This window comes from Pseudomonas oryzihabitans, assembly GCF_001518815.1.
Classification (GTDB): Bacteria; Pseudomonadota; Gammaproteobacteria; order Pseudomonadales; family Pseudomonadaceae; genus Chryseomonas; species Chryseomonas oryzihabitans_E.
Map to the genome: position 1 here is coordinate 2,192,501 of NZ_CP013987.1, position 113,574 is coordinate 2,306,074.

A 113,574-nucleotide genomic window follows, 5' to 3' on the forward strand; every position below is an offset into this window, starting at 1 on the left:
ATCCTCCAAGGCTAAATACTCCTGACTGACCGATAGTGAACCAGTACCGTGAGGGAAAGGCGAAAAGAACCCCGGAGAGGGGAGTGAAATAGAACCTGAAACCGTATGCGTACAAGCAGTGGGAGCCCACTTTGTTGGGTGACTGCGTACCTTTTGTATAATGGGTCAGCGACTTATTTTCAGTGGCGAGCTTAACCGAATAGGGGAGGCGTAGCGAAAGCGAGTCTTAATAGGGCGTCTAGTCGCTGGGAATAGACCCGAAACCGGGCGATCTATCCATGAGCAGGTTGAAGGTTAGGTAACACTGACTGGAGGACCGAACCCACTTCCGTTGAAAAGGCAGGGGATGACTTGTGGATCGGAGTGAAAGGCTAATCAAGCTCGGAGATAGCTGGTTCTCCTCGAAAGCTATTTAGGTAGCGCCTCATGTATCACTCTGGGGGGTAGAGCACTGTTTCGGCTAGGGGGTCATCCCGACTTACCAAACCGATGCAAACTCCGAATACCCAGAAGTGCCGAGCATGGGAGACACACGGCGGGTGCTAACGTCCGTCGTGAAAAGGGAAACAACCCAGACCGTCAGCTAAGGTCCCAAAGTCCTGGTTAAGTGGTAAACGATGTGGGAAGGCTTAGACAGCTAGGAGGTTGGCTTAGAAGCAGCCACCCTTTAAAGAAAGCGTAATAGCTCACTAGTCGAGTCGGCCTGCGCGGAAGATGTAACGGGGCTCAAACCAGGCACCGAAGCTACGGGTATCACCTTTGGTGATGCGGTAGAGGAGCGTTCTGTAAGCCTGTGAAGGTGAGTTGAGAAGCTTGCTGGAGGTATCAGAAGTGCGAATGCTGACATGAGTAACGACAATGCGAGTGAAAAACTCGCACGCCGAAAGACCAAGGGTTCCTGCGCAACGTTAATCGACGCAGGGTGAGTCGGTCCCTAAGGCGAGGCTGAAAGGCGTAGTCGATGGGAAACGGGTTAATATTCCCGTACTTCTAGTTACTGCGATGGGGGGACGGAGAAGGCTAGGCCAGCTTGGCGATGGTTGTCCAAGTTTAAGGTGGTAGGCTGACTGTTTAGGTAAATCCGGACAGTTAAGGCCGAGAACTGATGACGATCCTTCTTTTAGAAGGAGAAGTGGTTGATGCCATGCTTCCAGGAAAAGCCTCTAAGCTTCAGGTAACTAGGAACCGTACCCCAAACCGACACAGGTGGTCGGGTAGAGAATACCAAGGCGCTTGAGAGAACTCGGGTGAAGGAACTAGGCAAAATGGCACCGTAACTTCGGGAGAAGGTGCGCCGGTGAGGGTGAAGGGTTTACCCCGTAAGCTCATGCCGGTCGAAGATACCAGGCCGCTGCGACTGTTTATTAAAAACACAGCACTCTGCAAACACGAAAGTGGACGTATAGGGTGTGACGCCTGCCCGGTGCCGGAAGGTTAATTGATGGGGTTAGCGCAAGCGAAGCTCTTGATCGAAGCCCCGGTAAACGGCGGCCGTAACTATAACGGTCCTAAGGTAGCGAAATTCCTTGTCGGGTAAGTTCCGACCTGCACGAATGGCGTAACGATGGCGGCGCTGTCTCCACCCGAGACTCAGTGAAATTGAAATCGCTGTGAAGATGCAGTGTATCCGCGGCTAGACGGAAAGACCCCGTGAACCTTTACTGTAGCTTTGCACTGGACTTTGAGCTTGCTTGTGTAGGATAGGTGGGAGGCTTTGAAGCGTGGACGCCAGTCTGCGTGGAGCCATCCTTGAAATACCACCCTGGCAACCTTGAGGTTCTAACTCTGGTCCGTTATCCGGATCGAGGACAGTGTATGGTGGGCAGTTTGACTGGGGCGGTCTCCTCCTAAAGAGTAACGGAGGAGTACGAAGGTGCGCTCAGACCGGTCGGAAATCGGTCGTAGAGTATAAAGGCAAAAGCGCGCTTGACTGCGAGACAGACACGTCGAGCAGGTACGAAAGTAGGTCTTAGTGATCCGGTGGTTCTGTATGGAAGGGCCATCGCTCAACGGATAAAAGGTACTCCGGGGATAACAGGCTGATACCGCCCAAGAGTTCATATCGACGGCGGTGTTTGGCACCTCGATGTCGGCTCATCACATCCTGGGGCTGAAGCCGGTCCCAAGGGTATGGCTGTTCGCCATTTAAAGTGGTACGCGAGCTGGGTTTAGAACGTCGTGAGACAGTTCGGTCCCTATCTGCCGTGGACGTTTGAGATTTGAGAGGGGCTGCTCCTAGTACGAGAGGACCGGAGTGGACGAACCTCTGGTGTTCCGGTTGTCACGCCAGTGGCATCGCCGGGTAGCTATGTTCGGAAGAGATAACCGCTGAAAGCATCTAAGCGGGAAACTTGCCTCAAGATGAGATCTCACTGGAGCCTTGAGCTTCCTAAAGGGCCGTCGAAGACTACGACGTTGATAGGTCGGGTGTGTAAGCGCTGTGAGGCGTTGAGCTAACCGATACTAATTGCCCGTGAGGCTTGACCATATAACACCCAAACAATCTGACCGCAGGTCAGAGCGTGAGGAAGACGACGCCGAAAACAGGCGCGTGGGTTCGCAAGACCCAAGACGAATTGTCTACTTCAATCACAGACCCAATTGGGCCAGCCAGGCAGTCTTATCGCCTGGCCAGCCAACCGAATTGCTTGACGAACATAGAGCATTGGAACCACCTGATCCCTTCCCGAACTCAGAAGTGAAACGATGCATCGCCGATGGTAGTGTGGGGTTTCCCCATGTGAGAGTAGGTCATCGTCAAGCGCCTAACACCCAGCACCCCCGCTCAGTTCATTCTGGCGGGGGTGTTGTCTTTGGGGCGGGAAAAGTTTTGGCGGGAGTGCCAAGGGGCATGAGCGGAGGGGCCTGCAGGCGGAAGCTGGAAGGCCGGTAAGCCATGCGGTTGAGGCTGCCCTCACCCTAACCCTCTCCCAGGGGGAGAGGGGGCTAGAGCGGTGTTGCGGAGGACTGGAAGTATGGCTTGCCACAAGGATGCTGCTGGAAGCCAAAAGCGCATAAGCCCCAGACGACAGCCCGGCTGCGCCGGACTATCGCGGCCATGGGCCGCTCCTACACCAGCTTCAGTGCAGGAGCGGCCCATGGCCGCTATTAGGCAATCATTGCGATGGATAACCATGGAGTTGTGAATCGTAGGGCAGCCACGGAGGGCAGGAACCAGGCACTATGCATCGGCGTGGAACGGTTCTCGGGCATCAGGACGGTAGTGGCCTCGCCTTCGATGACCAGAATTTCCAAGACCAGTTAGCCGATGCTGTCTCCTGACGTGGATCCCATGTTGGGCTTCGCAGTGCTCAGCCCAACCTGCGATGACTTCCAGATGGACCTGAAGTGGTACGGCAGGGCTCGGGGTACCGTTGGTAAGAGCATTGGTATTCGGGCCGGAATGAGCCGAGATCCGCTTCATTTCACTGGGCTTTTTCGGTATACAATGCCCAGTGGCCTAAGGCCGGTAGGCAAGGGGTGCGCAGCGTCGTACCCCTTTTTCTTTGCATGACCAATCAAATTTATAGCGTAGCCTAGGATCTTATCCCTTGAACGTTAGGGTCCGCGGACAGTTGTTAGGTGACGCAAGCGATGAAAGCGCAAGCGAAGGGGAGTCGATTTTGATCAAGGTGCTGGTTGTCGACGATCATGATCTTGTTCGGACTGGCATCGTGAGGATGTTGGCGGATGTGGCAGGAATCCAGGTCGTTGGCCAGGCAGACAGTGGTGAAAATGCACTGAAGCTGGCTCGTGAGCTTGAGCCGGATGTCGTTCTGATGGATGTCCGAATGCCTGGCATCGGTGGACTTGAGGCCACGCGCAAGCTCTTGCGCACTCGATCCGACCTGAAGGTGGTTGTCGTGACCGCTTGTGAGGAAGATCCCTTTCCGACCCGCCTCCTGCAGGCAGGAGCGGCCGGGTATCTGACCAAGGGGGCCGACATCGAAGAGATGATCACTGCCATCAAGCAGGCCTTCGCGGGTCGCCGTTACATCAGTGCGCAGATTGCTCAGCAGCTGGCTTTGAAGCCCTTCCAGTCGAAGGCTGAAGCCTCTCCTTTCGATCAACTGTCCGAGCGTGAGATCCAGATTGCGCTGATGATCGCTGGCTGTCAGAAGGTCCAGGTGATATCCGACAAGCTTTGTCTGTCGCCCAAGACAGTTAACACCTATCGCTATCGAATCTTCGAGAAATTATCGATTACCAGCGATGTCGAACTGGCCATGTTGGCTGTTCGCCACGGCATGGTAGATGCAACGAGTTGATATGAGCCAATCTTTCGATGCTGCAGCTTTTTTATCCGGCTGCAGTGGACGTCCGGGTGTTTATCGGATGTTCGATGAGGGCGGTAAGCTCTTATATGTAGGCAAGGCCAAGAATCTCAAAAACCGTCTTTCCAGCTATTTTAGAAAGACTGGTTTGGCGCCGAAAACGGCGTCCATGGTGTCCAAGATCGCCCAGGTCGAAACCACCATCACCGGCAACGAGACCGAAGCGCTCTTGCTGGAACAGAACCTCATCAAGCAATGGCGTCCGCCTTACAACATCCTGCTAAGGGATGATAAATCCTACCCCTACGTTTATCTCTCTACCGAGGATCAGTATCCTCGGCTGACCATTCATCGTGGAGAGAAGAGAGGGAAGGGGCGCTATTTCGGGCCGTATCCCAGTGCTGGAGCTATTCGCGAAAGTCTCAATCTGCTGCAGAAAGCCTTTCAGGTGCGGCAGTGCGATGACAACTATTTCCGTAATCGCACGCGGCCGTGCCTGCAGTACCAGATCAAGAGGTGCAAGGGCCCCTGTGTCGCCCTGGTAAGCGAGCAGGAGTACGCCGAGGATGTGCGTCACTCGGCGATGTTTCTCGAGGGGCGTAGCAACGCTCTGGCGGAAGAACTGCAAGTCAAGATGGAAAGCGCCTCGGTCAATCTGCAGTTCGAGCGAGCGGCAGAGCTGCGTGACCAGGTAGCGCTCGTCCGTCGTGTGCAGGACCAACAGAGCATCGAGGGTGGTACTGGCGATGTCGATGTCATAGCCGCCCTGGTCAATCCTGGCGGAGCCTGTGTGCATCTGGTCACCGTCCGAGGTGGGCGCGTACTTGGCAGCAAGAATTTCTTTCCGGAGGTGGGTATCGAGGAAGACTCCAGCGAAGTCCTGGCTGCCTTCCTGGAACAGTATTACCTCGCCTATCTGGAGCGCGATCTGCCTGAAGAGATCATCGTGAATTCCGTACATGAGGATTTCGCCACGCTGATCGATGCCTTCGCCGAGGTACACAAGCGCCAACTGGTCATCACGCATCGAGTGCGTGGTACCCGGGCGCGCTGGCAGCAGTTGGCGGTGACCAATGCGGAGCAGGCGCTGAACACGCGCTTGGCCAACCGCCAGCACATGGGGGTTCGCTTCGATGCCCTGGTGCAAGCGCTGGATCTACCCGAGCCGCCGCAGCGGCTGGAATGTTTCGATATCAGTCATTCCAGCGGCGAAGCGACGGTGGCGTCTTGCGTCGTATTTGGGCCCGAGGGTCCGCTGAAATCGGACTATCGCCGCTACAACATCGAAGGCGTCACCGCAGGTGATGACTATGCCGCCATGCATCAGGCGCTCACCCGACGCTTCAGTCGGCTGAAGGCGGGAGAGGGCAAGCTGCCGGATATTCTGTTGGTGGACGGTGGCAAGGGCCAGTTGGCCATGGCGCGGGAAGTGCTCAGGGAGCTGGCGGTACCGGACCTGGTCCTGCTCGGCGTCGCCAAAGGTGTCACCCGTAAACCTGGGCTCGAGGTGCTTTATCTGGACGATCCTTCGAACGAATTTACCCTGCCAGCTCATTCGCCAGCACTGCATCTCATTCAGCAGATCCGCGATGAGGCGCACCGCTTCGCCATCACCGGGCATCGCGCACGTCGTGGCAAGGCGCGGCGGACGTCATCGTTGGAAGAGGTCGCGGGTATAGGTCCGAAGCGCAGGCAGGAGCTCCTGAAGCACTTTGGTGGCCTACGCGAGTTGCAGCGTGCCAGTATCGAGGAAATCGCCAAAGCGCCAAGCATTAGCAAAAAGCTGGCCGAGCAGATTTATGCGGCCTTGCACAGCGAGTAGAATCGCCTCACGTTCATCAATAGCCGCGCCAATGAATATTCCAAATCTGCTTACCGTACTGCGCGTCTTTCTCATTCCGCTCTTCGTCATCCTGTTCTATCTGCCGGTCCACTGGAGCTACTGGACGGCCAGCACCGTCTTTGCGATTGCCTGTGCGACGGACTGGCTGGATGGGTATCTGGCTCGTCGACTGGGGCAGAGCACACCCTTTGGTGCCTTTCTGGACCCGGTAGCGGACAAGCTCATCGTCGCCGTGGCCCTGGTGCTGCTCGTTCAGGAGCACGCCAATGCCTGGCTGACGCTGCCTGCCGTTATCATCGTCGGGCGAGAGATAGTGGTCTCGGCGTTGCGCGAGTGGATGGCGGAGCTGGGTGCTCGGGCACAGGTCGCGGTATCGAATCTGGGTAAGTGGAAGACGGCGGCGCAGATGCTCGCGCTGGTCATCCTGCTGGCCAACCCGCCGCAATTGACCTTCTGGGTGATCAGCGGTTACACCTTGCTCATCGTCGCCGCGGCGCTGACGCTGTGGTCCATGTACACCTATCTAATGGCGGCCTGGCCCCATTTGATGAGTGCTGAGAAAAAGAAATAAGTTTTTTGAATCAATGGCTTGACATGGTGGGTGGCTCATATAGAATGGCGCCCGTCACCAAGCGGGAATAGCTCAGTTGGTAGAGCACGACCTTGCCAAGGTCGGGGTCGCGAGTTCGAGTCTCGTTTCCCGCTCCATGTTTTACATGAGTGTCGCAAGACATTCAGGTTTGAGGCCGGGTGGCAGAGTGGTCATGCAGCGGATTGCAAATCCGTGTACGCCGGTTCGATTCCGACCTCGGCCTCCACTATTGAGAGCCCCGTAGATTCAGGTCTACGGGGCTTTTCATTATCCAGGGATGTATAAATACTGGATCACGTTTTACAAGCCTGCTTTACGTGGGTTTGGTTTTGCCCGAGTGGTGAAACTGGTAGACACAAGGGACTTAAAATCCCTCGACTTAACGGTCGTGCCGGTTCGATTCCGGCCTCGGGCACCATCCAATTGAAAAAGGCCACTCCTGTATGAGTGGCCTTTTTCGTTTAGGAGGGAATCGTCCAGTAGGGCGTTTCGTCCGCGTCGCGTTCGATGCGCGAGCGGCTGTCGAAGATGAAGGCCTCGAGCATGGCGGCATCGAGTAGCTCGGTACGGGCGATGGGGCGTTTGAGTACCGACTGGCCGCTGCGGGAAAAGACCTCGACGTCGTAAGCTCGCTGATCTCTTGTTGAAATCACACAGCGCAACGGCTCGAAGCCGCCTTTCAGGGTGTTGAAGGCGCTGGCGAGTTCGACATAAAGGGTCATCCGGAAGAGCTTCCTGTTCAAAGGTGGCACTGTGACAGCATCGACTGCTACAGGGTTTCACCTTTGCAGAACAGTGCCGTCATATCGCGATGCTAGTCGCAAAATCCCGGCCCTGCGTTCGGAGTTTCATTGCCAGCCTTGCAGCCAGCATTCTGCATCCTGCAACTCGTGCCAGTCCAGCGTCCAGGTGCGACGAGTGAGAACGGCTTGTAGATCTATTTGCGAGATGGGGTCGGTCTCGACTTCAGGGGTGTGGACGTGGGTGACGATAAAGTGCTTTTGCCGTTCGCGTGGCTGGACAGCTGTCCACTTGCTCAGCAACAGCTTCTTGGGGTTGATCTGTCGCGATTTCATCCCTGCATCGCCTCCAGCAGCGGTGCTCCGCGATAACGCTGCAGCAGGGCTTCCAGGTTGCGATCGGGCATGGCATGGGCCCTGAGCGCCGAAATGGTGCGTTCGACGTACTCCAGGGTGGTGCCGAAATGGCCGGAGGCTTCGGTCAGCACCCGATTGAGGATGTCGTCCGGCAGATTGCCCGCGTAGCAGGGGAGGTTGCGTTTCAACACGAAACCGAGCGCCTGCACCTTGCTGCCATCTTCCAGGTGGCATTGCAGCCAGCGGGGGCGGTAGGAGCCATCCGGCATCTCGCGCTTCCATAGGGCCAGCAGATGGTCATCCAGCTGTTCATCGGGCAATTGGTAGGCGAAGCCCGAGCAGGAGCCGCCACGATCCAGGCCCAGTACCAGGCCAGGCTGCTCCGGTGTACCGCGATGCAGCTGCGACCAGAGATAGAGGCCGCGGTGATAGCCATGCACCCGCGCGCGGCGTACGGCGACGGCCGGGCACTCGGGGCGCCAGATCAGCGAGCCGTAGGCGAACAGCCAGACGGGGCCAGGCTGGCGTTGGGCCAGGGTGGCTTCCAGAGAGGCGACGAGCTGCGGATGGGTGAGCGGCGTGGCAGGCGCGAGTTTGGGTGGATAGGAGTCGTGGATGCTGGAAGAAATCTGTCTGTGCATGAATGGCCTGTTCCTCAACCGCTGGAGCTGCCAGGTCTGCAGGACCCGGCCATAAGATCCTAACGAAAGTCCGAGGAGAACTCCTAGACCGTTCGTGCCCATCTTTATGACGCTTGGTTAGGTTGCAGCGAGAAACATGCCAAGGCGCTTGGGAAACACGCAGATGAAAAAAAGCCCGGCAGATGCCGGGCTGGAAAAGCAGAGCGGATCGATTAGGCGCTGGTACGAATCATGTGATCGAAGGCAGCCAGGGACGCCTTGGCGCCTTCGCCCAGGGCGATGACAATCTGCTTGTAAGGTACGGTGGTGACGTCGCCTGCGGCGAAGACGCCAGGCAGGGAGGTCTGGCAGCGGGCGTCCACTTCGATCTCGCCACGCGGCGACAACTCTACGGTGCCCTTGAGCCAATCGGTGTTGGGGACCAGACCGATCTGCACAAAGACGCCTTCGAGCTCGATGTGATGGAACTCGCTGGAATTGCGATCCTTGTAGACCAAACCGTCGACTTTTTGACCATCACCTTTCACTTCGCTAGTGAGGGCGCTGGTGATGACGGTCACGTTGGGCAGGCTGAACAACTTGCGCTGCAGTACGGCGTCGGCACGCAGCTGGCCGTCGTATTCGATCAGGGTCACCTGGGCGACGATGCCGGCGAGGTCGATGGCGGCCTCGACACCCGAGTTACCACCGCCGATCACGGCAACGCGCTTGCCCTTGAACAGGGGGCCATCACAGTGGGGGCAGTAGGCCACGCCGCGGTTGCGGTATTCCCGTTCGCCTGGGACGTTCATTTCACGCCAGCGGGCACCGGTGGCAAGGATCAGCGTCTTGGCCTTGAGCGAGCCGCCATCGGCGAAGCGGACTTCGTGCAGGCCGCCGACTTCATGAGCCGGAATCAGCTGCTCGGCGCGCTGCAGATTCATGATGTCGACTTCGTACTGCTTGACGTGTTCTTCCAGCGCCATGGCGAGCTTGGGACCTTCGGTCTCCTTGATGGAGATGAAGTTCTCAATGGCCAGGGTATCCAGCACCTGACCGCCGAAGCGCTCGGCGGCGACGCCGGTACGGATGCCCTTGCGTGCAGCGTAGACGGCTGCTGCGGCACCGGCAGGGCCACCGCCGATGACCAGGACGTCGAAGGCGTCCTTGGCGTTGAGCTTGTCGGCGGAGCGGGCAGCGGCGCCGGTGTCGAGCTTGGCGACGATTTCTTCCAGGCCCATGCGGCCTTGGCCGAAGGGTTCGCCGTTGAGGTAGACGCTAGGCACGGCCATGATCTGGCGGCGCTCGACTTCTTCCTGGAACAGGGCGCCGTCCACGGCGACGTGCTTGACCCGGGGATTGAGCACGGCCATCAGGTTCAGCGCCTGGACCACGTCCGGACAGTTCTGGCAGGACAGGGAGAAATAGGTTTCGAACTGGTAGTCGCCGTCGAGGGCCTTGACCTGCTCGATGACGTCCTGGCTGGCCTTGGATGGATGGCCGCCGACCTGCAGCAGTGCCAGTACCAGGGACGTGAATTCATGGCCCATGGGCAGACCGGCGAAGCGCAGGTTGATGTTCTGGCCGGGGGTCAGCAGGGCGAAGGAGGGACGACGCTCATCGCTGCCGTCGGTGCTGAGGCTCACCTGATCGGACAGGCTGGCGATGTCCTGCAGCAAGCTGTGCATTTCACGGGACTTCGCGCCATCGTCGAGGGACGCGACGATCTCGATGGGGCGCGTGACGCGTTCGAGGTAGGTCTTGAGCTGGGCTTTCAGATTTGCGTCCAACATGGCGACGTGGCTTCCGTAAAAAATGGGCAAAAAAAGAGCGCGCGGGCAAGGCGCCCGGGCGCTCGGGCTAGATCAGGCGGCCGTTAGATCTTGCCGACCAGGTCCAGCGAGGGGGTCAGGGTCGCTTCGCCTTCTTTCCACTTGGCGGGGCAGACTTCGCCCGGGTGGTTGGCGACGTACTGGGCAGCGCGGACCTTGCGCAGCAGCTCGCTGGCGTCACGGCCGATACCGTTGTCGTGGATTTCGCACAGCTTGATCTGGCCTTCCGGGTTGATCAGGAAGGTGCCACGCAGGGCCAGGCCTTCTTCTTCGATCAGAACTTCGAAGTTGCGTGCCAGGCGCGCGGTGGGGTCGCCAACCAGCGGGTAGTTGACCTTCTTGATGGCGTCCGAGGTGTCGTGCCAGGCCTTGTGGGCGAAATGGGTGTCGCAGGACACGCCGTAGATCTCGACGCCCAGCTTCTGGAACTCGGGGTACAGGTCAGCAAGGTCTTCCAGTTCGGTGGGGCACACGAAGGTGAAGTCAGCCGGGTAGAAGACGATGGCGGACCACTTGCCCTTCAGATCGGCCTCGGTCACCTGGACGAATTTGCCGTTGTGGTAGGCGGTCGCGGTGAAAGGCTTCACTTCGGTGTTGATCAGGGACATTGATGACTCCTTGATGGGTTTAAGTCAGGGTTGAAATCGATAGGACGCATACTAATCGCATTTCGACGATTCACCTCATTGTTAAAGGCGATGTCGGCGATTGGGCGTCTCTATCGAATACTACAGGTTTTGTGTGAAATCAGAGTCTTAGCGCTGGCAAGCCCGGCGCTAGGCGGAGCCTAGGACCTTGATGGTGGCCGGGTGCTGTCCCCATTCGCTCCAGGAGCCGTCGTAGAGTCGCCCATCCGGCAGCCCTGCGACATTGAGCGCGAGCAGCAGGACCGCCGCAGTAACGCCGCTGCCGCAACTGGTGATCACCGGATGCAGGCCATCGACGCCCAGTGCATGGAAGCGCTGGCGCAATTCCTGGGGTGGCAACAGGGTGCCGTCTTCGGCGAGCAGGCTGTCATAGGGGAGGCTTTGGCTACCAGGCATATGGCCGGACGCCACGCCTGGGCGTGGCTCGGGGATCTCGCCAGTGAAGCGCTTGGCGCCACGCGCATCCAGCACCTGGGTCTGGCCTACGCTAAGTGCGGTCTGGACGTCGCCCAGGCCGCAGAGCAGGCGATTGTTGAGGATGGTGGGATAGGGCGGCTGGGGCACGGGCTGGTTAACGCCAGCTTCCAGTGGCAGCCCCTGGTCACGCCAGAGCGGCAGGCCGCCATCCAGGACCGCGACCTGATCGTGACCGAACAGGCGGAATAGCCACCAGGCGCGGGCGGCGGAAAAGAGGCCCTTCTGGTCGTAGATCACCACGGAGGTCGTGGGTGTGACACCCAACTCGCCGGCGAGTCTGGCGAAGCGCCCGGCGCTGGGTACCATGTGCGGCAGCGGCGTATCCGGATCGGAAAAGTGTTCGATGTCGAAACGCAGGGCACCGGGAATGTGCTGCTGCCGATAGGTTTCGTCGGCGACCTGAGGCTCGTTCGGTAGATAGAGACTGGCATCGAGGATCATGAGATCCGTGCGGCCGAGTTGATCTTGCAGCCAGGCGGCGGTGACCAGCGGGGAGGCGATCATGGAGCACTCCTTGATGGGCGAAGGGCGACAGCTTACCGCGCCTGGTGCGACGCAGGCTGTCAGGGATGATCGGATACTTTATCCTCGTCAGCCTGGCAACTGGGTAGATAACTTATGAGCGAATTTAATGGGCAACCCACGGGTGGCAATGACTGGCAGCTGAGTCGCATCGTTGGCGAACTGCATGCCGCACGCAGCCAATGGCGCGAAACGCACGGGCGCTTCCGTGAATTCAGCGGCCGCGAACTGCCGTCACGCAGTGTCATGGCCAGCGTGATCGAATCCCTGAGCGGCGCGCTCTTTCCGCTGCGGCTCGGACCGGATCAGCTGCGCCAGGAAAGCGAGGACTTCTATGTCGGCTTCGAACTGGAACGCGCGCTCAATGCCCTGATGATCCAGGCGAAGCTGGAGCTCGACTATTTCGGCAAACAGCGTGGTGAGAACGGTGTCGATCGCGCCGACGAGGCCCGGCGGCTGGTACAGGCCTTCGCCCTGGCCCTGCCGGATCTGCGCCGTCTGCTGGACACCGACGTCATCGCCGCCTACCAGGGCGACCCGGCCGCGCGCAGCGTGGACGAGGTGCTGCTCTGCTATCCGGGCATCCACGCCATGATCCACCATCGCATCGCCCATCATTTCTATCGCAGCGGGCTGCCGCTGCTGGCGCGCATGGTGAGTGAGCGGGCACATTCGGCCACTGGCATCGACATCCACCCGGGCGCCCAGATCGGCGAAGGCTTCTTCATCGATCATGGTACCGGCGTGGTGATTGGCGAGACTTGCATCATCGGTGACCGGGTACGCATCTATCAGGCGGTGACCCTGGGCGCCAAGCGCTTCCCGGCCGATGCCGAGGGCAACCTCAAGAAGGGGCACCCGCGCCATCCCATCGTCGAGGACGACGTGGTGATCTATGCCGGGGCCACCATCCTCGGGCGCATCACCATCGGCCAGGGCTCGACCATTGGCGGCAACGTCTGGCTGACCCATGGCGTGCCAGCCAACAGCAACGTCAGCCAGGCCAGCCTGCAGGGCTGCGCTGGTCTGGCTCAGGAGTAGTCGGCAGCGCTATCGCGAACGAACTTGGCGAGAAAACGCCGGGTTCGTTCCTCCCGCGGTCGATTGAACAGCTCGGCCGCCGGGCCCTGTTCGACGATGTGGCCACCGTCCATGAACAGCACGCGGTGGGCGACGTCACGGGCGAACGCCATCTCGTGGGTCACGATGAGCAGGGTACGGCCTTCCTGGGCCAGCCCACGAATCGTCTCCAGCACCTCGCCGACCCGCTCGGGATCGAGCGCCGAAGTCGGTTCGTCGAAAAGAATGGCCTGGGGCCGCATGGCCAGCGCGCGAGCGATGGCGACCCGTTGCTGCTGCCCACCGGACAACTGCCCCGGATAGCTGTCGGCCTTGTCGGCCAGGCCGACCTTGGACAAGAGTTCGCGGCCGTGGGCGAGGGCGCTGGTGCGGTCCTCGCCCTGGACGATGAGCGGGCCCTCGATCACGTTCTCCAGCGCGGTGCGATGGGGGAACAGATTGAAGTTCTGGAAAACGAAACCCATGCGCTGGCGCACCTGGCGGATGGTCGCCTGCTGGGATTTCAGCGGCCGGCTCGCGTCGATGGTCAACTCGCCCAGGCGGATGCTGCCGGCATCCGGCGTTTCCAGCAGGTTCAGGCAGCGCAACAGGGTGGTCTTGCCCGAACCGCTGGGGCCGATGATGGCCACCACCTCGCCCTGGGCTACCTCCAGATCGATGGCCTGGAGCACGGTCTGCTGCCGGAAGGACTTGGACAGCCCCTTCACCTGGATCATGACTGGCCTCGTTCGTTGATGTGACGCCCGTAGTGCCGTTCCAGCCGGTTCTGCAAGGTGGACAGCAAGCTGGCCAGGATCCAGTAGAGCAACGCTGCCGCCAGATAGAGACTGAAGATCTCGAAGGTGCGGGCGGTGATCAGTTGGGCCTGGCGGAAGAGTTCGGGCACCTGGATGGTGGCGGCCAGCGAGGTGTCCTTCACCAGCGAAATGAAGCTGTTGCCCAGCGGCGGCAGGGCGATGCGCAGGGCCTGGGGCAGGATGGCGCGTCTCAAGGTCTGCAGGGGCGTCATGCCGATGCTGGCGGCGGCTTCCCATTGGCCGCGGTCGATGGCACCGATGGCCGAGCGAATGATCTCCGCCGTATAGGCCGCCATGTTCAGCGAGAAGCCGATCAGCGCCGCCGGGAGCGGATCGAGTTGCAGGCCCAGCTCGGGCAGGCCGTAGTAGATGACGAACAACTGCACCAGCAGCGGCGTACCTCGGAAAAAGGAGATGTACAGCCGCGCGAGGCTACGTAGCAGCAGATTGGATGAACGCCGCAACAGGGCCAGGCCGAAGCCCAGCAGCAGTCCGAAGAACATGCCGCCAAGGCTCAGGACCACGGTCCAGATCGCGCCCTTCAGCAGGAAGGGCAGCGAATCGAGCAGGAGCTGAAGGGTGCCACTCATTGGGTGACGTCGGCCTTGAACCACTTCTCGGAGATCTTCGCCAGCGTGCCGTCAGCGCGCAGCTTGGCGATGGCCTGGTCGACCGCGGCGTGGAATTCCGGATCGCCCTTGCGCTCGGCGACGCCCGATTCCTGACGGCTGAAGGGTTCGCCGGCCAGTGCCAGGCGGTCCTTGGTCTTGGACAGCAGCTCCAGGGCGGCCAGGCGGTCGACGAGGATGGCGTCGATGCGGCCTACGCGCAGGTCCTGGTATTTGGTCGGGTCGTCTTCGTAGGTGCGGACATCCGCCTTGGGTACGTTCTGGCGCAGCCACTGCTCATAGTTGGTGCCCAGACCGACGCCGACCTTCTTGCCGGCGAGATCGGCGGCGGTCTTGATGCTGTCGACGTCGTCCTTGCGTACCAGGGCCTGGATGCCGGAGACGGTGTAGGGGGTGGAGAAGTCGTATTTCTTCTTGCGCTCCTCACTGATGGTCACCTGATTGATCACCACATCCAGGCGACGCGACTCAAGGGCGGCCAACAGGCCGTCCCACTTGCCGGGCTGGATCTTGGCATCGACGCCCAGTTCCTTGGCCAGGGCCTTGGCGAAGTCCACTTCGAAACCGGTCAGCTGGCCCTGCTCGTTCTGGAAGCTGAAGGGTGGGTAGGTGCCTTCCAGGCCAACGACCAGTTCGCCGCGCTGCTTGACGGTCTGCAGCAGGTCTTCGGCCTGAGCGGTGGCCTGGTGCGCCAGGCCTAGGGCCAGCAACAGGGCGGCACTACGGAACAGACGCTGGGAGAGAGGTTTGCGCATGAGGTGATCCTTGAGTGTATGAGGGTGCGCCACTATGGGGGTGTCTGATCTGACATCCCAAGTCCGAAAACTGCTGACGTTATGCCATCGCCCAGTCAGTTGGCTAGCCGATCAAGCCAACCAATCGCCGTAGGCAAAGGTGCCCGGCGCCCCGCCGGTGTGCAGGAACACTACTGGCCCGGGTGGCAAGGCATCGGTAGTCACCAGGTCCAGCAGGCCGGCCATGGCCTTGCCGGTATAGACCGGATCCAGCACCAGGCCTTCCAGGCGGCCTAGGCAGCGGATGGCGGCCAGGGTGCCGGGATTGGGTTCGCCATAGCGTGGGCCGAAGTAGCCGTCGCGCAACACAGGTGGATCTTCAGGCGCGGTGACCCCCAGCAGCTCGGCAAGTTGTTGGCGCAACAGGGCTACCTTGGGCAACTGTTCGGCCTGAGTGCGTGAGACGGTGATGCCGATCACCGGCATGCCCGGTCGCAGATGATGGAAGGCAAGGTCCAGCCCGGCCTGGGTGCCGGCGCTGCCGGAGGCGAGAATGACGGCGGCCGGTTGCAGGTCCAGGGCATCCAGTTGCCCGGCCAGCTCCAGACCGGCGCGGACGTAGCCGAGGGCGCCCAGGGCACTTGAACCGCCGATGGGGATCACACGTGGCGTGCGCCCCTGCTGGCGCAGGCGCTCGGCCTCGGCTTCCAGCTGATTGAGCGGATCATCGAGGACCGCGACCGAACGGATCTGGGCGCCAAACAGCTCCAGTAGAAGGCGATTGCCGCCGTGCAGATAACCGGGATCTGTTGTGCCGAGGGGATTTTCCAACAGGGCCACGCACTCCAGCCCCTGCTGGGCCGCGACGGCCGCGGTCTGGCGAACGTGGTTGGACTGGATGGCGCCCGCGGTCACCAGGGTGTCGGCACCTGCAGCCAGGGCCTCGGCGACGAGGTACTCCAGCTTGCGCACCTTGTTGCCGCCCAGGGCCAGGCTGGTGGTGTCGTCGCGCTTGCAATAGATCGGTCGGCCAAGTTCCGCCGACAGCCGTGGCAGGACATCCAGCGGGGTTGCCGAGGGTTGTAGCGTCAGGCGCGGGAAGCGGGCGAGGGCGGTGGCGAGCATGGCGAGGCCTGATGCGGGGAGCGGGTCGTCACTCTAGGCCGAAGCCGCGCTCGCCAGCAATCCTGGCTTCAGGCCAGATCAGGGCGGCGCGCCAGGGCCTGGGGCACCAGGGAGCGCAACAGCACCCCGTAGAGCGGCACGAAGAGCAGCAGGCTGACCGTCAGCTTGACGCCATAGTCGACCAGGGCGATCTCCGGCCAGTGACTGGCCATGAAGGGGTTGTCGCTGCGCCAGAAGGCCACGAAGAAGAAGGCGAGGGTATCGAGCCCATTGCCGAACAGGGTCGAGGCGGTTGGCGCCAGCCACCAGTGGGGTGAGCGCCGCAGCCGGTCGAACACCTGAATGTCGAGCAGTTGGCCGAGCACGTAGGCGCAAAAGCTGGCCAGCGAAATGCGCAGGACAAAGACGTTGACCACGGCCAGCGCCGTCCAGCCCTGGAAGCCGCCGTCCTGGAACAGCACGGAAACCAGGTAGGAGACCACCAGCGCCGGGACCATTACCCGCGCGATGACCTGGCGCGCAGGAGCCTTGCCCATTACCCGGACGGTAAGGTCGGTGGCCAGGAAGATGAAGGGGAAGCTGAAGGCGCCCCAGGTGGTATGCCAGCCGAAGAGCTGCAGCGGGAGCTGCACCAGGTAATTGCTGGCGATGATGATGAGGATGTGGAAACCGACGAGGGCGGCCACCAGGGCACGCCGCGGGGTAGCAGGCAAGGCAGACATGGGCAGTCCTTTTTTGATTACCTGGGGTGAGGGAACCCAGGGCGCTGAGGCGGGGCGGCATTCTACGGATTCACAATGCCCCTGGCGAGTGCGGCCCGGCGGGGGATGACCAAAAGACCCGGTTGAGCGATGGGCAGACCCCTCGGGCTCCTGATAACTTGTACGACTTCCGCACGAACAGAGAGCTTCCAGATGCACTTTCGATCGCTGGGTCGTACCGATCTCAAGGTTAGCGCCATCGCGCTGGGCACCATGACCTGGGGTGAGCAGAACACCGAAGCCGAGGCCTTCGAGCAGCTGCGCGCTGCCAAGGCTGCCGGGGTCAACTTCATCGACACGGCGGAGATGTATCCGGTACCGCCGCGCGCCGAAACCTATACCCGTACCGAAACCATCATCGGCAACTATTTTCGCCAGCAGGGTGACCGCGCCGACTGGATACTGGCCAGCAAGGCGGCCGGTCCCGGGCGCGACATGGACTATATCCGCGAGGGCGGGCTGGCGTTCACAAAGGCCAATCTCACCGCGGCGCTGGACGCCAGTCTCAAGCGCCTCAACACCGACTACCTGGATCTCTACCAGCTGCACTGGCCGGATCGCCGGACGAACTACTTCGGTCAGCTGGGTTATGAGCACAGCGAGGCGGCCTTCACGCCCCTGGAAGAGACTCTCGAAGCCCTCGACGGCCTGGTGCGCGCGGGCAAGGTCCGCCATGTGGGCCTGTCCAACGAAACGCCATGGGGCGTGCAGCAGTTTCTGCACCTGAGCGAGACCCGGGGCTGGCCGCGGGTGGTCTCCATCCAGAATCCCTACAACCTGCTCAATCGCAGCTTCGAAGTCGGTCTGGCCGAGCAGGCCATCCGTGAGCAGGTGGGCTTGCTGGCCTATTCGCCGCTCGCCTTTGGCGTGCTGGCTGGCAAATACCTGCAGGGCGCCCGTCCGGACGGTGCCCGGCTGACCCTGTTCGAGCGCTTCCAGCGCTACAGCAATCCCCAGGCGCAGCGTGCCGCCCAGGCCTATGTCGAGTTGGCGCGGGACCGTGGTCTGGATCCGGCGCAGATGGCTCTGGCTTTCGTCACCAGCCGCCCCTTCGTGACCAGCAACATCATCGGCGCCACCTCGCTCGCCCAGCTGGAAAGCAATCTGGCGAGCAGCGAACTGGTACTGGACAGCGAAACGCTGGCCGCCATCGAAGCCATCCACGTCGCCCAGCCCAATCCGGCGCCTTGATCCACGCGGCACGCCAACGCCCGGTACAGCACTGTACCGGGCGTGTTTTTTGGGGAGATCCAGTGGCTAACAGGGGCAGTCGGTACGGCTGCGCTCGACAGGGCAGCGGCGCAAGGCCTGCTGACCCTGACGCCTATTAAAACCTTGGCCTTGACGCCCTAGAGTCGGACCTTTCCTCACGCGTGCAGGTGTCCGCCATGGCGTCATACGAGATCGTGCTCCTGGGTGATCAAGATGCTTCCATCCTCGCTCATCAGGCCATTCCACAGGCCCTGGCGCTGGCTGCCACGGAGCTCGGCGTCGTACTGCGGCCGCGCTGGCTGCCGAGCGTGGAAGCGGATGGCGCGCTGCGCGCCTGTGACGGTCTCTGGTGCGTCCCGGGCAGCCCCTATCGTAATCGTGAAGGTGTCCTGGCGACGATCCGCACGGTCCGGGAGCAGCGGATTCCTTTTCTCGGTACCTGCGGCGGTCTGCAGTATGCGTTGCTGGAATACGCCCACTCGGTGCTGGGCTGGGCCGATGCCGCCCACGCCGAGGAAAATCCATTGACGACACGGGCATTGCTGGCGCCGCTGAGCTGTGCCCGCGTTGAATTTCACAATGAACTCCGTCTGCTACCGGATTCGCGGCTGATAGGGCTGGACGGAAGCGAGCGGGCCCGGGCTGCCTATCATTGTCGCTTCGGCGTGAATGCCGAGTACCTGCCGGCGCTGCTCGCCGCGGGCTGGCGCGTGCTGGCCTGGGATGACGAAGAGCTGCCGGTCGCCTTCGAACTCCAGACCCATCCCTGTCATTTCGGCACCCTCTACCAGCCGGAACGCGAAGCGCTGGCCGGGCAGGTGCCGGTGGCGGTGCGGTCCTGGCTGAAGGCGGTTATCGCCGCCCGGGCAGAGCAGCCATGAGCCGGGTGGCCGTGCCTGAGGACTGCGTAGTCGTCGCCTTCGTCTCACAGCGCGCGGACGAGGATCCCGCCTATGAGCGGATGGCCAGGCGCATGCTGGAGCTGGCGCAGGAGCAGCCGGGCTTTCTGGCGGTGGAGTCGGTGCGTGGCGCCGATGGCCTGGGCATCACGCTGTCCTACTGGGTCGACCAGGCCTCCGCGGCGGCCTGGGGCACCCATCCGGAGCATCGCGAGGCGCAACGGCTGGGCCATGAACGCTGGTATCGCTGGCATGACATCCGGGTCATGCGGCTGCTGTCGTCGCGTTCCGGGGCCGGCGTCACTCCACCCGAACCGCCCCCAGGGCCGGCGTGACGCGAATCCAGCCGACGCGGCTGTCTTCACCGATCAGCATGACCTTCTTCCAGGGGCGGAAGGGCGCGCTGTCCAGGACCAGGATGCGATCATCGGGGTTGAGCAGGGTGATCAGCTGGCGGTTGGCGACCACGCTACGTTCCGGCATGGAGGGATACTGCATCAACGGAATCTGTCCGCCGCGAATCTGCCAGGTCTCGCCGCTGGAGGCGTTGATGAAGGTGGGCAGGCGCGTCAGCACGATGGCCAGCGCGAAGAACCCCAGCAACAACAGGACGAGGCGATGCGTCACCGTGCGGGCGGCGGCGATATCGGGTGAAAGCTTTCCAAGCGAGGACATGGAAAAGGCTCTGGGCGGCAGGACGGTGGAGCTTGAATGCTACCGTCAGGCGGCCAATTGACATCATTCGAATGAACGAAAGGTCAACGGCTACTCATTCGCCAGTGCCAGAGTGTGACCGGCCGCAAAGCAGCCGGCTAGAGAGGCCGCCTCAGGGGGCCAGTTGGCGAGTGACTTCCACGGCCTTGTCGAAGGACGGATAGCCGCTCTTGGCCACCGCGAGCTCCGCATAGGCGCTCTTGTAGGTCTGCGCCTGGATGGGATCCGCCTCGGGCACCAGGAAGGGATCGGTGTACATGCGATAGAGCAGGGCGTACGCCAGGGGATAGTGGTGGCTGGCCGACGTGTTCAGCAGTTCCAGTACATCGTCGGTCTGCGGCCCCTGCTTGATGGCCACCACCGCCCGGTAGAATTCCACCTCCCCATCGGCACTGCTGCCACCGTTGCGCAACAGCAGGGCATCCGCGAGCTTGAGCTGTTCTTCACTGCCGCCCAGCACCAGCAGCTTGGCCTGCAAGAGGTCGTTCTGGCGCAGCAGGGTGGTCTGTTCCGCGGTCAGCGGGCGCATCTCCTCGGCCTCGTGGTGACCGCCCAGGGAGCAGCCGGCGAGTGAAACACACAGCAACGGGAGCATCCATTTCTTCATATCGAGATCTATCCGCGGAGTCGTGACGCTGGTTCCAAACTTTGGACGATAGCAGTTCTTTGGCGCTTTGCGCAGAACCGGAAGCCAATCCTGGAGTCGTATCCGCACGTCCACTGAGCGCCCATGCCTGGCTATTTCCAGCGTCGCGCGCTTCGGGCATTGTATGCGACAAGCGGCTGGATAGACCGCCGTTCGTTTCGCCTTCACGTACAGATCAAAGGACTCCCATGATCACCAAATGTCTGTTTCCGGCAGCCGGCTATGGCACTCGTTTTCTCCCCGCGACCAAGGCCATGCCCAAGGAAATGCTGCCCATCGTGAACAAGCCTCTGGTGCAGTACGCCGTGGAGGAAGCTCTGGAGGCGGGCCTGCATCAAATCGGAATCGTCACCGGCCGTGGCAAGCGTTCGCTGGAAGACCATTTCGACATCAGCTACGAGCTGGAAAGCCAGATCAAGAACACCGACAAGGAAAAGTACCTGGTCGGCATTCGTAAACTGATCGACAACTGCACCTTCTCCTACACCCGTCAGGTGGAGATGAAGGGCCTGGGCCACGCCATCCTGACCGGCCGTCCGCTGATCGGTGACGAGCCCTTTGCCGTGGTGCTGGCGGACGACCTTTGCCTGAACCTCGACGGCGACAGCGTCCTCAAGCAGATGGTGAAGCTCTACAACCAGTTCCGCTGCTCCATCGTGGCCATCCAGGAAGTCCCGGCCAACGAGACCAACAAGTACGGTGTGATCGCCGGCGAGATGATCCGTGACGACATCTACCGCGTGAACAACATGGTCGAGAAGCCCAAGCCGGAAGATGCTCCTTCCAACCTGGCGATCATCGGTCGCTACATCCTGACGCCGGACATCTTCGACCTGATCGAGCAGACCGAGCCGGGCAAGGGTGGCGAGATCCAGATCACCGACGCCCTGATGAAGCAGGCTCAGGACGGTTGCGTGCTGGCCTACAAATTCAAGGGTCAGCGGTTCGATTGCGGTAGCGCGGAAGGCTTCGTCGAAGCCACCAACTTCTGCTTCGAGAATCTGTACAAGGCGCTGTAAGCCGCTGCGTGCAGTCGAGGAGGCCACCTACGGGTGGCCTTGTCGTTTCTGGCGGCTGGCCACTGGCACCGCGCCATAGGGTAGCTTGCGTTATGCTGACGCCAGCAGCAGCAGAGAGAAAGCTTCATGACGACCTATGATTTCGACCTCTTCGTGATAGGCGCCGGTTCGGGCGGGGTGCGTGCCGCGCGCTTCGCCGCCGACCTCGGTGCCCGGGTGGCGGTAGCGGAAAGCCGCTACCTGGGTGGCACCTGCGTCAACGTGGGCTGCATGCCCAAGAAGTACTTCATCTACGGCGCCTCCTTTCGCGATGAATTCCGCCAGGCGCGTGGCTATGGCTGGGATGCCGAGGTGCCGGCCTTCGACTGGAATACCCTGGTCGCCAGCAAGGACCACGAGATCCGCCGGCTGAATGGCATCTACCGGGCGCTGCTAGTCAACAGTGGGGTGACCCTGCTGGAAGCCCACGCGCGCATCCTCGACCCCCATACCGTCGAGGTGGAAGGCCAGCGCTACCGGTGCGAGCGCATCCTCATCGCCACCGGTGGCTGGCCGGACGTACCCGACTTCCCGGGGCGCGAGCACGCCATCACCTCGAACGAGGCCTTCTACCTGCCTGAGCTGCCCAAGCGGGTCGTGGTGGTGGGCGGTGGCTACATCGCCGTGGAATTCGCGTCGATCTTCCAGGGGCTCGGTGCCAAGACCACCCTGTTGTATCGCCGGGAGCTGTTCCTGCGTGGCTTCGACCGCGGGGTGCGCGAACATCTGCGCGACGAGATGCTCAAGCGTGGCCACGACCTGCAATTCAACGCCGACGTGGCGCGGATCGACAAGGCCGCTGATGGCAGCCTGCAGGTGACGCTCAAGGACGGTAGCGTCCTGGAAGCCGATTGCGTCTTCTACGCCACCGGCCGCCGGCCGATGCTGGATGACCTGGGCCTGGAAAACACGGGCGTCGCCCTGGACGAGCGCGGCTTCATCGAGGTGGGCGAGACCTTCCAGACCTCGGAGCCCTCGATCTATGCCATCGGCGACGTCATTGGCCGGGTGCAGCTGACTCCCGTTGCCCTGGCCGAAGGCATGACCCTGGCGCGCCACCTGTTCAGTCCGGACAGCTATCGTCCGCTGAACTACGATCTGATCGCCAGCGCGGTCTTCAGCCTGCCCAACCTGGCCAGCATCGGCCTGAGCGAGGAGGAGGCCCGCGAACGGGGCCATCGCCTGAAGATCTTCCAGAGCAGCTTCCGGCCGACCAAGCTCAGCCTGACCGAGGTGCAGGAGCGCACCCTGATGAAGCTGGTAGTGGATGCCGACAGCGATCAGGTACTGGGCTGCCACATGGTCGGACCGGATGCCGGCGAGCAGATCCAGTGCCTGGCCATCGCCCTCAAGGCAGGGGCGACCAAGGCGTGCTTCGACGATACCCTGGGCATCCATCCCACGGCAGCGGAGGAGTGGGTGACGATGCGCAAGCCGGTCCGCGAGGACGAGGCGCGCTAGGCAGGCGCCTCACCTTCAGTAGATCACTTGGGAAGCGGCGCCGCGACGGGCGCGGCTTCCACCGCCTCACGCCGGGCATAGCGCTGCGCCAGCACCGCGCAGACCATCAGCTGGATCTGGTGGAACAGCATGATCGGCAGCAGCACCGGACCCATGGTGCTGCCGGCGAACAGTACCTTGGCCATGGGTACGCCCGTGGCCAGGCTCTTCTTGGAGCCGCAGAAGACCACGGTGATCTCGTCTTCCTTGCTCATGCCCAGCAGCCGTGCGCTGTAACAGGTGGCGAGCAGCACCAAGGTCAGCAGGGTCGCGCAGATGAACACCAGGCCCACCAGCGACAGCATCGGCGTTTCTCGCCACAGGCCTTCGATCACCGCGGCACTGAAGGCGGTATAGACCACCAGCAGGATGGAACCCTGGTCGACGAACTTGAGCTTGCCCTTGTGGCGGTCCACCCAGTGGCCGATGACCGGGCGCAGCAGCTGGCCGGCGACGAAGGGCAGCAGCAACTGGACGCAGATCTTGACGATGGCGTCCAGGGTGCTCTGGCCGTCAGAGCCGCCATGGGCGTCGAGCAGCAGCCGTACCAGCAGCGGCGTGAGGAAGATACCTAGCAGGCTGGACAGGGAGGCACTGCAGACCGCCGCCGACACATTGCCGCGGGCCATGGAAACGAAGGCAATGGAAGACTGCACCGTGGCCGGCAGGGCGCACATGAACAGCACACCAAGGTAGAGCTCCGGCGTCACCAGGGGCGCCAGCAGCGGCTGCAACGCCCACCCGAGCAGTGGAAAGGTGACGAAGGTGAAGGCAAACACCAGCAGGTGCAGCCGCCAGTGGGTGATGCCCGCCACCAGTGCCTGGCGGGACAGCTTGGCGCCGTGCAGGAAGAACAGCAGGCCGATGGCGATGTTGGTCACCACGTTGGCGATCTGGGCCGCGAGGCCGCGGCAGGGCAGCACGCTGGCGAGGATCACCGTGGCGACCAACAGCAGGGTAAAGTTATCGGGCATCAGGCGGGGACGAGCCATGGTCTCTCTCGGGTTGTCTGCGAATAGCCTCAAGGCTATCGTCTCCTGATTGAGCCGACTAACGCGAAAAGCCCCAATGATGTCGTCAAACGGACAGTCTGCGGTCGAACGTCCCGTTCCCGAACTCACCAACCTGCCGCGGCGCCTCTATGCCCGGGTCGAATCCCTGGCGCAACCCGCCTGGACGCCCTGGCACCGGCACCCCTGGGGGCAGCTGTCCTATGCCATCAAGGGTGTGCTGACGGTGACCACGGCCGAAGGCAGCTACGTGGCACCGCCACAGCGGGCGGTGTGGATCGCCGCCGATGTCGAGCACCAGGTGCGCTCTTCGCCCAAGGCCGAGATGCGCAGTCTCTATGTGGGCGCCGAGGCAGCGCCCTACGTAGGCGAGCGCTGTCGGGTGGTGGCGGTGAGTCCGTTGATTCGCGAGCTGATCAAGACCTTCAGTGGCTTCGCGCGGGAGTATGACGAGGCAGGGCCCGAGGGTAGGCTGGTGTCGGTGATGCTGGACCAGTTGCAGGCGGCGCCGGAAGTGGGGCTGTCCCTGCCGGCGCCGCAGGACGGTCGGTTGCGTCTGCTGTGCGAGGCGCTGGCGGCCAATCCGTCGGACGAACGCACCCTGGCGCAGTGGTCAGGGGTGCTGGGGGCTTCGGAAAAGACCCTGAGTCGGGCCTTCCTGCGTGATACCGAGTTGACCTTCCGAACCTGGCGGCAGCGGTTGCGGCTGATCAGTGCGCTGGAGCGCCTGGAGCAGGGCGTTGCGGTCACGGAAGTCGCCCTGGACTGCGGCTACAACTCACCGTCGGCCTTTATCGCCGCCTTTCGCCGGCAGTTCGGCGCGACACCCGGGGCCTTCGCCCTGGGCGTCTAGGGATCAGGCGGTGGCGCCGAGCAGGCTCAGGTAATCACCAAAGCCACCCCGGGCGCGGCAGTCCAGCCGCGAGCTGGTACGGACGCGTACGCTGTTGCTCCAGGCGATCCGCGCGCCCTGGGTCTTGAGCGCCGTGACCAGGCTGACGTCCTCGTCCACGGTAATTGACGGGAAGCCCCCAGCCTGCAGATAGGCCGTCGCCGAGATGCCGAAGTTGGCGCCATGGATGTGCTGATGGCCTTCACGGTCATGATAGGCCGCCTCGTAGCGGGCTCTCAGGCTGGGCGAGTGGGGAGCCCAGTCGTCCACCTCGACTACGCCACAGACCGCGTCGGCACCATAGGCGAGCTGGGCGGCGAACCAGTCCGGCGCCACCTCGGAGTCCGCATCGGTGCAGGCCAGCCAGCGGGCGCCGCGTTGGATCAGGTGCGCGGCGCCCGTCGCCCGGGTCAGGCCTACGTTGCACGCCCAGACCTCCAGAGCGGTCACCGGCAGACGCCGGACGATGTCGGCGGTGCCATCGGTGCAGCTGTCCAGAACGATGACGATCTGGACCTCTTCACCCAGCAGGGCCGGATGCCGTGCTGCGCGTAGAACGGATTGCAGACAGCGTTCGACGTGTTGCTCTTCGTTATGGGCAGGTATCACGGCACCTATCATAGAAGCTGCTCCCGGCGGGCGACGGAGGTGGGGTCGGAGGACCAGAGGGTAAGGACGAAATCGGCTTCTTCGAGCTGGCTCAGGCGGTGCAGGCCGGGCAGGGCGGCCATTCGCGCATGGACCTGGTCGCCGGTCAGGGCGCACCCCTCGATGGGATGGCGCCAGTGGCAGCCGAGCAGCACGCCACCAGGGAGCAGGGCACGTTGCGCCTGCGACAGCAGCGTGTCGAGACCGTCAGTGCCGAGGTAATAGCCGATCTCGCTGATGACGATGAGGTCGAAGGTGCCTTGCGGCCATGCGCCGGGCAGCAGTAGATGACGCACCTCGACATGGCCCTGGTCGGCCAGGCGTTCGCTGGCGGTGGCCACCGCCGAGGCGTTGCCGTCGCTCACCAGCAGCCGGTCGCAGCGATCGGCCAGGCGGCGTGACAATTCGCCGGTAGAGCAACCCGGTTCATAGCCCTGGGCATAGCGTTGGTGAGGCAGCATGGCCAGAGTCAGGTCGCGCTTGCGCGCTTCGTACCAGCGGTGGCGATAGTCCCAGGGGTCTTCACTGTCGGCGTAGAGCGAGTCGAAATAGCTCATGGAGACGGTCATGTGAGGTAGACCTCCCAGGCACGCGTCAGGCGGGTGACGACGGTGTCCGGCAGAATCGGCCCCTGGCCCGTGCTGCTGTCCTCGGTCAACTGACTGCCGAAGGCATTCACCGCCTGCCTCTTGAGCGCCACGACGTCGTCTTCAAGATCGAGGCGCTGGGCGCGGGCCCAGGGTACCCGGGCATCGCCGGGCGCCGCCCAGTGCCAGGTCCAGATCGGCACCTCGATGCAGCGGGCTCCCCGCACCCGGCAGGCTTCCACTGCGGCGCGGCCGGTGGCCTCGTGATCGGGGTGGCCATCCAGGCGCCAGGTGGCGAAGACCACGTCCTCGGGCGTGAGGAAATCCAGCAGGCGTTGGCACAGGAGGTCTTCCTGCTCGCTCACCTGGCCATCGGGGATCGCCAGCCGGGTCACGGTGGTACGCTCCAGCTGCAGACGGCGCAGGGCCTCGCGGGTTTCCAGCGGTCGGGTGTTGCGTAGTCGGCTGGCTGGCCACAGCGTCGATTGCGGATGGCTGCCGTCGCCGTCGGTGACCGCTACCAGCGCCAGGCGCCGACCCAGTTCGCCCAGCAGGCAGAGCAGCCCGCCGCAACCGAGAATCTCATCATCCGGGTGAGGGGCGACGACCACCGCCCGGTGCCCCGGTGGTACCAGCTGGGAAGCTTCCACGGCCGGCATGTCGGCAAAGCCGCTCCACTGCAGCCAGGCTTCGGGTGTGGTGCCTGTTCCTTGAATCTGACGATCACCTACAGTTGCCAAGGAGCACCCTCCAGCAGATTGAGATCACCCAGCACGGCCAGGTCGCGTTCGGCGTGGCTCTGGCGCAGATAGACGGGCAGGTCCGCCATATGGCGCGCGCAATAGGCGTCACGACACAGCGGAGCGGCGCCAAAGGCGCGACCGGCATGGCGAATAACGATCTCCGAGCACTGTTCCACCACGGCACGTAACTGGCAGATGGGATAGCGGGCGTCTGCGGTGGGTTCGCGATCTATCCAGGCGGCCGCCTGGCGAAGCGCGGTCGCCGCGCCAAGCAGGGCGGCGTCCACATGCCCCAGGTGGGCCAGGGCGTGAGGTTCGCGATGGCGCTTGCAATGGGCCCGCAAGGTATCGGCCAAGGCGGTAGCCGACCCATACCAGCAGGCCGCGATGCCGCCACCGCCATGCCAGAAGCCGGGACGATGCAGATAGCGACCCGGCGCGCCAACGAGAACGCCCGCGGCGCCGTCGAACAGGACGTCGACGCTACCAGTGGCCTGCATGCCCACGGCGCGCCAGCCGTCCTGCGTCACCTCGACGCCGGGTTGATTCATTTCCACGGCGACCAGCATCGGATGATCGTCCATCCAGGCGGTCACCAGCGCGTGGCTGACCAGCGAAGCGCCCGAGCACCAGGACTTGCGGCCATGCAGGGTGACCATGCTGTCGGCGCCATAGCGGACCAGCAGGCGCGCATCCGGCGGTTCGGCCGCCCAGACACCCCAAAGGCTGTCGGGCAATGGTACGAAACCATCCAGTTCGCTCAGGATGGCGAGGGCATCGGTGTGGCCTTCGTACAGCTTGACCAGACCCAGGTCGTGATTGGCCACCTTGGCCAGGGCGCGCCAGCGATCCAGAGTCTGCCCCTGGCCTGGCAGCGGCAGGCGGTCGAGACCACGCTGATTGAGAATCTGGAGGCGGTGTTGCAGCAGTACAGGAGTGACCTCTTCATAGGCCCACTCGTCCAGGGTGTCCTGAAGGCTATCCAGATCGATCGACATCGGCTCCATCCCGTGGCTGGCGACGGCGCTGTCCACGACAACGCTCGTTAGTGCAGACCACGGGTAGCGATAAGGGGTTTCGCTTAGGCGGTACGTTGGCCGACGATAGGCGCGTCGCTAATCTGCGCCCAAACGTTCGCGCCGCGCCCGGGTCAGCCCCTGGCGCACCTTCGCATATCCTGCCCAAGGGTCGTCCTTGAGCCCTTCGAGGCGCTGCATCAGGGTATCGAGGCGCCATTGGTCGCTGGCCTGGAGGGTCGACAGCTCGTCGCGGGCAATGGGTACCGAAACGCCGAGGTGCGGCCGGGCGCGCAGGGAAAAGGCGCTGACCGTGGTGGCGCCATGGCGGTTGCGCAGGTAGTCGACGAAGATCCGGCCCTGCCGATTCTGCGCTCCCATCTTGGCGGCAAAGAGCTTGGGCAGGGTAGTGGCCAGGTGCTGCGCCGCGGCCTGGGCGAAGCCCTTGACCGTTTCCCAGTCCTGCCGGCGATCCAGGGGGACCACCAGGTGCAGGCCGCGACCGCCGCTGGTCTTGACGAAGGCCTGCAGCCCCAGCTCGTCGAGGAGGGTGAGCACCAACTCCGTCGCCTCCACCATGCGTGACCAGGGCAGGGCGGGATCAGGGTCGAGATCGAGGATGAAGCGGTCGGGTCGGTCGATGCGGTCGGCGGTGGCGTTCCAGGTGTGGAATTCCACGCTACCCATCTGGGCGGCACCGATGAGGGCATCGCGGCTGTCGATGACCATCAACGGCGCATGACCGGGATCGAGCGCCGTATCCAGTTCGCGGATGTGGGGAATGGCCAGGGTCTGCTTGTGCTTCTGGAAGATCTGCTCGCCGGCGATGCCTTCGGGGGTACGCACCAGCGCTACGGGGCGATCGGCCAGATGGGGCAGCATCCAGTCCGCCACGGCTTCGTAGTAACGGGCGACGTCTAGCTTCGTCGCGCCGCTGGCCTCGTCGATCACTCGCTCCGGATGGCTGATACGCACGCCAGCTACGGTGGCATCCTTGGACGTGCGCGAGGATTTTCGGCTAGAGGAGGATGAAGGGCCGGATCGTTCAGCTTCGCGCGCTGGTGCCGCTTCTTCCAGGCCGATCTCCTGGGCTGGCTTGTCCTCGCGCAAACCGTGGAAGACGCCCTGACGGACGATGCGATCCTGGGTCATCTCGGCATAGGCGATCTCGCACAGCTGTTCCGGCTTCAGCCAGGTCACCTCGCGATAGGCGGCGCCCTTGGGCGGATCCACCACCGGTGGCCGTTCTACCATCAGCGGCTGGAATCTGGCGTGCAGCTGCTTGAGCATCGCCGCGGTGAATCCGGTGCCGACCTTGCCGGCATAGTGCAGCGCTCCCTGCTCATCATGCAGCGCTACCAGGAGGGCGCCCAGGTGCTGGCGACCCCCTTTGGGTGGGGTATAGCCGACGATGATGAATTCCTGGCGATGGGCACACTTGAGCTTGATCCAGTCCTTGTTGCGGCGGGAGCGATAGGGGCTGCCGAGGCGCTTGCCGATCACGCCCTCCAGACCGAGTTCGCAGGCGCTGGCCAGGATGCGATCGGCCGGTACCTCGAAGGCGGCGGAAAAGCGCAGCAGGTCGCTCTCGTTGCTGTTCTCTAGCAGTTTGCCCAGCAGCTCACGGCGTTGCTCGACCGGGACCTCGCGCAAATCCGCGCCGTTGAGATAGGGCAGGTCGAAGAGGTAATAGGCGATACGGCTGTCCTTGCCGGTCTCGAAGGCATTCTGCAGCGCCTGGAAGCTGGAGACCCCATGGGCGTCGTTGACCACGATCTCGCCGTCCAGCCAGGCATTGTCGAGGCCAAGGGCGGCGAGGGCCTTGGCCTGGTCCGGTAGGCGCTCGGTCCAGTCGTTACCGCTGCGGGTGAACAGACTGACCGCGCTGCCCTCGATATGGGCGAGCAGACGATAGCCGTCGTATTTCACCTCGTACAGCCAGTCTCCCGCCGGTGGGCTGTCGACCAGAGTCGCCAGCTGGGCCTCCAGCGTCGCCGGCAGGTCGGCCTTCCGAGCCTTGGCGGTGGTCTTGCGCGCTGGCGCCTTGGGACTTGCCGCTTGGGTGGAAGCCTTGGCTTCCTTGGCCTTGGTACCCTTGGCCAGGCGCGGCAGAGTCTTGTCGCTCAGTACGCTGTCAGGCGCCTCCACCGTGATGTCGTACTCGGCGGTTTCCCGTGCCTGATCGTCACGCTCCTTGATCAGCAGCCACTGGGGCTTGTCGCTATGGCCCCGCAAGCGGGTGCGTACCAGGGTCCAGTGGCCACGGAGCTTTTCGCCCCTGAGCTCGAACTTGAGCTTGCCAGCGGCATAGGCTTGCGCCGGGTCGCCGTCGGCCTGCCATTCGCCGCGATCCCAGACGATGACGTCGCCCGCGCCGTACTGGCCTTCGGGAATGCTGCCCTCGAAGCCACCGTAGGCGATCGGATGGTCCTCCACCTGGACCGCCAAGCGCTTTTCACCCGGGTCCAGACTGGGGCCCTTGGGCACCGCCCAACTCTTGAGCGTACCGTCCAGTTCCAGGCGGAAGTCATAGTGCAGGCGGCGCGCATCGTGCTTCTGGATAACGAAGCTCAGGGCACCCTTGGCCTTGCGCCGACGCGGGCTGTCCTCGTCACGCGGCTCGGCGGTGATATCGAAGTTGCGCTTGCGGTTGTATTCGCTAGACGAACTGGCCATGGCGGCGTTCCTCACTTGGCCTTGCGCGTACGGCTGGCAGCCGGGCTACGTCGGCTAGTCGAGCGACCCGCGCTCTTGGGCTTGGGCGCATCCTTGGTCTTGTCCTTCTTGCCACCCAGGCTGCGGCGCAGCAGTTCGGTCAGATCGATGACATCGGCGCCGCTGTCATCGGCCTCGGGTTCCGCAGCGACGGCTTCGAGCTTACCGTCCTTGAGCTTACGCTCGACCAGGGCCATGACGTTGTCCTTGAAGGTGTCAAGGTACTGGTCCGGGTCCCATTGCTCGGTCATGTCGGCCACCAGGCGCTGGGCCATGTCCACCTCCTTCTTGGTGACCTTGGCGTCCAGGCCTTCGAGCCCCACGTCTTCGGCGGATCGAACCTCGTCGGCCCAGCGCAGGGTGTTGAGCACCAGAGCGTTGCCCAGGGGCATGATCACCGCCAGGTGCTGCTTGGAGTGCATCACCAGGTTGGCCACCCCGACCTTGCCAGCGGCGCTCAGGGTATCCCTGAGCAAGGCATAGACCTTCTCGCCATCCTTGTCCGGCGCCAGGTAGTAGGGCTTCTCAAAGTGCAGGATGGAGATCTCCCGGGCTTCGACGAAGGTGAGGATGTCGATGGTGCGCGTGGCCTCGGGGAGGGCATTGTGGATTTCGTCCTCGCTGAGCACCACGTACTTGCCCTTGCCATGTTCGACCCCCTTGACGATGTGCTCGCTGGGCACCTCCTTGCCGGTGGTCTTGTTGATGCGCTTGTAGCCCACCGGGTCGAGACTGCGCTCGTCCAGCCAATCGAAATCGATGCCCGACTGCCGGGTCGCCGAAACGACCGATACGGGGATGTGCACCAGGCCGAAGCTGACGGCGCCTTTCCAGATCGAGCGTGGCATGAGCATTCTCCATAAGGGGGTATCCCTTATGGATAGGCCGGTGATCCCGGGGGTTCCGCTGCTGGGGAACCCCGCTCCGTCGTTGGGTTCTACCCCCGGAACGACGATTTCGCCGTCACAGGCGCAGGGTAGAGAGGAGCAGGGCGTGGACAGTGTCGATCAAGAGGTTTTGCGCAAGACCCTGGCCTGGCGACGGGAGAGTCATGGCGTGAGCCTGTTCACCGTGGTCCAGACCTGGGGCAGCTCGCCACGCCCCCCGGGTGCCATGCTGGCGCTGCGTGACGATGGTCAGGTCTGCGGCTCGGTCTCCGGCGGTTGCATCGAAGACGATCTTATTGCCCGGCTACATGCGGGCCAGTTTGCTGGCGACCGACCCGAAGTGATCACCTATGGTGTTTCGGGCGACGAAGCCGCGCGTTTTGGATTGCCCTGTGGCGGCACCCTGCGCCTGGTGCAGGAGCGAGTCGCGGATGCCGATTGGGTGGCGCAGCTGCTGGAGCGGTGCGAGCATCACCAGCTGGCGTTGCGCGAACTTGACCTGGCGACTGGCGAAGTGCGTATTTCCAGCGCCGAGCTCGATGAGCCGGTTTCCCTGGACGAGCAGCTGCTGCGCCTGGTGCACGGACCGCGCTGGCGGCTGTTGCTCATCGGGGCCGGTCAGCTGTCGCTCTACGTCGCCGACATGGCCGCCATGCTCGATTTCGAGGTGCTAGTTTGCGATCCCCGCGAGGAGTTCCGCCAGGGTTGGGAGACGCGCCAGGCGCGCTTCATCTCCGGCATGCCAGACGACGCCGTGCTGTCGATCCGGCCAGACGAGCGCACCGCGATAGTGGCCCTGACCCATGACCCTCGGCTGGATGACCTGGCACTGCTGACCGCGCTGCAATCCGATGCCTTCTACGTGGGGGCGCTGGGCTCGCTCCGCAACAACGACAAACGCCGCGATCGTCTGCTGCAACTGGACGTACCGGTGGCCGCCATCTATCGGCTGCATGGCCCCATCGGCCTGCACATCGGTAGCCATACACCGCCCGAAATCGCCCTGTCGCTGCTGGCGGAGATCGTGGCGGTCAAGAATGGCGTCGCCCTGACTCAGAAGAAACGCGCCCTGGTGGCGGTGGAGCAGGTCGCCTAGGGATGGCATCGGTACAGGTGCTGATCCTGGCGGCTGGTGTCGGCAGTCGTTTTCGCGCGGCAGGCGGCGGCGACAAGTTGCAGGCGATGCTGCCTGGCGCGTCTCAACTGAGCGTATTGCAGGCGACCTTTCGCCTCTGGAGGAGCCTGGGTCTGCCGTGCCTCGCCGTGGTCTCGGATAGCGCCCCCTGGCGCGCGGAGCTGGCGCTCCAGGAAGGACTGCAGGTCTTGAGCCTGCCCACCACCGGCATGGGCGACAGCCTGGCCGCCGCGGTACAGGCGACCCCAACGGCAACAGGCTGGTTGGTCGCACTCGGTGACATGCCCTTCGTCCAGCCATCGACGGCTCGCCAGCTGCTGGAACTGCACGAGCCCGGGCGTATCGTCGTGCCCCGGAATCAGGGGCGGCGCGGTCATCCGGTGCTCTTTGGTCGGAATTTTGCCGCTGGGCTAAGCGAGCTCCAGGGTGACGAAGGAGCGAAACGGCTCCTGCGCCAAGGCCAGGTGCTAGAGCGGGAGGTCATGGATCCCGGCATCCACTGCGACATCGACACCCCTGCCGATCTGGAAAAACTGGCCCCGGTCAGCTCCGAACTTCCCCGAATCGCTGTTCTTCCAACGCAGGAGAACGCTATTTGGAGCAAGACGATCATGAACACCATCGAGTCCATGCTGGACTATCTCAAGGATCACGAGCTGCAGCTCACCACGGCGGAATCCTGCACCGCCGGCAAGGTGGTCGGACTATTGTCGGAAATCCCAGGTAGTGGGAGCTGCATCGAGTCCGGCTACGTCGTCTACTCGCCCGAAGCCAAACAGCGGCTGTTGGGTGTCAAGCCCGAGACCATCGAACGCTACAACCTCACCAGTGAAGAGGTCGCGCGGGAGATGGCCGAGGGCGCGCTGCGCGACAGCCCAGCCCAGATAGCCATCGCCAATACCGGTCTGGCCGGCCCAGGGGGTGCCGACGGCATCGCCCAGGGAACCGTCTGTTTCGCCTGGGGTTACCGGGTGAACGAAGACATCGTGCTCTATTCCGAAACGCGGCTTTTCCCAGGCGATCGGGAGGCGGTACAGCTGGCCGCCGCCCGTCATAGTCTTGATGCCGTGGTGCCCTATCATCAACGTCTTGAACGCGAATCCAAGGAGAACGCCCGATGACCGAAGCCCTTCAGCGCGACATCATCCAAGCCTTGCAGGTCCCAGAGCATTTCGATCCGGCCGAGGAAGCGGAGCGTCGCATCCAGTTTCTCAAGGATTATCTGCTGAACAGCCAACAGGAAAGCTATGTACTGGGCATCAGCGGCGGCGTGGATTCCTCCACCGCTGGTCGTCTGGCCCAATTGGCCGTGGAGCGAGCGCGAGAAGAGAGCGGCAACGCTCGCCTGAGATTCATCGCCATGCGCCTGCCCTATGGAGTCCAGCGCGATGAGGAAGATGCCCAGCGCGCGCTTGCATTCATCCAGCCCGATGAGACCCATACGGTCAACATAAAGCCCGCCAGCGACGCCATGCTTGACTCGGTCCGAGAAGCCAAGGTGGCCTTCAATGACGAGCTCCATGAAGACTTCACCTTGGGAAACATCAAGGCGCGTCAGCGCATGATCGCCCAGTACGCCGTCGCCGGGGCGCGCCGGGGCCTGGTGATAGGGACCGACCATGCGGCTGAGGCCCTGATGGGCTTCTATACCAAGTTCGGTGATGGCGCCTGTGACCTCACCCCCTTGCACGGCCTCAACAAGCGGCGGGTACGGGCCGTGGCCGAGTGGCTCGGAGCGCCTGACGATCTAGTGCACAAGGTGCCCACCGCTGATCTGGAATCCCTGTCGCCAGGTAAGGCCGACGAAGATGCCTTTGGCATCACCTATGCGGAAATCGACGATTTCCTCGAAGGCAAGGCAGTGAGTCCGGGGACCCTGGAGATCATCCTCAACACCTACCGCCGTAGTGCACACAAGCGTGACTTGCCCTATACGCCTTTTCATTGATTTCAACGGCTTAGGCTATTTAGTTTAGGTGGATACTCATCTTTAGGGCCATTGCTCGGGTGTTCAGGCGCGACGCTTCGGTGCGCTGTGGTCGATACCGAAGCGTTCGCGCTACAGGCTATAAAAGACTTTATATTCCTTGTTCAACTTGTTGAATAAAAAGGTTTTATTAGTATTTTTCGAAAGTCTCAGTCATCGCTGTTCGGCTGAACTTTTGCGCGTCGCCGGCGCTCAGACTCTTTCAGACATACCCGCGTGAGCGATTCCGGTAGCAGTAGGGCCGCGGCTGTCAGGAGTGGTGCCTTTCAAGGCATCACTGTGGACTATCGCCCCCCTGTCCCAGGGGGGCGGCCAGCCGGGCCTCTTTGGCGGTAAGCCAAGCAGTAGCGGGTTCATGACCTAGGTCGCATCGCTTGGGCGTTGCGGCCTTTCACGCGTCTCTAGATGGAGTCAGGCTCGATGTCGAACACCGATCTCCCCGGTTCTTTTTCCACGCTTTCCCTCGATCCCGCCACGGCTGCCCAGACCCCACGCATTGCCATCGAGTCGGTAACGCCGACCGTCGACAATGGCCAGTTTCCCGCCAAGGGTATCGCCGGCCGGGTCATTGAGGTGACCGCCAAGATCTTCGCCGACGGCCACGACAAGCTGGCCGCCACTGTGCTCTGGCGGCAGGAGGGTGAGGAGAACTGGCAGCAGGCTCCGTTGACCCTGGAAACCAACGACCTGTGGCGGGGCCGCTTCACGCCGCCAGCGGTGGGTCGCTATGAATTTGTTGTCCAGGCCTGGTGGGACGTCTGGGGTACCTATCGCTACGAGATCGAAAAGAAGTACGCCGCGGGCGTCGGGCTTAACCTGGAGTTGCAGGAGGGCCGTATCCATGTGGAGCAGGCGCTGTCCCGCGCCGAAGGCGAGCAGCGTGGTCCCCTGGAGGCCCTGCTGCAGCGGCTAGATCAGGCCGGTAGCGAAGGTGACAAGGTCGCCGTGCTGCTGGCGGGCGAGGCGAGCCAGGCGATGACGCCGGTGGATGCCTATGTCCATCTGACCCACAGCATTGAATATCCGCTGGACATCGAGCGGGTTCGTGCCGAGTTCGCCAGCTGGTACGAACTCTTTCCGCGTTCCATCACCGACGATCCCCAGCGTCACGGCACCTTCCGCAACGTGATCGGCGAATTGCCGCGCGTGCGCGACATGGGTTTCGATGTGCTGTATTTCCCACCGATCCATCCGATCGGCCTGGCGCACCGCAAGGGTAAGAACAACACCCTGGGCGCCGGTGCCGATCAGCCGGGCAGTCCCTATGCCATCGGCAGCCCGGATGGCGGTCACGATGCCGTGCATCCGGAGTTGGGTAACCTGGAAGACTTCCGCGCCCTGGTGGCCGCGGCGGCCGACCATGGCCTGGAGATCGCACTGGACTTCGCCATCCAGTGTTCGCCCGATCACCCCTGGCTGCAGGAGCATCCGGGCTGGTTCTCCTGGCGTCCCGACGGGTCCATGCGCTATGCGGAAAACCCACCGAAGAAGTACCAGGACATCGTCAACGTCGACTTCTATGCCAAGGATGCCGTGCCTGATCTGTGGCTGGCGCTGCGCGATGTGGTCTGGCACTGGGTGGAGCAGGGCGTGAAGATCTTCCGCGTCGACAACCCCCATACCAAGCCGCTGCCGTTCTGGGAATGGCTGATCGCCGATATCCGCGGTCGCGACGCCGATGTGATGTTCCTCGCCGAGGCCTTCACCAAGCCGGCCATGATGGCGCGCCTGGGCAAGGTCGGGTACAGCCAGAGCTATACCTACTTCACCTGGCGCAACACCAAGGCCGAGCTGACCGAGTACCTGACCGAACTCAATGAAGCACCGCTGCGTGACTGCTATCGGCCGAATTTCTTCGTCAACACGCCGGACATCAATCCGGTATTCCTGCAGAACAGCGGCCGTCCCGGCTTCCTGATCCGCGCGGCCCTGGCCACCATGGGTTCCGGTCTGTGGGGGATGTATGCCGGCTTCGAACTCTGCGAGGGCGCGCCCCTAACCCCGGGCAAGGAGGAATACCTGGACTCGGAGAAATACGAGCTGCGCCCGCGCGACTTCTATGCGCCGGGCAACATCATGGGCGAGATCGCCCAGCTCAATCGTATTCGCCGGCAGAACCCCGCATTGCAAACCCATTTGGGGCTGAAGGTCTACACCTGCTGGAACGACCAGATCCTCTACTTCGGCAAGCGTACCGATGACCTGGGCAACTTCATCCTGGTGGCCATCAACCTGGATCCTGTCAACGCGCAGGAAGGTCACTTCGAATTGCCGTTGTGGGAACTCGGCCTGGACGATAACGCCACCACCTACGGCGAGGACCTGATGACCGGGCATCGCTGGGCCTGGCACGGCAAGACCCAATGGACGCGCCTGGAACCGTCGATGCCCTTCGGCATCTGGCGCATCCAGGCGGGCCACTAGCGACCTCTCAGGCGGGTCGGCCAGGCAGCCAGGGAATATCCCGGCTTGCCTGGTCCAGCCCGTCCCCATCGCCGGGCGGCATGGACGACCGGCGCACGCATCTGATTCAGACGCCCTGTTAAGGACCTGACGACATGGCAAAACCTAATAAAGCTCGTTCCCGCAAACCTGCCGCCTTCATCGATGATCCGCTGTGGTACAAGGACGCGATAATCTACCAGGTGCATGTGAAGTCGTTCTTCGACTCCAACAACGATGGCATTGGTGACTTCCCGGGCCTGATCGACAAGCTCGACTACATTGCCAGTCTGGGCGTCAACACCATCTGGCTGTTGCCGTTCTATCCGTCGCCACGTCGTGACGATGGCTACGATATCGCCGAATACCGCGGTATTCACCCCGACTACGGCACCATGGCCGATGCCAAGCGATTCATCGCCGAGGCGCATGCCCGTGGCCTGCGAGTGATCACCGAGCTGGTCATCAACCACACCTCCGACCAGCACCCCTGGTTCCAGCGGGCACGGCGTGCCAAGAAGGGTTCGGCGGCGCGCAACTTCTACGTCTGGTCCGATGACGACCAGAAGTACGACGGCACCCGCATCATCTTCCTCGACACCGAGAAGTCCAACTGGACCTGGGACCCCGTCGCTGGCCAGTACTTCTGGCACCGCTTCTATTCCCACCAGCCGGACCTGAACTTCGACAATCCCCAGGTCATGAAGGCGGTCATCTCGATCATGCGGTACTGGCTGGACCTGGGCGTCGACGGTCTGCGCCTGGACGCGATTCCCTATCTGGTGGAGCGCGACGGTACCAACAACGAGAACCTTCCCGAGACCCATGTGGTGCTCAAGGAGATTCGCGCCGAGATCGACGCCAACTATCCGGACCGCATGCTGCTGGCCGAGGCCAACCAGTGGCCGGAGGACACCCAGCTGTACTTCGGTGATGGCGACGAATGCCACATGGCCTTCCACTTCCCGCTGATGCCACGTATGTACATGGCCATCGCCCAGGAAGACCGCTTCCCCATCACCGACATTCTGCGCCAGACCCCGGAGATCCCGGCCAATTGCCAGTGGTCGATCTTCCTGCGCAACCACGATGAACTGACCCTGGAGATGGTGACCGATCGCGAGCGGGACTACCTCTGGAATTATTACGCCTCGGATCGCCGCGCGCGTATCAACCTCGGCATCCGTCGGCGTCTGGCACCGCTGCTGGAGCGCGACCGTCGCCGTATCGAGTTGCTCAACAGCCTGTTGCTGTCGATGCCCGGTACCCCGACGATGTACTACGGCGACGAAATCGGCATGGGTGACAACATCCACCTGGGCGATCGCGATGGCGTACGGACCCCGATGCAGTGGTCGGTCGACCGCAACGGCGGCTTCTCCCGCGCCGACCCAGCCAGCCTGGTGCTGCCGTCGATCATGGACCCGCTCTACGGCTACCAGGCGATCAACGTCGAGGCCCAGTCCCGCGATCCCCATTCGCTGCTCAACTGGACGCGGCGCATGCTGGCCGTGCGCAAACAGCAGAAGGCGTTCGGCCGCGGCACCCTGAAGATGCTGTCGCCCACCAACAGACGCATCCTGGCCTACCTGCGGGATTTCACCAACGCCCAGGGTGAGCACGAGACCATCCTCTGCGTGGCCAACGTCTCCCGCGCTGCCCAGGCGGTAGAGCTGGACCTGTCCAACTTCGCCGGTCAGGTACCAGTGGAGATGATCGGCGGCAGCGCCTTCCCGCCCATCGGCCAGCTGCCCTACATGCTGACCCTGCCGCCCTATGGCTTCTACTGGTTCTACCTGGCCGGCAACGAACAAATGCCCTCCTGGCACACCGAGCCCCCAGCGCCGATGCCCGACTACCAGACGGTAGTGATCAAGCGCAATCTGCAGGAACTGCTCGACGGCGAGCCGCGCCGCATCTTCGAAGAGGTGCTGCCGGTCTATCTGCCCAAGCGCCGCTGGTTCGGTTCCAAGGACGAGGCCATCACTGGCGTGCGTCTGGACTACGCCGCCCAGATCAATACCCCCAAGCTGCCGGTGATGTTCAGCGAAGTGGTGGTGACGAACGCCAAGGGCGAGGAGCGTTATGCGCTGCCGCTGGGCTTCCTCGCCGAAGAGGACCAGCACTGCAGCCCGCTGGCGACCCAGCTGGCCATCTCCCGCATCCGGCACGTGCGCCGCGTTGGCCTAGTGACCGATGCCTTTGCCTTGACTAGCTTCGTGCATGGCGTGTTCGACGCCTTCCACAAGGGGGCCAAGCTCGCCTTGCCCGCGGGTGAACTGAGCTTCGAGGTCTATGATCAGGCCGAGGACTTCGCGCTGGATCCGGACATCGAGATCAAGCACCTGGGTGTCGAACAGTCCAATAGCTCGCTGATCGTCGGCGACCACCTGATGCTCAAGCTGATCCGCAAGGTCGCGGCGGGTATCCATCCGGAAGTGGAAATGGGGCGCTATCTGGCCCAGGCTGGGTTCGCCAATATCGCCGCCACCCACGCCGTGGCCCAGCGCATCGCGGCCGATGGCACGCCGCATGTGCTGATGCTCGTGCAGCAACACATCCACAACCAGGGTGATGCTTGGACCTGGAGCCTCGACGGGCTGGATCGGGTCACGCGTGATCTGCTCAGTGGCGGCATCTCCGACGTGGAGAACGAGTTCACCGCCATGGGCGATCTGACCGCCTTTGCCGGCGTGCTCGGCAAGCGCCTAGGTGAAATGCACTTGGTGCTCGCTCAGCCCACTGACGATGCGGCCTTCGCCCCGGAAACCGTGGACGCCCAGGCGGCCAAGGAGCTGGCGCATCGCGTCCGCGTTCAGGTGGACGGCGCGCTGGATACCTTGCAAGGCATGGGCGATCAGCTCGATGCCACCGGCAAGCAATTGCTGCAAGGGCTGGTCGGCAAGCGCGAGGCGCTGGCCAAGCGCATCGAGGCGCTGGCGGCCGATGTGGAAGGGGGCCTGCGCATCCGCGTCCATGGCGACCTGCACCTCGGTCAGGTACTGGTGGCTCAGGACGATGCCATCCTCATCGACTTCGAAGGCGAACCGGCGCGTTCGCTGGAAGAGCGGCGTGGCAAGTACGGTCCGCACAAGGATGTCGCCGGGGTCCTGCGTTCGTTCGACTACGCCGCAGCCATGGTTACCCAGTCCAGCAATGCCGGTGCCGATACCTCGGACGAGAATCTGCGTCTGCGTGCCAAGGCTGCGGAAACCTACCGGAATTCGTCCTATGCAGCCTTCCTGGAAGCCTATCGCACCGCAGCGGCCGACATCGGCCACCAGTGGAGCGAGCGGGGCGAACAGGCGGCGCTGGATCTCTACAGCCTGGAGAAGGCCGTCTACGAGATAGGCTACGAGGCTGCCAACCGACCCACCTGGATCAACATCCCGCTACGTGGCGTCGTCGCCATTGTCGAGACCCTCTTGTCTGGAGCCCGCGCATGACCGATCACACCACCGCCTCCGTCGCTCCCCTGGACGACGCTCGGCTCTCGGCTGCCGAAGCCGAGTCGCTGGCCCGCGGCGAGCACGGCAATCCCTTCGCCGTGCTTGGTCCCCATCCCGATGGCGAGGGCGTGATCGTCCGCGCCTTCCTGCCCAACGCCCTGGGTGCTGAGCTGGTCGATCGCGTGAGCGGTCGGCCGCTGGCCCAGATGCAACCGGGACGGGTGCCCGGCTTGTTCGTCGCGCGGCTGGAATATGCCGCGCCCTACAAGATGGTGATCCGCTGGCCCAGCGGCGTACAGGAAACCGAGGATCCCTATTCCTTCGGGATGCTGTTGGGAGAAACCGACCTCTATCTGTTCAACGAGGGGCGACACCGCAACCTTGGCGAGACCTTTGGCGCCCAGCGCTGCCAGGTCGACGGCGTGGAGGGCGTACGCTTCGCGGTCTGGGCACCCAATGCCCGTCGGGTATCGGTCGTCGGGGACTTCAACAGCTGGGACGGGCGCCGGTTGCCCATGCGCCTACGCGCCAACAGCGGCGTCTGGGAACTGTTCGTGCCGCGCCTGCCGGTGGGAACGGCCTACAAGTACGAGATCCTCGGCCAGCACGGTGTGCTGCCGCTCAAGGCCGATCCCATCGCCCTGGCGGCGGAATTGCCCCCGCGTACGGCTTCAGTGGTCGCCGACAACAAGCCCTTCACCTGGCACGACCAGGACTGGATGGCGCGGCGCCGTGAACTCCAGGGCCTGGAGGCGCCGATATCGGTGTACGAATTGCACGCTGGGTCCTGGCGCCGGGATGGCGGTGACGAAGGTCGCCTGTACAACTGGCGGGAGCTGGCCGAGCGCCTGATTCCCTACGTTCGCGAAATGGGTTTCACCCATATCGAGCTGTTGCCGATCATGGAGCACCCCTTCAGCGGCTCCTGGGGTTACCAGCCACTGGGCCAGTTCGCGCCCACCTCGCGTTTCGGCTCGCCGGCTGATTTCGCCGCCTTCGTCGATGCCTGCCACCAGGCGGACATCGGCGTCATCCTCGACTGGGTACCGGCGCATTTCCCCACCGACGAACATGGCCTGGCCCGCTTCGACGGCACCGCGTTGTACGAGTACGAACATCCCTACGAGGGCTTCCACCAAGATTGGAACACCTACATCTACAACCTGGGGCGCCATGAGGTGCATGGCTTCATGCTGGCCTCGGCCATGCACTGGCTGAAGCATTTCCACATCGACGGCCTGCGGGTCGACGCCGTGGCCTCCATGCTCTACCGCGATTATTCGCGCAAGCAGGGCGAGTGGATCCCCAACATCCATGGCGGCCGCGAGAACCTGGAGACCATCGCCTTCCTACGTCATCTCAACGAGGTGGTCCATGAAGAAGCACCGGGTGCCCTGGTGATCGCCGAGGAGTCCACCTCCTGGCCAGGCGTCAGCGCGCCGGTGAGCGAAGGTGGCCTGGGGTTCGACTTCAAGTGGAACATGGGCTGGATGAACGACACCCTCCACTATGTGGAAGAGGACCCGGTCTATCGCCAGTACCACCATCACCAGATGACCTTCGGCCTGGTGTACGCCTGGTCGGAGCGTTTCGTGCTGCCCATCTCCCATGACGAGGTGGTACATGGCAAGGGCTCGATGATCGAGAAGATGCCGGGTGACGTCTGGCAGAAATTCGCCAATCTGCGCAATTACCTGAGCTTCATGTGGACCCATCCGGGCAAGAAGCTGCTGTTCATGGGCTGCGAGTTCGGTCAGTGGCGCGAATGGAGCCATGACCGCGAGCTGGACTGGTTCCTGCTGGAGCATGGCACCCATCGCGGTGTGCAGCAGTTGCTCGCCGATCTCAACCATCTCTATCGTCACGAGCCGGCGTTGCACGAGCGCGACCACCTGCCCGAGGGCTTCGACTGGGTGGTGGGCGATGATAACGGCAACAGCGTCTTCGCCTGGCTGCGGCGGGATGCCCAGCAGCGGCCCCTGCTGGTGATCGCCAATTTCACCCCGGTACCGCGTAACGACTATCGAGTGGGCGTGCCTGCGCTGGGTCACTGGCAGGAGATCTTCAACAGCGATGCCGAGCGCTATGGCGGCTCCAACCTGGGCAATGGTGGCGGCGTGACGGCGGAGGAGGTCGCGGCCCACGGCCAACCGGCGTCCCTCAACCTGAACCTGCCGCCCCTCGGCCTGCTGGTGTTCAAGCCGCAAGGCTGATCCGGAGCGCCTTCCGCGGGCGCTCTGGCTGACAAGCATCACCTGTCTGGGTGATGCTTGTCAGGCATCTGGCAACCGAGAAGCCCATGATCGATCTCGCCGAATGGAATCTGACGGTACCGGTACCCATGCCTGTGGCTCAGGTACAGACCGCCGAACTCAACAGCAGCGGTTTTCGTAGTCCCTATCTCATGCGGGGCCCAGGCGGCACCTTGTTGTTCTGGGTGCCGGTGACGGGCACCCCGCAACCCTTCGATGACTATCCCGCCACCGAATTGCGCGAGACGCGACCGGATGGCAGCACCTATGCGTGGAAGTACCGCGATGCAGATGCGCTGTTGCAGGCGGAAGTCGCCGTACAGCAGGTACCGTCGCGTCCAGAGGTAGTCATCAGCGAGATCGAGGACCAGGCCCGGGTACCCGCCGCACCCGAACCGCTGTTGCAACTGGTCTACCGGGTGGAGGGCTCGACCGAGGAGGATCGGGGTCAGACGACGCAAGGCCAGCTGATCGCCCGGCTAAGGGAGAGCCCCAGCGACAGTGCCAAGGAGGTCATTCTGCTGGAACGCCTGCCGCTCAACAGTCGCTTCAGCTACGACATCAAGCTGGCCCGCACCGGTGTACTCACCGTGCGCGCCCACGGCGCGGGTTCCCGCACGGGAGACCTGGGTCTGCAACTGGATGGCGCCTGGAGCGACCATCACCTGTATTTCAAGGCAGGCGCCCGCTTGCGCGATGGGGAGGGGCCCGCCAACGAAGGCGGGCGGGTGCTGTTCTACCGCCTGATTTCGATGCACCAGCCCAACAACCGTTGAGGCTGCTTCAGCGTGCACCCTGTTCATGCTGCTTGCGTTCTTCCCGGCGGTCGTTGCTGCGCTTGAGCTTCTTGGCGCGGCTTTCCAGGGCGAAGTACAGTACGGCAGCGATAAGCAGCGGGACGATGAAATACAGCGTCCGATAGCCAAGCAGGGCGGCGATGATCTTGCCCTGGGAGAGACCGTCATTGGCCAGCAGGGCGATGAATACCGTCTCCAGCACCCCTACACCGGCCGGGATGTGGACGATGACCATGGCGATGCTGGAGAGCAACAGCACCCCGAGCACATGCAGATAGTCCACCTGACGGCCGAGGAAGAGATAGACGATCGCCGCCATGGCCATCCAGTTGACTGACGACACCAGCAGCTGCAGGCAGGCCATGCGCAGCGAGGGCAGGGCGAGACGCTGCTTGCGGATCGTCCACTCTCGTTGCTTGGCGAAGGTACACACTCCCAGATAGAAGATGATGAAGGCGAGCAGGCCGAAGCCGATCAGGCGCAAGGTGGTATCGCCGACGAACCAGTTGGGCGGCATGTCCACCACACCGCTGACGAAGATACCGCCGGCCAACAGGACGTAGCCCAGCCAGTTGGTAGCGATGCTCAGCGAAAAGATGCGGGTGATGGTGCCGCTGGAAAGTCCTAATCGTGAGTAGAGGCGATACCTCATGCCAATGCCACCCACCCAGGTACTTAGGGTGAGGGTGAAGGCGTAGCAGATGAAGGACACCAGGAACACCTGGCGCTTGACCAGCTTGTGGCCGCAGTAGGCGCGGCCGATGAGGTCGTAGCAGCCGTACATGATGTACGACAGCACCACCAGGCCCCCGACCATGGCGAGGGTGGTGATCTTGTAGCCGGTGAATACTTTCCAGACTTCGCCCCAGTCGACCTTGCGGGCGTAGATCACCAGCAGGACGATGACCGCGATCAGGAAGACCCAGGCCAGGATGCGTTTGGCCAGGGCCCAGCGGCCGTTCTGCGGCTTGTCCGCGGTCTGCTGATGGTCCTCGTCGCCCCTGGTATGTTCGAGGGTGTCGCTGCGGCTGCTCATCGTTGGGGATACCTTGAAATCGTGGGGTCCACGCGGTCCTGGGTTTCGAGCTCGGGCTGAACCGGCGGGCTCACCAATTCGATCTTGGGCGTGTGACCGGGCAGCCAGCCGACCCAGGCAGGGAAATGGCGCAGGAAGTGGAAGACCAGCATCGTCTTGGCCAGGTGCCAGTAGGTGCGCTTGGGCACCTTGTTGCTGTCGACGTGCTCGCAGTGATTCTGGATCAGGGATTCCAGGCGCCCGCGCAGCTCACGGTTGAAGGCGTGGTCGTGAAAGATCAGGTTGCATTCCAGGTTGAGCGACAGGCTCAGGGGATCGAGATTGCTCGATCCTACCGTGGACCAATGCTCGTCCATGGTCGCCACCTTGCCATGCAGGGGTCTGAGGCAATACTCATAGATCTCCACCCCGGCCTTGACCAGGTAGTTGTAGAGCATCTGGGCACCCACCTTGACGATGGCCATGTCCGGCTCGCCCTGGACGATCAGGACGACCCGTACGCCACGTTGCGCTGCGTTGCGCATCTCTCGCAGCAGGCGATAGCCCGGGAAGAAATAGGCGTTGGCGATCACCACCTCGCGCTTGGCGTTGCGCAGCATCTCCAGGTAGTGCGTCTCGATGTCGGCACGGTGGTCGTCGTTGTCGCGAAATACCAGCAGCGCCTGGGCATTGCCCGGATTGCGGTTGTTGGCCGGCTTCTGCGAGCGCTTGCCCCACCAGCGGTGGGTTTCCTCGGGAGAGTTGATGGCATCGCGAGCGAAACGGTGGATGTCGTCGACGATGGGACCTTCCACCTCGACGGCATAATCCTGCTTGGCCTCCGGTCCGAAGTCGCCCAGATGCTCGGCGGAATAGTTGATGCCACCGATGAAACCCAACCGGGCATCTACGACCACGATCTTGCGATGCAGGCGGCGGAAGAGGTTGGTCCTCATTCCCATCACCAGCGGGCGCGGGTCGTAGTAGCGGAAACGGACCCCGGCATGGACCATCTCGTCGAGAAACTCCCGCGGCAGGTCGGGAGAGCCATAGGCGTCCACGGTGATGTCCACCTGGACGCCACGCTTGGCGGCGGTTACCAGCTCCTGCTGCAGGGCTTTGCCGACCTTGTCATAGAAGAGAATGAAGGTCTCGATGATGACTTCACGCTCGGCCTCGCGGATCGCTTCGAAGACCCGTGGAAAGAAGTCTTCGCCGTTTTCCAGCAGGGCGATGCGGTTTCCGTCCCGCCATTCGAAATTCATAGATGGAAGTCCGCAGCCAAGGGGGCATGGTCGGACAGGTGCGACCATGGCTGATTGCCCAGCACCTGTGGGCGACCGACACTGACGTTGCGGGTATAGATGCGGTCCAGGCAGAGCAGCGGACGCTTTGCCGGGAAGGTCTTGGGTAGCCGTCCCGCGGTCTTCATGAACACCTCTTCGAGGCCTGCGCCCTGGCCAAGGATGTCATTGGCCTTCTGCCGCCAGTCGTTGAAATCCCCGGCCACCACGACAGGCGCGTCGCTGGGCAGGGAATTGATGTGTTCGCAGATCAGCTTCATCTGCATCTGGCGATGCTTTTCGCGCAGACCCAGATGGACGCAGATGACATGCAGATCCAAGGCCTGATCGGGAATGCGCAGGACGCAGTGAAGCATCCCGCGTTTTTCCGGACCGGCGATGGAAATGTCGAAGTTGTCGTAACTGACGATGGGAAACTTCGACAGCACCGCATTACCGTGATGGCCGTCCGGGTAGACCGCATTTCGCCCGTAGGCGAAATCGGTCCACATCGAATCGGCCAGGAACTCGTACTGCGGCGCAGCCGGCCAGTTCTCGAAGCGCAACGGGTGTTTCTCGTGGGTGCCCAACACCTCCTGCAAGAAGACAATGTCCGCTGACACCGTCCGCACCGCTTCGCGCAACTCCGGCAAGATGAACTTGCGGTTGAAGGACGTGAAGCCCTTGTGCGTGTTGATGGTCAGGACCTTGAACGAAAAACCCTGTTGCGCATTCGTCATGCCTGGCGCTTCCTCCGCTTGGTCTGGGTCAGCTCGAACAGCAATACCGAGCGTCCGGTGACCTGATAGGTTTCTCCGAATTTGAAGACGTCGCCGGTATCCAGGTCAGGCTGATTGGTATCCAGCTGCAGGGACCAATGCTCGCCCATGGGGACTTCCGGCAGGGTGAAATCCACCACGTCATAGTGAGCATTGACCAGAATCAGCAGCGAGGTATCCGCGCCCTTGCGGCGAATGCCGGTCGGCTGGGCGCGGCCATCGAGCAGGATGCCCATGCACTTGTTGCTGCCGTCCTGCCACTGCTCGTCGCCCATCTCGGTACCACCGGGCTGCAGCCAGGTGACGTCCTTGACGCCCAGTTCCTCGTTGTAGGCACCGGTGAAGAAGCGGCTACGACGCAGCAGGGGATAGCGACGACGCAAGTCGATCAGATTGCGCACGTACTCTTGCAGCTCGGCACTCTTGTCGCTGATTTCCCAGTTCACCCAGCCGATTTCGCTGTCCTGGCAGTAACCGTTGTTGTTGCCGCCCTGGGTACGGGCGAACTCGTCACCCGCCAGCAGCATGGGCGTGCCCTGGGAAAGGAACAGCGTGGCCAGCAGATTGCGCATCTGCCGATAGCGCAGCTCGATGATTTCCGGATCGTCGGTCTCGCCTTCGACACCGCAGTTCCACGACAGGTTATGGGAATGACCGTCGTTGTTGCCTTCGCCATTGGCCTCGTTGTGCTTGTCGTTGTACGACACGGTATCGGCCAGGGTGAAGCCATCGTGGGCGGTCACGAAGTTCACGGAAGAATAGGGCTTGCGACCGCGACGGTTGAACTTGTCGCCGGAGCCCAGGAGGATCTTCGCGAAGTCGCCGATCTTGTCTTCGTCACCCTTCCAGAAGGCACGCGCGGTGTCGCGGAAGGTATCGTTCCACTCCATCCAGCCGGGCGGGAAGTTGCCGACCTGGTAGCCACCGGGGCCACAGTCCCAGGGCTCGGCGATGAGCTTGGTCTCGGCCAGGATCGGATCCTGACGGCAGGCATGCAGGAAACCGCCGCCTTCGTCGAAACCGTCCGGTTCGCGGCCCAGGATGGTCGCCAGGTCGAAGCGGAAGCCGTCCACACCCATCTCGGTCGCCCAGTAGCGCAGTGAGTCGGTCACCATCTGCAGGACGCAGGGGTGGCTCATGTTCAGGGTGTTACCGGTGCCGGTGTCGTTGATGTAGTAGCGCGCATCATCAGGCATCAGGCGGTAGTAGTTGGCGTTGTCGATGCCCTTGAGCGAGAGGGTCGGACCCATCTCGTTGCCTTCGGCGGTATGGTTGTAGACCACGTCGAGAATGACTTCGAGGCCGGCATTGTGCATGCGCGCGACCATCACCTTGAACTCACCGATGGACTGGCTGGCCATGTAGCGCGAATGCGGGGCGAAGAACGCCAGGGTGTTGTAGCCCCAGAAGTTTCTCAGGCCCTTTTCCAGCAGGTGGTTGTCGTCGAGGAAGTAGTGGATCGGCATCAGCTCGACGGAGGTCACGCCGAGGGACTTGATGTAGTCGATCACTTCGCTTTCCTGCAGACCGGAGAAGGTGCCTCGGGCATTCTCGGGCACTGCCGGGTGCAGCATGGTGTAGCCGCGGACGTGGGTCTCATAGAACACGGTGCGATCACGCGGGACACGCGGATGGGTGGTGTTACCCCAGGTGAAGGCAGGGTCGATCACCCGGCAGCGCGGCATGAAGGGGGCGCTGTCACGCTCGTCGAAGGACAGATCGCCATCGGCATGGCCGATGGTGTAGCCGAACAGGGCATCGTTCCACTCCAGCTCACCAACGATCTGCTTGGCGTAGGGATCGATCAGCAGCTTGTTGTGGTTGAAGCGATGGCCATTCTGCGGCTCGTAGGGGCCGTGTACACGGTAACCGTAGAGGGTGCCAGGACGGGCATCGGGCAGGTAGCCGTGCCAGATCTCGTTGGTGAATTCCGGCAGTTCGATGCGCTCGATTTCTTCCTTGCCTTCATCGTCGAAGAGGCAAAGTTCGACCTTGGTGGCGTTGGCGGAAAAGATGGCGAAGTTCACGCCGGAGCCGTCCCAGGTAGCGCCCAGGGGGTAGGGCAGGCCTTCACGAACACGAGACTTGGACTTACTGATGAAAGTGGTCGCTTCGGTTAAGGGCTTGTTGGAATCAGTTGAAGTCATTTCGACGCTCTCGGGATAGCTAGGAAGGAAGTAGCTCTGACTCGGCTCTCAATACCTGCCGGTGGCTGAATCGATACAGATCCGGCTACCTGTATATGAAAGGCCCGAGGCAGCGCAGTTCCAAGCCCTGATGGCTAACCGACAAAGCGTTGTTTTTTCAAGAAAAAATGAGGAAAAAGGCAGTTGCACGAAGGCCGCAGCGAGGCGGCAGGGGGAAGGCCTGGCCGATTGGCCAGGCCGGACATCACATCACTCGCTGGCGGGGGGCTTGGCCGTCGCCGACTTGGCGCGGGAAGCGCGGGGCTTCTTCGGCGTGGCAGGTGCCACACCTACGCCAGTCGCCTCGACGTTGGCATCGGCTTTAGCCTTGCTGGCGTTGGTCTTGCTTGCACTGGGCTTGACCGCCTGCTTCACCTTGGAGGCGACCTTCTTGGCGGCCGACTCGACCTTCTCGGTCACCGATTCACCAGCGGCTGCGGCCTCGGTGGCAGCCTTCTCGCTGCCACTCTTGGTCTTGCCAGTGGTGCGCGCCTTGCCTGCAACGGGCTTTTCCGCGCTCGCTGCAGCCGTGGCAGCGCGCGGTTTCTTGGCAGCGGTCTTCTTGGCGACGCCTTCCTGTTCGGCTTCGTACAAGCGGGTCGCCATCTCCCAGTGGCGATCATGTTCGTGGGCCGGCCGTCCTTCGGACTCCCAGATCTGATAGGCGAGCTGCTGAATGCGTTCGTCTTTTTGGGTCATTGCGGTGCGGCTCCTTGAGTGATGTCTTGTGTGCTGAGCAATCCAAGCGGAAAACGTGCCAGAACCTCGCCGACAGAAAGCTCTTTCTTCTGGTCATGGACAGACGAAGGGGCAAAAGTTTCCCCAAAACGGTACATGGACAAGGTTTCCGGGAGTTTTATCCGGGTGTCCTGCCACGTCTCTGCAGAAAAGGTGAGCTTCCCAGCGGTTTCCAGCAGGTCGGAGGCATGTACCGGCACGATGACGATCACCGCGTGCTGCTCCCAGGTACGGGCGAAGGCCAGTACCTGATCGGCATGGGCTCCCGCTACGGTCAGCGGCAGGTAGGTACCTTCGGTGAACAGCTGTGGTTGCTGCTTGCGCAGTTGCAGCACGGTGGCCAGCACCTGTTGCTTGACCGCGCCGTCCTGCCAGGCGTCCAGTGCCGCACTGGCAGAGGCGTGTTGCGCCAGGGCCTGCTGGCGCGGGGCATAGTCCACGGCGCGGCGGTTGTCGGGTTCCACCAGGCTGAAGTCCCAGAATTCACCGCCCTGGTAGAGGTCGGGAACGCCGGGCGCGGTGTTGCGCAGCAGCATCTGCACCAGGCCGTTCAGCGCGCCGGCAGGCGCCAGTTCGTGTACGGCGGTCACGATCTCGCCGCGCAGGGCGCGGTAGTCGTCGTTGGTCAGCAGGCCTTCCAGGAAGGCTTTGCAGGCTGCCTCGTAGTCGCCGTTCGGCGCCCACCAGTCGGACTCCAGCTTCTCTTCACGCAGAGCCTTTTCCTGCCACTGCAGCAGGCGTTCCAGATAGGCCTGCAGGCCGGCCTGATCGTCGGCTTCCAGGTGTAGCGGCCAGCTGGCGAGCAGGGTCTGGTAGAGCATCAGCTCATCGCCCGGCGTCGGCGCGGGAGCATCGTTCCACTGGCCACGCAGGGGAGCCGCCTGATTCATCCAGCCACTGACCTGGGCGATATAGGCATCCGGTCGTTCGGAGACCACCGCCAGACGCGCACGGGTGTCTTCGCCGCGCTTGTGGTCGTGGGTCGCAGTGGTCAGCATGTTGCGCGGGAAGTGCTCGGCACGCCAACCGCTGGCCTTGTGGAAGGCACTCACGGGTTGGGCGAAATGCTGGGGATCGAAACCCACATCGTTGCGCGAGAGCAGAGGGGCGGAACGATAGCAGGCGGTGTCTTCCACAGCCTTGGCGGCGATGGGCGAAGTGAGTTGCTGGAACTTGGTGATGGCGCGACGCTGTTCGCGACGGGCCACGCTGCCCACCGGCTTGTGCCGCGGTGCATCGCCACCCAGCCAGGCGCGCAATTGCTCCAGCAGCGGCTGTTCCGCTTCGCTGACGTGGGGGCGGGCCGCTTCCAGCGCGGTATCGAACCACTGGGCATCGGCGCCGACGAAACCGGCTGCGCCGGCATAGGTGCGATAGACCTTGAACTGCACGATCAGCTCCAGCAGCACCCGGCGGATGGCGCCTTGGCTGGTGTCACGGGTACGCCAGTCCTGTTGGGCCAAGAGGTGCAGCGTGTGCACGGCCGATTCGAATTCGCTGGAGAGGGCGCCGGTGAGCACCAGACGCCGTGCCTCCCGAACCTCTTCGAGGAAGTCCTCGGTACGACCGGTCTGCTCGGCCCAGAACTGACGAAGGGGCGCTTCACCGCTGGCGGCATGCTGCACCGCCGAGACCTCGTTCATGAACTCGTAGCCGGTGGTGCCATCGATGCCCCAGCCTTCGCGCAGCTGCTCGCCGTCGGCCAGGATCTTCTCGATATAGATGGGGAAGCCATCTTCCGGCGCACCACCGCTGCGGCTGGCGCAGAGGTCGTCCACGCGGCGACGTAGCTTGCGGCAATAGGCACGGGGATTGGCCAGGCCGTCGATGTGATCCAGGCGCAGGCCGTCGAGCAGGCCTTCGCTGATGAGGCGGAAGATCAGCGAATGGGTTTCCTCGAACACCTCGTGGCGTTCCATGCGCAGGCCGCCCAGTTCGGTGATGTCGAAGAAGCGTCGCCAGTTGATGTCGTCCGAGGCGGTACGCCAGCTGGCCAGGCGATAGTGCTGGCTCTCCAGCAGGGCGTGCAGGCGTTCCTGGTTGGATGGCTGGCTACCGTCGAAGGCGGCGACCGCCTTTTCGATGGCGGCTGCCACGGCCGGGTCCTTGGCGGCGTCCGCCAGCTGGCGCTGGGCGCCGCGGGCTTCTTCCAGGTCCTTGGCACGCGCCGAGAAGGCATCGGCGAAGAGGCTCAGTTGAGGCAGGTCGCTCTCGCGCAGGATCTGGCCATAGGTGCCCGGGTTGATGGGGAAGTGGTGGGCGTAGTACTCCACTCGGAAGGCGCCTTGCTCGGCGTCGAACACCAGCTTGAGGTCGCCGGCCTGCAGCACGTTGCCATAGGCATCTCCCAGGAAGGGCAGCAGCACTTGGCCCTGCAGATCCGGGTCCGGTCCGTACCAGTTGATGTCGTAGAAGCTGGCATAGCGGCTCTGGCGTCCCCATTCGAGGATGTCCAGCCACCAGGCGTTTTCCGAGCCACCCACATTGGTGTGGTTGGGCACGAAGTCGGCGATCAGGCCCATGCCATGCTCGCGCAGGCGGGCTACCAGGCGACGCAACGCCTCTTCACCACCCAGCTCCGGGTTGACCCGGGTGGGGTCGACCACGTCGTAGCCGTGCACGGATCCGGCGCGGGCCGTGGTGATGGGGGATGCATAGACATGGCTGATGCCCAGCTTGGCGTAATAATCGACCAGGGGCAGGGCATTATCGAAGGTGAAATCCTTGTGGAACTGCAGGCGTACGGTAGCGCGCAAGCGACTCATCGAGTGTTCTCCGGATTGTTACGGGCAGTGCTCAGCACGCTTAGGCGTCGTTCAGGGGTGGTTGCGTCCAGCAGGCGCTCCGCAGGAGCGTCCCAGCGGCGCAGCCAGTTGGGGTGTTCGTTGGTGGTGCCGGGCAGGTTGGCCTGTTCCAGCTGACCCAGGGCGTCTTCCACCGGCAGGATGATCAGTGGCGCAGGGGTGCGGCCGATGAACTCGATGGCGGCGTCGACGGCCTGTTCGACATTGCTTTCGCGGGTATCGTCCAGGTTCAGCACCTTGGCCAGGTATTGGCGATCCTCGGCGCGCTCGTAGAGCCGGTCCTGGCGCGTGGTGCCGTCGGGAAGCAGGCCGAGCTTTTCCTGCCAGTCGGCATCACGGCCCTGCCACCAGCCGGTGAGGGTTGGCAGATCGTGGGTAGTGGGCATCCCCATGGCGGTGTCCGACCAGCCCGCGGCGGGCTTGAAGGCTTTGTCGTCGCGTTCGAACAGCAGTATCTGCATACCCATGACGGCGCGCTCGGCCAGGCGTTCGCGGAACCCCTCGGGCACCGTGCCCAGGTCCTCGCCCATGACCACGCACCGATGGCGCCAGGACTCCAGGGCGACCAGCCGCAGCAGGTCGTCGATAGGGTAGGAAAGATAGGCACCGTCGGCCGGGGAAGCCCCCTCGGGCACCAGCCAGAGGCGCTGCAGACCCATTACGTGATCGATGCGCACACCGCCGGCGTGCGCGAAGTTGGCCTTGAGCATCTCGATGAAGGCGCGGAAGCCGTGCTTGACCATGCCGGAGGGCGAGAAGGCGGAAATGCCCCACCCCTGACCCTTCTGGTTGAGCAGGTCCGGCGGACAACCCACGGTGACCGAAGCCAACAGCTCTTCCTGGCGGCTCCAGGCCTGGCTGCCACCCCCATCCGCGCCCACGGCGATGTCGGCGATCAGACCAATCTTCATACCCGATTCGCGGCACTGCTTCTGGGCGGCGGACAGCCCTTCGCTGGCCAGCCACTGGGTGAAGGCATAGAACTCCACGTCCTGGGCATGGCGTTCGGCGAATTCAGCCACGGCAGGATTCTTGGGGTCGCGATACTGCTGCGGCCAATGCTGCCAGCTCGGCGAGGCATTACCCTGGGTGAAAGAGGCATGCAGGGCTTCGAAGCGGCAGTGATTCTCCAGGGCTTCACCACCGTCACGGCGGAAGGCCTCGAAGCGCTCGCGCAGTGTGCCGGCGGCGGTGCGAAACTCTAGGTGCAGGGTACGCAGCAGGCGCAGCCGCAGCTTGGCCAGGGCCGGCCAGTCAATCAGCTCTAGCTGTTCGAGGCGCTCGGCTTCCGCCTGCAGGCCGGCGCGCTGCATGGCCTGACGCACGGGCTCGGCGCCCAGCACCAGTTCTGGCGCGGCATAGAGCACATTGAAGAACACCCGACTCGACGGCGAATAGGGGCTGTAGCGACTGCCATCGGCGCTGAACATGGCGTGCAGCGGGCTGATGGCCAGGGCATCGGCGCCCTTGCCGGCAGCTGCCTTGGCGAGCTGCACCAGGCCCTGCAGATCGCCCGCACCGCTGCCACCGTCGCGTCTGAGGCTGTAGAGCTGCACGGCCAGGCCCCAGAGGCGGGCCTGCTCGTCGCCTGTGGCGTCGGCGATGGTAAAGCAGCGCTCCGGCGCAACGGCCAGGGTCAGGGCTTCACCACCGATTTCCGCCTGGTGATAACCGACGGCACTGATGGGCGCGAGCTGGCCCTGGTCATCTACCTGACCTTCCAGGCGCTCGCCGTCTTCCAACTGCACCTCATAGCGGACGCCACGCTTGAACTGGTCGGGTGTCCCGACGGGTTTACCGACCACGGCCGTGAGGAGGGGAGGCAGGTGATCCTTGTCGCCGACCTCGGCCAGCTTGCGCAGGCTGGCATCGATGTCCGCGTCACTGTCCGCGGGCAGCTCGATAGCCTTGAGCAGATTGCGTAGTGCCTCGGGGCTCACCCGTTGGTGCTGGCCATCGTAGGCGGTCCACTCGATGGCGATACCGGCGGCTTTGGCCAATTGTTCCAGACGATCGCCACTCATGCCTGTTTCTCCAGCCAGACCATTGCACAGTGGGCAGCCAGCTGACCGTCCTGCCGGGCTGGCGTCGCCGCCGCGTCGCTGCTGTGCAGCAATTCACCCTGGGGTGCGTCGTCGACCTGCACGGCGTTCTCGCTCAGGTTGAGTTCGATGGTCAGGCGGCTGCCATCGGCCAGGCTCCAGCGTGCCCGCACGGCACGGTCGGCCAGGGCTTCGGCACCTTCGGCACGAGCGCCTTCCAGGCGCGGGAAGAGTTCCCGGCGACGGATCTCCAGCAGCTCGCGATACAGGCCAAGCCAGGCGCCATGGTCGGGCTGATCGGCCTCGCCGAAATTGGGCTTGGAATCTTCGAAGGTCTTGGGCGCATTCGGGTCAGGGATCTGCTGGCGATGTTCTTCACTGGTGAAGAAGTCGAAGTCCTTGAACTCGTTGCGGCGGCCATCCCGTACCAGTTCGGCCAGCTCGTCGTTGTGGCTGGTAAAGAATAGGAAGGGTTGGCGGCTGCCCCATTCCTCACCGATGAACAGCAAGGGAATCATCGGGCTGAGCAGCAGCAGGGCGGTAGCAGCCTTCAGTGCGGGTTCCGGCGCCAGTCGGGTCAGACGTTCACCGAAGGCGCGGTTACCCACCTGGTCATGGTTCTGCAGGAAGATGACGAAGGCCGAGGCGGGCAGATTCTTGCTCGGTTCGCCCCGGGCCTTGCCATGACGGGTCGGCTCGCCCTGATAGATGAAGCCCTCGCCCAGGCAACGCACCAGCTTGGCCGTCGCATCCTCGGTGAAGTCCTGGTAGTACCCTTCGTTCTCACCGGTCAGCAACGGGTGCATGACGTTGTGCCAGTCGTCCGCCCACTGGGCGTCGTAATGCTGTCCGCCCAACAGGGTAGCGGTGTTGTCTTCGTTTTCCAGCATGAGGTGGACATGGCGACCCGGTTCGACGGTACTGCGGATCTCCTCGGCCATTTCCTCGAGGAAGCCCTTGTCGCCAATGGCGTGGACGGCATCGAAGCGCAGGCCGTCGAAGCGGTACTCCATCAGCCACATCAGGGCGTTGTCGATGAAGTAGCGGCGCACGGCGTCCTGGCGGAAGTCGATGGCGGCGCCCCAGGGGGTATGGATGTCTTCGCGGAAGAAGCGCTCGGCGTAGGCGTGCAGGTAGTTACCGTCGGGGCCGAAGTGGTTGTAGACCACGTCCAGATAGACCATGACGCCATGGGTGTGGGCGGTATCGATCAGCGACTTGAGATCGTCGGGGGTGCCGTAGGAAGCTTCCACGGCATAGGGCAGGACGCCGTCATAGCCCCAGTTGCGACTGCCCGGGAATTCCGACAGGGGCATCAGTTCGATGGCGGTGACGCCCAGCGCGGCCAGGCGGGGTACCAATTTCTCCACGCCCGAGAACCCGCCCAGGGTGCCGACATGCAATTCGTAGATGACGCTTTCGTGCCAGGGACGACCCTGCCACTCGACGGACTGCCAGTGGTAGGTGGTGGGGTCGATGACGATGCTCGGCTCGTGCACATCGCCGGCCTGGGCGCGGGAAGCGGGGTCCGGGACCAGCAGATCTTCGATCTGATAGCGATAGCGGGTGCCGGCACCGCACTGCGCCTCCACTGCGAACCAGCCGTCTTGCTCGGCTTCCATGGGGATGGTCATGCCGCCTTCCAGCACCACCGACACGGCGTCGGCGCTGGGCGCCCAGAAGTGAAACAGCGTACGGTCCTTGCTCACCAGGGTGGCACCGGCGCGGGTTTGCCAGGCGTAGCCCCCGGTTACCGCGGCTGCGTCGCGCGAAATATCAGTCATGGATGGAGAACTCCCGAAACCGGACGGCAAAAAAGGCACTGCGGCCCAATTGGCCGCAGTTGCTGTTATGACCGGTGAGAGTTGCTCAAAGTTGGGCGGGGTGAGCGCTTTTCGTCGGCCTTTTGGCCAGGGAAAAGCGCTTGGTAGCCACGTCGGACATCAGACGCCGACGTGACGCTCCTGGTGAGCGGTGGCCTGGAGCAGATCGAGGTACAGCGAGGCATAGGGTTTGGCGCATTCGGACCAGAAGAACGGCCCTTGCATGGCCCTGTGACGCATGGCCAGCAGCAGGCCCTGGCGTTCGAAAACGCCCAGGGCGCGATCGATCGCACCGATGTAGTTTTCCAGCGACAGCGGGGCGAACAGGAAGCCGGTAGTGCCGTCTTCGATGCTGTCAGCCAGGCCGCCGGTACGGGTCGCGATTGGCAGCGAGGCGAAGCGCTGGGCATACATCTGGCTCAGGCCGCAGGGCTCGAAGCGCGAAGGCATCAGCAGGAAATCGCTGCCTGCATACATGCGTCGGGCTTCCGTCTCGCAAAAGCCGATGTGGGCGCTGACACGACCCGGATAGCGCAGAGCAAGAGCACGCACCTGCCGCTCGATGTGCGGCTCACCGCAACCGATGATCATCAACTGGCCGCCGCGGGCGACGATGTGATCGGCCGCCTGGATGGTCAGATCGATGCCTTTCTGCTGGACCAGACGCGAGACCACGGCGAACAACGGGCCATTGGACGGCTCGAGGTCGAATTCCTCGCGGATGCGGGCAGCGTTGACCGCCTTGCCGTCCCAGTCGGATTCGTGGAACTGCTGGCACAGGTGCGGATCGCTGCAGGCGCTCCAGCCATCGTCGATGCCATTGAGCAGACCGGTCAGCTTGCCCTGACGAGCCTTGACCTGCAGCAGGCCTTCAAGCCCGCAGCCGAATTCCGGGGTGGTGATTTCCTGGGCATAGGTATGGCTGACGGTGGTGATGTGGTCGGCGTAGACCAGGCCGGCCTTGAGGAAGGACACCTTGCCCCAGAATTCCAGACCTTCCATCTGGAAGGCGTGGGCGGGAATATCCAGGTCGGCCATGACCGAGGCCGGGAACAGGCCCTGATACGCCAGGTTGTGGATGGTGGTCAGGCAGGGGGTAGCGGCACCCTTCCAGCGCAGGTAGCCGGCGGCAAGGCCCGTCTGCCAGTCGTTGAGGTGCAGCAGATCCGGCACCCAGCGAATGGAGGCGTCGCCCAGGGCGAAATCGGCAGCGGCGCTGGCCAAACGCCCGAAACGGATATGGTTGTCAGCCCAATCGGCGCCGTTCAGGTCGCCATAGGGATTGCCCGAGCGCTCGTAGAGCTCAGGGCAGATCAATACATAGACGACCAGCCCGTCGTCCAGATTGACGCGACCGATGTCGCAGGCCGGCATGGCAGCACGGGCGGCGATGCGGCCGACCATCTGCACCCGGTCCTTGATCGCGGCCATCACCTGACGATAACCAGGGATCAGTACCCGGACGTCATGGGAGGCGGCGAGGGCGCGGGGCAGGGCGCCGGATACCTCGCCCAGGCCGCCGGCCTTGACGAAGTCGGAAATCTCCGGGGTAACGAAAAGAATACGCTTGCGGCTTTCAACAACGGAGCTCAGCGTCAGCTGAGGCTCTTCAATACGCTTGTGAGGAGAGCTGGATCTGGTGGTGCGAGTGGCAGTTTCTACGGGCTCCAGAGCCCCAAATTTCCCCACGACGGCATTTGCCATGGTGCGCTCCCAATGCAGCAAGTTCGAGACTGAGGTTTACCTGATTGCTTCTTCCTGAAGCTCGATGCTCCTGGTTCAAAAACGCCTACAGCCGAGCTGCTACAGCCTTTTTGCCGGTCATCTCTTCTGAGATGTCTGGAATTGGGCGAGAACTGCTTCGCGGATTTCCAGATTGCTCTCGCACTGACTCATGGACAACGTCACAAGTTTCCCGCGCGAATGTTGCGGTTATCCTTCGTATTGCCAGATGCGTGCCCAAAGCTGACGATCATCTCTGGTGCGCTAAGGAATAAATGGCAAGTGAAGCGTTTTTTGCGCACCAGATCGCCGTAGATGACTACCAAGTCAGACTTCTGGCTGTCGCACCGCAGGTTCATGCCTTTCGTCGGAATGTAATGAAGGAAGATGATCGCGACGGCCCAGCTCGGTTCGCAGCTTGGGCAGACAGAGGGGGAATTCGCGGTTGACATAGGTGATCAGCCGCTCGCGCACGAAACAGCGCAGGTCCCAGTTCTTCGAGGAGTCGCCAGAGCTCACCAGCACTCGAACCTGCATGGATTCGCTCGAGGCATCAGTGACCTGCAGCACGCAGACGCGGCCATCCCATAAATGGGGCACTTCGGCACAGGCGCGTTCCAATTCGGTGCGGATCGGCGCCAGCGGCAATGAATAATCCACCCAGATGAATACCGAGCCGATCAGGCTGGAGGAGGAGCGAGTCCAGTTCTGGAAGGGTGTCTCGATGAAGTACTGGAGTGGCACTACCAGCCGGCGATCATCCCAGATGCGTACCACCACGTAGGTACCGGTGATCTCTTCCACCCGGCCCCATTCGCCCTCGACGATGACCACGTCGTCCAGCCGGATCGGCTGGGTCACGGCAATCTGCAAGCCAGCGATGAGGTTGCCCAGCACGGGGCGCGCCGCGATACCGGCCACCAGGCCGGCGACGCCAGCCGAGGCCAGCAGGCTGGCACCCACCTGCCGGACGGCCGGAAAGGTCATCAGCATCAGGGCGATACCGATCAGCAGCACGACGAAGCTGAGGCTGCGCACCAGTACCCGGCTTTGTGTCTGGATCCGACGGGCGCGCAGATTGTCGACCACATCCACCGGATTGCGCAGGGCGATGGTGGCGCCCACCGCCTTAACCATGCGCAGGCCTAGCCAGGTGAAGGCGGCGATGCTCAATAGCCCGGTCACATGCTGTACCGCACGCAACAGCGGCAGGGCATCGGGTGCTGAGTTCCAGACACCCTGGAGCACGACCAGCGGCACGGCGAGGCGTGCGGGTTTCTCCGCGTACTTGACCAGGTTGCGAGCGAGCAGGAAAGGGTTGGCCAGGCGGCGGATAGCGGCGAAGGCCAGGATCAGGGCAATGGTGCTGATCAGCAGGGCGACCGCCGCCGCGATCAGGGTGGTGATCCAGGGGGCGGTGAGCCAACCCGTCCAGTCGATAGCCGTCATGCGCTTTCTCCTATGGCAGACGGCTTCCCATGATCCTGAGAGCTGACGCGCCTGAATCGCGGGAAGCCCTTCGAGATACCTGGATTCCGACTGGAGCGGCCACCCGCGGTTCCCTGATCACCCGCCGAAACCCCTTCAGGAGTTAATACCACCCCTATGGTGTCTAGCCGTGTGCGGATCCCTTCTGCCTTTTTCTGTCTAGCAGTGAGGCAGGATGTCGCACCTCCGGTCTAAGCTGAGAGGAGACTGCGCAGCGGACGCAGGATAGGAGTAGAATTCGCGCCCCAACGAGACACGTCCAGTCAGATGGCGGACCTGCGGAGATCGAGACGGATTTATGAAACCAGTGGTAGTGGTCGTCGAAGACGAGAACATGTTGCTCGGGCTGATGGAAGAAGTGCTCGAAGGGGAAGGCTTTGAGGTACGGACCTTCGGTACTGCGGACCTGGCCTGGGAACACCTGTCCAGCGCGCAACCCACGCCGGACCTGCTGATCACCGATGTCCGCATGCCGGGCGCCATCGACGGCCTGGAGCTGGCTCGTCGCGTCAAGCAACAACTGCCGGGCCTGCCCATCATCGTCTCTTCCGGATACTTCGAAGAGCTGCAGCCCGAGCGCGCACCGGACATCTACTACCTGCCCAAGCCCTGGCGCTTCGACGACCTGCTGGCCGGCTGCTTCCGCTTTCTCAATCAGCGCAAGGGCTGAGGGCGGTCCCGTTGATGGGAGGCAGGCCGCGCGAAGCGGCCTGCGCAGAGAGCACCAGGCTGACCGCGCTCAGGGCCTTTCGGCACTTTGAGTGCGGATGGATCAGTCGCCCAGGACGTCGATCAGGCCCAGCACGAAAAACAGCACGATGCACACCGCCGCGACCGCGACGGGGATAAAGCGCGGATCCTTGATCGCCTTCCACATGACCTGACGATTACGGCGAGACCTTTCCATGACGGCGCTCCAAGGGGGAAGCCGGCGAGCTTAGCGCATCGACGAGGGCGGCGAACAGCGGTGCAGGGCGGCTCGCTTCGCCGTTTCCGACTGCCGTGCATGCTCAGGCAACACCGATCTTCCATTGGGGTGGCGGGACAGTGCCATTGACCGCGAAGTCACCGACGATCCGGTCCTTGTAGATGCGCGGATTGTGGGAGGCGAGGGTGCGAGCATTGCGCCAGAAGCGATCCAGCCCCTGAGGCTTCAGCGTCGCCGATGCGCCCAGGGCGTCGAACAGGCGGCCGGAGGCGTCAAGGATGAGGTCCGTAACCACATTCAGCGACTGGCAGACCTCCAATTCGGCCAGGCCCACCGCGCGATCCTCAGCGGCGGGATCGTCTGCGTGCCTGAGGTCATAGGCCCTTTGCAGCGCCTCGGCATTCTTCAGGGTGATCACCCCGGCGCAGTAGGCGGCGCTGCGCACCTGACCCACCACGGCCAGCACCTGCGGATCCTGGCTGACCCGGTCGGCATTGCCGATGGTGAAGGTACGGGTGCGGGCGGCCACTGCTGCGGCGACCTCGCCGCTCATGGCGCGTCCCAGGCCGGCCAGATTGGCGAGGTGAAACACCTGGAAGAACCCGGGCGAATAACGGAACCGCTCGCCCACCGGCACTACGTCCTCGGGCGCTACCCGAACACTGGTAAAGGTCGCTGTACCACTGGCGGTGAGGGTCTGGCCGAAGCCGTTCCAGTCATCCACTACCTCCACGCCGGGGGCGTCGCGGCGAAGGGTGGCCGTTACCCTGTTGCCCGCGTCGTCGGTGGCGCCCACGTCGATCCAATCGGCATAGAGCGAGCCGGTGGTGTAGAACTTGGTGCCGGAAAGCAGCAGGGAATCTCCGTCCCGGCAGAGGCGGGTACTGAACTCGGCACGCCGGGCGTCACCCACTTCGCTTGAAGCCGGGCCCAGGGTCTCGCCGGCGGAGATACGGGCGAACCAGCGCCTGCGCCGCGCCTCGTTTTCACTGTTCAGCAGCCCTTCGACAAAGCCCATATGCCCGCGCAGGGCCTGGACCAGGTTGGAGTCCGCCTCACCCAGTTCGATGAGCAGGGCAAAGAGCTCCGGCAGGGTGATACCTGCCCCGCCGTATTCGATCGGCAGACGCAAGGCGGTGAACCCCGCCGCCTTCAGCCAGCCAAGCTCCTCTACGGGTAGACGCCGTTGTACTTCACGCGAGATGGCCCCCTCGCGGATGCGCCGGAACAGCGGCTGAAACTGCGCCGAGAGTTCGGCGTATCGATCGGAAGGGCCTGCGCCCCAGCCTGCGCAAAGGGTACTCATGCGAACGGGGCTCCTTCAGATCCTGTCAGCGAGGTCGCAAGCTGGGGGATGCCAATACGGGCCATCGCCGTGTGCGCCATGTCGGTACGGCCGATCAGGAGGGCAGCTGCTATAAAGCGTTGGCCTGGCGCCCCGAGCAGCGCCATGGACGACTCCCGGGATAAAGCCTGGCGGCAATTGGTGAGGCCTTGGTTCGCCTCTGCGAGTCCGGCCTGGGGCTGTTGGCCTATTACCGAACCCGCCCGGGGATGCCCGGATTCTTCCCATTCGGTGGCATGGTTCGCGATGGGCGTTTGCGTGACATTGTCTGTATAAGGAGAGCGAGTAAAAAAGAGCATGGGAGTTCATGACCACTAGGGAGGTTGCCAAAGTCTAGAAATACAACCTGGCGATCGACCAATGCTCAAAACTGCTAAGCATATGCACCGGCTTCGAATATCAATATCACTGTCCATTGCGCAACAGCGTCGAAACTGGAGAAATATTTATAATTTGAATAACTCTCTGATTTGGTGGTGATTTTTTACGTTAAAAATGAAGAGAAAAGCTGTTTCATTTATTACTGTCCAATGGGCAACAGTGCGAAGCCTATCGGTCGTCAGCCAGCGCTGCTCTTTTCATGAGGTAATACCTAAATATTATTTGGCGTCGTTCTCGACCGTACCTAGTGTTGTCGCTCGATTGTCCTGGTTGGGATCTGGCGGTGACTGTCTATCTGGATGCGCGGCATCGCCGCCTGGTCAAAATGCTCTCGCGTACCTTTGCCGCCCGCAGTGAGTGGCCTACCTGGGCGCTGGTCTTCGGCGTCTACGGCAGCTGGCTGACGCTCCTCTGTGGCTGGCAGTTGCTCGGCTATTGGACGCTGCCGCCGCTGATACTGGTCGTCGTACTCCATCAGTCCCTGCAGCACGAGCTGATCCATGGCCATCCCACGCGCTGGCCGGGTGCGAACGCCATGCTTGCCTATCCGCCCCTCGGGCTCTGGTTTCCCTTTCCGCTCTATCGCGACAGTCATTTGGCTCACCACCATCGCGAGACGCTCACTGATCCACGACTCGATCCCGAGAGCCGCTATGTCGATGCGGAGCTCTGGGAGCGGAGAGGGCAGGCCGGACGCGCGCTGCTCTGGCTGGACAAGACGCTGATCGGACGGATCCTGGTAGGTCCGGCGCTGGCGCTGCACGGCATGCTCGATCATGAAGTCCGCCGCTGGCGACGCGGCGAGCCTGGCGTGCTGCGCGTCTGGCTGGTCCACTTGGTGCTAGGCGCTGGCCTGCTGGTGGCGGTTCAAGAACTGTCCGGAATGCCCGCGGCGGTCTATGCCCTGGGCATCGCCTGGCCCGGCCTGGCCGTGCCGCTGATCAGGTCCTTCTACGAACATCGGCCGGCACAGGATCCTGCCCAGCGCTGCGTACTCAATGAGAGCGGCGGGGCGCTGCGGTGGCTGTTTCTCAACAACACCCTGCATCTGGTTCACCACGATCTGCCCGGCTTGCCCTGGTATCTCATCCCTCGGGTCTACCGTGCCAGACGCACGGCCTACAGGATGCGCAGCGGTGATTTCGTGTTCTCGGGTTATCGCGAACTAGGGCGACGTTTTGCCTGGCGGGCCGTGGATACGCCCATGCATCCCGGTTGGAAGGGTCCGGCGTGTCAACCAGCAGACCAGGATCGAACAAACACCTCATGCTTGTTTATTAATACCACCCCTATAGAGAAAAGATCCGTCGTCTAGCCCGTACTACCGGCGAACAACAGGTAGGGCAACGCTCCGGGGTACCTCGAGGGCTCTGATAGAGTGCCCGCTCCGTCAGGATTTCAAGGGGGAAAGCATGTCGGAAACGACCTTCGACGTGATCGTGCTCGGGCTAGGCGCCATGGGCGCGGCCACGCTCTATCAGTTGGCCAAGCGTGGGGTGAGGGTCGCAGGTATTGATCGCTATTCACCGCCCCACGACCTGGGCTCAAGCCATGGGGCGACCCGGATCACCCGTCAGGCGGTGGGCGAGGGAGCGGCTTATGTCCCGCTCGCGATCCGCTCGCAGCAGCTCTGGCGCGAGCTGGAAGCGGAGCGGGGCGTCAATCTCTTCGAGCAGTGCGGCGTCTTGATCATGACGGCCACGACCACGGCCACCTCCCACCACGGCCGCCCGGACTTCACTCGGACCACCCTGGAGCTGGCTCGCCAATACGGCATCCAGCACCAAGAGTGGGATGGCGCCACCATCCGCCAGCGCTTTCCCCAATTTCGCGTCGCGGACGACGCCCTGGGCTACTTCGAACCGGGTGGTGGCTACCTCTACCCGGAAGCCTGCATCCAGGCGCAGCTAAACGCGGCTCGGGAGCGGGGTGCGCAGATTCATATCGATACCGTCATCGAGGGTCTTGAGCAAGACGAGGAGGGCGTGCGGCTGCATTCGGCGCAGGGCAGCTGGCGAGCCAAGCGGGTCATCGTCGCCGCTGGCATGTGGAGCTCCGAGCTGCTGGGTGCGCCTTTCGACCGGCTGCTGCGCGTCTGCCGTCAGACCCTGCACTGGTTCGAAGTCGCCAATCCCACGCTGTTTCCGCCTGATTCACCCAGCTTCGTCCTGGCCCACGGCAGCGGCGACAGCGATCTCTTCTATGGCTTCCCACCCTTGCCGGGTGAAAACGCCATCAAGGTCGCCACGGAACAGTATCAAGATAATACCACCCCTATAGGGATTGATAAATTTCCTCATCCTGATGAATCGAGCCAGCTGTTCAGTAATCAAGTCGGAAGGTGGATTGGCGGTCTCTCTGCGCGGGCAGTGCGCAGTGCCGTCTGCGCCTACACCGTCACCCCGGATTTCGGCTTCATCATCGACGAACATCCGAGGCTGCCCGGCGTGACCGTGGTCAGCGCCTGTTCGGGACATGGCTTCAAGCACTCGGCGGCGCTGGGCGAGGCGCTCGCCCAGCGGGTGACCACCGGGCGCAGCGACATCGATCTCGGCAGCTTCTCCCTCGCGCGATTCGGCTAGCGGTTGCGTACGGTGAGGGTCACCAGGCGGGTGACCACTAGCGCGATGTACATGACGCCGGAGAACTGGCCCAGCATGACCAGCGAGCGCGCCATCGGCTTGACCGGATAGATATCGCTCAGGCCGACGCCTGAAAGGATGGCAAAGCTGACGTAGAGCAGCTCCGTCCAGGTCCTCGCGGCCATGGGGTCGTTGGCGGCGGTGAAGCTGTTCGGCTGGAGGATCTGGCAGGCCGAGTAGGCGTGGGCGAAGGCCCAGGCCAGCAGCGTGAAGGTCGCGCCTACCGCGAAGAGTTCATCGGTGGTCGCGCGCTGGTCTTCCATCATGTAGGCGATGAGACTGCCGGCGGCATAGAAATAGAAGATCGCGTCGAGAATGGCCAGGGACACCACCAGGTGCCGATCGCCATGCCATTCCACCAGTACCGTGAGCACCAGGATGCAGCCGGCGAGGATGAAGCCCAGCCACTGGATGGTCGGGCTGCGGCGCACCATGCGCAGCGCCGTGGCCAGGACGATGATGCCGAAGGCACCGATGATGGCGCGCCCGTGCTCTTCCTGTTCCACGAAGGGATAGAGGAGCAGACCGAGCAACTGGATGAACAGCAGGTTGGCGGAGGGGTAGCGGACCAGGTAGTGCAGCGGGCTCTTCATCGCAACTCGGCGGATGGCTCAGGGGCGGCCAGCGTAGCGGGTGCCGAAGCGGTTAGCCACGGGAGCTTGGGCCTCCCGTGGCGCCGTCGTCAGCTGGCCTTGCGGCGAGTGGAGGGCAACAGGATGGTGAGCACGCCCAGCAGCGGCATGTAGGAGCACAGCTGATACACGTACTCGATGCCGCGATGGTCTGCCAGATTGCCCAGGCCCGCCGCGGCGATGGCACTGAAGCCGAACATCAGACCAAAGAAGATCCCGGCGATCATGCCCACGTTGCCTGGCACCAGTTCCTGGGCGTAGACCACGATGGCCGAAAACGCCGAGGCCAGGATGAAGCCGATGATGACGCTGAGCACACTGGTCCAGAACAGGTCGACGTAGGGTAGGGCGAGGGTGAAGGGCGCAGCCCCCAGAATCGAGAACCAGATGACCGCCTTGCGGCCGATACGATCACCAATGGGGCCGCCAAAAAAGGTGCCCGCCGCGACGGCGCCGAGAAACAGGAAGAGGTGCAGCTGGGAGCTGGCCACCGACAAGCCGAAGCGCTCGATCAGGTAGAAGGTGAAGTAGCTGGTGATGCTGGCCATGTAGATGTACTTGGAGAACACCAGCAGCGCCAGAATGATCAGCGCGAAGGTCACGCGCCGGCGTGACAGACCATGGCTGACAGGCGCTGCCTTGCGTCCCTTGGCGCTGCGCAGGTGGTTGCGGTACCAGCGTGACAGCCCGTATTGCACACCGATGGCGAACAGGGCGAAGACCGCGAACCAGGCGACATGGGTCTGGCCGTAGGGAATGACGATGGCCGCCGCCAGCAGCGGTCCGATGGCCGTGCCGGCATTGCCACCCACCTGGAAGGTGGATTGTGCGAGGCCGAAGCGGCCTCCCGAGGCGAGGCGTGCCACCCGCGATGTCTCGGGATGGAAGGTGGACGAGCCGACGCCGATCAGGGCCGAGGCGGCCAGGATGGCCGGAAAGCTGCCGACGAAAGCGAGCAGCAGCACGCCGATCAGAGTGCAGACCATGCCGGCGGGAAGCAGATAGGGCTTGGGATGGCGATCGGTGTGGAAACCTATCCAGGGCTGCAGCAGGGACGCGGTGATCTGAAAGGCCAGGGTGATGAGGCCGATCTGGGTAAAAGTCAGACCATAGCTGTCTTTGAGCATCGGGTAGATGGACGGCAGGACAGACTGGATCAGGTCGTTGATGAGGTGGGCAAGGGCACAGGAGGCCAGAATACCGGCCACCAGGGGCGAGGCGCCGGCCACGGCGGCGGTCGGGGTTTCGCCAGGCGACGCTGGCGCGGCAGAGGAAACGGCCATGCAGGTATTACCCTTATTATTTATGTCCAGCCGCTCACTGTGGCATCCTGTGCTATCGGAATCCAGTGCCAGTTACCGAATGTTTCCGGTAGCTGACGCCTAGTAACCACGGTCTTCACCCTGGTTTGGGTCGTTGGCACTGTCCATTCTTTTCACGCTTTTCGTAATGGCAAATCCCATGACAGCCAAAGATCCACTGCTTCTTGACCAACAACTGTGCTTTTCCCTCTATTCGGCTTCGCTCGCGATGACGCAGCTCTACAAGCCTCTGCTCGAGAGCATGGGGCTGACCTTTCCGCAGTACCTGATCATGCTGGTGCTCTGGGAGCACGACGGCCTCACGCTTAAGGAATTGTCCAACCGCCTGCGCCAGGACTCGGGTGCCTTGACCCCGGTGGTCAAGCGCCTCGAAGCGGCCGGACTGGTCACGCGGCGCCGCAGCGCGGAAGACGAGCGCAACCTGTCGATCGAACTCACGCCCGCCGGACGCGCCCTGCGGGAGCAGGCCAGCGGCGTCAACAGCCAGGTCCGGGAAGTCTGCGCCCTGGGTGATGCCGGCCTGGATGATCTGCGGGAAACCTTGGTCATGCTGCGCAATCGCCTGGACGAAGAAGGCACGTCGAGCGCCTGAACCATCGGCGGGTGAGCGGTTCCCATGGCTACAGCCGCCGGGAGTTTGTATGACCTTCACCTATCAGCCCGACCAAGATTATCTGCTCGTGGATCTCACCAGCGGGCGTACGGCGGGCAAGTTGCTGCGCGGCGAGCTGCATATCGCCGAGAGCTGCCATGGCGAGGATCCACGGACCTACGCGTGCCTGTCGGATCAAACCCTGCGCAGTACCCTGGGCGACGAAGTCGGCCAGCGCGAGGGGGATATTCTGACTTTGCGCCGTACCGGCATCCGCTTGCGCCTGGTGCCTTTGGAGCTCGCCTGCGACTAGGGTCGTTTCAGCGTGGACGCTCGCGGTTGCCGAAGAGCCTCCTGAACAGCCAGGCGACCAGCGCCACGTTGACCAGCGCCAGCAGGCAGAGCAGCCCCAGCACGGCCCGAGGGCCGTGGTGCTCCAGCAGGTAGCCGCACAGCAGGGGGGTAGCCGCCTGGCCGAGCAGCGCTGGGCGTGCCATCCGACCCAAGACGGTGGCATAGTCCGCGGGACTCCAGAGCACCAAAGGCAGGGCGCCGCGAATGATGGCCCTGAGGCCATTGCCTGCGCCAAAGATCACCAGCCCCGTCACCGTGACCCAGACGACCCCCGGCCCCAGGGTTACCAGCAGCAGTCCGGCCGCCGTGCAGATCACCGAGGCCAGGGCCGTCCACAGGGGATGTCCGTTGCGGTTCAGCAGGTCGATGATCCGCGAAGCCACCTGGCTTGGGCCCAGGCAGGCACTCAGGGCTACCGCGCTTGCCAGGCTGTAGCCAATGCCTTGCAACAGGGTGATCAATTGGATGGAGATCGCCGTCATCAGCACCGCACCCAGGGTGAACAACGCCGTGAGCACCGTGTACAGCGCCTGGTTCACCGGGGTGGATGGCGCTGCCGTCTGGGTCGAACGTGCGACCGATCCCCTGGCTACCGGCGCGGGCAAGGCGCGACGGTAGAGCGGCCAGATGGTCAGCAGCAGGACCGCGGCATAGGCCAGGCAGGCGCCGCGCCAGCCAAGGTGGGTGACCAACAGCGCCGCGACGGGCCAGGTGATGGCTGTGCAGAAGCCGGATACCAGGGTGATGCCGCTGATCGCCGAGCGTGCCTGGGCGCCATAACAGGTCCCTAGGGTTGCGAACAGCGCATCGTACAGACCGGCGGCCATGCCGATGCCCATCACCACCCACGCCAGCAGGAACAGCGGCAGATGCTGGGCACTGGCCATCAGGATCAAACCAGCCGCCACGCCCAGGCCGCTCAGCGACAGCAGCGTGCGCCCGCCCTGGCGGGCGATCAGCCGCCCACAAGCCGGTGCCAGCAGCCCCGAGACCAGCACGCCAAGGGAGAGGCCGCCATAGACCCACTGGCGAGACCAGCCGGTTTCCTGCACCACCGGATCGGCGAGCACCGCGAGAATGAAGAAGGAGCCGCCCCAGACCAGAATCTGGCCAATGCCGAGCAGCAGGATCTGGAAGGTCGAAGCCTTGGTTGGCGCAAGAGACATGGGTGCGGCGATAGGGGAAGCGAGTGGAGGTTGCGGACCTTAGCCCCAGTAGCCAAGGGCTGCAATCGTCAGATCTTTATTCGGGACGGCAGTTTGTAATCAATCCGACATCTCGCTTGCCTAGGCTCCTCCGCTCGACCGTCTTTCTGCAGTGGCGCCTCCATGGTTCGTTTCCTCGCACGCTTTCGTCGTCCGTCCCGCCGTTCCTGGCTGAGAGTCCTCAAGACCGGCCCGCGAATGCTGTGCTCCTTTACCTTCGCGGCCGTACTGCTCGCCGGGCTCGGCAGCTTTTCCCTGTGGGAGATGCAGCAGTTACGCCGTCAGGCCCTGAGCATGGAGCAGGACTGGTTGCCGAGCATCGCCATCGCCGATTCCCTGGCGATCAATCTTGGCAAGCTGCGCAATCAGGCCTCGGTGGTCCTGCTCAACGCCGAGGATCCGGGCGCGGTGGCCATGAGCAGGATCACCCTGGAGCAGCTGGTCAACGAGACCAATCAGCTGTTTCGCGACTATGAGCCGGTGATCACCGATGCCACCGAGGGCGATTCGATCAAGGCGCTGCACGAGGCCTATCTGCCATTCGTGGACGGTCTGCGCGAGGAAGTACAGCTGATCGAGCAGCAGAAGATCCCGGCCGCGCGGATGCAGCTGGATACCGTGGTGGGCCTCAAGGGCGATCTGATGGACATGCAGGTGCAGCTCCTGCGCGAGCTGAACAAGCAGGGCGCCGCCCAAGCCAGGGAGGTGGCCAACGTCCAGTTCATCCAGGCTCGCGCCATCGTCTGGTCGGTGATCGGTGGCGCCATCGTGCTATTGCTGCTGCTGGCCTGGCGCCTGACCCGTAGCGTGGTGCAACCGCTGCGCCAGGCGCTGGAGATCTCCAGTGGCATTGCCGCGGGTGACCTGCGCCAGACCATCCAGGCCAAGGGCCGTGACGAGGCGGCCCAGCTGCTGCTGACGCTAGAGCGCATGCAGGGCAATCTGCGCGAGGTACTGGCACACACCGGCAATGCCTCCGAGCAGCTGGCGTCGGCGTCGACGCAGATGAGTGCGGTGATGGACGAAAGCTGCCGCAGTCTGGAGCAGCAGACCGCCGACATTCAGGATGCGGCCAATGCGGTCACCCAACTGAACCAGGCGGTTCAGGCCGTGTGCGAGCACGCGACGTCCACCTCTGCCGAATCACAACTCTGCGTCGAGCAGGCCCAGCAAGGCCAGGCGCAGGTCCAGCAGACCCTGGTGGCCATTACCCAGTTGGTGGGCAACGTGGATGAAGCCGCCGCCCAGGCCGATCACCTGGCCGAGCAATCCAAGGGCATCAGCAAGATGCTCGACGTGATCCGCAACGTCGCCGAGCAGACCAATCTGCTGGCGCTCAACGCCGCCATCGAAGCCGCCCGTGCGGGTGATGCTGGGCGCGGCTTCGCCGTGGTGGCCGACGAGGTGCGAGGCCTGGCGCGGCGTACCGGCGAGTCCACCCGGGAAATCGAAGGCCTGATCGACGGCGTGCAGCAGGTGAGCGAAAAGACCGTGATCGCGCTCGATCAGAGTCGCATCCAGGCCAGCCATACCCGCGAGCAGGCAGAGGCGACCTGGCAGGTGCTGGAGGGCATCACCCAGGCGATCACCGCGATCGGTCAGCGCAACGACGCCATCGCGGCCGCCACCGAAGAGCAGACCGCCACCACCGCGGCGGTCGACCGTAATCTGACGCTGATCCGGGATGCGGCGACCCAGACCTCCGCCGGTGCCCAGCAGACCAGTGCCAGCAGCCAGCAGCTGTCGAGCCTGGCCGCCGATCTGCACGGCGCCCTGCAGCGTTTCGAGGTCTAGGGCGCGAGCGGCGTTGGTTCAGGCCGCCAGCATCACCCGGTCGCGGCCTTCCTGCTTGCCGCGATAGAGCGCTTGATCGGCGCGCTCCAGGGCGCTGGCGAAGGCTTCGCAGTCACGGATCTCGCAGACCGCCAGCGTCGCCGTGACCCGCGTGGGACCGCGTTCAAGGGACTGGGTGACCTCGCCTAGCCGCTGGCGAATCCGTTCCGCTACGCTCCAGGCCACTTCGGTCCGGGCCTGGGGTAGCAGCACCAGGAATTCCTCACCACCCCAGCGCGCAGCCAGATCCGTATGGCGGACCTCGCAGCGGATGACATCGGCGATCCGCTGCAGCACCAAGTCGCCGCAGTCGTGGCCGAAGCGATCATTGATGTGCTTGAAGTGATCCACATCGAACAGGATGAGGCTGCCGTTCACGCCGGCTTGCTGCTCCGCCTGGTGAAGAATGCGCCGACGGTTGTACAGGTTGGTGAGGCTGTCGTGGCTGGCGGAATGCAGGAGATCCAGCTGCATCTTGGTGCTGTGATGGAAAGAGGCACCGGTGCCATAGAGCAGCAGGACCAGGGCGCAAATGATGTTGACAGTGCCGAACAGCTTGATTGCCAGGGGCGCCAGGCTGGTGGCGGGATGCAGCAGGTAGCCACCCGCCAGGGTCACCAGGATGCCGATCACCAGCAGCAGGTGGCGTATGGGCGCGGTGCGGTAGTTGTAGATGACGATTGGCAGGATACACAGGACGTAGTAATGGAAGTTGCTGTCCCAGCCCAGCTGCCAGGTGGCGATCCAGGCGTGGGCGACTATCTCACAGCTCATCGTCAGGCTGGCGACGCGATAGCGACGCTGACGCAGGGCCGCCAGGCAACCCACGTAGGCCGCCACGCTGCACACGTTGGCCCAGACCATCAGGGCCTGGTCGAGCAGGACGAAAACCACCAGCAGGGCGACGTGGATGCACATGGCCGCCTGGACCACGGGCTTGGCCACGTCCCAGAAACGTTCGAGCGAATGCTCCAGGGCCTGGTTGCGATCGCGATGGGAAAGAGCACTCATGAAGGGTCACCAGAAAGCAGTGCGCCAATGATAAACGCGCTAAATAATAAGCTTAATGGCAAACGGCCAGCCTGAGTAATCCTTTAGCCGAATGGAGTAGAGAAAGGGCTCAATGGAGCTTGCCGAGCCCTCTGCTCACCGCGCAGGCCGGGCTAGCCGCCCAGGCGGGCGCTGATGGCCTGGGCAGCAGCTTCGAGGCGGGACGCGGCCTCACCTTCGGTGTCCGCGGTGAAACCAGGGGCCGCACCTACCACCGTCAATACTCCCGCGAGGCGACCGCCGACGCCCAGCAGCGGTGCGGAGAGCGCGTTGACGCCGGCCATCAGCAGGCCATGCACGGGCTGGAGGCGGGTCTCGCGCAGTCGGCGGGTGCTGTCGTCCAGGCTGGCAGGCGAGGGGGCTTGCGGCTGCCGAAGTTCTTCTTCCCGCAGCGCGGCGGTCTCGGCATCTGGCAGGAAGGCGTTGAACACCAGGCCCGTGGAGGAGCCGAGCAAGGGCAGCACCGAGCCGACCTGGGTGACCAGGGTAACGGCGCGGACGGCCTGCTCGACCAAAACCACGGTCGGCCCCTTGTTGCCCCAGACCGCCAGGAAGCAGGTCTCGCCGACCTCGTCGCGCAACGCTGCCAGTACGGGCGCGGCCAGTTTCACCACGTCCAGGCGGCCCAATGCCGCGAGGCCGACGAACAGCGCGGCCTGGCCGAGACCGTAGTGGTTGGTCCGCGGATCTTGCTCGGCGAAGCCACTGGCGATCAGCGCTTGCAGATAGCGGTGGACCTTGCTCGCCGGCATGTCCAGGTGACTGGCCAGGCGTGACAGCGAGGTAGAGGGCGCCAACTCGGCGAGCGCCTTGAGGATGTCGGTACCGACTTCCGCGGCCTGGACCTTTTGCCGCCGTGGCGGGGCTTCTTCGAAGGTATTCGTCATCTGCTCGACCGAGTGGGTAAAGGCAGCGTTATAGCTTGACGCTCTCCTGGGTTCAATTTACTTTTTGCGTAAACCTGTTACGCAAATAGGTGGTCCAGTTGAACGTACAACAAGAAGAAGACAGGTCGGCGACCTACCAGTCGGGCTTCGGCAACCATCTGAGCTCGGAAGCCTTGCCCGGCGCGCTGCCGATCGGGCAAAACTCACCACAGCAGGCACCTTTCGGCCTCTATGCCGAGCAGCTGTCCGGTACCGCCTTCACCGTGCCGCGTGCCGAGGCGCGTCGCTCCTGGCTGTATCGGCTGAGGCCCTCGGCGGCTCACGGCCGCTTCCTGCGTTCGACGAGGCAGCTGACCGGAGATGAACCGGGCGAGGCGACGCCGAATCGGCTGCGCTGGAATCCCTTGCCGTTGCCGACAGCCCCTACCGATTTCCTGGACGGCCTGGAACGGCTCGTGGCGACCGCCGCGGGTGATCAGGCCGAAGGCGCGAGCATCTATCGCTATGCTGCCAACATTTCCATGACGCGGGTGTTCTACGACGCCGATGGTGAATTGCTGATCGTGCCGGAATTGGGCCGACTCGATCTGGTCACCGAACTCGGTCTGTTGCGCATCGAGCCGCTGCAGATCGCGGTGATTCCGCGCGGGATGAAATTCCGCGTGGAGATCCCCGAGGGCGGACCGGTCCGCGGTTATGTCTGCGAGAACCACGGGCGCTGCCTGCGGCTGCCCGAGCTGGGGCCCATCGGCAGCAACGGCCTGGCCAATCCGCGGGATTTCCAGGCGCCCGTGGCACGTTTCGAAGATCGGGACGTGCCGACGCGCCTGGTACAGAAGTTTCTCGGCGAGTTCTGGGAAACCGAGCTGGACCACTCGCCCCTGGACGTGGTCGCCTGGCACGGCAACAACGTGCCCTACCGCTACGATCTGCGCCACTTCAATACCCTGGGCACGGTCAGCTTCGATCACCCGGACCCTTCGATCTTCACGGTGCTGACCGCTCCGGGCACCAGCGAAGGCATGGCCAACATCGACTTCGTGATCTTTCCGCCACGCTGGATGGTGGCCGAGCACACCTTTCGCCCACCCTGGTTCCATCGCAACCTGATGAACGAATTCATGGGCCTGATCCAGGGCGCCTACGACGCCAAGGCCGATGGCTTCGCGCCGGGCGGGGCGTCCCTGCATGGCTGCATGAGCGCCCATGGCCCGGATCACCTCTCGACGCAGAACGCCATCGCCGCGGAGCTGCGTCCGCACAAGATCGAGAACACCATGGCCTTCATGTTCGAAACCGGTCGCGTCCTGCGGCCAACCCGTCACGCGCTCGCCTCGCCGCAGTTGCAGCCTGACTATGACGCCTGCTGGGCCAATCTGGCCAAGTCCTTCGTGGCACCTTCCGGAGTACCGCAACCATGACCGCCGACGGACTCAGCTGGGTCGACTCGGCCAACGGCCATGCCGATTTTTCCCTGCACAACCTGCCCCTGGGCGTGTTCAGTCGCGGCCAGGAGACGCCGCGTGGCGGGATGGCCGTGGGTGATCTCATCCTCGATCTGCGCTTCGCTCTCGAAGCCGGGCTGTTCCAGGGCGAGGCGCAGCGGGCCGCGGAACTGGCCGGCGAGGAGACGCTGAATGCCTTCTTCGCCGCAGGCAAGGCGACACGGATCGCCCTGCGCCAGGCGGTGCAGGCGCTGCTGCGGGCCGATCATCCGCAACGTGACCAGCTCCTGGAACTGGGTGAGCACTTGCTGCCCCCCCAGAGTGCCTGCCGGATGCACCTGCCGGCGCGCGTGGGCGACTACACCGATTTCTATGTCGGCATCCATCATGCCACCCAGATCGGTCGGCTATTCCGCCCCGACAATCCGCTGTTGCCCAACTACAAGCACGTGCCCATCGCCTACCACGGGCGCGCCTCGACACTGGGCGTCTCCGGCGAAGCCTTCAAACGCCCCAGGGGCCAGACGCTGCCGCCCGGACAGGAGGCGCCCGTCTTCGGACCCTGTCGCCGGCTGGACTACGAGTTGGAACTGGGCATCTGGATCGGGCCGGGCAATGCCCAAGGCGAGCCCATCGCCATCGCCGATGCGGCGGAGCATATCGCTGGTTTCTGTCTGCTCAACGACTGGTCGGCGCGGGATATCCAGGCCTGGGAATATCAACCTCTGGGTCCCTTCCTGTCGAAGAGCTTCGCCAGCACCCTGTCACCCTGGGTGGTGACCGCGGAAGCCCTGGCGCCTTATCGCACGGCGCAGCCGGCGCGACCGGCCGGTGATCCCCGGCCGTTGCCCTATCTGTTCGACGAGGCCGATCAGGCCGGGGGCGCCCTGGATATCGAGCTGGAGGTGCTGCTGCGCACACCGCTCATGGCGCAGCAGGGGCTGCCCGCCCAGCGTATCGCCCTGAGCAACACCCTGAACATGTACTGGACCGTGGCGCAGATGGTGGCCCATCACACGGCCAATGGTTGCGCGCTGAATCCGGGGGACTTCTTCGGCTCCGGCACCCTGTCCGGTCCGGACGCGGGCAGCTGCGGCAGCCTGCTGGAAGTCACCCAGGGCGGCAAACAACCCCTGCAGCTGCCCGGCGGTGAAACCCGCACCTTTCTGGAGGACGGCGACGAGGTCATTCTCAGGGCACGCTGCCGCAAGCCCGGGCTGCCTGCGATCGGCTTCGGCGAGTGCCGCGGCCGGGTGCAGGCGGCGGACTAGGCGTCAGCCCAGCTGATCGAGGGGCAGGGGTGAGGGACGTTTGATCTCGCGCAACACCACGGCGGAACGGATCTCGCTCACCCCCGGCAACTTGAAGATGACGCTGTGCAGGAAGGCGTCGTAGCTGGCGATGTCGGCGGTGACCACCTTGAGCAGGTAGTCGGCCTGGCCAGTGGTGCTGAAGCATTCGATGATGGCGGGGCAGTCCTGCACCGCGCGCTCGAATTCCTCCACCACGTTTTCCACGTGGCGTGACAGGTTCACCTCGGCCAGCACACAGGTGGCCAGCCCGACACGGGTGCGGTCGACCACCGTGGTATAACCCTGGATGACGCCGTCCTTTTCCAGGGCCTTGAGCCGTTTCCAGGTGGGCGTGGTGGACAGGCCGATGCGCTGGGACAGGTCCTGGACCGAGAGGCGGCCGTCCTGCTGCAAGGCGGCGAGAATTTTCAGTGAATAGCTGTCGCGAGTAGATTCATTTTTCATTTGTTGTTTTCCGTACCTGCTCTTGCTCCGATTATGCGTTTTCCGAGAAAACGGAAAAGCACTTTCTCCGCCCCGGCTCTTACCATCCTGTCCTAGGGATTCGGCGCGCCCGCCGCCGGCACCGCACTCACCACAGGACAAGAACAAGATGACGGTGATTCAGAAGAAGCCTCGCCAGGCCGCGCCTGTACCGGCAGCGCCTGCTCCTCACGCCGCCTATGACTGGCAGCGGGTGGCCTACCTGATGCTGGTCTCGCGCGCCCTCGACGAACTGGAGGAAACGCGGCTGGTGCCCGAGCGCAAGGTGCTCTACCAGTTTTCCGCGCGCGGCCATGATCTGGCGCAGATTCTTTTGGGCCTGTCCCTCACCGATGTCCACGACGCGGCCTGCGGCTACTACCGCTCGCGGCCGATGCTGCTGGCGCTCGGGGTGGACCTGGCCGACGCCCTGGGGTCGTCCATGGCCCGCGCCGGGGGCTATTCCGACGGTCGCGACATCGGTGTGGTGTTCAATCATCCCAATGTGGGGGGTGCCACGGCGCTGCCCATGTGCGGCGGCGTCGGTGCCCAGTACACGCCCACCGCCGGCTGGGCCCAGGCTGTCGAGTACCGCGCCCGGGTGATGGGCGACGCGAGCTTTGCCCGCTCCATCAGCGTGGTGATGGGCGGCGATGGCTCGGTCGCCACCAACGGCTTCTGGTCCGCCCTGACCATCGCCACCACCCAGAAGCTGCCCATGTTGTTCTACATCGAGGACAACGGCTTCGGCATCTCCGTCCCCTCGACCTTCCAGACCCCGGGCGCGGATATCGCCCGGAACCTCGCCAGCTTTCAGGGTCTGCATGTGCTGTCTGGCGACGGTTGCGATCCCCAGCAGAGCGCGGCCCTGATCCAGCAGGCCATCGCCCACGTGCGCGACCGCCAGGGTCCCTGCCTGCTGCGGCTCAAGGTGCCTCGCCTGCAGGGGCATAGCTTCCAGGACACCCAGGCCTACAAGAGCGCGGCGACCGTGAAACGCGAGTGGTCGCGCGATCCCTTGCCGCGCCTGCGCGACTTCCTGGTGCCGGCGAGCCTGTCGGCGCATGCCTGGGAGGCGCTGGAGCGTTCCGCCCACGAGGCCGTCGAGGCGGCGCGGGAAGCGGCCGAGGCCAGACCGGTCAGCGATCCGCAGCAGGTGACCCGCCACGTGTTCTTCGAGGGTGAACCGCAGCTCCGGGGTGGCCAGCATCCCGAAGGCTATGTGCCGCCACCGGTCAGCGAAACACCCACCCCCGCAGGCCAGCGACTGAACATGGTCGCCGCCATCCGCCGCACCCTTGATCACGAATTGGCGGTGAACGAACGAGTCGCGCTGTTCGGAGAGGATGTCGGACCCAAGGGCGGTGTACATGCGGTGACCCTGGGGCTGCAGGAGAAGTACGGCGCCGAGCGCGTCTTCGACACTAGCCTGTCGGAGGAGGGCATCATCGGCCGGGCGGTGGGCATGGCCCTGGCGGGGCTGATGCCGGTGCCGGAGATCCAGTTCCGCAAGTATGCCGACCCGGCGATGGAGCAGATCAATGACTGCGGCACCATGCGCTGGCGTACTCATAACCGCTTCGCCGCGCCCATGGTGGTCCGCATTCCCGGCGGCTTCTTCAAGTGCGGCGATCCCTGGCACAGCCAGACCAACGAGGTCCAATTCGTGCACTCGCCCGGTTGGCGGGTCGCGGTGCCGTCCAATGCCGAGGATGCCGTCGGCCTGCTGCGTACGGCCCTGAGGGGCAATGACCCGGTAATCTTCTTCGAGCACCGCGCCATGCTCGACGCCGCTTCGGCGCGGCGGCCCTATCCCGGTGACGACTTCGTGCTCCCCTTCGGCAAGGCGCGCACGGTGGTAGCCGGCGACGCCCTGACGCTGGTGACCTGGGGAGCCATGGTCGAGCGCTGTGAGGCCGCCGCCGAGGGTCGCTCGGTAGAGGTCATCGACCTGCGCACCCTGATGCCCTGGGACCGCGAGGCGGTACTGGCCTCGGTCAACCGCACCCATCGGTGCCTGATCGTCCATGAGGATCTGGGCACGGCCGGCTTCGGCGCTGAAATCGCCGCTGTGGTCGCCGAGCAGGCCTTTCTGCAACTGGACGCCCCCGTGGCCCGGCTGACCATGCCCGACATCCCCAGTCCGCATCATCCGACGCTGATGGAATTCGTCCTGCCTTCGGTAGCGCGGATCCAGGCCAAGATCGACGAACTGGTGGGGTTCTGACATGAACGATCTGACCGTGCAGAACCCGCCAACGGTGGAGATCCGCGCGCCGCTGGAGCGCGATGGCACCAGGGCCGAGGTCCGCCGCTGGTTGAAGGAGAGCGGCGAGCCAGTCGCCAAGGACGAGCCCGTGGTCGAGCTGGAGACCGACAAGGTGGTGGTGGAGGTCGCCGCACCGGCGGCCGGTATCCTGGAGATACTTCAGGCGGCGGGCGGCGACGTCGAACCGGGGGCCGTGCTCGGCCGTATCGGCGCAGGCGCAGGGCAGTCGCTCGAACCCCAGCCGGGGCCAAATGCGGAAGCCCCACCATCGTCAGAGAGCGAGCGGGTCCGTTTCGATCCCGCGTTGCGACTGTCGCCGGTGGTGCGCCGCCTGCTGGCGGAGCACGACCTGGACCCGGAGGCGCTGGCGGAGCAAGGTACCGGGCGCGACGGCCGCCTGACCCGCGAGGACGTGCTCAAGGTGATTGCCGAGCGCACGCAGCCGGCAGGAAAACAGCCGGTGCCAGCGGTCACCGAGGAAGCAGCACCGGAACGGCCGGCGCCGTCTGCGGGTCCCCGTGTGGCCTCCCAGGTCCCGCACAGCACCCTGCGCCGGACCATCGCCCAGCGCCTGCAACAGTCGGTGACGGTCGCGCCCCATGTGACGACCGTCTTCGAAGCCGACTTTACCGCCGTCGAGGCGCACCGGCGCCGTCACAAGCCGCGGTTCGCGGAACAGGGCGTGCGGCTGACCCACACGGCCTACCTGGTCCTGGCCGCCGTGGCGGCCATGCGCCGGGTGCCGGAGGTGAACAGCCGCTGGCATGACGACTACCTGGAAGTCTTCGCCGATGTGAACCTGGGCATAGGCACCGCCCTGGGCGAGCAGGGGCTCATCGTGCCGGTCATCCACCAGGCGCAGGCGTTGTCGCTGCTGGGCATTGCCACCCGCCTGCAGGAGCTGACCAATGCCGCACGCGGCGGCTCCCTCCGGCCGGAAGAGGTCCGCGGCGGCACCTTCACCCTGTCCAATCACGGCGTCTCCGGTTCGCTGCTGGCCACGCCCATCATCATCAACCAGCCGCAATCCGCCATTCTGGGCGTGGGCGCCCTGGAAAAGCGCGTGGTAGTACGAGAGATCGAGGGTATCGACACCTTCCAGGCGCGGCTCAAGGCCTATGTATCCCTGACGATCGACCATCGGGTGCTGGATGGCAGTCAGGCCAATGCCTGGTTGACGCGCTTCATCGAGGTGATCGAGAGCTGGCCGCTGGAGTAGCGACCAGCCTTGACAAGTCATACGCGTCAGGAGCAAATTCCACTTAACGTAATTGAATTACGCAAAAATAAGAAATGGTAAGGCGATCGCGGGGCAGCCCTGATGGACCTCTACACCTATTACCGCTCGAGCTCGTCCTACCGGGTCCGCCTCGCGTTGGCCCTGAAGGGGCTCGACCATCGCGCCGTGCCGGTCAATTTGCTGAGCGACGAGCAGCGCCAGCCCGCCTACCGCGCGCTTAACCCCCAGGGGCGGCTGCCCAGCCTGCGCCTCGACGGCGGCGAAGTCCTGAACCAGTCACCCGCCATCATCGAATACCTGGAAGAACGCTATCCAGCGGTGCCGCTGCTGCCGCCGGATCCACTGCTGCGCGCCCGCCATCGCGGTATCGCGGCCCTGATCGGTTGCGATATCCACCCACTGCATAACGTCTCGGTGCTCAATCGCCTGCGCGGCCTGGGCCTGGATGAACCGGCGATTCTCGACTGGATCGCCCACTGGATAGGCGAGGGGCTGGCCGCGGTGGAGGCGCAGGTCGGCGATACCGGGTTCTGTTTCGGCGCACGGGGGCTGGCCGACGTCTATCTGCTGCCTCAGCTCTATGCCGCGCGGCGTTTCCAGGTGGACCTGTCGGTCTACCCGCGCCTGCTGCGCGTGGAGGCCTTGGCCGCAGCCGATCCCGCCTTTCAACAGGCCCACCCCGCGATGCAACCGGATAGCCCGAAACGGGTGGCCTCGTGAAATTCCTCGGTTGCCAGCTCCTCCTTGGTGACTTCCTCGCCCGCAGCGTGCGGGGCCTCTCCTGCGCGCCGCCCTTGACCTGGTGCTAGACCGCGTTACCGGCATCGTCCGTCCCGTCGCCAGTCAAGGAGCCAATCATGGCCGATCTGTTTGAAAACCCCATGGGCCTCATGGGTTTCGAGTTCATCGAATTCGCCTCGCCCACCCCGAATGTCATCGAGCCGGTGCTGGAAAGCCTCGGCTTCAGTCACGTCGCCAACCACAGGTCCAAGGACGTGCTGCTGTTCCGTCAGGGCGACATCAACGCCGTCGTCAACCGCGAGAAGACCGGCCATGCAGCCTATTTCGCTACGGAGCACGGCCCATCCGTTTGCGGCATGGCCTTTCGTTGCCGCGATTCCCACCACGCCTACGCCAAGGCCCTCGAACTCGGCGCCCAGGCGGTGGACATGCCCACCGGCCCCATGGAATTGCGCCTGCCGGCGATCAAGGGCATCGGCGGCGCGCCGCTGTACCTCATCGACCGCTTCGAAGAAGGCAGCTCCATCTACGACATCGACTTCGTCTTTCTGGACGGGGTCGAGCGCAAGCCGGTGGGCGCCGGTCTCAAGGTCATCGACCACCTGACCCACAACGTCTATCGCGGACGCATGGCCTACTGGGCGGACTTCTACGAGCGGCTGTTCAACTTCCGCGAGCTGCGCTATTTCGACATCAAGGGCGAATACACCGGCCTTACCTCCAAGGCCATGACCGCGCCGGATGGCATGGTGCGCATTCCGCTCAACGAGGAATCCTCGCGCGGCGCCGGGCAGATCGAGGAATTCCTCATGCAGTTCAACGGCGAGGGCATCCAGCATGTGGCCTTCCTCACCGACGACCTGATCGCCACCTGGGATCGCCTCAAGGCCTGCGGTACCCGCTTCATGACGGCACCGCCGGAGACCTATTACGAGATGCTCGAAGGTCGCCTGCCCAACCACGGCGAGCCAGTGGAGGAGCTGAAGTCCCGCGGCATCCTGCTCGACGGCAGCGCCGAAGGTGGCGAGCGCCGGCTGTTGCTGCAGATCTTTTCCCAGACCGTGCTGGGGCCGGTGTTCTTCGAGTTCATCCAGCGCAAGGGCGACACCGGTTTCGGCGAGGGCAACTTCAAGGCGCTGTTCGAATCCATCGAGCGCGACCAGGTGCGCCGTGGGGTGCTGAGCACCGCGGAGTAGCGCCTGGCTCCCCGTCGGCTTGCCCAGCGGTGGGGAGGCCTCTAAGGTGACGGCGCGCCGTGCAGGCGCTCTTCAACTCTAGAGGTGGCCATGGAACTGAGCCAGACCCTGGCGCAGGAAATCGTCGAGCGCGCCATGCGCATCCTGCCGGGCAACGTCAATGTCATGGATGCGTCCGGGCTGATCATCGGCTCGGGTGATCCCGCACGGTTGTTCACTCGTCATGCCGGGGCACGTCAGGTCATCGCCGAGGGGCGCGCGGTGGCCCTGGATCGGGCTGCCGCTGCCCGGCTGCCCGGCGCCCAGGCCGGGATCAACCTGCCGTTGTATCGCCAGGGCGAACTGGTTGGGGTGCTCGGGGTGACAGGCGAGGACGCCGAGCAGCTGCGTCTGCCGGCCGAGCTCTTGCGCCTGACGGCCGAAATGCTCATCGAACAGGCAGCCGGGCAGCTGCCCAATACGCCCATCATGACTACGCCCCTGCTGCGTCAGCTGCTGGCACCGGGTGCGACAGTCGAGCTGGGTCGCCATGCCACTCTGCTCGGCCTGAAACCGGACCTGCCGCGGGACGTTCTGCTGCTGGCGTTCGCCGCGCCGGCGCCAGACTTTGGCGACTGGGCACAGCGGCGAGTGCCCGACAGCTGGTGCCTGCCGCGTGAGGACGGTCAGTGGCTCTGGTATCGCCCAGGGGCGGAGGCCCCTGAGGCGCTCCTGGAAGAATTGCCGACCCAGGGCTGGGCACTCGCACGCAGTGCCTGGATTCCCCAGGCACGGCCTTGGACAGGGCTGGCCGAGACGACCTTGCGCGCGTTGGATCTGCTGGCGGTGGCGAGGCGACTGCGACCGCAACGCCATCAGGTGCGTCTGGATGACCTGGCCTTGCCGACCTGGTTGCAGGGGCAGGTCTCCCGCACGGACGGCGCCTGGCTGCTGGAACCGCTACTGCGGCTTCGCCAGGCTGATCGAGAGGGTCAGCTGCTGGCGACGTTGCATAGCTGGTTCGCCCAGGATGCCAGCCCCCAGGCCTGCGCCGAGGCTCTGGGGCTACACCGCAACGGCCTGCGTCATCGACTCGACCGTATCCAGGCGCTGACGGGCCGGGATCCACGTCGCTTCGCCGACGCCGCCGAACTGTACTGCGCGCTGTTGCTGATGGATCATCACTGGGCAGACGCCTAGTCATGATCCAGCTTTGCTGGGCATTCGTCCTGTTGTAGTGCCGCCTGATCCGGGAAACACTCGGCGCACAACAACGGAGAATCGCTCATGAAGATCGTCATCGCCCCTGATTCCTTCAAGGAAAGTTTGTCGGCCGCCGGCGTCGCGCGCGCCCTGGCCCGAGGTCTGCGCCAGGCCCTGCCGGAGGCGGAGCTGATCGAGTGCCCGCTGGGCGATGGCGGTGAGGGCACCCTGGACGCGGTCCTCGCGGCTACTGACGGCGAGGTGCGCGAGGCGCAGGTGACCGGCCCCCTGGGCGAAGCGGTAACCGCCCGCTGGGGCTGGCTGGCCGAGCAGCGCACCGCCTTCGTCGAGATGGCCAGCGCCAGTGGCTTGGAGCTGGTACCGAAGGCACGTCGCGATGTCCGGGTGGCGACCTCCCGAGGGACGGGTGAGCTCTTGCAGGCGGCACTGGATGCCGGGGCCGAGCGTCTGGTTCTGGCCATCGGCGGCAGCGCCACCAACGACGGTGGCGCGGGGCTGCTGCAGGCCCTGGGCGCGCGGCTGCTGGATGCCCAAGGGCAAGCGCTGGCACCCGGTGGTGCGGCCCTGGCCAACCTGGCGAGCATCGATCTGGCGGCTCTGCACCCGCGTCTGGCTGAGGTGGCGGTGGTCATCGCCGCCGATGTCGACAATCCGCTCTGCGGCCCACAGGGGGCCAGCCATGTCTTCGGGCCGCAAAAGGGTGCCTCGCCCGAACAGGTACAGGAACTCGATGGCGCGCTGGCGCATTTCGCCACGATCACCGCCGCCACGCTGGACCGCGATGTCCGCGAGCAGCCCGGTGCCGGCGCTGCCGGCGGTGTGGGCTTTGCCGCCCTGGCCTTTCTTGGGGCGACCTTCCGCCCCGGTATCGAGGTGGTAGCGGACCTGGTGGGGCTGGAGGAAGCGCTGGTGGGCGCTGATCTGGCGTTGACCGGGGAAGGGCGGCTCGATGGCCAGACCCTGAGGGGCAAGACGCCCGCCGGCGTACTGCGTCTGGCGCAGCGCCAGGGCGTACCCGTGGTGGCCGTGGCCGGCTCCCTGGGCGAGGGCTACGACGCCCTCTATGAGCAGGGCCTGGCAGCGGCCTTCAGCCTGGTCCCCGGGCCGCTCAGCCTGGACGAGGCGCTGGCCCAGGCCGAGGTACTGCTGGAGCGTACCGCCTGCGACATCGGCCGCCTCTGGCGGACCGCCAGAAGCTGAGGCCAGAGCCCTTCATGATGGCTGGCAGGGCGGCCGGATTTACCTCATGCTGGGCGTCCCGTTCTCGATCGATTGCCGTGATGACCCCGACTGCGATCCTGCGTACCGGCCTGCTGTCCTTGGCGCTGGTGCTGCCGCTGCATTCCGCCCAGGCGGTGATTCCCAGCCTCAAGCCCGCCAATACCTGCGTGCGTAGCGCCTTCGTCCTGCGCTGCCAGGACGGGCAGGGCGGCTGGTACGGGGTGATGGTGCAGGGCAACGACACCCTGATGCGCGGCTATGATCCGGTCTCGGGTCTGTCCTGGTCCCAGACCAGCACCCGCTTGGGGCGGCTGCAGTTCTTCAGCGGCCTGACCAGCGACGGCAACCTCTGGCTAGGCCGTACCCATCAGCTGGGCTGGAACGTCATCAGTCGCTTTTCCACCTCACAGGGGGACCGCGCCCGCACCAGCTGTAATCGCGTGGCGGGGTGCGAGTGGCGCTAGGTGTCGAGTTGAATGGACCGGGCAGCTGGCCCGGGCAAGGTCTGAGCCGCGCTGCCAGGTAGGTTGCCCCTCAGCCCAACGCCTGGGTCAGCAGCGCGAACTGATCCACCCCGTCGCGGGACACCGGTGCCTCGCCCCTGGCCATCTGCTCGACTTCGTCGACCTGGGGGATACCCAGCTCGCTGAGCCAGGGATTGAGGCCGCTACGAGCTGTCACATCAAAGCGTACATAACGCCCTTCGGCGTGACGGAGCAGGGCAAGGATCAGCGCCCTGGCCTGGTCGGCGGATTCGGCGATCACCGGGCCGACCGACAGACCGCGACCGTAAGGGCGCAACAAGGCGAAGCCGCGCAGCTGGCCGTCACGTTCCAGGCCGACGATGCGCCCGGCCTGCGGTAGCAGCTCCTGTAGCAACGTGGTGCGGTCCAGGCCGGTAGCGGCCTGGGCGAGAAGCTGCAGCTGGGGGGCAGCGGCCAGGGTCAGCTCCAGAACCTGGCTTTCCAGCGGGTGTTGCTGTTCGTCCATGGCCGGCAGCGCCGCGACCTGGTGCTGATAGATGCGTTCGTAGGAGACGAAGCCCTGGCTGCGGTAGAGCGGGGCGCCACGCAGGGTAGCGACCAGCAGTGGTGTGCGGGTGCCGGCCAGTCCGATAAGACCGTCCATGAGGCGGCGGCCATGCCCCTGGCCCTGGTGGCTGTCGGCGACGATCACCAGGCCGATGGTGGCGTAATCGCCCTGGGGGACGCAGAAGCCGGTACCGAACACCCCCTGGTCGTCCTCCAGCGCCAGGCCTTCTCCGGTATGGAACAGGCATTGCCAGTCTTCCAGCCGATGGGGCCAGTGCAGCGCCTGGGACAGGCGGTAGGCGGTAGCGAGGTCAGTTTCGCGCAGGGGTCTCAGGGTGGCGTGGGACACGGCAGGGCTCCGGTTCGGGTCTGGCTGATGCAGACGTCAGCCTAGCAAGACGCGACGGCAGATTCGGTTGCTGGTAGCAGGACGCAGCGGTGTGAGGCGCCGAAGGTCCGGCCCAGTTCGGCAAAAGATGGCGGCCGGCCGGCCTAGCATGGGGCCAAGCCCACAGCCCTAGCGGAGCGCGCCATGGCCTCGTTCGACCCCAGAGAAATTGCGGTTCGTTGTGCCCATTTCATCGGCGGCCGCAGCCGCGATGCCCGTGCCGAACTGGAGGTGTTCCGGCCCTCCGATGGCGGCTTCCAGAGCGGACTACCGTGCGCCTCGGCGGATCTGGTGGATGAGGTGGTGGAAGGCACCTGGCGCGCCTGGAAGGCCAGCGACTGGGCCAGTCGTCCGCCGCGCGAACGCGCGCGGGTGATGCGTCGCTGGGCCGATCTGGTCGAAGCCGACGGTGAAATCCTCGGCCCGCTGGAGGCGGTGGGTTCGACCCGTCCGCTGCGTGAGGTGCTGGCCTGGGACATTCCCTATGTCGCCGAGGGCATCCGCTTCTTCGCCGAGTTCGCCGACAAGCACGGCGGCGAGGTGGCGGCCACCGCTACCAGTCACCTGGGTCTGCAGATCACCGAACCCTATGGGGTGGTGGGCGCCATCGCCCCGTGGAATTTTCCGCTGAGCATGGCCGGTTGGAAGATCGCGCCGGCGCTCGCGGCCGGCAATGCGGTGGTGATCAAGCCGTCGGAGCTGACGCCGTTTTCCATCCTGCGCCTGGCCGAACTGGCCACCCTGGCCGGGCTGCCCGCTGGCATTCTCAGCGTGGTTCAGGGTGATGGCCGGGTGACCGGCGATGCCCTGTGCCGGCATCCGCGCATCGGCAAGGTCACCTTTACCGGCTCCACCGGTACCGGCACGGCCATCATGACCGCCTGCGCCGAAAGCGGCCCCAAGCCGGTGACCCTGGAGCTGGGCGGCAAGAGTCCGCAGCTGGTGTTCGCCGACGCCCCGGATCTGGCGCGGACCGCCCGCAGCGTGGCGGCCGCCATCACCGGCAACGCCGGCCAGGTCTGCGTGTCCGGTTCGCGGCTGCTGGTGCAGCGCGGCGCCCTGGAGCCGATGCTGGAAGGGATCCGCGCGGCCTTCGCCGACTTGCGTCCGGGGCCGACCTGGTCGGCAGAAGCGACGCTGTCGCCGATCATTTCCCAGCGCCAGGGCCAACGTATCCAGGACATCGTCACCCGCAGCCAGGCGGCCGGCGCGGAGATCCAGGTCGGTGGCGCGTTGGAGGAGGGACTGGGCGGCGCCTACTATCAGCCGACGCTGATCACCGGGGTTGGCGCGGACAATCCCGCCGTGCGCGAAGAGATCTTTGGCCCGGTGCTGACCGTGCAGGTGTTCGACGATGAAGCCGAGGCCCTGGCACTCGCCGACCACCCTACCTACGGCCTGGCGGCCGGCGTGCATACGGCCGACCTCGGCCGGGCACTGCGCCTGACCCGGGCGCTGGAAGCCGGTACCGTCTGGGTCAATCGCTATGGCCGTAGCCACGACTGGATCATTCCCACCGGTGGCTACAAGCGCTCTGGCATCGGCAAGGACCTGGGCCGCGCCGCCTATGAGGCCACGCTGCGCAGCAAGAGTGTGCTGATCGATCTGGAGCATTCCTGAGCACACCGCAAACAATGCTGGGCCCTACCGGTAAAACGGTTTTTTCTGTCTCCCATGACGCCTGAAAGCGGACAACTGTCAGGCCCGCCAATGCTGTAATGCTTGCCAGGGGCGCCACCGGCGTTCCGGCCTTCACCTACCATTCCCGTCAAAGGATCCTTGCCATGACCGCCTTTCGGCCCAAGTACATCACCTTCGACTGCTACGGCACCCTGACCCGTTTCCGCATGTCCGACATGGCCCGCGAGATGTTCGCCGACCGCATCCCGGCCGAGGCGATGGATAGGTTCTGCAAGGACTTCAACGGCTATCGCTTCGACGAGGTGCTCGGCGCCTGGAAGCCCTATTCGGAGGTGCTGTACGCAGCGGTCGAGCGTACCTGCAAGCGCTGGGGCATTTCCTTCACCGACGCCGAGGCCAATGCCTACTACGAGGCGGTGCCGAGCTGGGGTCCGCATCCCGACGTGACCGCGGGCCTGGCCAAGATCGCCGACAAGATCCCGCTGGTGATCTATTCCAACGCCGCCGACGAGCAGATCATGTCCAACGTCGACAAGCTGGGCGTACCCTTCCACCGGGTGTTCACCGCCGAGCAGGGCCAGGCCTACAAGCCGCGCCTGCAGGCCTTCGAATACATGCTCGACACCCTTGGTTGTGGTCCGGAAGACGTCCTGCACGTGTCGTCGAGCTTCCGCTACGACCTCATCCCGGCCGACTACATGAACATCAAGAACAAGGTGTTCGTGAATCGCGGTCACGAGCCGAGCACGCCGTTCTACAGCAACACCGAGATCAAGGACATCGGCGGCCTGGCCGCTGTGGTCGGTCTCGAATAACACCCTGAGCCGCCGGAGCGCCTGCCCATGAGTCTTGGCCCTGCATCGTCCGATTCCTACTGGCTCGCGACCGCGCCGGGCTTTACCGGGGCCACCCCGGGGCCGGTGGCGGGCGAGGTGGATGTCGTCGTCATCGGCGGCGGCTTCACCGGGCTCTCGGCCGCGGTGGCCCTGCGCCGGCGCGGTGCCAGCGTGGCCGTGCTGGAGGCCGGACGGGTGATCGGCGAAGCCTCCGGGCGCAACGGGGGACACTGCAACACCGGTGTCGCCCAGGATTACGCGACCCTGCATGCCAGCCTGGGTGCAGAGCGCGCGCGGGCCTTCTACCAGGCTTATGCCGATGCGGTGGCCAGCGTGGAGGCGGTGATCGCCGAGGAGGGTATCGGCTGCGATTTCCACAAGGCCGGCAAGCTCAAGCTGGCGGCCAAGCCACAGCACTATGACAACCTGGCGCGTACCTGCGAGCTGATCCGCCAGGAGGTGGACCCGGACGTGGAGCTGCTCAGCGCCGCCCAGGTGCGCGTCGAGGTGGCCTCCGACGGCTTCCACGGAGGACTCCTGCAGCGTAACGGCGCCCAGATGCATATGGGGCGCTTCGGCGTGGGGCTGGCGGAGGCGGCGGTCCGGCGTGGCGCCCAGGTGTACGAAGGTGCGGCGGTCAGTGATCTGCAGCGGCTGCCCGATGGCAGCTTTCGCGTGGTCAGCGCCAAGGGCGAGTTGCGCGCCCGCCAGGTCCTGGTGGCCACCGGCAATGCGCGGGTTGGTCCCTTCCAGTGGTTTCGCCGGCGCATCGCCTCGGTGGGCAGCTTCATCATCGCCACCTCGCCGCTGCCCAGGGCGCAGCTGGACGAGCTCTTGCCTAATCGTCGGACCTATGTCACCAGCCGCATCATCGGCAACTACTTTCGTACCACCCCGGATCACCGTCTCATCTTTGGGGGACGGGCGCGTTTCGCCCTGTCCGATCCACGCCAGGACGCCAAGAGCGGCGCCGTGCTGCGCGCTGCCCTGGGGCAACTGTTTCCCAGCCTGGCCCAGGCGCCCATCGACTATTGCTGGGGCGGGCTGGTGGACATGACCGCCGACCGCCTGCCGCGTGCCGGCGAGCAGGACGGCCTGTTCTATGCCATGGGCTATAGCGGTCACGGCGTGCAGATGGCGGTACACATGGGCCGGGTGATGGCCGAGGTGCTGGAAGGCCGCAGCCAGGCCAACCCCTGGCGGGTGCTGGACTGGCCGGCCATTCCTGGCCACTTCGGCAAGCCCTGGTTCCTGCCCCTGGTAGGGTTGTACTACCGGGTCCAGGATCGTCTGCACTAGGTTCTGTACGAAAAGTGCCTGCGCTCGGTGATGCTTCGTTGAAAAAGGCCTGGATCGCCAGCCCGGTCGGAATGCTCATTTACCGCTCGTAAACTCCGCTTCCTCAGCCTTTTTCGCCTCGCCTGACCTTCGCTCGTCGACTTTTCGTACAGAACCTAGATCCTGAGCAACGAACCGCCCGCCCGGACCCTGCCAATCGCAGTGTCCGGGCGGGCGGTTTGTCGTTTCTGCAGGTCAACGGGCACCCTGGCATTTTCTTCTGTGTCTGGCAGGCGCGCGGCGTGGAAACTGCCGCGAGAGCCGGCCGTTCGCAGAGGGACGCGCCCTGCGCCTGGTCGGAAACGGCACCCCGCTGGCCAGCCAGACGTCCTGGCAGCGCGCCAAACCCGGGCATGGGCGGCCCCGCTGCGCTGTGGCGACGCACACCGCAAACAATGCTGAGCGGCTTGGCCAAAACGGTCTTTTCTGTCTCGGCACCCGCCCAATTCGACGGTATTCGACGAGGGGCCGGTGCTGTAATGAACCAGGCCGTGCGACACGGCGGCCACGAGGACAGCGCCGCAGGCCCGGGGAGGGGCACGCGGCCCTGGTGACAGAGCCCCTAACGAGCGAGCCGACATGACCGAGAAAAAGACTGGAAGTCCCCTGATAGGTGCTGCTGAAAGCGTGCGTGCCTTCGAGGCCCTGCATCGGGGTGTCTCGCGGCGCGATGCGCTCCGCCTGCTGGGCGCCGCCGGACTGCTGGCGAGTGGCGTGGGCAGTCTGCTCGGCCGCGATGGCCAGGTGTTCGCGGCCGAGGACGCGGTCAGCGGCACCCCGCGCCGGGGTGGTCGGGTACGCGCCGCGGCGGCGGGTTCGTCCACCGCCGATACCCTCGATCCGGCCCGTGGCGCCTTTTCCGGTGACTACACCCGCCAGTATTTCTTCTATAACGGCCTCACGGTGTTCGACAGCCATCTCGAACCCCAGATGGCCCTGGCCACCAGCCTGGAAAGCGCGGACGCCCTGACCTGGACGGTCAAGCTGCGCCAGGGCGTGCAATTCCACAACGGCAAGACCTTCGACAGCGCCGATGTCGTCTACTCGCTACTGCGCCACAAGGATCCGGCGGTAGGCTCCAAGGTCAAGGCGCTGGCCGATCAATTCGCCGAGATCACCGCGGTCGCGCCCGATGAGGTACGGATCCGCCTGGTGTCGCCGAACTCCGAGCTGCCGGCGGTGCTGGCGATCTCGCCTTTCCTGATCATCGCCGATGGCACCAAGGACTTCTCCACCGCCAACGGCACCGGACCCTTCAAGGTCAAGGAGTTCAAGCCGGGCGTGCGCACCGTGGGCGTGCGCAACGAAAATTACTGGAAATCCGGCAAGCCCTATCTGGACGAGATCGAGCTGATCGGCATCGGCGACGAACCCTCGCGGGTCAATGCGCTGCTGGCCGGTGACGTCCAGCTCACCGTCTCGGTGGATCCGCGCTCCGCCGAACGTCTCAAGCAGAGCGGCAAGCTCAAGGTGGTGGCCAACACCTCCGGCAGCTATACCGACCTGATCATGCGCATTCCCAACCGGCCCTTCGACGATCCCAACGTGGTGGAGGGCATGAAGCTGCTGTTCGACCGCGAGCAGATCCTCAAGTCGGTGTTTCTGGGCTACGGCACCATCGGCAACGACCAGCCGATCATGCCCGGCACTCCCTATCATGCCGCGGACCTGCCGCAGCGGCCCTACGATCCGGACAAGGCCAAGTTCCTCTTCCAGAAGGCCGGCATCGCCGGGGCGAAGCTGCCGCTGGTGACCTCCACCGCCGCCGACAACGCCAACGAGATGGCCCTGGTGCTGCAGCAGTCGGCGCGCCAGGCGGGGCTCAACCTGATGGTCAACCGGGTCAGCGCCGATGGCTACTGGAACAGCCACTGGATGAAGGACCCGCTGGGTTTCGGCAACATCAACGCCCGGCCTACCGCCAACATCCTGCTGTCGCAATTCTTCAAGTCCGATGCGCCCTTCAACGAGTCGGGCTGGAAGAACGAGCAGTTCGACCAGTTGCTGGTGGCCTCCCGCGGCGAAACCGACCTGGCCAAGCGCAAGCAGATGTACGCCGACATGCAGCTGCTGATCCACCAGCACTGCGGCATCGGCCTGCCCATCTTCACCAGTTCCATCGATGCCCATTCGCCCAAGCTCGGCGGTTACGGAATCATCCCCATCGGCGGCTTCATGGGCTACATGTTCGCCGAACACGTCTGGCTGGAGGCCTGACGCTCGGTGCCTGACGGCGCGTGCGGTCCGCCGTGACCGCGCTCGCCGCTCCACGCTCAAGCAGGAGGTGGCTTTGGACCTTTCCGTGTTTTCCCTCATCACCCGGCGGGTCGGGGGCGGGTTGCTGACCCTGCTCATCGTCTCGCTGCTGGTGTTCTTCGTCTCGGCGCTGTTGCCGGGCGACGCCGCGCAGCAGGCTTTGGGCCAGTTCGCGCTGCCCGAGCAGGTCGCGGCGCTGCGCGCCCAGATGGGCCTCGACCAGCCAGCGCTGCTGCGCTACTTCCATTGGCTCGGCGGTCTGGCGCACGGTGATCTGGGCCAGTCCCTAGCCAGCCAGATGCCCATCACCACCATGATCGGCGACCGGCTCGGCGGTTCGCTGATGCTGGCCGGCGTGACGGCCCTGGTGTCGGTGCCCCTGGCGCTCGGGCTGGGCATCGTCTCGGCCATGAACGCCGGAGGCCGGTTGGACCGCGCGCTCAACGTCTTCACCCTGGGCATCGTCGCCGTGCCGGAATTTCTCGTGGCGACCCTGGCGGTACTGGTGTTTGCCGTCCACCTGCAATGGACCTCGGCGCTGACCTTCGCCCACGACATCGACGGCCCCCTGGACTTCCTGCGCGCCTACGCGTTGCCGGTGGGCACCCTGTGCTGCGTGATCGTGGCGCAGATGGCGCGCATGACCCGGGCGGCCCTGGTGGAGCAGCTGCAGAGTCCCTATGTGGAAATGGCCAGGCTCAAGGGTGTCGGCCCGGTGCGCGCCGTGTTGCGCCATGCCTTGCCCAATGCCGTGGGACCCATCGCCAACGCCGTGGCCCTGAGTCTTTCCTACCTCATGGGCGGGGTAGTGATCGTCGAGACCATCTTCAACTATCCAGGGATCGCCCAGCTGATGGTGGACGGCGTCGCCAGTCGCGACCTGCCCCTGATCCAGGCCTGCGCCATGCTGTTCTGCTGCGCCTACCTGGTCCTCATGACCCTGGCGGATCTCTGCGCCATCCTGTCCAATCCGAGGCTGAGAACGCTATGACCCGACCCGTGACTTCCGTACGAGGCGCGTCCGTCCTGCCGGTGGATGGCAAGACGCTCGACACCCAGCTGTCGCCGCCCCGCACCCGTCGCCGCGCGCGCTGGTCCCTGACCGGATTGCTCGGTGGCATCCTGGTGGTCTTCTGGCTGTTCATCGCGGCCTTCGGCGTCTGGCTGGCGCCCTATGACCCAGGCGCCCTGGGTGACAGCGCGATACTCGCGAGCTACAGCGCCGCGCATCCGCTGGGCACCGATTACCTGGGCCGCGACGTGCTCAGCCGCATCCTCGATGGTGCCCGCTTCACCGTGGGCCTGGCGCTGGCGGCGGCGATGCTGGCCTGCGTGCTGGGGACCGGGCTCGGTCTCCTGGCGGCGTTGTCCGGGCGCTGGGTGGATGAGCCACTGTCGCGGCTTGTCGATGCGCTGATCTCGCTGCCGAGCAAGATGCTGGCGCTGGTCATGGTGTCGGCCTTCGGCTCCTCGGTGCCGCTACTGATCGTCATGGCGGTAGTGGGCTACGCACCGGGCTGCTATCGCATCTCGCGCAGTCTGGCGATGAATCTGACCGAGATGGAGTATGTCCAGGTCGCCCGCACCCGCGGCGAGGGCCGGCTGTACATTGCCCTGATGGAGCTCCTGCCCAACATGCGCCTGCCGCTGCTCACCGACCTGGGCCTGAGATTCGTCTACATCGTGCTGCTGCTCAGCGGCATGAGCTTTCTCGGCCTCGGCGTGCAACCGCCCAATGCCGACCTGGGCTCCCTGGTGCGGGAAAACATCGGTGGCCTGGCCGACGGCGCCCCAGCGGTGCTGATGCCGGCGCTGGCCATCGGCACCCTGACCGTGGGCGTCAACCTGCTCATCGACCGGTTCGGCGCCCGACGTCGGGGAGGGCGCTGAGATGGTGCTCCTGGTAGAGGTCAAGGACCTCCGCGTGGTCGCGGAGAACGAGGACGGCAGCGAAACCCCCATCGTCAAGGACGTCGGCTTCAGCCTGGCCAAGGGCGAGGTGCTGGCGCTGATCGGCGAATCCGGGTCGGGCAAGACCACCATTGCCCTCTCGATGCTCGGCTATGCCCGGGCGGGATGCCGGTTGGCCGGCGGCTCGATCCGGGTGGGCGACACCCAGGTGCTGGAGCTGGACGCCGGCGGACTGCGCCACCTGCGTGGCCGCACCGTGGCCTATATCGCCCAGAGCGCGGCGGCGGCCTTCAATCCGTCACGACGGCTGATGGCGCAGATCATCGAAAGCGCGTTGATTCACGGCGTGCTGACCCGGCAGGAGGCCGAGGCGCGCGCCCTGCAACTGTTCAAGGAGCTGGCGCTGCCGGATCCGGAGCATATTGGCGAGCGCTATCCGCACCAGGTCTCGGGCGGTCAGTTGCAGCGGCTGATGGCGGCCATGGCGCTGATCACCGATCCGACCTTGGTGATCCTCGACGAACCCACCACGGCGCTGGACGTGACCACCCAGATCGAGGTGCTGCGGGTGTTCAAGCAGGTGGTCCGCGAGCGTGGCGTGACCGCCATCTACGTCTCCCACGACCTGGCCGTGGTGGCCCAGATGGCCGACCGCATCCTGGTGCTCAACGGCGGCGAGGTCTATGAGAATCGCCGCACCGAACGATTGCTGGCCAGCGCCCGCCATCCCTATACCCGCAGCCTGCTGGCCGCGGCCCAGCCGGAACCCCTGGCGGAACGTGGCTTGCCGACCGTCGACAGCCAGGCGCCGGTGCTGGAGATCAAGGACCTGGTGGCCGGCTATGGCCCCATCGGCGCCGACGACCTGCCGCGTTATCGGGTGCTGGAGGGTATCGATCTGCGTATCGGCGCCGGCCAGGCGCTGGGGGTCATCGGCGAATCCGGCTCCGGCAAGTCGACCCTGGCGCGGGTCATTGCCGGCTTGCTGCCGCCGGCCCAGGGCAGCGTGCGCCTGGGTGGCGAACTCCTGCCACCGGGCCTGGAAGGACGCACCCGCGAGCAGTTTCGCCGGGTGCAGTTGGTCTACCAGAATGCCGACACGGCGCTCAATCCAGCCCATAGCGTGGAGCGCATCCTCACGCGTCCACTGGAGACCTATCACGCCTTCGACAAGGCCACCCGTCAGCGCAAGGTTCGCGAATTGCTCGACCGGGTGCAGCTGCCGGCCAGTCTGGCCAGCCGGCGACCGGGCGAGCTGTCCGGCGGCCAGAAGCAGCGGGTCAACCTGGCACGCGCCCTGGCCGCCGAACCCGAGCTGATCCTCTGTGACGAGGTGACCTCGGCGCTGGATACCGTGGTCGGCGCGGCCATTCTCGACCTGCTCGCCGAACTGCGCCGCGAGCTGGGGCTGGCCTATCTGTTCATCAGCCACGACATCTCCACGGTGCGCAGCCTTTGCGACGAGGTGCTGGTGCTCTATTCCGGGCAGCCCGTGGAACTCGGCACCCCCGCCACACTGCAGCATCCGCCGCTGCACCCCTACACCGAATTGCTCACTGCCTCGGTGCCCGCGCTGCGCCAGGGCTGGCTGGAAGAACAACCGGTCCGCACGCTGCTGCCCATGGCCTCGTCGGCTCCTGCCAACGGACGCCTCTGCAGCTTCCTGCAGCGTTGCCCGGTACGGCTGGAAGGGCGCTGCGACCGGGTGCCGCCACGACCCCAGACGCTGGCCGGCGGCAACCGCATCCTCTGTCACCATGATGGCGAGACCCTGCAACGTCTGCAGGGTGGCGCCGTGCTGCATTCCCAAGGAGTTCGCGCATGACTTCCCGCTTCCAGCGACTCGCCGAAACCGGCCGGCCGCAGGTCAGTCTCACCGTCGATGGCCTGCCGGTCACGGCACTGGCCGGCGATACCCTGATGGTCGCCTTGCTCGCCAACGGTCCAGCACTGCGGCGTTCCGAATTCGGTGACGAGCGCCGTGCCGGCTTCTGCCTGATGGGCGCCTGTCAGGATTGCTGGGTGTGGACCGCCGAGGGCGAGCGCCTGCGTGCCTGCGGCACCGAGGTCCGCGAAGGACTGCAGATCCTCACCGCGCAACCGGAGGCCATATGGAATCTGGCCTAGCCCAACCGGGCAAGAGCACTCCCCGGGTGGTTATCGTCGGCGCCGGTCCGGCCGGCGTGCGTTGTGCCGAGACCCTGCTGGGCGCCGGCATCACCCCGGTGGTGATCGACGAGAATCGGCGCGACGGGGGTCAGATCTATCGTCGCCAGCCCGAGGGCTTCCAGCGGGCCTATGCCACCCTCTATGGCAGCGAGGCGAACAAGGCCGAGGACCTGCACCGCACCTTCGACGCCCTGCGCGGACGCCTCGATTACCGCCCCGACACCCTGGCCTGGCACCTCCACGAGCGCACCCTCTACACGGTGCAGGGCAATCGCCAGCGTACCCTGGACTTCGACGCCCTGGTGCTCTGTACCGGCGCGAGCGACCGCCTGCTACCGGTACCGGGCTGGAACCTGGCCGGCACCTATACCCTGGGCGGCGCGCAGATCGCCCTCAAAGCCCAGGCGGTGTCCATCGGCCGGCGGGTGATCTTCGTGGGCAGCGGTCCCTTGCTCTATCTGGTCGCCAGCCAGTATCAGCAGGCCGGGGCCACGGTGGCGGCGGTGCTCGATACCGCGCCCCTGCGCCTGCGCGCCCTCGCCACCCCCAAGCTGCTGGCCCGGCCGGGTGTGGCCTGGAAGGGCGTGCAGCTCATGGCCTCGCTCAAGCGCGCCGGGGTGCCCTTACACCTGGGCGTCACCCCGCTGGAGATCCTGGGCGATGCCGAGCAGGGCGTGCGTGGCGTGGCCTTCGCCGATGCCCGCGGACTGCGTCAGGAGGTGGTCGGCGACGCCGTGGGGCTGGGCTATCACCTGCGCCCGGAAACCCAGCTGGCCGACCTGGCCCGGTGCGCCTTCGAGTTCGAGCGGGCCACTGGCCAATGGGTGCTGCAACTGGATGGGGAGGGGCGAACCTCCACGCCGGGCGTCTATGCCGCTGGCGATGGTGCCCGGGTGCGCGGCGCCGACGGTGCCGAACTGGCCGGCCAACTGGCCGCCTGCGCGGTGCTGGCGGACCTCCAGTTCACGCCGCCCACTGGGCTCGCCGAGCGCTGCCGCGAGGGCCTGGCTGTGCAGGAGCGCTTTCGCCTGGGCCTCGCGGAAGCTTTTCCCTGGCCGGCCAGGCAGATGGCGAGCCTGCCGGACACGGCGGTGGTCTGCCGCTGCGAAGGCATCACCGCCGGCGAGTTGCGCGCCGTGGTCCGCGAAAAGGGCGCTCGCGAGGCCAATCGCGCCAAGGCCTTCAGCCGCGTCGGCATGGGTCGCTGCCAGGGTCGCTATTGCGCCCAGGCCGGAGCGGAGATCATCGCCGCCGAATCCGGGGTGCCGGTCGAGACCGTCGGCCGCCTGCGTGGCCAGGCGCCGGTCCGGCCATTGCCGCTGGGGATCATTACCAGCGAAGAGGAGGTTTCATCATGAGCCAGAATGCCGCCAACCAGGCCGACGTCATCATCGTCGGCGCCGGCATCATGGGCAGCGCCAGCGCCTTTTTCCTGCGTCGCCGGGGCTTGTCGGTGCTCCTGCTGGAGCGTGACCAGGTCGGGCGCTTCGCCAGTGGCACCAATTTCGGCAATGTCCGCCGTCAGGGGCGCTACCTGAGTCAGGTAGCGCTCGCCACGCGCTCGCGGGGGGTCTGGGGTCGGCTACCGGAGCTTATCGGAGATGATCTGGAGTTCATTCCAGGCGGTCATCTGCGGGTGGTCTACGATCCGTCGCGCATCGCCATGCTGCACGAGTATGCACGGGCGCCGGAGACCGCCGCCCTGGAGCTGCAGGTGCTCGAAGGCGCGGCGCTGCACGAGAAGTTTCCCTACCTGGGCCCCGAGGTGGTGGCGGGTTCCTATGCGCCCCACGATGGCCATGCCAATCCGCGGCTGGCCGCCCCGGCGTTCGCCCGCGCTGCGGTGCGTGAAGGCGTCAATCTCCAGGAAGGGGTCGAGATCACCCAGGTCACCAAGCCGGGCGGTGACTTCCTGGTGCAGGCCGCCGATGGCCGCCGTTATCAGGCGCCACGGCTGCTGATCACCGCCGGTGCCTGGGGCAACCGGCTGTCGAGCCAGTTCGGCGAGCCGGTGCCCATCGAGACCCATGGCCCGCAAATGGGGGTCACCGAGCCTTTGCCCTATGTCTTCAGGGAGGCGGTGGGCGTGTCTTCGCCGCTGGTGAGCGAGACCATCTACTTCCGCCAGATCCCGCGCGGCAACGTGATCTTCGGCGGCTGCTTCCGCACCCGGCCGGATCTGGACACCCGTCTGGCCCGCGCCGAACCCCACGGCCTGCTCAATCAGCTCACTCAGCTGCGCCGCCTGGCGCCGGCCCTGGGGCGGATCAACGTGATCCGTACCTGGAGCGGGGTCGAGGGCTACATCGCTGACGACCTACCGATCATGGGCCCCAGCAGCCAGGTGGAGGGTCTCTACTACGCCTTCGGCTTCTGTGGCGCCGGCTTCCAGCTCGGCCCGGGGGTAGGGGACACCATGGCCGAGCTGATCGCCACCGGCCGTACCGACACCCCCCTGGCGGCCTTCGATGTGGCCCGTTTCGCGCAACCGCGCCAGGAGAGCCTTGCCGGATGAACAGCCAGGATCTGCTGCGCACCCTGATCGGCTTCCCCACCGTTTCCGCCGACTCCAACTTGGCGTTGATCAGGCATGTGCAGGGGCTGCTGGAAGCGGCCGATATCGCCTGCCGGCTGGTGCTGGACGAGAGCGGCCGCAAGGCCAATCTCTACGCCAGCGTGGGGCCTGCCGACGTCCCCGGGGTGCTGTTGTCCGGGCATACCGATGTGGTGCCGGTGGAAGGCCAGGCCTGGACCTTGCCACCCTTCGCCGGCACCCTGCAGGACGGTCGGATCTACGGGCGCGGCGCCTGCGACATGAAGGGTTTCGTCGCCTGCGCGGTGGTCGCCCTGCTGGAGGCCGCTCGTGGTGAACCGCTGAAACGACCCCTGCAGTTGGCGCTCTCCCACGACGAGGAGATCGGCTGCGTCGGCGTACGGCGACTGCTGGAGGTGCTGGAACTGGCACCCGTGCGGCCTTTCCTCTGCATCGTCGGCGAACCCACCCAATTGCAGGTCGCCCTTGGCCACAAGGGTAAGGCGGCGCTGCGGGCTCACTGCCATGGCCAGGAAGGGCACTCTTCGCGAGCCCCGCAGCACGTCAACGCCATCCACCTGGCCAGCGATCTGGTCACGGCCCTGCGCACCAGCCAGCGGCGCCTGGCGGAAGAGGGCGCCCGTGACGCGGCCTACGACATTCCCTACACCACCCTGCATGTCGGCCGGATCGACGGCGGCAAGGCGCTGAACATCGTGCCCAATCTCTGCACCCTGGATTTCGAGATCCGCCACCTGCCGGCGGACGATCCCGCGAGCCTGGTGGCCATGCTGCAGGACACGGCGGACGCCCTGGTCGCCCAGGCGCGGCAGCTGTCGCCCAAGGCTGCCATCGAGATCGAGACGGTCAACGCCTATCCCGGACTGGATACCCATCCCAGCGTCGAGGCCGTGCGCTTTCTGCAGACCCTGGTCGAGCCGGGGACGGCGCAGCTCAAGGTGGCCTTCGGCACCGAGGGCGGCCTCTTCGCCAATCGGCTGGACACCCCGGTGGTGGTCTGCGGGCCCGGCAGCATCGAACAGGCGCACAAGCCCGATGAATACGTCGAGATCAGCCAGCTGGAGGCCTGCGATGCCTTGCTCGGACGGTTGCGAGTGGCCTTGGGCTAAGGCCACTCCGAGCCTCGGCTAATACCCCCGCTGCCGATCCACCAAACCCTGCATCGGCTCACCGCGCTGGTGACGGCGGATGTTCTCCAGCAAGACCGTGAAGGCCGTTTCCGGCACCGTCATGGCGCCCACGTGGGGCGTCAGCCAGATGCGCGGGTGCTGCCAGAAGGGATGGTCGGCCGCGGGCGGTTCCGGCTCCACCACATCCAGTACCGCCTGGCTCAATTGACCGCTGTCCAGGGCCGCCAGCAGATCGGCCTCCACCAGCTGGGCGCCACGCCCCAGGTTGATCAGGCTGGCGCCACTGGGCAGGGCGGCGAACAGTTCGGCATCGAGAATTCCACGCGTCTCCCGGGTCAGCGGCAGCAAACAGATGAGAATCTCGCAGTCGGCGAGAAACGCCGGCAGCTGCTCGGCGCCGGCATGACAGCGTACCCCTTGCAGCTCATGGGGCGATCGTGACCAGCCCGACAGCGCGAAGCCAAAGCTCGTCAGGCGCTCCAGCACCGCCTGGCCGATCTGGCCAAGGCCGAGCACCCCGACGCGTCTGTTCTCCGCCGTCACCAGGGCATGTTCCTGCCAGCGCCCCGCACCTTGCTGGTCGAGGTAGCGCGGCAGCTGGCGATGCAGGGCCAGGACCATGAGCGTCGCGTACTCCACCATGCCGGCGACGATGCCGGGATCGAGCATGCGCACCACCGGCAGGTCGGCAGGCAGCAGGCTCAGGTCGAACTGATCGACCCCGGCCGAGGTGGCGAACAACACTTCCAGGTTGGGAAAGCGGCTGGCGAGGTCTTCTGGTGGTTGCCAGCAGGCCAGGTAGCGGACCTCGTCGGCGTTGCCCACCTCCGGCCACTGGCGAAATTCGATATCGGGCGCGCGTTCCTGGAACAGGCGGCGCCAGGCCTGGCCGCGTTCGGGATCGGCCTTGTAGAGCAGCGTCATGGGAAGGTCTCCGGCAAAGCTCAAGGATGGCGCAAGGGGGCGGTAGTTTGTCCTGAAATCCCAGGCGTCGCCGTCATGATCGGTGGTGCGGCGGAAACTGCGCCGCATCTGGGAAAAACGGCAGCTTCTGTGCTGCGTCGCGACGGAAACGCCATATCCCGGCCGTCTTGGCGGTCGATACTGACCCTGTTCGCGGCATGCCCGCCGCGCCTCTGGTCGTGAGGATTCGCCATGCCCCTGTTGCACTACTGCCAACCGCCCAATGACCGCCAGTTGCCGCGCGCGCTGCAACCCCTGCACGATGATCCCCTGGCCGCTGGCCGGGAACTGCACCTGCACGACGGCCGCCTGGGCTATGTCATGGGCAGCGCCACCAGCCACTCCGCCGATTGCCAGCTGGATGACTTTCCCTGGGTGGAAGTGAGCATTCTCGAAGCGGGCGAGTTGCAGCTGGAGTGGGCCGGTGGCGCCCTGCAGCTCAAGGCCGGCGATGCTTTCATCCTGCCGCGCGGCTTGAGTTGTCGCTGGCGTCACAGTGGAGAGCTACGCCGCCTGTTCATGGCCTTTCCCGGCCGCGCCAGCGAAGGCCCGATGCCGTCGGCGCCGTTGCTGCTGGACCCGGCCGCCGTGCGTGAGCCTTCGCCGCCACCGGCCGCCAGCGTGCTGCTCAGCCCGGCGCCCACTGCCACGGGCTGCGACCTGTTCGAAAGCGGCGGCGGCGCCCTGCGGGTAGGGATGTGGGAATGCACCGGCTACGTGCGCAAGGCAGTGACCAATCCCCATTGCGAACTTATGCTGCTTTATGCCGGCTCGGTGACCCTGGCCGTCGAAGGTGAAGCGCCCTGCAGCATCAGGGCGGGCGAGGCGGTGCTGGTACCCGCTGAGACCCCCATGGCCTGGGAAAGCCAGGAGACGGTGCGCAAGCTCTATTGCATCCTGCGCTAGGCACGGAGCGCTCCGGCAGCGGGGTGCTGGCGGAGCGTCGAGGTGCGAAATACTAGCCCGCCTTGATCAGGCTGCGCAGCGGCAGGGCGTTCTTGACCACCGGCGACTTGATGACGATGTAGCTGAAGTACTTCTCGATCCCGACGTTGCGGTCGAGGATGGATTCCATCAATTCCTGGTAGTGACCGATGCTGCTGCACATGAACCGCAGCAGGTAGTCGTAGCCCCCACTGATGAGGTGGCATTCGAGGATCTCATCGACCCCGCGGATGAAGGACTCGAACTTCACGAAGTCGGCGCGCTTGTGGTCGGAGAGGGTGACTTCGGTGAACACCGTCACCGAGTTGGCGATCTTGGCGAGGTTGACGTGGGCCTCGTAGCCACTGATGTAGCCGGCCGCCTCCAGGCGCTTGACCCGTTGCAGGCAGGGGCTGGGGGAAAGACCCACGGCTTCGGCGAGACTGACATTGGTCATCCGGCCATCCTTCTGCAGCTGCACCAGGATGTTGATGTCGATGCGATCCAGTTTTGTTGCGGCGTCCATCGTCGTTCCTCGCAATCGTGAACGGCAGGCTAGGCACGCAGGGCGGTCTGGTGGGCGTGTACCAGATCGGCGAGACTTGCGTACTCGCACCGCGTGCCATCCAGGGCCTGCCGCGAAAGGTTCCAGGGCCGCGAGCGATCACGGCGCAGGGTACACAGCGGAAAATCCACCAGGGGGTTCCAGGGATCGTCCGGTTCGCTGCCTCTTACCGGCAGCAAGTCCCCACGCACCAGGCCAAGTTCTTCCAGGGTGTCATCCAGCGCCAGGCGCAGATCGCCACCCCGGTTGGGTATGACGGCGGCGAACACCTCAGGCAACCGCGCCGTGATCGCTGCCGCCTCGCCGTCATCGGGCGAGGCCAGCAACACCAATCGATAGAACTTGCTCAGGTACTGCAGCGCGCCCGGAGCATCCTCGAACACCGGCCAGCACGCCGTGGCGTTTCCAAAAGCCACGCTGGCATCCAGGTCTGCTTCCTGTTGCAACTCCTGCGCCAGTCGCTGGTGAATGCGCAGATGCAGACTGATCTGACTGGCAGTGGGTGCTGTCTGGCGCAGTTCGCGGGCCAGGCGGTGATAGCTGCCGAGCAGCCAGTCGGGATGGGTGCTCAGCCCCGCCTGCGCCACGAGGGGGCGCAGGGCTTCGAGGATGCCCCCTTCACGGTCGACGAGGGTGCCGTAGCAGGAAAAGCCTATGGCCTGGTAACGCGTGATTCTCATGGTCGGATTCCCCTTTGCCGCGACAGTGGGGCCGGGCGGCGTTACGTTCGACCTCAGAAGCCGCTCACGATCTGCTGCGCGTCGGCCAAACTTCGTTGAAAACGCCTTCGAAATGCTCATTTACCACTTGTAAACTGCGCTTTCTCAGGCCTTTTCGCCTTGTTTGGCTCTAGCTCGCGAGATCGTGAGCAACTTCTCAGGCACTGGCCTGGGCGAGGGCCTGGCCGAACATCTGCAAGGCTTCGGCCAGTTGTGCTTCTGTAGTGACCAGAGGCGCCAGGAAGCGGATGACGTTGCGCTCCACCCCGCACTTGATCACCAGCAATCCGGCCTGACGGGCGCCCTCGATGACCTGCTGAGCGAGGGCGGCGTCCGGGCTCTTGCCATCCGCGCCGACCATCTCCACCGCCAGCATGAAGCCGCGGCCGCGGACCTCGCCGATACGCGGATGGCGGCGCTGCAGGTCGAGCAGACCTCTGCGCAGCTGCTCGCCCAAGGTGACCCCACGGGCGACCAGGTCCTCCTCTTCAAAGATGTCCAGGACTGCCAGCGCTGCGGCGCAGGCCAGGGCGTTGCCACCGTAGGTACCGCCCAAGCCGCCGGCAGGGGCGCGTCCATGATGGCGGCGCGACCGACCACCCCGGAGAGCGGCAGGCCGCCGGCCAGGCTCTTGGCCACCGTCACCAGGTCGGGCTGGATGCCGGTCTGCTGGAAGGCGAAGAGGCTGCCGGTACGGCCGAAGCCGGTCTGGATCTCGTCAGCGATGAGGACGATACCGTGCTGGTCGCACAGCGCGCGCAACCCCTGGAGGAATTCCACCGGCGCCGGACGGAAGCCGCCGTCGCCCTGTACCGGTTCGATCAGGATGGCGGCCACCTGGTCGGGGGAGATCTGGGTGGCGAGCACTTCGCGCAGGCCGGCCAGGGCCTGCTGGGTGTCCACGCCGTGGAAGGGATCGGGGTAGGGCGCGTGATAGATGTCGCCGGGGAAGGGGCCGAAGTTCTGCTTGTAGGGCTGGGCGAAGCCGGTCAGGGTCACGCCCAGCAGCGTGCGGCCATGGAAGCCGCCGCGGAAGGCGATCACCCCCGGCCGCTTGGTATGGGCACGGGCGATCTTGATGGCGTTCTCCACCGCTTCGGCCCCGGAGGTCAGCAGCAGCGTCTTGTAGGCCTCCCCATTGCCGATCAGGGTGTTGAGGCGGCTGGCCAGTTCCAGGTAGGGCTCGTAGGCCATCACCTGGAAACTGGCGTGAGAGATCTCCCCGACCTGGCGGCGGACGGCCTCCACCACCCGCGGGTGATTGTGGCCGACGTTGAGCACGCCGATGCCGCCGACGAAATCGAGGTAGCGGCGACCATCCACGTCCCAGACTTCGCTGCCCTGGGCGCGGGCCACCACGACGGGGTGGGCGGTGATGATGCCGCGGGGAACGCCTTGTTCGCGATAACCCAACAGACGTTCGGTGGCTTTGGCAGCGGAATTCATGCAGCGATACTCCAGGCAGGGGCGAGAGTTCCAGCCTACGCAGGCCGTGGGGTCGGTAACGCTGAAGTTGCCGGCCCCCGCATCGCGATCGGCTGTTTTGATCACGGGTGGCGGCATTTTCGGTTGCTCGCCGCCGTGGGATTTCAGTCGAGCCCGCCCAGGTGCCAGGCCTTGACCTCCAGGTACTCGTCCAATCCCAGGTGCGAACCCTCGCGGCCCAGTCCGGACTGCTTCACGCCGCCGAAGGGGGCGACTTCCATCGACAGGGTGCCGGTGTTGAGCGCCACCATGCCGAAATCCAGCTGTTCGCCCACCCGCCAGGCGCGGCGCAGATCCTGGGTGTAGTAGTAGGCGGCCAGGCCGTAGGGCGTGGCATTGGCCAGGGTCAGGGCCTCGGCCTCGTCGCGGAAGCGAAACAGCGGCGCCACCGGGCCGAAGGTCTCCTCGCTGGCCAGCAGCATGTCCGCCGTGGCGCCGGTCAGCACCGTGGGGGCGACGAACTGGTCGCGGCCGCCGGGCAGGCCACCGAACAGGGCCTTGGCGCCCTGGGTTAGGGCGTCGTCGACGTGGCGGGCCACCTTGTCCACCGCCTGGCGATTGATCAGCGGACCCAGCGCCACCCCGGCCTCCAGGCCGTTGCCCACCTTAAACTTGGCGACCTCGGCAGCCAGGCGCTCGGCGAAGCGATCATGGATGCCGTCCTGTACCAGGATGCGGTTGGCGCAGACGCAGGTCTGGCCAGCGTTGCGGAATTTGCTCTGCAACACCCCCGCGACGGCCAGGTCCAGGTCGGCATCGTCGAAGATGATGAAGGGGGCGTTACCGCCCAGTTCCATGCTGGTGCGCTTTACCGTGGCCGCGCACTGCGCCAGCAGCAGCTGGCCGATGCGGGTGGAGCCGGTGAAGGACAGCTTGCGCACCGCTGGATTGCGGGTCAGTTCGCCGCCGATGCCGGCGGGCATCCCGGTGAGCACATTGAATACGCCGGGCGGAAAGCCGGCGCGGTCGGCCAGTTCGGCGAGCGCCAGGGCCGAGAGCGGGGTGAGGTCCGAGGGCTTGATCACCACCGGGCAGCCGGCCGCGAGGGCCGGCGCGGCCTTGCGGGTGATCATGGCGTTCGGGAAGTTCCACGGGGTAATGGCGGCGGCGACACCTACCGGCTGCCTGAGCACCAGCACACGGCGATCGCGCGCCGGGGCGGGCAGGATATCGCCATAGGCCCGCCGGGCTTCTTCGGCGAACCATTTGACGAAGCTGGCGCCATAGGCGATCTCGCCACGGGCCTCGCCCAACGGCTTGCCCTGTTCCAGGGTCATCAGCAGGGCCAGATCGTTCTGGTGTTCCAGCATCAGGGCGTACCAGCGCTCCAGCAACGCCGCGCGCTCGGCCGCCGGACGCTCGCGCCAGGCTGGCCAGGCCGCTTCCGCCGCGGCGATGGCCCGGGCGGTTTCCGTAGCCTCCAGGGCCGCTACCTGGGCGATGGTCTCGCCGGTGGCAGGGTTTTCCACGGCGAAGGTGGCGCCGCTGTCGGCGGTTATCCAGTGGCCGTCGACATAGGCGGATTCCTTGAACAGGCGGGGGTCTTGCAGATCGAGGTGCAGCGGCATGGTGGCGCTCCCAATGGCAGGTCAGGCCCTGAGTCTAGGGAGCGGCGGCGGCGGCGGATGCCGAATTGGCCCCATGCGAGCGGCGGGAGAACGCGTTCGGCGCGCCCTGGCCGCAGTTTGTGCGGTGGCCGTCCGGCTTGGTCAACCGGGCATTTCGCCAAACAGCGGATCGGCACGCAGCGCGGCCGCCGCCAGCGCAACGAAGAGTCTGACCTTGGCCGCCGCCTGACGGCCTTGCGGATAGACCAGATGCACCGGCAGAGGCGCCTCTTCATGGGCTTCGAGCACCAGGCGCAAGGAGCCGTCGGCCAGCGCCGGGGCGATCTGGTAGTGCAGCACCCGGGTAAGGCCCCATCCAGCCCGGGCAGCGGCGATGGCGGCCTCGTTGGTGTTGCACAGCAGCAGCGGATCCACCACTACCCGTTGACCCTGGGCGAAACGCCATTCCGGCGACGCCCAGGCCCCCTGGCAGGCGAGGATGCGGTGCTCGCGCAGCGCGGCCGGCGTGGTGGGAATGCCCTGGGCGTCCAGATAGGCAGGGGCGGCGCACACCACCCGCCGCACGCGGCCGACCTGGACGGCGGTGAAACCCGAGTCCGGCAGCTGGCCGATGCGCAAGGCGACGTCCATGCCTTCGTCCAGCAGATTGACCTGGCGATCGACGAAGAAGGTACGGACACGCATCTCCGGATAGCGAGCGAGAAAGTCCAGCACCAGGGGCAGCACGTGCAGTTGCCCGAACAACATGGGCGCGGTGATCGCCAGGGTTCCCGAGGGCCTGGCCTGGTGTCCCGCGGCCGCCAGCTCCGCCTCGGCGATCTCGCCGAGGATGCGCCGACAATCCTGCAGATAGCGGGCGCCGGCCTCGGTGGGCTTCACGGAACGGGTGGTGCGCACCAGCAGCTGGGCGCCGACCAGCGCCTCCAGGCCGGCCACCAGGCGCGTCACCGCCGGGGCGCTCAGGTGCAGTTCCCGGGCCGCACGGGCGAAACTCTCGGTTTCGGCCACCTTCACGAACACGCGCATCGCCTGCCAACGATCCATCTGCGGGGTCTTCCTCAGGGCGCCGGAGCGGCCCGGCAAGACGTCCATGGTAGTCGACCCGGCCAGGCAGGCCAGCCTAGAGATCCAGTTCCAGTGGCGCGGACCCGGCAGCGGGCCGCGCGCAACAGAGCAGGGCCTGGTCGGCAGCGACCGCCGCGGCGGGTTCCTTGGCATAGGTGACCGCGCCCTGGAGCAGTCCCGTGCGACAGCTGCCACAGTGCCCCTCGCGACAGCTGAAGGCGGGCTCCAGGCCCTGGGCTTCGGCTAGTTCCAGCAGGCTGCCGGAGGCGGGCGTCCACTGCGCTTGCTGGCCGGACGCCGCGAAGCGCACCCGGACGGCCTCGGTGGCCGCGGCAGGCCGCACGGTCGCCGCCGTCGCCGCACCGCTGCGCACCAGGCCGGCCGGACCGAAGGCTTCGGCACGGATACGGCCATCCTCGATGCCAAAACCGCGCAAGCCGTCATATAGCCCCTGGGTGAAGGCCGCGGGGCCGCAGAGGTAGAAGTCATAGTCACCGAAGGGCAGCTGGCGGCCCAGCAGCGCCATGTCGATGCGCCCGGCGACGTCATAGTCCACCCCGGGAAGGGCAGCAGCGGGATCGCTCAGCAGCCTGATCACCCGTAGCGTTTCCGGAGCCCTGGCCATCAGCTCGCTCAGCTCCCGGTCGAAGGCCCGTTCCGCCTGGGTCCGGGCGCCATAGAACAGCGTGACTGGCCGCCGACCCTGATGGACCGCCTGGCGCAGCATGGCCAGCAACGGAGTGATGCCGATCCCGGCGGCGAGGAACACCAGGGGGCGCTCCGCCGAGGCCGCCAGGGTGAAGTCGCCGGCGGGCGCCTGGGCCTCGATCAGGTCGCCTTCGCGCAGCTGGTCGTGCAGCAGTCGCGAGACCAGGCCGTCGCGCTTGACGCTGATGCGGTAATAGCCGTCGGCGGGGAGGGAGGTCAGGGTGTAGGTTCGCACCAGGGAGGGTTGCCCTGCCTCGACTGTCACCCGGATCGGCAGGAATTGACCGGCCTGGTAGGGGGGCAGGGCTGCGCCGTCCACTGATTCGAGGTGGAAGGAGCGGATGGTGGCGCTCTCCTGGACGATCCGGGTGATGCGCAGCGGACGCCAGCGGCGGTCCTGGGCCCTGGCCTGCAGGCGCCGTTTGGCTTCCGCCCAGCTGCCGGTCAGCCGACTGCTCTCCGACTCGCCGCCGGGCTGCGCCTGCCAGCGCAACGCCAGGGCGCCGCGGCGACGGACGATACGCTGGGGGCGAAAGGTCCAGAGGCGTTCGGCGCCTTCGAAGGCGGCGATCTCGGGCGAGTCGAACAGGACCTCGGCGGTCCCGCTCAGCTGCAGCAGATCGCCGCGCTCCAGGTCCGCGAACAGCAGTCCGGCCCGGCCATTGGCGACGACATTGCCCAGGGTGTTGAAGAACAGATTGCCGTTGAAGTCGGGAATGGTCAGCAGGCCCTCGGCGTCTGCCCGGACGAAGCCCGGCTTGCCGCCCCGGTGGGAGACATCGACCCGTCGCTGGCCCTGCTGGTCGGCGTAGGAGGCGACGAAAAAGGCATCGGCACTGGTGATTAGCGCGCGGGCCGCCACATCCAGGCTGGCGAGCTGCTCCCCGGGCGTGACCGGGACGGCGCCCGGTTCGTGAGCGAAGCTCAGGTCACGCAGCTGGATATAGCGCGGGCAGTTGCCAAAGCTCTGGTCCACCGTCACGCGCAGTCCCTGGGCCGTGGGGCTGAGGATGCCGTTCATGCGATTGCGGCGGCGGGTGTGCCACTCGATGCCCAGCAGGCCCACGGCCGCGTCTGCGCCCAGTCCAGGCGCTGCTGGATCCTCGCTGGCGGGGCGGGCGGCGATATCCAGGGTGGTGGACGTGGGCGAGGCGAGAAAGCCCGGCTGGCCTTCCAGGATCGTCGCCCAGGCGTCGCCCGCGGCATCCACGCTGCCCAGTACCACGAAGGGCAGCTGGGCGAAGAACTGCCGATGCTGGTCGGGCATGAACGGCCGGATCACCCGCGGCCCCAGGGCCTCCAGGCGTTCACGAACGCCTAGCTGTTCCTGGATGAAGGTTTCCCCGGCGTGCCAGGAGGGTAGGGGCTCATGCATGACCTTGACCTCCAGCAGGGTGAGGGCTCGATCAGGCCCGGAGGCCGGCCACGGTCTCGGGAAAGGGCACGAAGCCGGGCAGGGCCTCCACCCGCTGCAGGAAGGCGCGCACCGCCGTATAGGGCGCCAGCTCCACATTGCCTTCCGGCGCTCCAGCCAGGTAGCTGTAGAGGGCGATGTCGGCGATGGTCGGGTGATCGGCAGCCAACCACTCGCGCGTGGTCAGGTGCGCCTCCAGGCGTTCGAGCAGGACATGGGCGCGGGCGATGACTTCTTCCGGATTCAGGCGGGCACCGAACACCGTGATCAGTCGCGCCGATGCCGGGCCATAGGCCAGTTCGCCTGCAGCCACCGATAGCCAGCGCTGCACCGCGGCCGCGCCAGCGGGGTCTTCCGGTAGCCAATCGGTACGCCCGGCCTTTTTCGCCAGGTAGACGAGGATGGCATTGGAATCGGCGACCACCGTCGCGCCGTCCGCCAGCACCGGCACTTGGCCGAAGGGATTGAGGGCGAGGAATTCCGCCGTGCGATTGGCGCCGCCCGGAATATCGATGTCGATCAGCTCGACCTCGATCCTCAGCAGCGAGGCGAAGAGTACGGCGCGATGGGCATGACCGGACAGCGGGGTGTGATAGAGCTTCATGATCCGACTCCTGGCAGGCAGCGGGCCGAGGGGGCCCGATAGGTGCTACCAGCTTGGGATCAGCGCGCTTTCGAGGGAATGGGTCTTCTGGTCAGTTCAGCATTCCGCAAAATGGAATGATCGGGCTAGGTCCTGTATGAAAAGTCGCCGAGCGAAAGTCAGGCGAGGCCTAGGCGGCCCCACGAAAAAGGCTGAGGAAGCGGACCGGGCTCGCGCACGAGTTTTAGACTGGTAAATAAGCATTGCGGCCGGGCTGGCGATCCAGGCCTTTTTCAACGCAGCATCACCGAGCGCAGGCAGTTTTCGTACAGGATCTAGCGGCAGGCGAAGGCCAACACCCGCCCCAGCATGGCATCGCAATCATCCAGCTGCGCCTGGCTGATGAATTCGTCCGGCTTGTGACCCTGTGCCATGCTGCCGGGGCCGCAGACCACGGTGGGGATGCCCGCCGCCGCGAACAGCCCCCCTTCGGTGCCGAAGGCCACCGTGCCGAAGTCGCGCGAGCCACAGAACTGCGCGATCCAGTCGGCCGCCTCGCTTTCGATGGCGGTATCCAGGCCGGGATAGCTCGACAGCTCGGTGAAGCGGATGGCGCTCCGACCGCTGATGGCGCGCATGGCCGGGAGCAATGCCGCTTCGGCATAGGCCTGCAGCTGATGGATCACCTGGTAGGGGTCCTGGGCGGGCAGGGCGCGGATCTCGAAATCGAAGGTGCAGTCCTGGGGCACGATGTTCAGTGCCTGGCCGCCACCGATGAGGCCGGTCTGCACCGTGGAGAAGGGCGGATCGAAGCGGGGGTCCTGGCTTTCCGCTGCCTTGAGCGCCTCACCGAGCCGGCCGAGTTCCACGACCAGGCGCGCGGCGTATTCGACGGCGTTGACGCCCTGGAGCGCATAGGCCGAATGACAGGCCGCGCCGTGCACCTGGCAGCGCATGGCTACCTTGCCCTTGTGGCCGAGCACGGGTTTCAGCTCCGTGGGCTCACCGATCAGGCACAGCAGCGGCTTGACCGGATGCAGGGTCAACTGGTCGAGCAGGCTGCGCACGCCGAGGCAGCCGACTTCCTCGTCGTAGGACAGTGCCAGGTGCAGCGGGCGGCGCAGGGCCGCACGGCTGGCCGCGGGCACCAGTGCCAGCAGGCAGGCCAGAAAGCCCTTCATGTCGGCGGTACCGCGACCGTAGAGCTTGCCGGCGCTTTCGCTGAGGACAAAGGGGGGACGGGTCCAGGCCTGGCCGTCTACCGGCACCACGTCGGTATGCCCCGAGAGCACGATGCCCGGCACGTCCGCCGGTCCCAGGGTGGCGAACAGATTGGCCTTGGTGCCTTCGCCGTTGTGGATCAGCTCGTAGGGTACGCCGAAGCCCTCTAGGTAGCCGGCGACAAAGTCGATCAGCGCCAGGTTGGATTCGCGGCTGGTGGTGTCGAAGGCCACCAGCCGTGCCAGTAGTTCACCGCTGGCGCTCATCGGTCGTCTCCCGGGACGCCGTAGCCGGGGGCGAGATCCGGGCGCACCGCCCGGTCGAGATAGTCCTGCAACTGGGGTTCATAGGCGCGCCACAGCGCCGTCAGCTCACCGATGGGGTCCGTCTCGGCCCAGTCGACCCGCAGATTGACGATGGGCCAGCTGGCGTCGCCCACCACCAGCAGCGCCGCCGAATGCACCGGACCGGCCTCGCCACCGGCGGCCATGGCCGCCTGCATGGCCCGCAGCAGGCGCTGGGCAAGAGCGCCCTGGCTGGCTTCGAAGCTCTCCACCAGCGCCTCCACAACCGCGGGGCTCGCCAGCATGTTGCCAGCGCCCACGCAATCCCGGCCGCTGCGCGCCTGGTGCACGCCCAGGGTATAGGCACCGCTGTGGTGGGCACTGCGGCCCTGGGCGTCGATGACGGTTACCTGGCGATACTCGGCGTAGCCGTCGTCGGCCAGGCTCTCGGCCAGGGCCACGGTGGGAGCCAGTCCCGCGGCCAGTCGCTCCAGGGTGCGCGGCCCTAGGGCCGGCAGGGTGATGTTCTGCGAGCTGACCGCGCCGATCCCGGGTTGCAGCCAAGGACAACGGGCGCCCACGGCGATGCTCGATGAACTGATGGCGATGCCGAACTGACCGGTCGTGGCGCAGCGGGCGGTGAGGGAAAAGGTCATGGGGCGGCCTCAGTCGGGGATCACGGCGATGACATCGATCTCCATCAGCCACTGGGGCTGGCCCAAGGCCGCCACTACCAGGCCGGTGGAAATGGGGAAAACCCCCTTGAGCCACTTGCCGACCTCCTGGTACACCGGTTCGCGATAGCGCGGATCGATCAGGTAGGTGGTGGTCTTGACGATATGACTGAGGTCGCTGCCCGCTTCTTCCAGCAGCTGCTTGACGTTCTTCATGGCCTGCTCGGCCTGGGCCCGGGGATCGCCCAACCCCACCAGATTGCCGTCGAAGTCGGTGCCCACCTGGCCGCGCACATAGACGGTGTTGCCGGCCCGCACGGCCTGGCAAAGGTCGTTGTCCAGGGTCTGGTTGGGGTAGGTGTCCTTGGTGTTGAACATGCGGATACGGGTGTGGGTCGGCGCGGCCATGGGGATGCTCCTTTTTTCGAAGTAGGTTGGGCTGAGATGGCTCCATCGTCGAAGCCCAACACGGTGGATTTTGATCTCGATCATGTTGGGCTTCGCTGGCGCTCAACCCAACCTACGCGCCCTATAGGGGTGGGTATCAGGCGCTGCGTGAGTGCTGCATCGGCGCACCGGCGGTTTCGCTCGGGCGGTAGTCCTGGTAGCGGCGCTGGATGGCGATCTGGTCGGCCACATGGCGGGCGTCGTGCCAGCAGCCCCAGATGAAGGCCGAGCCGCGGCGACTGAGCCAGGGCAGCCCGACGAAATAGATGCCCGGCTCGGCGCCGACCCCGCGCTGGTGCCTGGGCTTGCCGTTCTCGCCGAAGGTGTCCACCTGCAGCCAGCTGAAGTCGGTGGCATAGCCGGTTGCCCAGATCACCGCGCTGACGCCCGCGGCCTTCAGGTCCAGCTCCTTGAGCGGTTCGCGGATGCAGGCGGCGTCCGCCACTCGTTCGCGGGCCGCGGGCTCTTCGGGCAGGTCCAGGCCATGGCGCGCGGCATAGGCGTCAGCGGCGTCGAGCAGGGCCAGGTAGTTGGCGTCGCCGGCGTCGAGATTCCTGTTGAGGTCCGGGCGGAAGCGCACCACGTCGTCGACGAAGACGTCGGTGAGGCCCACCAGGGTCATGCCGGCCTGGGCCAGGCGGCGGAAGTCCACGGTATGGCCGCCGCGGGCGCCGCTCACGGCGATGGTCACGTGCTCGCGACCCGGCTGCATGGTCTCGGTGTCCCACAGGCCGAGCACGCCCAGCCACCAGCAGAAGTCGCGGCCGCGATAGGCCCGCGGCGGCCGGTCATGGGGGCCTACGGAGAGATAGACGCGCTTGCCGGCGCGCAGCAATTCCTCGGCGATCTGCACCCCGGAGGAGCCGGCGCCCACCACCAGCACCGCGCCCTCGGGCAATTGTTGCGGATTGAAATAATGGGCGGAGTGGATCTGGTAGAGGCTCTCGTTTGTTGGTGCGATGGCCGGGATCACCGGCTTCTGGAAGGGACCGGTGGCCACCACCACACGCTGGGCGTTCAGGCTGCCGGTTGAGGTTTCCACCAGAAAGCCAGCCTGGCCGGCCTGGCGGGTCACCCGGGTGACGGCGACACCGGTGCGGATGGGCGCGTCGATCTGCCGGGCATAGGTCTCGAAGTAGGCGGCGATTTCGTCCTTGCCAGGAAAACCATCCGGCGGCGTGTCGAATTCCAGGCCGGGGAAGCGGTCATGCCAGGCCGGGCCGTTGGCCACCAGGGAGTCCCAGCGGCCGGTGCGCCAGGCTTCGGCGATGCGGTTCTTTTCCAGCACCAGGTGCTCGATGCCGAGCCGCCCCAGGTGTTCGCTCATGGCGATCCCGGCTTGGCCGGCGCCTATCACCAGGGTGTCGATCGTGGTCGGTAATGTGGACATGAGGGTACCCTTCGGCCGCTCCGCAGGGTGCGGCCGTCATCTAAGCAGTAGGAAGGCGGAGCGGAGGCTCCGCGGCGATCAATCCAGCACGGATGGGTCCTGCTGGACCATCAGTTCTTTCATCTCGGCGAAGTGCTGCTCGGAGAAGTCGGTGATGCCTTCCCAGGCCCGCGCGGTCTTCTCGGCGACCGCATCGGAGAGCACCTTGAGCGGCTGACCGGTGGACCAGGCGGTGACCAGGATCTGGCAGGCCCGCTCCAGGGTCCAGATGTCGTCGAAGGCCTGGCCGATGGTGGGGGCGATCACCATGACGCCGTGGTTGCCCATCAACAGCCGCTGCTTGCCGTCGAGCAGACCGGCTAGGCGCGCGCCCTCGGCCTCGGTGTCGGCCATGCCGCCATAGAGCTCGTCCACCGCCAGGCGGTTGAAGTAGCGTGCGGTGTTCTGGTCGATGGGCGGCACCTCAGGCTTGGCCAGGCAGGCCACCGCCGTGGTGTAGACCGGGTGCAGGTGTAGCACCACCCGGGCCTCCGGCAGTCGTCGATGGATC

At 64.8% G+C, this 113,574-nt stretch carries 95 protein-coding genes, 3 tRNA genes, 2 rRNA genes and 3 pseudogenes (2 of these 103 only partly in view); 50 read left to right on the forward strand and 53 right to left on the reverse strand.

Features of this window, described 5'->3' with window-relative positions; genetic code table 11:
* Together APT59_RS10160 and rrf are read left to right on the forward strand one after the other, a co-directional pair.
* Positions 1-2,488, forward strand: a 23S ribosomal RNA gene (locus APT59_RS10160) (it extends 405 nt beyond the left edge of the window).
* Between the two features lie 159 nt (positions 2,489-2,647).
* Positions 2,648-2,763: ribosomal RNA gene (rrf, locus tag APT59_RS10165) — 5S ribosomal RNA — on the forward strand.
* A gap of 348 nt (positions 2,764-3,111) precedes the next feature.
* On the opposite strand, the pseudogene APT59_RS22165 reads toward rrf, so the two are convergent.
* Positions 3,112-3,261, reverse strand: a pseudogene (locus APT59_RS22165) (DUF1698 domain-containing protein); the annotation flags it as partial.
* 362 nt (positions 3,262-3,623) lie between these two features.
* Here APT59_RS22165 and uvrY point away from each other — a divergent pair.
* The 6 genes from uvrY (at position 3,624) to APT59_RS10195 (ending at position 7,127) form a co-directional block, all read left to right on the forward strand.
* Positions 3,624-4,268 carry a UvrY/SirA/GacA family response regulator transcription factor gene (uvrY, locus tag APT59_RS10170; RefSeq protein ID WP_059316865.1) on the forward strand — a complete coding sequence of 215 codons (645 nt, stop codon included), beginning with the start codon at positions 3,624-3,626 and terminating at the stop codon, positions 4,266-4,268.
* 1 nt (position 4,269) lies between these two features.
* Positions 4,270-6,096 (forward strand): excinuclease ABC subunit UvrC, encoded by a 1,827-nt coding sequence (uvrC, locus tag APT59_RS10175; RefSeq protein WP_059314737.1) that lies wholly within the window; start codon positions 4,270-4,272, stop codon positions 6,094-6,096.
* A 31-nt stretch (positions 6,097-6,127) separates the two neighbouring features.
* Positions 6,128-6,688, forward strand: coding sequence for a CDP-diacylglycerol--glycerol-3-phosphate 3-phosphatidyltransferase (pgsA, locus tag APT59_RS10180; protein WP_059314738.1), 561 nt, complete (start codon positions 6,128-6,130; stop codon positions 6,686-6,688).
* Positions 6,689-6,749: 61 nt separating this feature from the next.
* A tRNA-Gly gene (locus tag APT59_RS10185) sits at positions 6,750-6,825 on the forward strand.
* Between the two features lie 36 nt (positions 6,826-6,861).
* Positions 6,862-6,935 (forward strand) — tRNA-Cys (locus APT59_RS10190).
* 105 nt (positions 6,936-7,040) lie between these two features.
* A tRNA-Leu gene (locus APT59_RS10195) sits at positions 7,041-7,127 on the forward strand.
* A gap of 43 nt (positions 7,128-7,170) precedes the next feature.
* On the opposite strand, the gene APT59_RS10200 is transcribed toward APT59_RS10195, so the two are convergent.
* The 6 genes from APT59_RS10200 to sseA form a co-directional block, all read right to left on the reverse strand.
* Entirely contained in the window at positions 7,171-7,431 is a 261-nt protein-coding gene (locus APT59_RS10200; RefSeq protein WP_059314739.1) for a hypothetical protein, read from the reverse strand.
* Positions 7,432-7,557: 126 nt separating this feature from the next.
* Complete coding sequence (locus APT59_RS10205; RefSeq protein ID WP_059314740.1) at positions 7,558-7,785, reverse strand: TIGR02450 family Trp-rich protein; 228 nt, start codon at positions 7,783-7,785, stop codon at positions 7,558-7,560.
* A complete protein-coding gene (locus APT59_RS10210; protein ID WP_059314741.1) occupies positions 7,782-8,447 on the reverse strand; it encodes a gamma-glutamylcyclotransferase in 666 nt (221 codons plus the stop codon). Before APT59_RS10210 ends, APT59_RS10205 begins: the two co-directional genes overlap by 4 nt.
* A gap of 212 nt (positions 8,448-8,659) precedes the next feature.
* Positions 8,660-10,219, reverse strand: a complete 1,560-nt coding sequence (gene ahpF / locus APT59_RS10215; protein WP_059314742.1) for an alkyl hydroperoxide reductase subunit F — start codon at positions 10,217-10,219, stop codon at positions 8,660-8,662.
* 83 nt (positions 10,220-10,302) lie between these two features.
* Positions 10,303-10,866 (reverse strand): alkyl hydroperoxide reductase subunit C, encoded by a 564-nt coding sequence (ahpC, locus tag APT59_RS10220; RefSeq protein ID WP_059314743.1) that lies wholly within the window; start codon positions 10,864-10,866, stop codon positions 10,303-10,305.
* 168 nt (positions 10,867-11,034) lie between these two features.
* Positions 11,035-11,886, reverse strand: coding sequence for a 3-mercaptopyruvate sulfurtransferase (gene sseA / locus APT59_RS10225; RefSeq protein WP_059314744.1), 852 nt, complete (start codon positions 11,884-11,886; stop codon positions 11,035-11,037).
* A 114-nt stretch (positions 11,887-12,000) separates the two neighbouring features.
* Here sseA and epsC point away from each other — a divergent pair, with 114 nt between their 5' ends.
* A complete protein-coding gene (epsC, locus tag APT59_RS10230) occupies positions 12,001-12,945 on the forward strand; it encodes a serine O-acetyltransferase EpsC (protein WP_059314745.1) in 945 nt (314 codons plus the stop codon).
* Here the strand turns inward: epsC and tcyN are convergent.
* The 5 genes from tcyN to APT59_RS10255 all read right to left on the reverse strand — a co-directional run bounded on the left by tcyN (position 12,936) and on the right by APT59_RS10255 (position 16,991).
* Positions 12,936-13,700, reverse strand: coding sequence for an L-cystine ABC transporter ATP-binding protein TcyN (tcyN, locus tag APT59_RS10235; RefSeq protein WP_059314746.1), 765 nt, complete (start codon positions 13,698-13,700; stop codon positions 12,936-12,938). The two genes, epsC and tcyN, sit on opposite strands and share 10 nt — an antisense overlap.
* Positions 13,697-14,371, reverse strand: coding sequence for a cystine ABC transporter permease (gene tcyL, locus APT59_RS10240; protein WP_059314747.1), 675 nt, complete (start codon positions 14,369-14,371; stop codon positions 13,697-13,699). The genes tcyN and tcyL overlap by 4 nt, the downstream gene beginning before the upstream one ends.
* The gene (gene tcyJ / locus APT59_RS10245; RefSeq protein ID WP_059314748.1) at positions 14,368-15,165 is read right to left on the reverse strand and encodes a cystine ABC transporter substrate-binding protein; all 798 of its coding nucleotides are present in this window, start codon (positions 15,163-15,165) and stop codon (positions 14,368-14,370) included. Before tcyJ ends, tcyL begins: the two co-directional genes overlap by 4 nt.
* Before the next feature lie 111 nt (positions 15,166-15,276).
* Positions 15,277-16,269 carry a D-cysteine desulfhydrase gene (locus APT59_RS10250; protein WP_059314749.1) on the reverse strand — a complete coding sequence of 331 codons (993 nt, stop codon included), beginning with the start codon at positions 16,267-16,269 and terminating at the stop codon, positions 15,277-15,279.
* A gap of 68 nt (positions 16,270-16,337) precedes the next feature.
* Positions 16,338-16,991, reverse strand: a complete 654-nt coding sequence (locus tag APT59_RS10255) for a 7-cyano-7-deazaguanine/7-aminomethyl-7-deazaguanine transporter (RefSeq protein ID WP_059314750.1) — start codon at positions 16,989-16,991, stop codon at positions 16,338-16,340.
* 192 nt (positions 16,992-17,183) lie between these two features.
* On the opposite strand from APT59_RS10255, the gene APT59_RS10260 reads away from it, so the two are divergent.
* The 3 genes from APT59_RS10260 (at position 17,184) to APT59_RS10270 (ending at position 19,476) form a co-directional block, all read left to right on the forward strand.
* A complete protein-coding gene (locus APT59_RS10260) occupies positions 17,184-18,221 on the forward strand; it encodes an NADP(H)-dependent aldo-keto reductase (protein ID WP_059314751.1) in 1,038 nt (345 codons plus the stop codon).
* A gap of 197 nt (positions 18,222-18,418) precedes the next feature.
* Positions 18,419-19,123, forward strand: coding sequence for a glutamine amidotransferase-related protein (locus APT59_RS10265; RefSeq protein WP_059314752.1), 705 nt, complete (start codon positions 18,419-18,421; stop codon positions 19,121-19,123).
* Positions 19,120-19,476 carry an antibiotic biosynthesis monooxygenase family protein gene (locus tag APT59_RS10270; protein ID WP_059314753.1) on the forward strand — a complete coding sequence of 119 codons (357 nt, stop codon included), beginning with the start codon at positions 19,120-19,122 and terminating at the stop codon, positions 19,474-19,476. The genes APT59_RS10265 and APT59_RS10270 overlap by 4 nt, the downstream gene beginning before the upstream one ends.
* Here the strand turns inward: APT59_RS10270 and APT59_RS10275 are convergent.
* Positions 19,442-19,816 carry a hypothetical protein gene (locus tag APT59_RS10275; protein WP_059314754.1) on the reverse strand — a complete coding sequence of 125 codons (375 nt, stop codon included), beginning with the start codon at positions 19,814-19,816 and terminating at the stop codon, positions 19,442-19,444. The two genes, APT59_RS10270 and APT59_RS10275, sit on opposite strands and share 35 nt — an antisense overlap.
* Before the next feature lie 151 nt (positions 19,817-19,967).
* Positions 19,968-20,450 carry a hypothetical protein gene (locus tag APT59_RS10280; RefSeq protein ID WP_237140589.1) on the reverse strand — a complete coding sequence of 161 codons (483 nt, stop codon included), beginning with the start codon at positions 20,448-20,450 and terminating at the stop codon, positions 19,968-19,970.
* Between the two features lie 239 nt (positions 20,451-20,689).
* Between APT59_RS10280 and galU the strand changes: the two genes are divergently transcribed.
* Both galU and gorA read left to right on the forward strand, forming a co-directional pair.
* Entirely contained in the window at positions 20,690-21,520 is an 831-nt protein-coding gene (galU, locus tag APT59_RS10285) for a UTP--glucose-1-phosphate uridylyltransferase GalU (RefSeq protein ID WP_059314756.1), read from the forward strand.
* A gap of 126 nt (positions 21,521-21,646) precedes the next feature.
* The gene (gorA, locus tag APT59_RS10290) at positions 21,647-23,020 is read left to right on the forward strand and encodes a glutathione-disulfide reductase (RefSeq protein ID WP_059314757.1); all 1,374 of its coding nucleotides are present in this window, start codon (positions 21,647-21,649) and stop codon (positions 23,018-23,020) included.
* A gap of 23 nt (positions 23,021-23,043) precedes the next feature.
* Here the strand turns inward: gorA and APT59_RS10295 are convergent, their stop codons facing one another.
* The gene (locus APT59_RS10295; RefSeq protein ID WP_059314758.1) at positions 23,044-24,051 is read right to left on the reverse strand and encodes a bile acid:sodium symporter family protein; all 1,008 of its coding nucleotides are present in this window, start codon (positions 24,049-24,051) and stop codon (positions 23,044-23,046) included.
* A gap of 76 nt (positions 24,052-24,127) precedes the next feature.
* On the opposite strand from APT59_RS10295, the gene APT59_RS10300 reads away from it, so the two are divergent.
* Positions 24,128-24,922 (forward strand): AraC family transcriptional regulator, encoded by a 795-nt coding sequence (locus tag APT59_RS10300; protein ID WP_082696320.1) that lies wholly within the window; start codon positions 24,128-24,130, stop codon positions 24,920-24,922.
* A 3-nt stretch (positions 24,923-24,925) separates the two neighbouring features.
* Here the strand turns inward: APT59_RS10300 and APT59_RS10305 are convergent, their stop codons facing one another.
* From APT59_RS10305 to APT59_RS10330, 6 genes are all read right to left on the reverse strand, one after another.
* Positions 24,926-25,582 (reverse strand): glycosyltransferase, encoded by a 657-nt coding sequence (locus tag APT59_RS10305; RefSeq protein ID WP_059314759.1) that lies wholly within the window; start codon positions 25,580-25,582, stop codon positions 24,926-24,928.
* Positions 25,579-26,178: a class I SAM-dependent methyltransferase gene (locus tag APT59_RS10310; RefSeq protein WP_059314760.1), complete on the reverse strand. Its 600-nt coding sequence runs from the start codon at positions 26,176-26,178 to the stop codon at positions 25,579-25,581. The genes APT59_RS10305 and APT59_RS10310 overlap by 4 nt, the downstream gene beginning before the upstream one ends.
* Positions 26,175-26,936, reverse strand: coding sequence for a PIG-L deacetylase family protein (locus APT59_RS10315; protein WP_237140590.1), 762 nt, complete (start codon positions 26,934-26,936; stop codon positions 26,175-26,177). The genes APT59_RS10310 and APT59_RS10315 overlap by 4 nt, the downstream gene beginning before the upstream one ends.
* Positions 26,924-27,937, reverse strand: a complete 1,014-nt coding sequence (locus APT59_RS10320) for an acyl-CoA dehydrogenase (protein ID WP_420480515.1) — start codon at positions 27,935-27,937, stop codon at positions 26,924-26,926. The genes APT59_RS10315 and APT59_RS10320 overlap by 13 nt, the downstream gene beginning before the upstream one ends.
* 117 nt (positions 27,938-28,054) lie before the next feature.
* Entirely contained in the window at positions 28,055-30,631 is a 2,577-nt protein-coding gene (gene ligD, locus APT59_RS10325; protein ID WP_059314762.1) for a DNA ligase D, read from the reverse strand.
* An 11-nt stretch (positions 30,632-30,642) separates the two neighbouring features.
* On the reverse strand, positions 30,643-31,518 hold the full coding sequence (locus APT59_RS10330; protein ID WP_059314763.1) for a Ku protein: 876 nt from the start codon (positions 31,516-31,518) through the stop codon (positions 30,643-30,645).
* A gap of 145 nt (positions 31,519-31,663) precedes the next feature.
* On the opposite strand from APT59_RS10330, the gene APT59_RS10335 reads away from it, so the two are divergent.
* From APT59_RS10335 to APT59_RS10365, 8 genes and pseudogenes are all read left to right on the forward strand, one after another.
* A complete protein-coding gene (locus tag APT59_RS10335; RefSeq protein ID WP_059314764.1) occupies positions 31,664-32,653 on the forward strand; it encodes an XdhC family protein in 990 nt (329 codons plus the stop codon).
* Positions 32,654-32,655: 2 nt separating this feature from the next.
* Positions 32,656-33,093 (forward strand): annotated as a pseudogene (locus APT59_RS22705) (nucleotidyltransferase family protein); the annotation flags it as partial.
* Between the two features lie 210 nt (positions 33,094-33,303).
* Positions 33,304-33,813 (forward strand): CinA family protein, encoded by a 510-nt coding sequence (locus tag APT59_RS22710; RefSeq protein WP_059316868.1) that lies wholly within the window; start codon positions 33,304-33,306, stop codon positions 33,811-33,813.
* Positions 33,810-34,640 (forward strand): ammonia-dependent NAD(+) synthetase, encoded by an 831-nt coding sequence (gene nadE / locus APT59_RS10345; RefSeq protein WP_059314765.1) that lies wholly within the window; start codon positions 33,810-33,812, stop codon positions 34,638-34,640. The genes APT59_RS22710 and nadE overlap by 4 nt, the downstream gene beginning before the upstream one ends.
* Positions 34,641-35,099: 459 nt before the next feature.
* Positions 35,100-37,103: an alpha-1,4-glucan--maltose-1-phosphate maltosyltransferase gene (locus APT59_RS10350; protein ID WP_059314766.1), complete on the forward strand. Its 2,004-nt coding sequence runs from the start codon at positions 35,100-35,102 to the stop codon at positions 37,101-37,103.
* 134 nt (positions 37,104-37,237) lie between these two features.
* Entirely contained in the window at positions 37,238-40,567 is a 3,330-nt protein-coding gene (gene treS, locus APT59_RS10355; protein ID WP_059314767.1) for a maltose alpha-D-glucosyltransferase, read from the forward strand.
* Positions 40,564-42,783: a 1,4-alpha-glucan branching protein GlgB gene (glgB, locus tag APT59_RS10360; RefSeq protein ID WP_059314768.1), complete on the forward strand. Its 2,220-nt coding sequence runs from the start codon at positions 40,564-40,566 to the stop codon at positions 42,781-42,783. The genes treS and glgB overlap by 4 nt, the downstream gene beginning before the upstream one ends.
* Before the next feature lie 86 nt (positions 42,784-42,869).
* The gene (locus tag APT59_RS10365) at positions 42,870-43,598 is read left to right on the forward strand and encodes a polysaccharide lyase family 7 protein (RefSeq protein WP_059314769.1); all 729 of its coding nucleotides are present in this window, start codon (positions 42,870-42,872) and stop codon (positions 43,596-43,598) included.
* A 7-nt stretch (positions 43,599-43,605) separates the two neighbouring features.
* Here the strand turns inward: APT59_RS10365 and APT59_RS10370 are convergent, their stop codons facing one another.
* The 10 genes from APT59_RS10370 to APT59_RS10415 all read right to left on the reverse strand — a co-directional run bounded on the left by APT59_RS10370 (position 43,606) and on the right by APT59_RS10415 (position 59,460).
* Positions 43,606-44,655: a lysylphosphatidylglycerol synthase transmembrane domain-containing protein gene (locus APT59_RS10370; protein ID WP_059314770.1), complete on the reverse strand. Its 1,050-nt coding sequence runs from the start codon at positions 44,653-44,655 to the stop codon at positions 43,606-43,608.
* Positions 44,652-45,899: a cardiolipin synthase ClsB gene (gene clsB, locus APT59_RS10375; protein ID WP_059314771.1), complete on the reverse strand. Its 1,248-nt coding sequence runs from the start codon at positions 45,897-45,899 to the stop codon at positions 44,652-44,654. Before clsB ends, APT59_RS10370 begins: the two co-directional genes overlap by 4 nt.
* A complete protein-coding gene (locus APT59_RS10380) occupies positions 45,896-46,657 on the reverse strand; it encodes an endonuclease/exonuclease/phosphatase family protein (RefSeq protein WP_059314772.1) in 762 nt (253 codons plus the stop codon). Before APT59_RS10380 ends, clsB begins: the two co-directional genes overlap by 4 nt.
* Positions 46,654-48,843 (reverse strand): glycogen debranching protein GlgX, encoded by a 2,190-nt coding sequence (glgX, locus tag APT59_RS10385; protein WP_237140591.1) that lies wholly within the window; start codon positions 48,841-48,843, stop codon positions 46,654-46,656. Before glgX ends, APT59_RS10380 begins: the two co-directional genes overlap by 4 nt.
* Positions 48,844-49,092: 249 nt before the next feature.
* Positions 49,093-49,581, reverse strand: a complete 489-nt coding sequence (locus tag APT59_RS22635; protein ID WP_059314773.1) for a DUF2934 domain-containing protein — start codon at positions 49,579-49,581, stop codon at positions 49,093-49,095.
* Positions 49,578-52,385, reverse strand: coding sequence for a malto-oligosyltrehalose synthase (gene treY / locus APT59_RS10395; RefSeq protein WP_059314774.1), 2,808 nt, complete (start codon positions 52,383-52,385; stop codon positions 49,578-49,580). The genes APT59_RS22635 and treY overlap by 4 nt, the downstream gene beginning before the upstream one ends.
* Positions 52,382-54,448 carry a 4-alpha-glucanotransferase gene (malQ, locus tag APT59_RS10400; RefSeq protein ID WP_059314775.1) on the reverse strand — a complete coding sequence of 689 codons (2,067 nt, stop codon included), beginning with the start codon at positions 54,446-54,448 and terminating at the stop codon, positions 52,382-52,384. Before malQ ends, treY begins: the two co-directional genes overlap by 4 nt.
* Entirely contained in the window at positions 54,445-56,250 is a 1,806-nt protein-coding gene (gene treZ / locus APT59_RS10405; RefSeq protein ID WP_059314776.1) for a malto-oligosyltrehalose trehalohydrolase, read from the reverse strand. The genes malQ and treZ overlap by 4 nt, the downstream gene beginning before the upstream one ends.
* A 159-nt stretch (positions 56,251-56,409) precedes the next feature.
* A complete protein-coding gene (glgA, locus tag APT59_RS10410) occupies positions 56,410-57,993 on the reverse strand; it encodes a glycogen synthase GlgA (protein WP_237140592.1) in 1,584 nt (527 codons plus the stop codon).
* 345 nt (positions 57,994-58,338) lie between these two features.
* Positions 58,339-59,460: a mechanosensitive ion channel family protein gene (locus APT59_RS10415; RefSeq protein ID WP_059314777.1), complete on the reverse strand. Its 1,122-nt coding sequence runs from the start codon at positions 59,458-59,460 to the stop codon at positions 58,339-58,341.
* Positions 59,461-59,797: 337 nt separating this feature from the next.
* Between APT59_RS10415 and APT59_RS10420 the strand changes: the two genes are divergently transcribed.
* Positions 59,798-60,169 (forward strand): response regulator, encoded by a 372-nt coding sequence (locus tag APT59_RS10420; protein WP_059314778.1) that lies wholly within the window; start codon positions 59,798-59,800, stop codon positions 60,167-60,169.
* 102 nt (positions 60,170-60,271) lie between these two features.
* Here the strand turns inward: APT59_RS10420 and APT59_RS22775 are convergent, their stop codons facing one another.
* Complete coding sequence (locus APT59_RS22775) at positions 60,272-60,406, reverse strand: hypothetical protein (protein ID WP_257721115.1); 135 nt, start codon at positions 60,404-60,406, stop codon at positions 60,272-60,274.
* A gap of 103 nt (positions 60,407-60,509) precedes the next feature.
* Positions 60,510-61,733 (reverse strand): acyl-CoA dehydrogenase family protein, encoded by a 1,224-nt coding sequence (locus APT59_RS10425; protein WP_059314779.1) that lies wholly within the window; start codon positions 61,731-61,733, stop codon positions 60,510-60,512.
* Positions 61,734-62,436: 703 nt separating this feature from the next.
* Between APT59_RS10425 and APT59_RS10430 the strand changes: the two genes are divergently transcribed.
* Positions 62,437-63,468, forward strand: a complete 1,032-nt coding sequence (locus APT59_RS10430) for a fatty acid desaturase (RefSeq protein WP_082696323.1) — start codon at positions 62,437-62,439, stop codon at positions 63,466-63,468.
* Positions 63,469-63,565: 97 nt separating this feature from the next.
* Positions 63,566-64,735, forward strand: a complete 1,170-nt coding sequence (gene solA, locus APT59_RS10435; protein WP_059314780.1) for an N-methyl-L-tryptophan oxidase — start codon at positions 63,566-63,568, stop codon at positions 64,733-64,735.
* Here the strand turns inward: solA and APT59_RS10440 are convergent.
* Positions 64,732-65,388 (reverse strand): ion channel, encoded by a 657-nt coding sequence (locus tag APT59_RS10440; RefSeq protein ID WP_059314781.1) that lies wholly within the window; start codon positions 65,386-65,388, stop codon positions 64,732-64,734. The genes solA and APT59_RS10440 overlap by 4 nt on opposite strands.
* An 89-nt stretch (positions 65,389-65,477) precedes the next feature.
* Positions 65,478-66,710, reverse strand: a complete 1,233-nt coding sequence (locus APT59_RS10445) for an MFS transporter (RefSeq protein WP_059314782.1) — start codon at positions 66,708-66,710, stop codon at positions 65,478-65,480.
* A 178-nt stretch (positions 66,711-66,888) separates the two neighbouring features.
* Between APT59_RS10445 and APT59_RS10450 the strand changes: the two genes are divergently transcribed.
* Positions 66,889-67,341 (forward strand): MarR family winged helix-turn-helix transcriptional regulator, encoded by a 453-nt coding sequence (locus tag APT59_RS10450; protein WP_059314783.1) that lies wholly within the window; start codon positions 66,889-66,891, stop codon positions 67,339-67,341.
* Between the two features lie 49 nt (positions 67,342-67,390).
* Entirely contained in the window at positions 67,391-67,654 is a 264-nt protein-coding gene (locus APT59_RS10455; protein WP_059314784.1) for a hypothetical protein, read from the forward strand.
* A 7-nt stretch (positions 67,655-67,661) separates the two neighbouring features.
* Here the strand turns inward: APT59_RS10455 and APT59_RS10460 are convergent, their stop codons facing one another.
* On the reverse strand, positions 67,662-68,861 hold the full coding sequence (locus APT59_RS10460; RefSeq protein WP_059314785.1) for an MFS transporter: 1,200 nt from the start codon (positions 68,859-68,861) through the stop codon (positions 67,662-67,664).
* A 162-nt stretch (positions 68,862-69,023) separates the two neighbouring features.
* Here APT59_RS10460 and APT59_RS10465 point away from each other — a divergent pair, with 162 nt between their 5' ends.
* Entirely contained in the window at positions 69,024-70,694 is a 1,671-nt protein-coding gene (locus APT59_RS10465; RefSeq protein ID WP_082696324.1) for a methyl-accepting chemotaxis protein, read from the forward strand.
* An 18-nt stretch (positions 70,695-70,712) separates the two neighbouring features.
* On the opposite strand, the gene APT59_RS10470 is transcribed toward APT59_RS10465, so the two are convergent.
* On the reverse strand, positions 70,713-71,744 hold the full coding sequence (locus APT59_RS10470; protein WP_059314787.1) for a GGDEF domain-containing protein: 1,032 nt from the start codon (positions 71,742-71,744) through the stop codon (positions 70,713-70,715).
* 152 nt (positions 71,745-71,896) lie between these two features.
* A complete protein-coding gene (locus tag APT59_RS10475; protein ID WP_059314788.1) occupies positions 71,897-72,670 on the reverse strand; it encodes an IclR family transcriptional regulator in 774 nt (257 codons plus the stop codon).
* 98 nt (positions 72,671-72,768) lie between these two features.
* Here APT59_RS10475 and hmgA point away from each other — a divergent pair, with 98 nt between their 5' ends.
* Both hmgA and fahA read left to right on the forward strand, forming a co-directional pair.
* On the forward strand, positions 72,769-74,091 hold the full coding sequence (gene hmgA, locus APT59_RS10480) for a homogentisate 1,2-dioxygenase (RefSeq protein ID WP_059314789.1): 1,323 nt from the start codon (positions 72,769-72,771) through the stop codon (positions 74,089-74,091).
* Positions 74,088-75,386, forward strand: coding sequence for a fumarylacetoacetase (gene fahA, locus APT59_RS10485; RefSeq protein WP_059314790.1), 1,299 nt, complete (start codon positions 74,088-74,090; stop codon positions 75,384-75,386). Before hmgA ends, fahA begins: the two co-directional genes overlap by 4 nt.
* Positions 75,387-75,389: 3 nt before the next feature.
* On the opposite strand, the gene APT59_RS10490 is transcribed toward fahA, so the two are convergent.
* Positions 75,390-75,872 carry an Lrp/AsnC family transcriptional regulator gene (locus APT59_RS10490; protein ID WP_059314791.1) on the reverse strand — a complete coding sequence of 161 codons (483 nt, stop codon included), beginning with the start codon at positions 75,870-75,872 and terminating at the stop codon, positions 75,390-75,392.
* A gap of 148 nt (positions 75,873-76,020) precedes the next feature.
* On the opposite strand from APT59_RS10490, the gene APT59_RS10495 reads away from it, so the two are divergent.
* The 7 genes from APT59_RS10495 (at position 76,021) to APT59_RS10525 (ending at position 84,224) form a co-directional block, all read left to right on the forward strand.
* Positions 76,021-78,117, forward strand: coding sequence for an alpha-ketoacid dehydrogenase subunit alpha/beta (locus APT59_RS10495; RefSeq protein ID WP_059314792.1), 2,097 nt, complete (start codon positions 76,021-76,023; stop codon positions 78,115-78,117).
* A gap of 1 nt (position 78,118) precedes the next feature.
* The gene (locus APT59_RS10500; protein ID WP_059314793.1) at positions 78,119-79,378 is read left to right on the forward strand and encodes a dihydrolipoamide acetyltransferase family protein; all 1,260 of its coding nucleotides are present in this window, start codon (positions 78,119-78,121) and stop codon (positions 79,376-79,378) included.
* A 102-nt stretch (positions 79,379-79,480) separates the two neighbouring features.
* Entirely contained in the window at positions 79,481-80,119 is a 639-nt protein-coding gene (maiA, locus tag APT59_RS10505; RefSeq protein WP_059314794.1) for a maleylacetoacetate isomerase, read from the forward strand.
* A gap of 137 nt (positions 80,120-80,256) precedes the next feature.
* Positions 80,257-81,336: a 4-hydroxyphenylpyruvate dioxygenase gene (gene hppD / locus APT59_RS10510; protein WP_059314795.1), complete on the forward strand. Its 1,080-nt coding sequence runs from the start codon at positions 80,257-80,259 to the stop codon at positions 81,334-81,336.
* A 90-nt stretch (positions 81,337-81,426) separates the two neighbouring features.
* Positions 81,427-82,515: a CdaR family transcriptional regulator gene (locus APT59_RS10515; RefSeq protein ID WP_059314796.1), complete on the forward strand. Its 1,089-nt coding sequence runs from the start codon at positions 81,427-81,429 to the stop codon at positions 82,513-82,515.
* Between the two features lie 87 nt (positions 82,516-82,602).
* Entirely contained in the window at positions 82,603-83,739 is a 1,137-nt protein-coding gene (locus APT59_RS10520; RefSeq protein ID WP_059314797.1) for a glycerate kinase, read from the forward strand.
* Positions 83,740-83,819: 80 nt separating this feature from the next.
* Complete coding sequence (locus APT59_RS10525; protein WP_059314798.1) at positions 83,820-84,224, forward strand: hypothetical protein; 405 nt, start codon at positions 83,820-83,822, stop codon at positions 84,222-84,224.
* A gap of 70 nt (positions 84,225-84,294) precedes the next feature.
* Here APT59_RS10525 and APT59_RS10530 read toward each other — a convergent pair whose 3' ends face one another.
* On the reverse strand, positions 84,295-85,140 hold the full coding sequence (locus APT59_RS10530) for a GNAT family N-acetyltransferase (protein WP_059314799.1): 846 nt from the start codon (positions 85,138-85,140) through the stop codon (positions 84,295-84,297).
* Positions 85,141-85,323: 183 nt separating this feature from the next.
* Here APT59_RS10530 and APT59_RS10535 point away from each other — a divergent pair, with 183 nt between their 5' ends.
* The 11 genes from APT59_RS10535 to argE (APT59_RS10585) all read left to right on the forward strand — a co-directional run bounded on the left by APT59_RS10535 (position 85,324) and on the right by argE (APT59_RS10585) (position 98,993).
* Complete coding sequence (locus APT59_RS10535) at positions 85,324-86,799, forward strand: aldehyde dehydrogenase family protein (RefSeq protein ID WP_059314800.1); 1,476 nt, start codon at positions 85,324-85,326, stop codon at positions 86,797-86,799.
* A gap of 164 nt (positions 86,800-86,963) precedes the next feature.
* On the forward strand, positions 86,964-87,635 hold the full coding sequence (locus APT59_RS10540; RefSeq protein ID WP_059314801.1) for a haloacid dehalogenase type II: 672 nt from the start codon (positions 86,964-86,966) through the stop codon (positions 87,633-87,635).
* A gap of 27 nt (positions 87,636-87,662) precedes the next feature.
* A complete protein-coding gene (locus APT59_RS10545; RefSeq protein WP_059314802.1) occupies positions 87,663-88,955 on the forward strand; it encodes an NAD(P)/FAD-dependent oxidoreductase in 1,293 nt (430 codons plus the stop codon).
* Between the two features lie 618 nt (positions 88,956-89,573).
* Positions 89,574-91,211 carry an ABC transporter substrate-binding protein gene (locus APT59_RS10550; protein WP_059314803.1) on the forward strand — a complete coding sequence of 546 codons (1,638 nt, stop codon included), beginning with the start codon at positions 89,574-89,576 and terminating at the stop codon, positions 91,209-91,211.
* A gap of 73 nt (positions 91,212-91,284) precedes the next feature.
* Positions 91,285-92,241 (forward strand): ABC transporter permease, encoded by a 957-nt coding sequence (locus APT59_RS10555; RefSeq protein ID WP_059314804.1) that lies wholly within the window; start codon positions 91,285-91,287, stop codon positions 92,239-92,241.
* Positions 92,238-93,140, forward strand: coding sequence for an ABC transporter permease (locus APT59_RS10560; protein ID WP_059314805.1), 903 nt, complete (start codon positions 92,238-92,240; stop codon positions 93,138-93,140). Before APT59_RS10555 ends, APT59_RS10560 begins: the two co-directional genes overlap by 4 nt.
* A gap of 1 nt (position 93,141) precedes the next feature.
* Positions 93,142-94,986, forward strand: a complete 1,845-nt coding sequence (locus APT59_RS10565; protein WP_059314806.1) for an ABC transporter ATP-binding protein — start codon at positions 93,142-93,144, stop codon at positions 94,984-94,986.
* Complete coding sequence (locus tag APT59_RS10570) at positions 94,983-95,288, forward strand: (2Fe-2S)-binding protein (RefSeq protein ID WP_059314807.1); 306 nt, start codon at positions 94,983-94,985, stop codon at positions 95,286-95,288. Before APT59_RS10565 ends, APT59_RS10570 begins: the two co-directional genes overlap by 4 nt.
* Complete coding sequence (locus APT59_RS10575; RefSeq protein WP_059314808.1) at positions 95,273-96,688, forward strand: NAD(P)/FAD-dependent oxidoreductase; 1,416 nt, start codon at positions 95,273-95,275, stop codon at positions 96,686-96,688. Before APT59_RS10570 ends, APT59_RS10575 begins: the two co-directional genes overlap by 16 nt.
* Positions 96,685-97,845: an NAD(P)/FAD-dependent oxidoreductase gene (locus APT59_RS10580; RefSeq protein WP_059314809.1), complete on the forward strand. Its 1,161-nt coding sequence runs from the start codon at positions 96,685-96,687 to the stop codon at positions 97,843-97,845. The genes APT59_RS10575 and APT59_RS10580 overlap by 4 nt, the downstream gene beginning before the upstream one ends.
* On the forward strand, positions 97,842-98,993 hold the full coding sequence (gene argE / locus APT59_RS10585; protein ID WP_059314810.1) for an acetylornithine deacetylase: 1,152 nt from the start codon (positions 97,842-97,844) through the stop codon (positions 98,991-98,993). The genes APT59_RS10580 and argE (APT59_RS10585) overlap by 4 nt, the downstream gene beginning before the upstream one ends.
* 18 nt (positions 98,994-99,011) lie before the next feature.
* On the opposite strand, the gene APT59_RS10590 is transcribed toward argE (APT59_RS10585), so the two are convergent.
* The gene (locus APT59_RS10590) at positions 99,012-99,938 is read right to left on the reverse strand and encodes a 2-hydroxyacid dehydrogenase (RefSeq protein WP_059314811.1); all 927 of its coding nucleotides are present in this window, start codon (positions 99,936-99,938) and stop codon (positions 99,012-99,014) included.
* A 231-nt stretch (positions 99,939-100,169) separates the two neighbouring features.
* On the opposite strand from APT59_RS10590, the gene APT59_RS10595 reads away from it, so the two are divergent.
* Positions 100,170-100,883, forward strand: coding sequence for a cupin domain-containing protein (locus APT59_RS10595; protein WP_059314812.1), 714 nt, complete (start codon positions 100,170-100,172; stop codon positions 100,881-100,883).
* Positions 100,884-100,935: 52 nt separating this feature from the next.
* On the opposite strand, the gene APT59_RS10600 is transcribed toward APT59_RS10595, so the two are convergent.
* From APT59_RS10600 to APT59_RS10655, 12 genes and pseudogenes are all read right to left on the reverse strand, one after another.
* Complete coding sequence (locus APT59_RS10600; protein ID WP_007161776.1) at positions 100,936-101,427, reverse strand: Lrp/AsnC family transcriptional regulator; 492 nt, start codon at positions 101,425-101,427, stop codon at positions 100,936-100,938.
* A gap of 29 nt (positions 101,428-101,456) precedes the next feature.
* The gene (locus APT59_RS10605) at positions 101,457-102,146 is read right to left on the reverse strand and encodes a haloacid dehalogenase (protein WP_059314813.1); all 690 of its coding nucleotides are present in this window, start codon (positions 102,144-102,146) and stop codon (positions 101,457-101,459) included.
* A gap of 196 nt (positions 102,147-102,342) precedes the next feature.
* A pseudogene (gene gabT / locus APT59_RS10610) lies at positions 102,343-103,631 on the reverse strand (4-aminobutyrate--2-oxoglutarate transaminase).
* A 143-nt stretch (positions 103,632-103,774) separates the two neighbouring features.
* Entirely contained in the window at positions 103,775-105,238 is a 1,464-nt protein-coding gene (locus APT59_RS10615; RefSeq protein ID WP_059314814.1) for an NAD-dependent succinate-semialdehyde dehydrogenase, read from the reverse strand.
* 141 nt (positions 105,239-105,379) lie between these two features.
* Complete coding sequence (locus APT59_RS10620; protein WP_059316871.1) at positions 105,380-106,282, reverse strand: LysR family transcriptional regulator; 903 nt, start codon at positions 106,280-106,282, stop codon at positions 105,380-105,382.
* Between the two features lie 76 nt (positions 106,283-106,358).
* A complete protein-coding gene (locus tag APT59_RS10625; protein WP_059314815.1) occupies positions 106,359-108,386 on the reverse strand; it encodes a pyridoxamine 5'-phosphate oxidase family protein in 2,028 nt (675 codons plus the stop codon).
* Positions 108,387-108,417: 31 nt separating this feature from the next.
* The gene (locus APT59_RS10630; protein ID WP_059314816.1) at positions 108,418-109,029 is read right to left on the reverse strand and encodes a glutathione S-transferase family protein; all 612 of its coding nucleotides are present in this window, start codon (positions 109,027-109,029) and stop codon (positions 108,418-108,420) included.
* 314 nt (positions 109,030-109,343) lie between these two features.
* Complete coding sequence (gene argE / locus APT59_RS10635) at positions 109,344-110,495, reverse strand: acetylornithine deacetylase (RefSeq protein ID WP_059314817.1); 1,152 nt, start codon at positions 110,493-110,495, stop codon at positions 109,344-109,346.
* Positions 110,492-111,169 (reverse strand): DUF1028 domain-containing protein, encoded by a 678-nt coding sequence (locus tag APT59_RS10640; RefSeq protein ID WP_059314818.1) that lies wholly within the window; start codon positions 111,167-111,169, stop codon positions 110,492-110,494. The genes argE (APT59_RS10635) and APT59_RS10640 overlap by 4 nt, the downstream gene beginning before the upstream one ends.
* Before the next feature lie 9 nt (positions 111,170-111,178).
* Positions 111,179-111,595, reverse strand: coding sequence for a RidA family protein (locus APT59_RS10645; RefSeq protein WP_059314819.1), 417 nt, complete (start codon positions 111,593-111,595; stop codon positions 111,179-111,181).
* Between the two features lie 136 nt (positions 111,596-111,731).
* Positions 111,732-113,024: a flavin-containing monooxygenase gene (locus APT59_RS10650; protein ID WP_059314820.1), complete on the reverse strand. Its 1,293-nt coding sequence runs from the start codon at positions 113,022-113,024 to the stop codon at positions 111,732-111,734.
* Positions 113,025-113,102: 78 nt separating this feature from the next.
* Positions 113,103-113,574 carry the 3' portion of a class II aldolase and adducin N-terminal domain-containing protein gene (locus APT59_RS10655; protein ID WP_059314821.1) on the reverse strand. The gene runs 260 nt beyond the window's last position, so only the last 472 of its 732 coding nucleotides appear in the window; its start codon lies beyond the right edge, outside the window — the gene reads right to left on this strand; its stop codon occupies positions 113,103-113,105.

Excerpts from the sequence above, each read along its gene's own strand:
- uvrC (WP_059314737.1), top strand. The coding sequence starts at position 4,270 with ATGAGCCAATCTTTCGATGCTGCAGCTTTTTTATCCGGCTGCAGTGGA.
- pgsA (WP_059314738.1), top strand. The coding sequence starts at position 6,128 with ATGAATATTCCAAATCTGCTTACCGTACTGCGCGTCTTTCTCATTCCG.
- APT59_RS10200 (WP_059314739.1), bottom strand. The coding sequence starts at position 7,431 with ATGACCCTTTATGTCGAACTCGCCAGCGCCTTCAACACCCTGAAAGGC.
- APT59_RS10205 (WP_059314740.1), bottom strand. The coding sequence starts at position 7,785 with ATGAAATCGCGACAGATCAACCCCAAGAAGCTGTTGCTGAGCAAGTGG.
- APT59_RS10210 (WP_059314741.1), bottom strand. The coding sequence starts at position 8,447 with ATGCACAGACAGATTTCTTCCAGCATCCACGACTCCTATCCACCCAAA.
- ahpF (WP_059314742.1), bottom strand. The coding sequence starts at position 10,219 with ATGTTGGACGCAAATCTGAAAGCCCAGCTCAAGACCTACCTCGAACGC.
- ahpC (WP_059314743.1), bottom strand. The coding sequence starts at position 10,866 with ATGTCCCTGATCAACACCGAAGTGAAGCCTTTCACCGCGACCGCCTAC.
- sseA (WP_059314744.1), bottom strand. The coding sequence starts at position 11,886 with ATGATCGCCTCCCCGCTGGTCACCGCCGCCTGGCTGCAAGATCAACTC.
- epsC (WP_059314745.1), top strand. The coding sequence starts at position 12,001 with ATGAGCGAATTTAATGGGCAACCCACGGGTGGCAATGACTGGCAGCTG.
- tcyN (WP_059314746.1), bottom strand. The coding sequence starts at position 13,700 with ATGATCCAGGTGAAGGGGCTGTCCAAGTCCTTCCGGCAGCAGACCGTG.
- tcyL (WP_059314747.1), bottom strand. The coding sequence starts at position 14,371 with ATGAGTGGCACCCTTCAGCTCCTGCTCGATTCGCTGCCCTTCCTGCTG.
- tcyJ (WP_059314748.1), bottom strand. The coding sequence starts at position 15,165 with ATGCGCAAACCTCTCTCCCAGCGTCTGTTCCGTAGTGCCGCCCTGTTG.
- APT59_RS10250 (WP_059314749.1), bottom strand. The coding sequence starts at position 16,269 with ATGCTCGCCACCGCCCTCGCCCGCTTCCCGCGCCTGACGCTACAACCC.
- APT59_RS10255 (WP_059314750.1), bottom strand. The coding sequence starts at position 16,991 with ATGTCTGCCTTGCCTGCTACCCCGCGGCGTGCCCTGGTGGCCGCCCTC.
- APT59_RS10260 (WP_059314751.1), top strand. The coding sequence starts at position 17,184 with ATGCACTTTCGATCGCTGGGTCGTACCGATCTCAAGGTTAGCGCCATC.
- APT59_RS10265 (WP_059314752.1), top strand. The coding sequence starts at position 18,419 with ATGGCGTCATACGAGATCGTGCTCCTGGGTGATCAAGATGCTTCCATC.
- APT59_RS10270 (WP_059314753.1), top strand. The coding sequence starts at position 19,120 with ATGAGCCGGGTGGCCGTGCCTGAGGACTGCGTAGTCGTCGCCTTCGTC.
- APT59_RS10275 (WP_059314754.1), bottom strand. The coding sequence starts at position 19,816 with ATGTCCTCGCTTGGAAAGCTTTCACCCGATATCGCCGCCGCCCGCACG.
- APT59_RS10280 (WP_237140589.1), bottom strand. The coding sequence starts at position 20,450 with ATGCTCCCGTTGCTGTGTGTTTCACTCGCCGGCTGCTCCCTGGGCGGT.
- galU (WP_059314756.1), top strand. The coding sequence starts at position 20,690 with ATGATCACCAAATGTCTGTTTCCGGCAGCCGGCTATGGCACTCGTTTT.
- gorA (WP_059314757.1), top strand. The coding sequence starts at position 21,647 with ATGACGACCTATGATTTCGACCTCTTCGTGATAGGCGCCGGTTCGGGC.
- APT59_RS10295 (WP_059314758.1), bottom strand. The coding sequence starts at position 24,051 with ATGGCTCGTCCCCGCCTGATGCCCGATAACTTTACCCTGCTGTTGGTC.
- APT59_RS10300 (WP_082696320.1), top strand. The coding sequence starts at position 24,128 with ATGATGTCGTCAAACGGACAGTCTGCGGTCGAACGTCCCGTTCCCGAA.
- APT59_RS10305 (WP_059314759.1), bottom strand. The coding sequence starts at position 25,582 with ATGATAGGTGCCGTGATACCTGCCCATAACGAAGAGCAACACGTCGAA.
- APT59_RS10310 (WP_059314760.1), bottom strand. The coding sequence starts at position 26,178 with ATGACCGTCTCCATGAGCTATTTCGACTCGCTCTACGCCGACAGTGAA.
- APT59_RS10320 (WP_420480515.1), bottom strand. The coding sequence starts at position 27,937 with ATGTCGATCGATCTGGATAGCCTTCAGGACACCCTGGACGAGTGGGCC.
- ligD (WP_059314762.1), bottom strand. The coding sequence starts at position 30,631 with ATGGCCAGTTCGTCTAGCGAATACAACCGCAAGCGCAACTTCGATATC.
- APT59_RS10330 (WP_059314763.1), bottom strand. The coding sequence starts at position 31,518 with ATGCCACGCTCGATCTGGAAAGGCGCCGTCAGCTTCGGCCTGGTGCAC.
- APT59_RS22710 (WP_059316868.1), top strand. The coding sequence starts at position 33,304 with ATGAACACCATCGAGTCCATGCTGGACTATCTCAAGGATCACGAGCTG.
- nadE (WP_059314765.1), top strand. The coding sequence starts at position 33,810 with ATGACCGAAGCCCTTCAGCGCGACATCATCCAAGCCTTGCAGGTCCCA.
- APT59_RS10350 (WP_059314766.1), top strand. The coding sequence starts at position 35,100 with ATGTCGAACACCGATCTCCCCGGTTCTTTTTCCACGCTTTCCCTCGAT.
- treS (WP_059314767.1), top strand. The coding sequence starts at position 37,238 with ATGGCAAAACCTAATAAAGCTCGTTCCCGCAAACCTGCCGCCTTCATC.
- glgB (WP_059314768.1), top strand. The coding sequence starts at position 40,564 with ATGACCGATCACACCACCGCCTCCGTCGCTCCCCTGGACGACGCTCGG.
- APT59_RS10365 (WP_059314769.1), top strand. The coding sequence starts at position 42,870 with ATGATCGATCTCGCCGAATGGAATCTGACGGTACCGGTACCCATGCCT.
- APT59_RS10370 (WP_059314770.1), bottom strand. The coding sequence starts at position 44,655 with ATGAGCAGCCGCAGCGACACCCTCGAACATACCAGGGGCGACGAGGAC.
- clsB (WP_059314771.1), bottom strand. The coding sequence starts at position 45,899 with ATGAATTTCGAATGGCGGGACGGAAACCGCATCGCCCTGCTGGAAAAC.
- APT59_RS10380 (WP_059314772.1), bottom strand. The coding sequence starts at position 46,657 with ATGACGAATGCGCAACAGGGTTTTTCGTTCAAGGTCCTGACCATCAAC.
- glgX (WP_237140591.1), bottom strand. The coding sequence starts at position 48,843 with ATGACTTCAACTGATTCCAACAAGCCCTTAACCGAAGCGACCACTTTC.
- APT59_RS22635 (WP_059314773.1), bottom strand. The coding sequence starts at position 49,581 with ATGACCCAAAAAGACGAACGCATTCAGCAGCTCGCCTATCAGATCTGG.
- treY (WP_059314774.1), bottom strand. The coding sequence starts at position 52,385 with ATGAGTCGCTTGCGCGCTACCGTACGCCTGCAGTTCCACAAGGATTTC.
- malQ (WP_059314775.1), bottom strand. The coding sequence starts at position 54,448 with ATGAGTGGCGATCGTCTGGAACAATTGGCCAAAGCCGCCGGTATCGCC.
- treZ (WP_059314776.1), bottom strand. The coding sequence starts at position 56,250 with ATGACTGATATTTCGCGCGACGCAGCCGCGGTAACCGGGGGCTACGCC.
- glgA (WP_237140592.1), bottom strand. The coding sequence starts at position 57,993 with ATGGCAAATGCCGTCGTGGGGAAATTTGGGGCTCTGGAGCCCGTAGAA.
- APT59_RS10415 (WP_059314777.1), bottom strand. The coding sequence starts at position 59,460 with ATGACGGCTATCGACTGGACGGGTTGGCTCACCGCCCCCTGGATCACC.
- APT59_RS10420 (WP_059314778.1), top strand. The coding sequence starts at position 59,798 with ATGAAACCAGTGGTAGTGGTCGTCGAAGACGAGAACATGTTGCTCGGG.
- APT59_RS22775 (WP_257721115.1), bottom strand. The coding sequence starts at position 60,406 with ATGGAAAGGTCTCGCCGTAATCGTCAGGTCATGTGGAAGGCGATCAAG.
- APT59_RS10425 (WP_059314779.1), bottom strand. The coding sequence starts at position 61,733 with ATGAGTACCCTTTGCGCAGGCTGGGGCGCAGGCCCTTCCGATCGATAC.
- solA (WP_059314780.1), top strand. The coding sequence starts at position 63,566 with ATGTCGGAAACGACCTTCGACGTGATCGTGCTCGGGCTAGGCGCCATG.
- APT59_RS10440 (WP_059314781.1), bottom strand. The coding sequence starts at position 65,388 with ATGAAGAGCCCGCTGCACTACCTGGTCCGCTACCCCTCCGCCAACCTG.
- APT59_RS10445 (WP_059314782.1), bottom strand. The coding sequence starts at position 66,710 with ATGGCCGTTTCCTCTGCCGCGCCAGCGTCGCCTGGCGAAACCCCGACC.
- APT59_RS10450 (WP_059314783.1), top strand. The coding sequence starts at position 66,889 with ATGACAGCCAAAGATCCACTGCTTCTTGACCAACAACTGTGCTTTTCC.
- APT59_RS10455 (WP_059314784.1), top strand. The coding sequence starts at position 67,391 with ATGACCTTCACCTATCAGCCCGACCAAGATTATCTGCTCGTGGATCTC.
- APT59_RS10460 (WP_059314785.1), bottom strand. The coding sequence starts at position 68,861 with ATGTCTCTTGCGCCAACCAAGGCTTCGACCTTCCAGATCCTGCTGCTC.
- APT59_RS10465 (WP_082696324.1), top strand. The coding sequence starts at position 69,024 with ATGGTTCGTTTCCTCGCACGCTTTCGTCGTCCGTCCCGCCGTTCCTGG.
- APT59_RS10470 (WP_059314787.1), bottom strand. The coding sequence starts at position 71,744 with ATGAGTGCTCTTTCCCATCGCGATCGCAACCAGGCCCTGGAGCATTCG.
- APT59_RS10475 (WP_059314788.1), bottom strand. The coding sequence starts at position 72,670 with ATGACGAATACCTTCGAAGAAGCCCCGCCACGGCGGCAAAAGGTCCAG.
- fahA (WP_059314790.1), top strand. The coding sequence starts at position 74,088 with ATGACCGCCGACGGACTCAGCTGGGTCGACTCGGCCAACGGCCATGCC.
- APT59_RS10490 (WP_059314791.1), bottom strand. The coding sequence starts at position 75,872 with ATGAAAAATGAATCTACTCGCGACAGCTATTCACTGAAAATTCTCGCC.
- APT59_RS10495 (WP_059314792.1), top strand. The coding sequence starts at position 76,021 with ATGACGGTGATTCAGAAGAAGCCTCGCCAGGCCGCGCCTGTACCGGCA.
- APT59_RS10500 (WP_059314793.1), top strand. The coding sequence starts at position 78,119 with ATGAACGATCTGACCGTGCAGAACCCGCCAACGGTGGAGATCCGCGCG.
- maiA (WP_059314794.1), top strand. The coding sequence starts at position 79,481 with ATGGACCTCTACACCTATTACCGCTCGAGCTCGTCCTACCGGGTCCGC.
- hppD (WP_059314795.1), top strand. The coding sequence starts at position 80,257 with ATGGCCGATCTGTTTGAAAACCCCATGGGCCTCATGGGTTTCGAGTTC.
- APT59_RS10515 (WP_059314796.1), top strand. The coding sequence starts at position 81,427 with ATGGAACTGAGCCAGACCCTGGCGCAGGAAATCGTCGAGCGCGCCATG.
- APT59_RS10520 (WP_059314797.1), top strand. The coding sequence starts at position 82,603 with ATGAAGATCGTCATCGCCCCTGATTCCTTCAAGGAAAGTTTGTCGGCC.
- APT59_RS10525 (WP_059314798.1), top strand. The coding sequence starts at position 83,820 with ATGACCCCGACTGCGATCCTGCGTACCGGCCTGCTGTCCTTGGCGCTG.
- APT59_RS10535 (WP_059314800.1), top strand. The coding sequence starts at position 85,324 with ATGGCCTCGTTCGACCCCAGAGAAATTGCGGTTCGTTGTGCCCATTTC.
- APT59_RS10540 (WP_059314801.1), top strand. The coding sequence starts at position 86,964 with ATGACCGCCTTTCGGCCCAAGTACATCACCTTCGACTGCTACGGCACC.
- APT59_RS10545 (WP_059314802.1), top strand. The coding sequence starts at position 87,663 with ATGAGTCTTGGCCCTGCATCGTCCGATTCCTACTGGCTCGCGACCGCG.
- APT59_RS10550 (WP_059314803.1), top strand. The coding sequence starts at position 89,574 with ATGACCGAGAAAAAGACTGGAAGTCCCCTGATAGGTGCTGCTGAAAGC.
- APT59_RS10560 (WP_059314805.1), top strand. The coding sequence starts at position 92,238 with ATGACCCGACCCGTGACTTCCGTACGAGGCGCGTCCGTCCTGCCGGTG.
- APT59_RS10565 (WP_059314806.1), top strand. The coding sequence starts at position 93,142 with ATGGTGCTCCTGGTAGAGGTCAAGGACCTCCGCGTGGTCGCGGAGAAC.
- APT59_RS10570 (WP_059314807.1), top strand. The coding sequence starts at position 94,983 with ATGACTTCCCGCTTCCAGCGACTCGCCGAAACCGGCCGGCCGCAGGTC.
- APT59_RS10575 (WP_059314808.1), top strand. The coding sequence starts at position 95,273 with ATGGAATCTGGCCTAGCCCAACCGGGCAAGAGCACTCCCCGGGTGGTT.
- APT59_RS10580 (WP_059314809.1), top strand. The coding sequence starts at position 96,685 with ATGAGCCAGAATGCCGCCAACCAGGCCGACGTCATCATCGTCGGCGCC.
- argE (WP_059314810.1), top strand. The coding sequence starts at position 97,842 with ATGAACAGCCAGGATCTGCTGCGCACCCTGATCGGCTTCCCCACCGTT.
- APT59_RS10590 (WP_059314811.1), bottom strand. The coding sequence starts at position 99,938 with ATGACGCTGCTCTACAAGGCCGATCCCGAACGCGGCCAGGCCTGGCGC.
- APT59_RS10595 (WP_059314812.1), top strand. The coding sequence starts at position 100,170 with ATGCCCCTGTTGCACTACTGCCAACCGCCCAATGACCGCCAGTTGCCG.
- APT59_RS10600 (WP_007161776.1), bottom strand. The coding sequence starts at position 101,427 with ATGGACGCCGCAACAAAACTGGATCGCATCGACATCAACATCCTGGTG.
- APT59_RS10605 (WP_059314813.1), bottom strand. The coding sequence starts at position 102,146 with ATGAGAATCACGCGTTACCAGGCCATAGGCTTTTCCTGCTACGGCACC.
- APT59_RS10615 (WP_059314814.1), bottom strand. The coding sequence starts at position 105,238 with ATGCCGCTGCACCTCGATCTGCAAGACCCCCGCCTGTTCAAGGAATCC.
- APT59_RS10620 (WP_059316871.1), bottom strand. The coding sequence starts at position 106,282 with ATGGATCGTTGGCAGGCGATGCGCGTGTTCGTGAAGGTGGCCGAAACC.
- APT59_RS10625 (WP_059314815.1), bottom strand. The coding sequence starts at position 108,386 with ATGCATGAGCCCCTACCCTCCTGGCACGCCGGGGAAACCTTCATCCAG.
- APT59_RS10630 (WP_059314816.1), bottom strand. The coding sequence starts at position 109,029 with ATGAAGCTCTATCACACCCCGCTGTCCGGTCATGCCCATCGCGCCGTA.
- argE (WP_059314817.1), bottom strand. The coding sequence starts at position 110,495 with ATGAGCGCCAGCGGTGAACTACTGGCACGGCTGGTGGCCTTCGACACC.
- APT59_RS10640 (WP_059314818.1), bottom strand. The coding sequence starts at position 111,169 with ATGACCTTTTCCCTCACCGCCCGCTGCGCCACGACCGGTCAGTTCGGC.
- APT59_RS10645 (WP_059314819.1), bottom strand. The coding sequence starts at position 111,595 with ATGGCCGCGCCGACCCACACCCGTATCCGCATGTTCAACACCAAGGAC.
- APT59_RS10650 (WP_059314820.1), bottom strand. The coding sequence starts at position 113,024 with ATGTCCACATTACCGACCACGATCGACACCCTGGTGATAGGCGCCGGC.